Origin of the sequence: Picosynechococcus sp. PCC 7117, assembly GCF_001693275.1 — a bacterium.
Taxonomy (GTDB): domain Bacteria; phylum Cyanobacteriota; class Cyanobacteriia; order Cyanobacteriales; family MRBY01; genus MRBY01.
The window spans coordinates 2,519,923-2,635,265 of sequence record NZ_CP016477.1; the positions used below are offsets into that span (position 1 = coordinate 2,519,923).

The window sequence follows — 115,343 nt, forward strand, 5'->3', positions numbered from 1 at the left end:
CTTGGTACTGTGTGATGTCCGCCTATCTTCTGACTGCCCCCGCAAAAATTAATCTCTACCTGGAAATTTTGGGCGATCGCCCCGACGGGTTCCACGAGTTGGTGATGGTGATGCAGACCATTGGCTTATACGACCGGATTGAGGTGCGACAAAACCGCAGCGGCGAGATCAATCTCTATTGCCAGCATCCCGAAGTCCCCCTCACCGCCAGCAATATTGCCTACCGAGCCGCCCAGTTAATGATGATGCGCTTTGCGGATATCTACACCAGGGTGGGTGGTGGAGTTGACATTACCATCGAAAAAAATATCCCCGTGGCGGCGGGACTGGCTGGGGGGTCAACGGATGGCGCAGCGGTATTGGTGGGGTTGAATTTGCTCTGGGATTTAGGGTTAACCCAACCGGAATTACAAACCTTAGCAGCAGAATTAGGTTCAGATGTGCCCTTTTGCATTGGTGGGGGGACGGCGATCGCCACCGGACGGGGAGAAATTTTAGACCCATTGCCCGATCTCGATGGCATCCCGATTGTCCTCGCAAAGTACAGCAACATTGCCGTTTCTACCCCCTGGGCCTACCAAACCTACCGCGCTCAATTTGGGGAGCATTATTTACAAGATGCGGCGAGTTGGCATACCCGCATGACACAAATCCATTCCGGCGGCCTGATCAGAGCCATTCAGCAAAAAAATATCCAGGCGATCGCCCGCGAACTCCATAACGATCTCGAAAAAGTCGTTTTACCCGAATTTCCCCAGGTGCAACAACTGCGTGACTGCTTTACCAAACATGGAGCGATCGGCACGATGATGTCGGGCTCCGGTCCCAGTGTGTTTGCCCTCTGCGAAACCCTCGCCCAAGCCCAAGCCCTCAAAGTCCAAGTTGCCCAAGAATTAAACGACCCAGCCCTCGATCTTTGGGTGACGCACATTGCCAGCCCCGGCATCCAAGCGGACTTCCGTTAACTTTCCATGACTTAAAATAGTCACTTTTGAGTAAGTCCCTAAAATAACTAAGAGGCAATAAAGCAAAAAGCAATCTACCTGAAAGCAGTTAGATTGCCCCCATATATGCTCCCTATCAAATCTCTTCAATGTTATTTATAGCATCATGATTATTAAGTACTGTTGTCGCTTATCTCCACTATCTCAGTTTAATGCTTAGTTTTGCCGCCCTATTTGCGAAATCTCTCTTTTGCAAAAAAGAAATATCCTAATTGTTGGTATCGCAGATGATGTATATGGCATTGCAGCAAGCACTATTATTATGAAAATTCTCCGGGTGCTTTATTTTGCCAAAGAACCAGAATGCTACCTTCTTCACACGCTTTTCGTCCAGAAAAGCGCTATCTTTATTGTGGTAGGACTACTCTAAAATCACTTTCATTTTCTGGTTAATCAAAGACTTAATTAAAGAGCATTCCCCGCAATTATTCTCACCTAATATACTCTCATTACCTGGTCAATTTGCACTGAATTTTCGGATTTTGGCTCATTCTCCTGATAGCTAAACTTACGACACGAGTAACGATATAATTAATATCAACTACTCGTAAATATCCTTCCTCCAGTTTGGATTTTCCTCTTTGAGCTTGTAATATGGATAAGTTAACGTTTCTTTGTTTACTATTTTTAAGTAGCTTGGGGGCAACATATTTTCTTTGGTTTATTTGTCACCTCAATGGCCAACTATTATTTTATGGCCTCCATCTATGCAACAAGAAATGGCAGCCTAATACAAGTACAATTACCTCTCCCAGGCTGGATTGCTTTTATTTTAGGCCACTAGGCTTGACAGCGGTATACTTAGTTGGGGCAATGCCAATTGCTGTCTTAAGTTTATCAACAGCCTATCTTAATCATTGCTTTAATGCTTTCTATGGAATAGTAATCCTTGAATTAGTCTTTGGACTGGTATTTTTATTATTGCCAAATACTCAACGAAAGGCTTTTGATCTATTTGGATTTCACTTAATCCAACGCCATCGTCATTTGGTTATTTATACGAGTATTTGGTGCCTTGTTTTTTCAATATGGGTCATGGTTACTCGTCATTCTAATTTAGATACCTTGGTATTAAATACAAACCCTGATTTTTGGGCCTATGTTCGTCGTTATGGCGCAATGACTACAACTAATCTAAATTTTTATGGGATGACGGATAGTTTTGAATTTCCTGACAATTCTGCTTGTGCCTATTTTCTTGGTAGTCCCAAAAAGTTTAGTTCATTTTTAGGGGCAATAGTTTCGTATCTATTTTCTGATCTATCCTTTGGAATTACAGTATTTCAAGGCATGCTAGGAGCAACTCTATTCATGGCCCTTTTTAAAGACTGGTGTGCCACTCCCCTTGACCAGAATCAGTCCTTGAATTTAAGTGATCTTGCTTTAGTGATTTGGGCAGTTTTTTCTCCCCAATTATATTGGCTTTTAGTAAGTGCTTACTTTTCAAATACCTTGTTTATTATTGTCATTTCCTTGGTTCTTCGTCAAGCCCGAAATGCCTCTTTACATGAGAATTTATTTAATGCCCAAAATTTCCTTTGCTTGTTTTGCATTCAAGTAGTTGTTTTTTCTTTTTATCCAGCATTTTTGCCAATTACTATTGCTGTATATTTTTGCACAACTTTAATTTATTTAAAATACAGCGAAAGAAGTCTAAGCCAATTATTTTTTGATTACAGCAAATGTGCTGTTTTGATTTTGATTTGTGGCTTGATCTTTTATAAACTGTTCAATTCTCAATTTATTCTTGATGAAATTCAAAAGAGCATTAATCCACTGAAATCCCATGGAACGAATTTTGTACCCCTTAATCCCTGGAGTCTTTTTCAAGAAAAGCCGAAACCTATGGGAGCAAACAAGGATTTTGGTGTTTGGTTCAATGTGGTTTTAGGTTTATTATTTAGTGTCTATTGCCTTTGGCAACTCTATCGAGCCTACAGCCGCAACAAAGATTTTGTAATTAAACGTGATCTTTTGGCTGGTTGTACTGGTATGGGTTTATATAGTTTCTATTTACTGGCTTATATTCCATTAGAATCCACCTATCGTCTTGGGAAAATCGCCATCAGTCTCATTTATCCCCTCGGAATTTTTGCTTTGTTACCAGTTGTGGTTTGGTTAAAGGATTATTTCCGCCAACAGGCCAATTGGCAACGCCAGGCTGTTTTGGGTTTGGCGATCGCCCATGTTGTTTTCCACATTTACAAAATTACTGATGCGACGACGTTCCCCTCTGGTCAGGTCACCATGCCTAGCCCAGCCCAACAAAAAGAACTGTCGCAGTTAAACTCAATTACGATTATCGGTTGCGAACAGGTACACCAAAGTCAATTTTATGAACGCCTTGTGGGATTGCAAGTAGCTAAGCAAAACCCTCATCTTCAGGTAAATGTAGTCAATGAGCCCGCCAACCTGACCCCAGATATCATGGGCGATCGCTTAGTATTCGGCCAAATTATTCCTGGGCCAACCCCACGCTACAATGCTTGCAAGTTCGATTTTTAAGTTCCAAACCGTCCCCACAGGTTCGGGAACCTACACTATCAAGATCCTTAAATCGCACAGCACTATAGGAATAGTCATATGAACGAACCTAGAATATCTAGTCGTCATACTTGCACCAATATTTGAAAGTCTTATTCAAGTTAAATCGCTGATCTTTGGAGTCACACTGCTATGGGAAAAGTCGTCGGTATTGACCTCGGAACCACCAACTCTTGCGTATCCGTTATGGAAGGCGGTAAGCCGACTGTAATCGCCAACGCAGAAGGATTTAGAACTACCCCCTCCGTCGTTGCCTACGCCAAAAACGGAGACTTGCTCGTAGGGCAAATCGCCAAGCGTCAAGCCGTGATGAACCCTGGCAACACCTTTTACTCCGTGAAGCGTTTCATCGGCCGCAAACACAGTGAAGTCAGCAACGAATCCACCGAAGTTGCTTACAAAGTAGAACGCGACAGCACCGGCAACGTCAAAATTGATTGCCCCGCCAAAGAGAAAAAATTCGCCCCCGAAGAAATCTCTGCCCAGGTGCTCCGCAAGCTGATCGAAGATGCCAGTAAGTACCTCGGTGAACCCGTTACCCAGGCTGTTATCACTGTTCCTGCATACTTCAATGACTCCCAACGCCAAGCCACTAAGGACGCCGGGAAAATCGCCGGGGTAGAAGTGCTGCGGATTATCAACGAACCCACCGCGGCCTCCCTCGCCTATGGTTTAGATAAGAAGAGTAACGAAACGATCCTCGTCTTTGACCTTGGTGGTGGAACCTTCGACGTTTCCATCCTGGAAGTCGGTGACGGTGTCTTTGAAGTTCTCGCGACTTCCGGTGATACACACCTAGGTGGGGATGACTTCGACAAAAAGATCGTTGATTTCTTAGCCGAAGAATTCCAACGCACCGAAGGCATTGATCTCCGCAAAGACAAGCAAGCCCTCCAACGTCTGACCGAAGCTGCTGAAAAAGCAAAAATCGAATTGTCTAACGTTACCCAAGCGGACATCAACCTCCCCTTTATCACCGCAACCCAAGATGGCCCGAAGCACCTCGACATGAGCCTAACCCGGGCGAAATTTGAAGAGCTTTGTGCTGACTTAATCGACCGCTGCCGCATCCCCGTTGAAAACGCGATCCGTGATGCCAAACTCGACAAGTCTGCCATCGATGAAATCGTTCTCGTTGGGGGCTCTACCCGAATTCCCGCCGTGCAAGATGTCGTTGAGCGCGTGCTGGGTAAAAAGCCCAACCAGACTGTGAACCCCGACGAAGTTGTGGCGATCGGTGCGGCGATCCAAGGTGGCGTCCTTGCGGGTGAAGTTAAAGACATTCTCCTCCTCGACGTTACGCCCCTATCTTTGGGTGTAGAAACCCTCGGTGGCGTGATGACCAAGATTATTCCGAGAAACACCACCATCCCGACCAAAAAATCAGAGGTCTTCTCCACCGCTGTTGATGGTCAAACCAACGTCGAAATCCATGTCCTGCAGGGTGAACGGGAAATGTCCAAGGACAACAAGAGCCTTGGGACCTTCCGTCTCGATGGCATTCCGCCGGCTCCCCGTGGTGTACCCCAGATCGAAGTAACCTTTGACATTGATGCCAACGGTATCCTGAACGTCATGGCGAAAGACAAGGGCACTGGTAAAGAACAATCCATCAGTATTACTGGTGCATCGACATTACCGGATGACGAAGTAGAACGGATGGTTAGCGAGGCAGAGGCCAATGCCGCAGCAGATAAGGAACGCCGCGAAAAAATTGACCGCAAGAATCAGGCAGATTCCCTCGTTTACCAAGCTGAAAAGCAACTCGAAGAGCTCGGTGACAAAGTGCCCGCCGACGACAAGAGCAAAGCTGACCAAATGATTAAAGATCTCAAGGAAGCGGTTGCCCAGGAAAATGATGAGAAAATCTCGACATTAATGCCGGAACTGCAACAGTTGCTCTACACCATTGGCAGCAACATCTACCAACAAGCTGGTGGTGATCCTTCCGCCGCAGGGTTTGACCCGAATGCGGCAGCGGGTGGCGCTGCGCCCGGTGGTAGTGGCGGCAACGATGGTGGGGACGATGTCATTGATGCAGAGTTCTCTGAAACCAAGTAAGCGATCGCCATTGTGATTTCAATCGTATTGGCAATGTAAATAAACAGCGGGGGTAAGTGATTTACCCTCGTTTTTTTATGGGTGAATTTAACGGGTCATCTGCCGCAGGGCACGGGTTTGTTCCAGAATGTCTTCGACATCTTCTTCAGAGAGTCTCTCAACATAATTAATCTTGACTTCTTCAAGGAGGTCATTGATCAATGATTCCATTTGGGCGAGGCTTTCTTGGCCTTGGATCTCGGAGGTGATGCTGCTGGTGAGTTGGGTTAAGAGTTCTTCGAGCAGTTGTTCAAAGACAGGGTCTTCTTCGAGGACTGCTTTGAGGGTGTCTGCGGTGACTTGATAAAGTTGATGGGAAAGTTGTTTGGCCAGGGTGCCTTTAAGATCGCCAATGCCGGGCAGCATCTGTAAGCCTTGGTAGGCAGGGGACATGGAAATGACTCGATCCAGGGTATGGCGAATAACGGCTTCGGCTTCGGGCTGAATTTTGGGTAAAACTTGGTGGACTAAGAGGTTGGCCATGAGCTTTGCGAGCTCGACGGGTTCATTGATATCGTTTAGATCGACATATTCTCGGCTGGTGGTTTGGGCCAAAAGAGTGGCAAATTCACCCCGGTGGATGGAGCCTTGGATTTGATTGATAATCCGAATGACAACGACTTCGGTAATATCTTCGGCGATGCCAGCAACAAAACCTTGACTGGCTTGCTTTTGGATTGCGCTGAGATCAATAAGGTCGGCTTGATTGAGACGAACGATCACAGGAATCACTCGTAACCAACGGAAAAGAGGAATCAGCAGAAAGATATCGTACCAACGCCAGAGCATGGCATCAAACCAACTTACGCCTGTGCGACGCCGACTGATGTACCAACTCCGGGCCAGAAATTCGAGGAGGAAAGCGAGAAAGAAGGGAAAATCGAGAATGCCAAAGTTATCAATGTATTTGCCATTTTCGCCAATGGGACGGAAATAGTTGGTTTCTAGGAGGGGTTCGATTTCGCGTTCGTAAAAGTTGAATTCTTCACGCCAGCCATTTTCTGAGAGATATTCACTGCTCCAAAAGAGTTGAAAGGCATCTTTGGAGGAGGCAGAGGCATCGCCAAAAACGTGACGACGCATCCGGTTTTTAATCTTCTCAAGGGTGCCTGTTTTGTTGGCGATTTCAAAGGGATTGGTATCCACCATCTCAACGCTCAGTTCCCGGAGGTCGGCAAGGATGGCTTCTTGTTCTTGGTTGTAGCGGCGGAGTTGGGTGGTGATGTCTTGGCGATCGCCAGAGCCGACAATGCCATTATTTGAACCTGTAGACCGGAGGGTCAGATCGTTAATCTGCTGAATTTTTGCTTGGAGATCTTCGACCCGTTGGAGATAGTAGGCGGTATCGCGATTTTCTTCGATGCCCTTTACCCAGTCATAGGCGTGGGTTACATTAACCGGGAGAATGCGCACCGGCTCGGCGGGAAATTTCCATTCATATTTAGCGATGCGTGCGTAAAATTGAACTCGGCCCTGTAGCCAGAAATTACGCAGGGGGATGTAACTCAGGTCAAAGAGGACTAACACCAAATTAGCAGAGGCCAAGAGAGCCATACCCCGCTCAAAAAGCAGACTGGTACGATTACGTTTGGCACGGCCGGGTTGTCTGCGTGGTGCAATAGTCATGGTAAATTAAGGGCGATTTTTTGTGAATTTTGAGCAGGATTGAAGCAAATTTTCAGTTTATTTTATCGGGTTCTATGGGCAGGCGGACTAAATACAAGGTGTGTTTGAGCACTGAACAACGGGAAAGACTCTGGGCGATCGCCCGTAATGGTTACCAACCAGCCAAGAAAATGCTCCATGCCCGTATTCTACTCATGGCCGACCGCGCCCACCCCGACGGCAACTGGCAAGATCAACAAATCGCCCAGGCCCTGAGCGTTCATCCCAACACCGTCGCCCGTGTCCGTAAACTTTTTGTCAGCGACGGCGAAACCCAAGCCCTCGGCCGTAAACCCAGGGCGCAACCGCCAATCAAACCCAAACTCAGCGACGCTAAGATCGCCAAACTCCTTGCCCTCTACCACGACGGGCCTCCCCCTGGCCACGACTCTTGGTCCCTCAGTCTCCTGGTGCGAGAACTCAAAGCCCAAAAAATTGTCAAGCACATTTGCCGCGAAACGGTGCGTAAAATTCTCAAAGAACAGGGGATTCGCCTCAGTCGCCGCAAACGAGCCTAAATCCCTCGTTAACTTTCCAGAAAATTCTCCCCAAATCCGTGGCAATCCTGGCTCCTTCCCTCGTCTTTCCCCCTTCATTAGTTAAAATAAGTAAAGTTTTTCAAAAATTAGTGGATCTTCCATGACTGACGTTCCTGTCTCTCGTATTCGTAATTTTTCGATCATTGCCCACATCGACCACGGGAAATCAACCCTGGCAGACCGAATGCTCCAGGACACCCAAACAGTGGCGCAACGGGATATGAAAGAACAGTTCCTCGACAATATGGAACTGGAGCGGGAACGGGGAATCACCATCAAGCTCCAGGCCGCACGGATGCGTTATGTGGCGAAGGATGGCGAAGAATATATCCTCAACCTCATCGATACCCCAGGCCACGTTGACTTTTCCTACGAAGTATCGCGCTCCTTGGCCGCCTGTGAAGGGGCGTTACTGGTCGTAGATGCCTCCCAAGGGGTTGAAGCCCAGACCCTTGCCAACGTTTACCTCGCCCTGGACAACAACCTAGAAATTATTCCCGTTTTAAACAAAATCGACCTGCCCGGTGCTGAACCTGATCGAGTTACCGAAGAAATTGAAGAAGTGGTCGGTTTAGATTGCACTGACATTATTCGAGCTTCCGCCAAACAGGGCCTCGGCATCAACGATATTTTAGAGTCCATTGTCCAACAGGTACCGCCCCCGGCCGATACCATCGATCAACCGTTGCGGGCGCTCATTTTTGACAGTTACTATGACCCCTACCGTGGCGTAATTGTTTATTTCCGGGTGATGGATGGCGAAGTTAAAAAAGGCGACAAAGTGCGCCTGATGGCCTCCAAAAAAGAATATGAAATCGATGAACTGGGCGTCCTTGCACCAAACCAAGTGCAAGTAGACGCTCTCCACGCCGGAGAAGTAGGCTACTTTGCGGCGGCGATCAAATCCGTTGAAGATGCACGGGTCGGCGATACGATCACCTCCGCTGTCCACCCAGCACCAGCACCGCTACCGGGTTACACCGAAGCGAAACCGATGGTTTTCTGCGGTCTTTTCCCCACCGATGCCGACCAATATTCAGATCTGCGGGACGCTCTCGATAAATTGAAACTGAACGATGCGGCCCTTTCCTTTGAGCCAGAAACTTCCAGCGCCATGGGGTTTGGTTTTCGGTGTGGCTTCCTGGGCCTCCTCCACCTAGAAATTGTCCAGGAACGTTTGGAGCGGGAATATAACCTTGATTTGATTACAACGGCCCCTTCGGTGGTGTATCGGGTCACCACGACGGATGGGGAAGTGATGGAAATTGATAACCCCAGTCAATTACCAGATCCCCAAAAACGAGAAAAAATCGAAGAGCCCTACATTCAAGTGGATGTCATTACCCCGGAAGAGTTTGTGGGCACCATTATGGATCTGTGCCAAACGCGACGAGGCATTTTCAAGGACATGAAATATTTCACCGAAAGTCGCACGAATATCATCTATGAACTGCCCCTGGCAGAGGTGGTGACGGACTTTTTTGATCAGTTGAAGTCTCGCACCAGGGGTTATGCCAGCATGGAGTATCAGTTAATCGGCTACCGAGTTGGACAGTTGGTGCGCTTGGATATTTTGGTGAACAAGGATTCGGTGGATTCCCTCGCGATGATTGTCCATCGGGACAAGGCCTACAATGTGGGACGGGCGATGGCCGAGAAGCTCAAAGAGTTAATTCCCCGTCACCAGTTTAAGATTCCGATTCAGGCGGCGATCGGTTCTAAAATCATTGCCAGTGAGCATATTCCAGCCCTACGCAAGGACGTTTTGGCGAAGTGCTACGGTGGTGATATTTCCCGGAAGAAAAAGCTGCTCCAGAAACAGGCGAAAGGTAAGAAGCGCATGAAGTCGATTGGTACGGTCGATGTGCCTCAAGAGGCGTTTATGGCAGTTCTCAAGCTAGATCAGTAATTTTTTCTAAATCCCCACACTCACCCACTCAAAGAAGCGCAATCATGTGGGGATTTAACTCAGAAATCAAGCTAGATCAAAGCGATCTGCATTCATCACTTTTGTCCAGGCCGCAACAAAATCCTGGATAAATTTCTCGTTGCTGTCGTCTTGGGCATAGACTTCGGCATAGGCCCGCAGGATAGAGTTACAGCCAAAAACGAGATCAACCCGGGTGGCTGTCCACTTGACTTCACTGGTGTGGCGATCGCCAATTTCATAAAGGTTCTTACCGGCTGGCTTCCAGGTATATTTCATATCCGTCAGATTGACGAAGAAATCATTGGTCAATGCGCCCTCGCGGTCTGTGAGCACGCCATGCTTGGTGCCGCCATAATTAGTGCCCAGTACACGCATCCCACCAACCAAAACAGTCATCTCAGGAGCGGTCAGTCCCATCAACTGTGTGCGGTCGAGCATTAATTCTTCGGGGCTGACCACATAGTCTTTTTGGAGCCAGTTCCGGTAGCCATCGTGGAGGGGCTCTAACACTGCGAATCCCTCTACATCGGTCATGTCCGCCGTCGCATCACCACGACCTGGGGCAAAGGGCACCGTAATCTCCACTTCCGCCGCTTGGGCCGCTTGCTCAATGCCAACATTGCCTGCCAGGACAATTACATCTGCGACACTGGCTCCAGTCTCAGTGGCGATCGCCTCTAGTACTGGCAACACCTTAGCCAAGCGGGTCGGTTCATTCCCTGCCCAATCCTTTTGGGGAGCCAAGCGAATTCTCGCGCCATTTGCCCCACCGCGTTTGTCTGAGCCACGAAACGTTCTCGCACTGTCCCAGGCCGTACAGACCATTTCACTAACGCTTAAACCACTGGCCGCAATTTTTTCCTTAACCGCTTGCGGATCGTAGTCCGTCTTGCCCGCCGGAATCGGATCTTGCCACAATAAATTTTCCTGGGGCACATCTGGGCCAATGTAGCAGGACTTCGGCCCCATATCCCGGTGCGTGAGTTTGAACCAGGCCCGGGCAAAGGTTTCGGCAAAATAGGCTGGATCTTGGTAAAACCGCTCGGATATTTGCCGATAGTCCGGATCCATTTTCATCGCCATGTCGGCGTCGGTCATAATCGGGCTAAGGCGGATCGATGGATCTTCAACATCAACGGGCTTGTCTTCTTCTTTGATATTGATCGGTTCCCATTGCCAGGCTCCCGCTGGGCTTTTTTTCAGTTCCCAATCGTAGTTGAGCAATAGCCGAAAATAACCGTTGTCCCATTGGGTGGGATATGTAGTCCAGGCTCCTTCAATGCCGCTAGTGACGGTGTTACGACCAATGCCACGTTGGGTCTTATTCAGCCAACCCAAACCTTGGTCATCGAGATCGGCGGCTTCGGGTTCTGGGCCGAGTAAGGTTGCATCCCCATTACCATGGCACTTACCCACGGTATGGCCGCCAGCGGTAAGGGCGACGGTTTCCTCATCGTTCATCGCCATCCGCGAAAAAGTGATCCGAATATCATGGGCTGTTTTGAGGGGATCTGGATTACCATCTACACCTTCAGGATTGACATAGATTAAGCCCATCATTACCGCAGCTAACGGATTTTCTAGATCCCGCTCCCCGGAATAGCGACTGTGGGGGTTATCACTGGGAGCCAGCCATTCTTTTTCTGAACCCCAATAAATATCTTTTTCGGGATGCCAGATGTCCTCACGGCCAAAGGCAAAGCCAAAGGTTTTTAGTCCCATGGACTCATAGGCAATGGTGCCAGCATAGGCGATTAAATCGGCCCAACTCAATTTATTGCCATATTTCTTTTTGATCGGCCAGAGGAGGCGACGGGCCTTGTCTAGGTTGGTGTTGTCGGGCCAAGAGTTGATCGGAGCAAAACGTTGATTACCCGTCCCAGCACCGCCCCGACCGTCTGCGATCCGATAGGTGCCGGCGGCGTGCCAAGTCATCCGAATCATCAACCCACCGTAATGTCCCCAATCTGCGGGCCACCAGTCCTGGCTGTCTGTCATTAGTGCATGGAGATCCCGCTTGAGGGCATCAACGTCAAGGGTTTTGACTGCATCTTGATAATTGAAATCTGCGCCCATTGGGTTGGTTTTGTGGTCGTGCTGGTGCAGAATGTCCAGATTGAGGGCTTTTGGCCACCACTCCATGTTTGTCGCCATGCTGCTCGTGGTCAGGGCACCGTGCATTACTGGACATTTGCCGCCGGTGTTCGTGATGTGGTCATGCATTAATAATTTCCTCTTGCGAGTCAACACAGAGATACTTGTTGCCATAGTTGGTCTCACAATGGTGGTAATCCCAAGCCATCACCCTGGCAAACAGCCAATCCCTGTGCACTACATAACTAGAAATTATAGGAATGATTTTTTTGTAATGTCCCAGATGATACTTTTATTTTTACTTTCTGGAGTGTTCCTCGGAGGTCGGTAAACAGTTAGCGATAAACGAAGACGGGAATACGACTGCTCCGGAGGATTTGGGCGGTGGTGCTGCCAATGACGAAGTGGCGAATGCGGCTATGGCCATAGGCACCAATCATTAACAGGTTTATTTTGGCTTGGTCACAAAATTGGGCGATCGCCGTTTCGGAGTTGCCTGGAACAAGGTGGTAATGGGCCTCAATGCCAGCGGTGCTCAATCGTTGTTTGGCCTGGGTAAGGCAGGGATTTGTCGTGGCATCACCGGGTTTTTTCGTGACGGTCAGCACATGGATTTCTAAGGCTTTGAGGGCGGCACATTCACCCAAAAAGTCGAGGAGTTTGCGGCAACTGGGACTGTCATCGTAGGCGACGAGGAGGCGATCGATGGGTTGAAATTCGCGGGAGGTGACCAGGCAGGGTTTATGGCTCGACCGAATCAGACGCTCTAAATTAGCTCCGAGGTGATCGGGGGCGATATTTTCTGATTCCCCTCGTTTGCCCAAGATAATTAGATCGGTATTTTGTTCTAGGTGTTGGAGACAATCAATAAAATAGCCCACTTCATGGAGGAGTTTTGCGGGGGGCTGGCCAGCGGCACTTAGGGTTTCTTGGGCTTCTTGGAGAATTAATTTTGCCCGTTCGTGGTCGAGTTTTGCTTTTTCATGTTCAAGGGCGACCAAACGTTGAAGGAGACTTTCAGACGTTCCCAGGCCAATGCTGCCACTAAAATTACGGGCATCGGCGGCAGCCCTACTCCGGGCGTCGGTGACATGGAGTACGTTGATGGTGGCCCCCAGGCGATCGCCAAACCAAGCGGCATATTGATAATTGCTCTGGGCAAAGTTAGAGCCGTCGGTGCATAACAAAATTCGTTGCATGGTTTTTCAAGCTTTTCAAGAAACGTCTACGGGGGCCGGGGTTACTTTCGCGGTGTGTTTTTTACTATAGGTGGCCAGCTTATCTACCAGTTTCGCACTTTCGGCGTTGAGGCCCAGCAATTCCACCTCGGCTCCGGTGCGGTGAAACTTCGCCACGATGCGGTCGAGCATTTCCACAGCCCCTTGATCCCAGAGGTGGGCGGCGCTGAGATCGATGACGACTTGATCAACGACTTCTTCAAAATTAAAGGCGTCAAAAAATTCTTCCTTAGAGACAAAAAAGATTTGCCCCCGGACGGTATAAACATGGCGATCGCCCCCAGCTTCCACCCGCTTGTCCACCAAAACAACCTGGGCAATCTTATTGGAGAAAAAGACCGTACTCATCACAATGCCCGTCGCGACTCCCAGGGCAAAATTGCGGGTCAGGATAATTACCGTCATCGTCGTCAGCATCACCATGGATTCACTGCGCGGCAGACGGGACAAATTTTTGAGAGAAGACCAGCGGAACGTCCCAACGGAGACCATGATCATAATCGCCACCAAAGCCGCCATGGGCATCTGTTGCACCCAATCCTGGAGACCCAAAATCGCAATCAACAGAAAAATCCCCGCACACAGGGTCGATAAACGCCCCCGGCCACCGGATTGGACATTGATCACCGATTGGCCAATCATGCCGCAGCCCGCCATGCCGCCAAAAAAGGCTGTGAGAATGTTGGCAAAGCCCTGCCCCTTCGCCTCTTGGTTTTTATCACTGGGGGTATCGGTCAACTCATCCACTAAAGAAGCCGTTAAGAATGAAGCCAGGAGACCGACAATTGCCAGGGTGATTGCATAGGGAAAAATAATCTGCAGCGTTTCCCAGTTCAGGGGCACCTGGGGTAAACGGAAAAAGGGCAGGGCCGTGGGCAGTTCGCCCATATCCCCCACCGTGGGAACGTCTAGATTTAAGGCGATCGCCGCCACCGTCATCACCGCCAAAGTCACCAGGGGTGAAGGCACTACCGTCGTCAGCCGGGGTAAACCATAGATAATCACCAGAGATAACGCCGTGAGAACATAAACCATTGGCGATTTCCCGATCAGTTGGGGCAGTTGGGCCAAGAAAATCAACACCGCCAAAGCATTCACATAGCCCAAGACCACCGCCCGCGGCACATATTTCATCTGGCGGCCCAGTTTGAGGAACCCAAAGATCACCTGAATCACGCCCGTCAGGAGAGTCGTCGCAAACAAATACTCCAGGCCATGATCTTTCACCAGATCAATCATCAACAGGGCCATCGCTCCCGTGGCCGCTGAGATGGAGCCGGGTCTACCCCCCAGAAAGGCTGTCATCACCGCAATGATAAACGAGGCATATAAGCCCACCTTTGGATCAACCCCAGCGATAATCGAAAAGGCGATCGCCTCTGGGATCAACGCCAATCCCACCACTGCACCAGCCAGCATATCCGCCCGCACATTGGCAAACCATTCCCGTTTTAAAACGCTTAAATTCAATGTGTCTCCGTAACAAAAAGTTCAAGCCAAAAGCGTTAGGATGCTACCACAGAATTTGAAACGCGCGACAACGAAAACTAATCTAAGCTGTCCTGGAGAGCCATCTGCATCAAAATATCGTGGGTGCTGTCGCTGTGGCCATCGGCATGGGGTTCTTTTTGGTGGTAATGGCCGTCCTGCTGGAGCTGCCAAGATAAGCGGTTATCGGACAACATAATCCCCAGGATCTCGTTGAGATCGCCAATTAACTTGGGATCCTCTACGGGGGTCACTGCTTCCACCCGACGACTCAGGTTACGGGTCATCCAATCGGCGCTACCGATGTACATTTCCTCAGCCCCATCGTTTTGGAAATAGTAAATGCGCGAGTGTTCCAGGAACCGCCCAATAATACTGATGACGCGGATATTTTCACTGAGGCCCTCGACGCCGGGACGGAGACAACAGATCCCCCGCACAATCAGATCAATTTCCACCCCCGCTTGGGACGCCCGATAAAGGGTTTGGATCATTTCTAGATCGACTAGGGAGTTCATTTTCGCGACGATCCGTCCACTGCCGCCATTTTTGACATGGGCAATCTCCCGTTCGATCATTGCCACCATGCGAGACCGGAGGGTGACGGGGGCCACCAATAACTTACGGTAGGAACTTTGGCGGGAATAACCCGTGAGAAAGTTAAACAAATCCGTGAGATCTGCCCCCAAATCCTCACGACAACTCAGTAAGCCTAGATCCGTATAGAGGCGGGCGGTTTTCGGGTTGTAGTTGCCGGTGCCAATGTGCACGTAGCGGCGAATTTTTTTCTCTTTCTCTTGGCGCACCACCAGGACAATTTTGGTGTGGGTTTTTAGCCCAGCCAGGCCATAGACCACATGAACGCCTTTTTGTTCGAGGGTTCTGGCCCAGTTAATATTATTTTCTTCATCAAAGCGGGCTTTTAACTCGACTAATACCGCCACCTGTTTCCCATTTTGGGCGGCTTCGATGAGGGATTGAATAATCGGTGAATCACCGGAAGTCCGGTAGAGGGTCATTTTAATCGCCAGCACATCGGGATCCTTCGCCGCTTGGGTAATGAAAGCCTGAACGGTGGCAGAAAAAGAATGGTACGGATGGTGCAAAAGGCGATCGCCCTGGCGAATCAACTCAAAAAAATCCGACTCAAAATCTTCCGAAGAACGGCTCCCCTTCCCCGCATCAAGCCAAGCCGGGGCAGTGGGTGACCAGGGTTTGTCCTTGAGGTGCTTGAGGGGCAAACCGAGGAACGTAAATAAAGAATCTAGACCAATTAAACCCTCTACTTCATAGACATCAATGTCCTGGAGATCCATTTCCTTGATGAGCATTTGTCGCACATCTTCCGGCATGGAATGGTGAATTTCGAGGCGCACCACAGAACCGCTAAACCGCCGCTTATGTAACTGTTCCTCGATAGCGATCATCAAATCATCGGCTTCGTCCTCTTCCACCGAAAGAGACGCATTGCGAGTGACCCGAAAGGCATAGCACTCCTGGATATTCATCTGGGGGAAGAGGGTATCCAGATTATGGGCGATCACCTGTTCGATGGGCACCCCCACCCAAATCACTTTTTCTTGATCGGGGTAATAGCAAAGCTCTGGGGGTAATGTGACAAACCGCGGAAAATTCCCTGGCACCTTGACCCGGGCAAATCTTTCTTGTTCCTCGTTTTCTGGTTCTTTAATCACCACCGCAAGGTTTAGGCTGAGGTTAGAAATGTGGGGAAATGGGTGACTCGGATCAACGGCGAGGGGCGTCAGGACGGGGAAAATATGCTCCTGGTAAAAGTCATGGAAATAGTTCCGTTGTTCTCGGTTGAGGTCGAGGTAGTCAACGAGGTGAATTCCTTCCTGGGCGAGGAGGGGCTTAAGGGTGTGTTGAAAATGCTGATCCTGGAGTTGGACGAGGGGTTTGAGGCGTTCGTAAATGTCTTGGAGTTGTTCGGCTGGATTGCGCCCATCAAAGGAGAGTTTGCTGACCCCGGCCTCCACTTGTTGCTTCAGTCCGGCAACCCGCACCATGAAAAATTCGTCGAGGTTATTGCTAAAAATGGCGAGAAATTTGAGGCGCTCTAGTAGTACGTTGCGGTCGTCCAATCCCTCACTGAGAACGCGGCGGTTAAATTCAAGCCAACTGAGTTCCCGATTAAAATAATATTGCGGATTATCGAGGTCAGTTTTGAGTTTACTGGCGGTTTTCGCAGAGGACATATACTTTTTATGCAGAGGATCGAAACTGTGACGGGAAGCCTTTCTCGCCATTGTTAATAGAGTAAACCCCATGACCAATTGTTATCGCAAACTTTTGCTTTTTCTTAGCCTCAGCTTAATGATGGGGGCCGGGCAGGTTTCGGCGGCATCTCTGGTAGGGCCAATTCAGGATCCTTTACTCCCAACCCAGCAGGGCGATCGCCCTTTGAGTGAGTCCCAAGTCGCCCAACTAACCCAGACAATTATCACCCTAGAGGCTGAGGGGTTCGAGCAATGGGCCGCGGGAAATAAAGAGGCGGCTTTTTCTCGGTGGTGGCGGCAACTGCGGTTACGGCAAGTTTTACCGGATCGCCAAGCCGAAGTGGAAAGCCTGGGACGAATCGGGGCGATCGCCTGGGAAGATAATCAAACGGAGCCAGTACGCATTATTACCGAACGTTTGGTGGCCATCGAACAACAAAATTTTCCCCAAGACTATAATCTCCTGCTGCCCCTGGCCACGGCCTATGAACAAATTCGGGATTCCCAACGGGCGATCGCCCTCTATCGGCAGCACCTAGAGACCCTCGAAGATCCCTACAAACCAGAAATTTTGCGCCTAATTACCCAATTGGCCCTAGATTGGTTTAACACCAAGGCCGCCCTCAATGCCCTAGAAGAAATCGCAACCCTCTACGCCCTCACGGACGCAGACCGGGAACAACTCGCCGCCCTCTACGAGCAAACCCAGCAGCCCGAAAAGGCGATCGCCCAGCAACGGCAACTCACCGCTGTTTATTTCCAAGCACAAAACTTGCCCCGACTGATCCGCACCTACCAACAAATCGCCGAAAATTACAGGCAACTCCAGGATTATCCCCAGGCCGTAAGCTTTAGCCGCGATGCCTTTACCCTCGCCTGGGAACTGGAGTATTTTGACGCCGCCGAAAGTGCCCTCACCCAGTTGGCGACCCTTTACCTGGCCCAAGAGAAAAACGCCTCTGGCCTCCAGGTCTATGAACAACTGATTACCGTCCAAGAAGCGAGCTATAACCGCTTTGGGATGATGGAAACCTACCGCACCCTCGGCACCCTCTATGAACAGGCGGGCCGCTACCCCGATGCCCTCGTTGCGCTCCAAAGGGGATTGGCGATCGCCAAAGAATTGAACCACAATATCAACGACTTCACCCAAGCCATTGCCACCCTGCCGCTTCAATGAAATCTTTGCTCAAAAATCTTGCCGTTTTAGACCGCTACATCATCGGTGAACTCAATCTAGCTTTTGCGTTTGGCCTGGGGCTATTTTCCGCCCTGGGGATTGCCGTCGGTAGCCTCTTTGATCTCTTGGCCCAGGTGCGAGAATCTCGGTTGCTCTTTGATGTGGCTCTGAAGGTCATGGCCCTGAAAATGCCGGAATTTATCGGTTTTGCCCTGCCGATGGCCGTTTTGCTGGCGACCCTCATTGTTTACAGTCGCCTCTCTGGAGACAGCGAAATTATCGCCCTCCGCAGCCTGGGGATTAGTGTTTATCGCCTCGTTTTACCGGCCCTCATTTTCAGTATCTTGGCCACAGCAATCACCTTCGTTTTTAAAGACCAAGTGATCCCCCTCGCCAATGCTCAGGCCACCCAAACCCTTGAACAAGCCTTTTTACAAAAACAAGCGCCTTTTCGAGATGAGAAAATTATTTATCCTGAATATGGCGAAGATGATGTCCTCAAGCGCCTATTCTATGCCGCCGAATTTGATGGGCAGCAGATGAAAGATCTGACGATCATCGACCGCTCCAACGGCAGCCTGAATCAAATTGTCACCGCCGATGCCGCTGGCTGGGATCTCGCCCGTAATCAGTGGAATTTTCAAAATGGCATTATCTACTTCATTGATATCGACGGCTCCTACCGTAATGTGCTGCGCTTTGACCGCCACCAAATTCAACTCAGCAACGAGCTACGGGTGGACGAAGAATTACCCAAACACGAAGATATGAGCCTAGCCCAACTCCAGCAGTACATGCAGACTGTCGCCGCTGACCCTGACCGGGATGAGGCTTGGTTGCGGAAGTTGCGGGTGCGGTTCCAAGAGAAAATTTCCTTTCCCTTCATTTGTCTTGCCCTGGGTGTGGTGGGGGCAGCCATTGGTTTACGGCCCCAGAGTGCCGGGAAAGCCACGGGGTTTGGCCTCTGTGTGGGATTAATCTTTGGGTATTATTTTCTCGCCTTTATGATCAGTTCCGTGGGTGTGGCTGGGTATTTGCACCCCATTTTGGCGGCCTGGTTACCCAACCTGATCGTGATGGCGATCGCCTCTGGTCTTGTGCTGCAAAGCGCGAAGTAAGCCCATGGTCTGGCAATTTATCCTGGGCTGATTGGCTAGGCCTAAACGCAAATATCTTTAGTGAACTCTTATGACAAAAAAGCGCCTCTTCATTGGAGTTGAAAAGAAAATTATGTATGTAGTCTATTTGTAACTGGCGACATACATGAAGAAATACATTGCAGAATTTCTAGGGACATTCTGGTTGGTTCTGGGGGGATGTGGCAGTGCTGTTTTTGCCGCCGTCGTTGCCCTATCCGACGCTGACCTTTCCAACGGCTTAGGTCTGGGTTTTCTGGGGGTTTCCCTGGCCTTTGGTTTAACAGTTGTGACTGGCGCCTATGCTTTTGGGCATATTTCTGGTGGCCATTTTAACCCGGCAGTTTCCTTTGGCCTGTGGGCCGCCAAACGCTTTCCTGGGCATGAACTACTCCCCTATATCGTGGCCCAGGTGTTGGGAGGAGCTTTAGCTGGCCTTGTCATTTTGGTAGTCGGCAGTGGCAATGGCGCCTTAGACTTATCCGGCTCGAATCCCCTAGCTACCAACGGCTTTGGGAGTCATTCTCCAGGTGGCTATGGCTTACTGGCGGCTTTGATTACCGAAATTGTCATGACTTTTATGTTTTTGATGATTATTTTGGGTTCCACAGATCGCCGTGCCCCCGCTGGTTTTGCCCCAGTTGCCATTGGTCTTGGTTTAACATTGATTCACCTGATCAGTATTCCAATCACCAATACCTCGGTCAATCCGGCTCGGAGTACGGGCGTCGCTCTCTTTTGTGGCAACGTCGAATTAATCGGTCAGCTATGGCTCTTTTGGGTAGCACCTATTTTTGGGGCGATCGCCGCAGGATATGCCTATAGTGCTTTCTTTAGCGAAACAAAAGATACAACGGGTACTGGGGCGCCGACGATCGCTTAGGCCCATACCAGACATAATCTTTACCTGATATTTCCCCCATCGCTTGATTTTTCAAAACCTGGGGGATTTTTTATGGTCAATCTCTGGAATTAAGTTCGCTGGAGACAGGGAGCCTAATCACCAACATCCGCAATCCGAAAACCCATCTGGCACTCATAGGTCGTCGCCACCTTGGGAAAATTGCCATTGATGAGATGGCCGCAACATAATTTGCCCTGGCGTACGCGGGGGGTGCCACTTTGATCAGCCATTAAACAGCCCTGGCACACTTGATCAGTGGGTAAGATCTGTCCATCCGTAAGGATCATCAACATCTGCGCTTGCCTCCCATGGGATCCAACAACCACTCTTGCTTAATTTTTATTGTAAAGGGAACTGCTGATAAATTCGTTAAACTTGCTACACTGCTTAACCTTGGGGGCCATAGCGCCATTCACCTAGTCCGGCCCGCCGAGGAATGTTTGTTAAAATTTTAGCGATGCCGATGGTATAATGCGCCATCCGCAGGAAGTATTTTTAAATTTTATTTGCGATTGCGAAAGGAAGACCTCACCGTGACCCAAACTAACCTTGATTTCTTAGCCCAAACCGATAGCGTTGTTGCTGGGATGATTGCCAGTGAACTCAACCGCCAGCGGGTACACCTCGAACTCATCGCCAGCGAAAACTTCACCTCCCCAGCGGTGATGGCGGCCCAGGGTTCTGTCCTCACGAATAAGTATGCCGAAGGTCTTCCCAATAAGCGTTATTACGGTGGCTGCGAATTTGTCGATCAAGTAGAGCAAATTGCCATTGATCGCGTCAAGGAACTGTTTGGAGCGGCCCACGCCAATGTTCAACCCCACTCCGGCGCCCAGGCAAACTTTGCGGTGTTCCTAACGCTCCTAGAACCCGGTGACAAAATTATGGGGATGGACTTGTCCCATGGGGGCCACTTGACCCACGGTTCGCCAGTGAATGTGTCGGGGAAATGGTTTGAAGTGGTGCAATATGGCGTTAATAAAGAGACAGAACGCCTCGATTATGATGAAATCCGCGAAATTGCCCTGCGGGAAAAACCGAAGCTGATCATCTGTGGTTATTCTGCTTATCCGCGCATTATTGAGTTTGATAAATTCCGGGCGATCGCCGATGAAGTAGGTGCCTATCTGATGGCGGACATTGCCCACATTGCGGGATTAGTCGCAACAGGCCATCACCCCAACCCAATTCCCCACTGTGATGTGGTGACGACTACCACCCATAAAACGCTCCGTGGCCCCCGGGGTGGTTTGATCATGACCCGCGACGCCGAGCTGGGCAAGAAATTTGATAAGTCGGTGTTCCCCGGTAGCCAAGGTGGCCCCCTCGAGCATGTCATTGCGGGGAAAGCGGTGGCCTTCGGCGAAGCCCTCAAGCCGGAATTTAAAGCCTATTCTGCCCAGGTAATTGCTAATGCCCAGGCGATGGCCAATACCCTCGTCAGCCGTGGCTTCAAACTCGTTTCTAATGGGACAGATAATCACCTGATGCTTGTGGATATGCGCTCCATTGGCATGAACGGGAAGCGGGCTGATGCTTTGATCAGTGAGATCAACATCACCGCCAACAAAAACACCGTTCCCTTCGATCCTGAGAAGCCTTGGATTGGGAGCGGCATCCGTCTCGGTTCGCCAGCGATGACCACCCGGGGCCTCAAGGAAGTGGACTTTGCCGAAATTGCCAACATCATTGCGGATCGTCTGTTAAATCCCGATGATGAAGCGGTGAAACAGGATTGTCTGGGTCGCGTTGCGGATCTTTGTGAAAAGTTCCCCCTCTACCCCCATTTGCAGATTCCGGTAGCGGCGATCGCCTAAATTCTTTAATATCTTTTTAAATAATGGAAAGCTCAGGTTTAATGAAAAAGGTAACCTGGGTTTTTTCTTATTTCGGTTTTGCTCTACTCTCTCTGTTCTTAGCCAACGCCAATATGCCGAAGGAATTGTTGTATTTAGTCACGAGTCTAATCGCCCTGGTTGTGGTGCTGATTAGTACCCCCATTGTGAAAGCGATTGGCTTACGGAGTGGCCGGGTAGACCGACCCAACGAGCGGAAAGTCCATGACCGACCGATGGTGCGCTTGGGTGGCGTGGCGATTTTTATGGGCACCCTCGTCTCCCTGGGGACGGCTTGGCAGATGGATTGGTTCCCCCCTTTATTCCCTGGGGAGCAATGGCCGATCTTAGGGGTGCTGTTCGGGGCGATCGCCTTTTTTGGAATTGGCTTTGGGGACGATTTATTTGAATTAAGCGCCTTATCTCGACTGTTGATGCAATTCGTCGCAGCAGGCATCGCCTGGTTAATGGGGGTACAAATCGAATTTTTGACGATTCCGTTTACCGGGGAAGTGTTTTCTGTGGGCTGGTTGAGCCTACCATTAACTCTGATTTGGCTTGTGGGCATGGCCAACGCGATCAACTGGATTGACGGCCTTGATGGTCTAGCGGCGGGGGTTTCGGGGATTGCGGCGGCGGTGTTGTTGGTGACGACCCTCTATCTCAACGAACCCATGGTGGCTTTTATTGCGGCGGCCTTAGCGGGATCGGCCCTCGGCTTTTTGCGCTACAACTTCAACCCCGCCCAAATTTTCATGGGGGATGGTGGCTCTTATTTTATGGGCTTTACCCTGGCGGCGATGGGGGTGGTGGGCCTCGTGAAAACGACGGCGGCGGCAGCAGTACTCTTGCCCTATGTGATTTTGGCAGTGCCCTTGATCGATATGACCACGGTGGTTTTTTCGCGGATTAGCAGCGGCTCTTCTCCTTTCAAACCGGATAAACGGCACCTGCACCACCGACTTTTGGCGGCAGGTTTTTCCCATCGCACCACGGTGTTATTTATCTATGGCCTTACCCTCTGGGCAGGGAGTTTGGCGATCGCCTTTTCGGGTCTCCCCAGCGGCACCCTCTATGCGGGGATTACTTCCCTAATTGTCGGGGTTTGGGGGTGGCAACTGTGGCGCAGGCGAGATTTTCCTGTCCACCGCAAATAGTACCAATGGCAGATTCCCCTTGGCAGCATTACAACCCCGCAAAAGCACGCCTTAGGCAAACCATTTGGGACCGCTTGGCAACGGCTGGAGCAACGGTAACGCCTCCCCACGGCCACATTCCGAATTTCGTCGGGGCGATCGCCGCCGCTGAGAGGTTAACTGCCTTGGCAAGTTGGCAACAGGCCACGGTGATTAAGTGCAATCCCGATCAGCCCCAGGCCCCTGTACGTCACCAAGCCTTGGCTGCGAGAAAAACCTTGTATATGGCGGTGCCGCAGTTGGTGAATGAATCTTGCTTTGTCGCCATTACGCGGGAGCAGCTACCCCAAGGTCTCGATTTGGCGATCGCCGCTGAAAAAAACAACATCCTCAGATATGGCCGTCCCGTTAGATTCGCGGAAATGAAAACCATTGATTTAGCGGTGGTGGGCTGTGTGGCGGTGAGTGTAGCCGGCGGACGTACGGGGAAAGGAGCAGGTTTCGCCGATTTAGAACTAGCGATGCTTCAGCACTTTGGCCTGATGAACGAAAAAACGACCATTGTGACCACGGTGCATGATTTGCAGGTGGTGTCCCCCACCGCGTTACCCTTAGAAGCCCACGACTGGCCCCTAGATTGGCTTTGTACGCCCACAAATACTTATCAAACGCACCACAACCAGCCGCAACCCCAAGGCCTGGATTGGCAACAGATTCGCCCCCAGCAGTGGGAAACAATCCCGATTCTCAAAAAGCTTTATCGAGAAAGTTCGCCTTAGTAGGCACCGTTATTTTTCGGGAATAGCATCACAAAAACGGTTTTACAGACAATCCACAAATCCATAAACCAATGGCGATGGTGCACATAATACGAATCCATCCGTACCCTCGTGCCGTAGGGAATATCGTTGCGCCCAGACACCTGCCATAGCCCCGTGAGACCCGGACGAATGGTCAAAACTTTGTCGATGTGGCGACCGTATTTATAAAGTTCTTTGGGGACGAGGGGCCGGGGGCCAACAATGCTCATATCGCCTTTTAAAACATTCCAAAATTGGGGAAATTCATCGAGGCTGGTGAGGCGTAAAATATGGCCAATGCCAGTAATTCTTGGGTCTTTTTTGAGCTTGAAATCCTGTTCAAATTCGGCGCGCAACTCTGGCGATCGCCGCAACATTTCTTCGAGTACGGCGTCAGCATTAATAACCATCGTCCGAAACTTGATGCAGCCAAAGGGACGAAAATCCTTGCCAACCCGCCGTTGTACATAAAAAACAGGGCCGGGAGAGGTGAGTTTAATGATTAGGGCGATCGCCAAATAGAGGGGAGAAAATAGCACCAGAACGCCGAGGGAAAAACAAATGTCAAAGCTCCGCTTCGCCACCGCCCCATCAAGCCAACGCCGCAGGGACAGGGAACGGTGGTCGCTGGGGGCAAACAAAAATTCTGAGCCTTGTCGTGCTAGCCCAGCCACAAATTTCAGCGCATCAAACTGCCGATAAACTGCCATTACGATCCTCTCCACACACCAAAAACTGCCTGGCTGTTAGGGTCACGCCTCACCACTGGTCAAACCCTGGGAAAATGGAGCGGGGCGATCGCCATTTGCGCCATTTTTCTTGACAGTTGTCTACAAATTCTACATAGCTTTGCCGAAAAATGTTAGCGGCGAATTGCTGAGCTCTCACAAAACAAGCTTCCGGCTGAATATCTTGGGCCTGGGCTTCAAAACGCTCGACTCCATTGGCGATCGCCTGGGCCGATTGTTGAGGAAACAAAATCCCCGTTTTGCCATCGGCGACAATTTCGGCAGCCCCCCCGCGATTGAAGGCAATCACAGGCGTCCCGCAGGCCTGGGCTTCGACCAAAACAATGCCAAAATCTTCACAGCCTGCATAAACATAGGCCTTTGCCCGCGCCAGGTAATCTTCCACCACTTCATCCGGTTGCCGCCCCAGGATTTGCACATTGGGTTTTGCCATCTTTTGGAGCTTTTCTAATTCTGGCCCGCCACCAATGACCACCAAATTTTTGCCCAACTGGTTAAACGCTTCTACGATTAACGCCACTTTTTTGTAGGGCACCAACCGCGACACCGTCACATAAAAATCATCCTTTTCCTCTCGGTAGGCAAAGCGCTCTAAATTGACCGGAGGATAAATTACCGCCGCCCGTCGCCGATAGCAGCGCCAGATCCGTTGGGCTGTCCAGTGGGAATTGGCAATAAAATAATCCACCTGGTTGGCACTGATCACATCCCATTGCCGCAGTCGATGGAGAAAATACCGCGCCAAAATCCCTTTAATGCCCTTGCCGAGGCCAGAATTATCTAAATAATCAAAGGTTAAATCCCAGGCATAGCGCATCGGTGTGTGGCAGTAGCAAATGTGTAGCTGGTGGGGCCGCGCCAAAACCCCTTTAGCCACCGCATGGGACGACGACAAAATTACGTCATAAGCTTCAAGGTTAAATTGCTCAATCGCCAGGGGCATCAGCGGCAGATAGTTTTGTAAACCATATTTTGCCCGGGGAAATTTTTGTAAAAAACTGGTGGCGATCGCCCGACCATAGAGATAGCTATCAGGGTTAGACGACTCAAAATCAATCAGAGCAAAAAGATCCGCCTCAATGTCCTGGAGCATTTCTCGCACCACCAGCTCTGAACCCCCCGTGGCGTAGGGCGTCAACCATTCATGAACAAGCGCGTAACGGGTCATGGGGACTCCCTTCTCCAAAGCAGTGGTCAAACCGAAAATGCCAGCTTCTAGCGAATTCCAGACCTTTTAGTATATTTCACCCCACAAAATCCTCAAACCGGGAACCCCAGCAGGGGACAAAAGCGTCAATATATGTTTAAGTGCAGTGAAGTGCATCAGTGTCAGTATGCGGCATATACATACAAGCGTATAAATATAAGGGCAAGCATACGGCACCATCCAAAATTTTGTCCTTATTCTGTAGCATCTGAAAGAAACCCATGAAAACCAATCAGCTTTTAACATCCGTGAGTCGCTCTACTGCCCTGGCCTTTCTCGCACTCACCCTAGGACTTGGGGGCGAAAAAGCGCTGGCTCAGTGGCAACCGACTATTTCTGTCCCAGAATTTAAAAACGAAACCAATGGCAGCTATTGGTGGTGGAACAGCAGCACCTCCCAAGAACTGGCCGATGCCCTCAGCAATGAGCTTACTGCCACTGGCAACTTCCGCGTCGTTGAACGGCAAAACCTAGGGGCTGTCCTGTCAGAACAGGAATTAGCTGAATTGGGAATTGTTCGCCCAGAAACGGGAGCCCAACGGGGCCAAGTCACAGGGGCGCAATACATCGTGCTCGGTCAGATCACCTCCTACGAAGAAGGGGTCAAGGAAGAATCGACTGGCTTTGGGCTCAGTGGTATTCGGATCGGTGGCGTCCGGCTCGGCGGTGGTGGCCGTGGCTCTAGTGAAGAGGCCTACGTTGCCGTGGATCTACGGGTTGTTGACTCTACCACTGGGGAAGTGCTCTATGCGCGTACCGTTGAAGGAAAGGCAAAATCTGATTCGACTTCCGGAGGTGCAACAGCGAGTTTTGCTGGGATTAATCTTGGTGGCGATCGCACCGAAACAAATCGCGCTCCCGTTGGCCAAGCGCTCCGGGCGGCCTTGATTGAAGCCACTGATTATCTCAGTTGTGTAATGGTCGAACAAAATGGCTGCATGGCTGAATATGAAGCGAAGGACGAGCGCCGTCGGGAAAATACCCGGAGTGTCCTTGATCTTTTCTAGACCATTGAGCTCATTGCCCTTCCTTTAGGGACAATCAATATATAAGTCAGCGATCGCCGCTGATTTTTTTTGCCCATTTTTAGAAGACTTGTACCCCAAAAAAGCCCTTGAATCTTTGACGGCGGCTGCATATAATATAGAAAAGATAGTTTCTGTATCAAAAGTAACTAAATCAAGTTTTTTTAAAGGGAGTTTAAGGCTATGCGGATGCGTAAAGAGAAAAATGAAACCCTCCGGGCGATGGAACGGGTTTGGGCGAGACATATGCTCAAGCAGCAAGATGCCCAGAACAAAAATGCGGATGCAGTCCGGGAAGCAAAGGAAATTCTTAACGAATACGGCGAATAAGTCAGTTAAATAATTTTTACGGTAGGCATATGTGTTCAAACATATGCTTTTTTCATGGCTTGAAACCCCAGAGTGGGCTAGCCTAACTCAAAACTGGTCACCCCAAAAATATTTTGGACAGGAATTGTTGGGGGCGCTTGGGTATACATCCGTGCTGTTTCAAACACGGGCTGTAGTTGGTAGCGTTGAGCCAAGGCGATCGCCTCTGGATTGACCATGGGCACATCGAGGAAAAGTTCACTACCAGTGGGAAGACTGCCTTTGAGGGCGAGAAAGAGAATTTCTGCAATTTCAGCATTGTCAGCAAAGAGGGGGCCAATTTTATAACCCCGACGACAGGGACGTACCATGCCATAGCCTGTAATTTCAGTATTATTGACCATCACCCAGGTGGTGCTGTCCGGTTGCTGCAGCCAAGCTTTTAAAAAGGAGCGGCGATCGCCTGGAAAAAACTGCTGGTCATACTGACAAACTTCTTCAATATCGACCGCTGTCAAGGGCTTCAAGCCCGGAGATTCCGGAATCTGGCCACCACCGAGACCACTGTAACGCACGTTGTTATAGGCCAGATTAAAGCCCGATTTTTTGTAATTTTCCTGCTGGGCGACGACCCCATCGAGACCAACATTGCGACCAGCCACGGAGGCGATCGCCGCCTGCCAAATTTGCCAACCATAACCCTGGCCACGGTACTCTGGTTTGACGATATAGAAACCAATGAACGCAAAATTTGGGGCATATTTCACCGCCGAAATACTGGCGATCGCCGCCCCATCCAGCAAACCTACAAGAAATCCTGTGGGATCGGCGGCATAGAAACTGGCGGCATCCTGTAGGCCGGGATTCCAACCTTCCTGGGCGGCCCACTCAATCGCTAAATCTAGTTCCGTCCGGGTCATGGTTCTGATGGTGTAGGTTCCGCTCATCGGCGATCGCCCCCGTAAATTTTTTTCAGTCTAGCTTGGATATTTTGGCGACTTTTTGCTCTGTTGCATTTCCTGATAATTGCGTAGGATAAAAACAGTTTTTGGAGCGACATGGCGATGATTCCAGGCGAACTACGCCCCCAAGCCGGGGAAATTGAACTGAATGCAGGCCGAGAAACAAAGATAGTTACGGTGGCCAACACGGGCGATCGCCCCATTCAGGTGGGTTCCCATTTCCATTTTTTTGAAGTCAATCGTGCTCTGCAGTTTGACCGGGCAGGCACCAAGGGAATGCGTTTAAATATTCCGGCGGGCACAGCAGTACGCTTTGAACCCGGTGACGAAAAGGACGTAGAATTAGTGGCCTTGGCGGGTCGTCGCCATGTGTATGGTCTGAATAATTTGGTAGATGGAGCATTGGACTAGATGAGCACAGTGATTGGGATTGATCTGGGAGGCACGGCCATCAAAGGGGGAAAATTTAGCCCTGATGGTCTTTGTTTAGCGGAAAAAGCAGTACCTACGCCCCAACCCAGTACCCCAACCGCTGTCGCCGAGGCGATCGCCAATTTAGTCAATGAACTCAACTCAGATCGTAGTTGTAAAGCGGTGGGGATCGGCATTCCTGGCCCAGTGGATGGTACAGCGCGCATTGCCAAGGTTGCGATCAATCTCAGTGGTTGGCAGGATGTCCCCCTCGCCGATTGGGTGGAAGCAAAAACTGGTTTACCCACAACGTTAAATAACGATGCCAACTGTGCCGGTCTGGGAGAAGCTTGGTTGGGGGCGGGGCGCGATCGCAAAAATCTCCTGCTCATCACCCTAGGAACGGGAGTCGGTGGGGCGGTAATCCTCAACGGAAAACTTTTTACGGGCCATTACGGTGCCGCTGGCGAGTTGGGCCTGATTACCCTCAATCCCGATGGCCCCCCCTGCAATAGCGGTAATAATGGTTCCTTCGAGCAATATTGTTCGATCAATGGCGTTAAGCGGATTTCTGGTAAAGATCCTGGGGAATTAGGAGAACTGGCCCAGGCGGGAGATGCTGAGGCGATCGCCCATTGGCAAACCTACGGCAAACTGTTGGGGGCCGGGCTGACGAGCTTAATCTATATTTTCACCCCGGAAATGATTATTCTGGGGGGCGGCATCAGTGCCAGCAGTGACTTTTTCCTCCCAGCGGCGATCGCCGAAATTGAACGGCGGGTGCTGCCTTCTTCACGGGTGGATTTAAAACTGACCAAGGCCCAGTTAGGTAACAATGCCGGTATGGTCGGCGCAGCAAAACTCGCCCTCGAAAAAATCTCAAATACCCTGGACAATTAGGGAGAATTATTGATGCCATCTCTGTTAGCTTGATCTTTTTAAAAAGCCTCCGCCAAAATACGGAAAACACCATAAACGTCATAGAAATTCACTGCAATTAGTTAAAAAACGAGATATTTGCATTTGTTTAGGGGAACTACAACTAAAGTAATCTCGTCCCTTAGTTGTCCTCCTGGAATCCCTAAACCATGGCTTTCTACAAACAAATATCTGCTTTTTGCAGTGCCGCTTCTTTGTTGACAATTCCCCTGGCGATCGCCCCGGCCCAAGCTCAACAAAACTATCCCCTGACCTGTCGAGGTGGCGGGAATTTAAGCATTACCAACACCAGCGGTAACAATGTAAAAATTGTCTTCCGGCCAGCAACGGGCAGTGCTCCCCAAGGCCTGCAACCAGGGGAATGCAGTTGGCAAGATCGCGCCCTTCGTCCCGAAGAACCGAATGTGATTTGTGACACTGGTGTCCGCGCTGCCCAGTATCTCCCCAAACTCATGCAAAGTAGCGAATCTACGACATTCCGCGTTTTTAACGATAATACTCAAGGCTGTATGCAAGTCGTTGGCTTAGGCGCGGCTCCGGTACCCCCTACCACCACCAACGCCAATGAGCGGGCTCGTAATCCTGGCACGCCGAACACAAACCCAGCGACGCAGAATACGAATAACAATAACAACTCGTCTAACACCGAAAATACCGCAAATACGGGAAATACTGGGAATGGTTCATTTACCAGCGGAAATCCTTCTGGTTCTGGGCAATTCCGGCCTGCTTTAAGGGGAATTTGGGAAACTACTTACAGCTATACCAATGGGGAACTGCAGGGCTCTATCGATTGGGGATTGTCGACGGTCTTTGGCCCGGATAGCACTGATTTCATGACTATCACCACAGAGGGTTGGGACGCAAATCAAAATGCCTATGTAATCAAAGGAACTGTTCAACTAGGACTCCTTGGTGCCCCTTTGGGTGGCCCTGTGAGAGATTTTGAGATGACTTTTACGACGCCTTGTCAGTTTGAAGGGGTCTATGGCAACTCCCTAAACCGACCAATACCCTGGTCTGGCACTTGCCGCTGATCACGAGATTTTTTGACGGTGCAGAGAAATTTCCTTTAGGATAAAACCAGTTTTTCTGCACTGTATCTAGGTTGCGCCATGGTAGGCCGAAAGCTTGCTTTTAACCGTAATGCTGCCCTTGAAAAGGCGATGGAATTGTTTTGGGAAAAGGGCTATAGCGCCACAAGCCTTGCGGAACTTTTGGACTACATGGGGATCCAGCGGCAAAGTCTGTACAACACCTTTGGCAATAAACATGATTTGTTCCTGGAGGCGATCGCCTACTACGGCAAAATCGCAGTGCGCCAGCTAGAAGAGCGGCTCAATTATTCCGCTTCCCCCCTCGAAAATCTCCGAAATTTGTTTTACCAAACCGCCGACAATGCCAAACTCCTCGGTTGTCGGGGTTGTTTTGTCGTCAATGCGATGATTGAACTCGCGCCCCATGACCCCCAGGTGGCTGTCCTCGTGGAAGATATTGCTACCAATGTCGAACAAATTTTTATGGCCACTCTCAATCAGGCGATCGCTAAAGGTGAACTGCCTCCAGATTTTGACAGTCCGAAAACTGCCCGCTACCTCTACCACGTCCTTCTAGGATTAAACACCCGCATTAAAGGCTTGCCGAATCCCAACCAACTCCGAGAAACCCTCGATCTCGCCCTTATGGTATTGGAGCAATCCCCATCAAAAAGCCCCCTGGCTAATGAACCAGAGAGCCCATTCTCCCCCAGGGGAGATGTCGAAGACAGGAGAGGTTAGTCGCGGCTATTGATGGCAATCAACAAGCGCAGAATAAATACAAATAAGTTGATATAGGTCAAATACATTGACAGAGCAGCCGAGAGATATTGCTCATTACGGTAGGCACGGGGCAAGACATAGAAGTCAACCACCGCCGAACCAGCGAATAGTAATGTCCCCAACCCAGAGATCCCGACCTCTAACCAACTCGGCGTGTACACCCCAAAAAAGGCAAAACCGAGCTGGGCCAGCAAAACGACGAACAGGGCGATAATCCCCAGGCGTACTGTTTGGGCCAGGGCTAAACCATCTTCATCGGAGAGGTTTGAGCCGATATTGCGCCCAATAATAAAGGTAATACCACAGCCGAGTGCCGCGATCCCAACCCCTTGGATACCGACTCCCGCAGTACCAATGGCGAGGGCAACAATACCTGTGAGGGTGTACCCAGAAAGTAGACTGTAGCCGGCCAAGAGAGGGAGGGCGACACCATTGTTTCCCTTTTCAGCAACCCCACGGGCAACGAAAAAGAGGGCCAATTCAGCGATCAAGGCCACCCAGAAGGTGGGCATAAAGATGCTGGGATTGTTTTGGATCACCCCCAAACCACCATAGGTTCCGAGGGCTGTCAGGAGTAGGCCGCCCCCCAAGTAGGGCAGGGCATTTTTAATGACTTCTGGGCCAACCAGGGCTTGACCTTTGGCCTGCCGAATGGCGTCACGAAAATTACTGGTGTTGCTCATAGAATAAGTGATTTGATGCTTGAAAAGTTAAAACTGCTTACTTTCTATTTTGGCAAAACTTTTCGGGGGTGGCAGTACGGATTCCTTTACTGTTGGGGAGGCTTCCGGGGATAATAGAGTTTAGTTTGTGAACAGTTGTCAGTGAATTGAACTCACCATGCCGAAAACGGAGCGCCGGACGTTTCTGCTTGATTTTGAAAAACCTCTTTCGGAATTAGAATCACGCATCCATCAAATTCGTGATCTTGCTGCGGAGAATAATGTTGATGTTTCAGAACAGATTCAGCAGCTAGAGGCGCGGGCAGACCAGCTCCGGGAAGAAATTTTTAGTACCCTCACCCCGGCCCAACGGCTGCAATTGGCGCGGCATCCCCGACGTCCCAGCACCCTTGATTATGTTCAAATGATGGCGGACGAATGGTTTGAACTCCATGGCGATCGCGGCGGTTCTGATGATCCGGCCCTCATCGGTGGGGTGGCCCGCTTTGATGGTCAACCGGTGATGATGCTAGGGCACCAAAAGGGACGTGATACGAAGGATAATGTCGCCCGGAATTTTGGCATGCCAGCTCCTGGGGGCTACCGTAAGGCGATGCGGTTGATGGATCATGCGAACCGTTTTGGGATGCCGATTTTAACGTTCATTGATACCCCTGGGGCTTGGGCGGGTTTAGAAGCGGAAAAATTGGGCCAAGGGGAGGCGATCGCCTTTAACCTCCGGGAAATGTTTAGCCTCGATGTGCCGATTATTTGCACAGTCATTGGCGAAGGCGGTTCCGGTGGGGCCTTGGGGATTGGCGTCGGCGATCGCGTCTTGATGTTAAAAAATTCCGTTTACACAGTGGCGACCCCAGAGGCCTGTGCCGCCATTCTCTGGAAAGATGCCGGAAAATCAGAGCAGGCCGCCGCCGCCCTCAAGATTACAGCAGAGGATCTGAAAAGCCTTGAGATTATCGATGAAATTGTCCCAGAGCCAGCCTCCTGCGCCCACGCCGATCCCATTGGGGCCGCCCAACTCCTGAAAGCAGCGATCCAAGATAACCTCCAAACCCTGCTGAAGCTGACGCCAGAACGCCGCCGTGAATTGCGCTACCAGCGGTTCCGGAAAATTGGTGTGTTTTTAGAAAGTTCCTAACTTTAGGATCTGGTTTGGCATTCATGGGTACTGATTCTAATCATTTAGCAATATTTTGTAACATTTCCGAAATTTTGCTAGGATAAGAAGCCGCTGAGCCCTAATGTGAACTATGGGACTTTCCCCCAATTTTGTTCCTTTGCAAGGCAGTTACATCATCAGTATCCTTTCGTCTTTATTGGTAAACAGAGTTTAGGTCGTGGCCATTTTTTCTGGGATTTTCTATGGACTAAGCTAAATTTTTTTGCCCACCCATCGCGCTATGTTGAGTGCAGTTCCCTGCCCATGATCTCTCCTGTCCACCTTTGGCGATCGCCTCTGCCCCTAAATTCTTGCAAACCCTTGGCCCTTTTTCCTTCCTTTGCGATGGCAGCCCCCCTGATATCTAAGCTCAATGTTCAACAGCATGGCAGATTCGGGATTTTGTTTAACGCCTCATCCATTGCCATTCCGCAACTCCTGATCCCCAGACCCACCCGGCTGTGCCGTCATCGAATGACGCAGCTTAATCATGTCTGGCTAAAGTTTTGGCCGCTCCAGGATTTTTATTTCCGAAAGCGTCCCCAAAGTATTCTTCAAGGGATTCGACCATCCGTTGAGCCCAGTATTGAAGAATTGACCATGATCTCTAAAGCAGGGAATCCAACAGTTTATTGTTAGCGAGGATCTACTCTCCCCTGCCCCAGTTCCTTTTACTTCTTCATTCCATACCGAATTATGACAACATCTTCTTCAAGCGGCTTCAATGGTTCTACAAAAACCATGGCGACTGATGCTCTAGGTCGTGACCTCAATGATCTGGTAACTCGGCCAGACCGCAATAGCCACAATGGCAAAGCAGCAAGCATTCGCCCTGCCACAGAAGAAAGCCAACAGAGAATGGCAGAGGCTGTGCATACGATGCTAGAAGCCGTTGGCGAAGATCCTGACCGTGAAGGTCTCCTAAAGACGCCGCTGCGGGTGGCAAAAGCCATGCAGTTTCTGACCCAAGGCTATAACCAGTCCCTTGAAGACATCGTCAATGGTGCAATTTTCGATGAAGGGCACAATGAAATGGTATTGGTGCGGGACATCGATTTCTTTAGCCTCTGCGAACACCATATGTTGCCCTTTATGGGTCGTGCCCACGTGGCCTATATCCCGAATCAAAAAGTTGTGGGCCTCAGCAAATTAGCGCGGATTGTTGAGATGTATTCCCGTCGTCTCCAGGTGCAAGAACGCCTGACCCGACAAATTGCAGAAGCGGTCCAAGAAATCCTTGACCCCCAAGGGGTTGCGGTGGTGATGGAAGGGATTCACATGTGTATGTCCATGCGGGGTGTCCAAAAGCCCGGTTCTTGGACAGTTACCAGTGCCATGATTGGGTGCTTCCAGAAAGAACAAAAAACCCGTGAAGAGTTTCTCAACTTGATTCGTCACCAACCCAGCTTTATTTAAGGCAATTTGGGATTGTAGCGTTGCAATCTAAAACATAAGTAAGAGAAGGACAGCCCTAGGGTTGTCCTTTTTGCTAAATTGTCTATCAGCAATGGAAATCGATCAGCATCCTAGGCGGCATAGGTCGGAAAATCGGTATAGCCTTCCGCGCCTGTGGGGGCATACCAAGTGGCCATATCTGCATCAGGGTTTAAGGCCCAGTTATTTGCATAACGTTCAACGAGGTCAGGGTTACTAATAAAAGGACGGCCAATGGCAATTAGGTCCGCTTGCCCAGTGGCGATCGCCGTTTCTGCACTGCTTCGATCATAGCCACAATTACCCATGAGAACACCATCATAAACGGCCCGGAAATCAGCCAAGGTCAGCGGCTCTCCCAGTTCATGGAAGCCAAAGGCCAAACCATCCATCACATGGAGATAGGCCAAATTGTACCGATTTAGTTGACTGGCAGCATAGGTAAACTGCTCCCGGAAATCGGGCGAACCCATATCATTAAAGGAACCATTGGGGGAAAAACGAACACCCACCCGACGGGAATCCCAGACCGTTGTTACCGCATCTAAAATCTCGAAGAGCAACCGACAACGATTCGTGGCGCTACCCCCATAGGCATCCGTGCGATGGTTCGTTTTCGATTGGAGGAATGTATCGAGTAAATAGCCGTTGGCGGAGTGAATCTCAATACCATCAAAGCCCGCTGCTTTTGCCCTGATTGCCGCCTGGCGATACTCCTCAATAATCCCAGGGATTTCTTCTGTTTCAATGGCCCTGGGGACTTCATAGGGCTGTTTGCCAAGGGGCGTATGAATTTCTTCGCCGTTATTAATTTTGATTGCGGAAGGGGCGATCGGCAATTGACCCCCATGGAAACTGCTATGGGAAGCGCGGCCCATGTGCCACAATTGCAAGAAAATCTTGCCGCCTTTGGCGTGGACGGCTTGGGTGGTGAGTTGCCATCCTTCAACCATGGCGTCTGTATAAACACCTGGCGATTCATTCCAACCATTAGCCTGTTCTGAAATGGTTGTGGCCTCTGCAATAATTAGACCCGCCGAAGCCCGTTGGCCATAGTATTCCGCCATGAGCGCGTTGGGAATGCGATCTTTGCCAGCCCGTGCCCTGGTCATGGGAGCCATTACTACACGGTTTGTCAAAGGGAGATCCCAGAGGTGAAAGGGCTCTAAAAGCATTGCAAAAGTCGTTGTCATAGATTTAATTGTTCTTTTTGACTACTTGGTCAATAAAATATTTGTTCATTGTAAACTTTTTTAACAATCTTCCTAAAAACCGAGATCTGTCTTAGCCAAATCTGCCTCGACAAACAAGGTTTCATCCGCCATCGTTTGCCAGTCATGGCAGCCAATTTCTTGGTAAAACGCCTGGTCATAGGAGCGCGTCCGCATCACTACCGGCATCGGGAGAGCATGACCAAGCACGAGAGCCTGTTGTTTAGAATCTAATTTGGCCAGGACAGAGCGTAGGTTGCCGCCCCCAGAGACCCCCGTAAAAATCGCATCAATATCTTTTTCGTCATTGAGCAAGCAAGTTACCCGCGTGCCAATTTGGGACATGACTTCGTTGTCGATACCGGAGGGACGTTGATCGACGACCAGGAGAGTGACAAAATATTTCCGCATTTCCCTGGCGATCGTGCCAAAAATGGTTTGGTGGACAATCTTAGAGTCTAAAAATCGGTGGGCTTCTTCAATGGTGATCACCAGGGGCGTCGGTTTATTTTGGACGTTTTTGGTTTGCAGGTACAGATCTGCTTTTTTCACATAGGCGGCGTGAATACGTCGGGTAATCATATTTGTCGCCAACATATACGACAGCATATTAGATTGAGAACCAAACTCAATGATTACGTGTTTCCCGGCATCAAGGCTCTGAAGCAGTTGGTCGATATAGTTAAAGGGGCAAGTTTGGCGGATATATTTAAGGTTTTCGAGTCGTTTTAATTTCCGTTGTAGGGCCATAATAGAACCAGCATGGCCTTGGCGTTCTTCGCAAAAGAGGCGGATATCTTCATTGCTCATCTCCAGAAGTTTGACAATCCAGGTACGACCAAACTCAGAATAGAGGACGTTGGCATTATCGAGACTCGCCTCAGATAGCCCCAGCTCAAAACCAACGAGCCGAATATCTTCAATTTCAATTTGATCGAAGCTGAGGTAAAGTTCTTGGGCATCGCGTACCCCCCGCCGTTGGGTGGATTCTGAATCGAGGGTATAGATTTCAACTTGACCGGGGAAAAGTTGCCGGAGACCTTTAACGGTACTGACGCCTTTGCCCTCTTCAATCGCTTCCCAACCGTATTCAGAATGCATATCAAACATCAGGTTTACGGCGGCCCGTCGCTTGATAATGCCAGACAGCAATAACCGGGTTAGGAAGGATTTGCCGGTGCCAGACTTACCAAAAATGCCGTTACTTCGTTCCACGAAGCGGTCAAGGTCAAGGCAAATGGGCACATCCATATCAAGGGGACGGCCAATGGCAAATTTTTTGTGGTGGGGGTCGTCCTCCCAACCAAATACTCGTCGAAAGTCCTGTTCGTTAGCTTCGTAAACTTGACTGAAGTGACTGGGGATCGTTTTTACGGGCAGTAGCTCAAGGGTCTCAAAGTTTTCTGTTTCATGCTCTTCTGCTTGGCTGGGGGTAAACATCAGCATCGGTGCGAGTTCGACGGTGCCATAGGTGCTGGTTCCGGCGAGGACGGCTTGGAGGAAATCGTCGTTGGGATTGGGCGGATCGGCAAGGATGCGGGGGCTAGAGGTGCCCAGGGAAACATCGGTGAGAAGACAGAAAAATTGGGAGCGGCTCCCTTTGACGACGAGAAATTTACCGACGCGCATTTCTTCGACGGACACATCGCCATGGAGACGGACTTCGAGGCCTTGGCTTAGGGAACCTTGAATTACGGAACCAAGGGGGTGTTCGGTGGTCATGGGCAACTGAAGCAGGGGGGATTAGAGGTTGGTCGGAACGTCGATGGTTTGGGGACTAGGGCTGGGGGTGGTGAGACGTTGCCAGGTGTTGATTTGGGTTTGGGCGGCGTCGTAGGCAGCGGTATTGCGGGGGATCTGGCGGGCGGTGGCGATCGCCTGGGGGATTGAGATATTGGCTTGGCTCTGGGCCACGGAGAGAATCCGATAGCTCCATTGGTCAGCGGCTTGCTTTCCTTCGGCCCGCAGTTGGCTAGCGCTGCTGGGAATTTCTTGGGTAAGGTTGATGGCTTCTACCCAGGCAGAGACGGAGTTGCCATTGGCCACTTGGTAGGCGCGATTGAGATTATTGATCGCGGTTTGTTCTTGACGCCAACTCCTGACCCTGGCTTGCATTTCGTCATAAAGGACACGGTTCGGGGCAATTTGGTTGGCAACGGCGATCGCCTCATCGAAGCGTTTTTGTTGGCCGAGGGCCACAGCTCGGTCAAAGATCGGCTGATCTTCAGTCCGTTCAATGGTGTTGCGCCACTGACGAATATTTTCTTGGGCTTCGTTGTAGAGGGCGCGACCGGATTGGATCGTGCGGGCTTCGGCGATCGCCTCCTGGAGACGATTGGTCGCCGCTAAATCTTTTGCATAGGCCAGGGTGGGAGAGTCTTCAGCGATTTCAATTTGGCGACGCCATTGGCGAATTTTTTGGCGGGCTTCATCGTAACGGGGGTTGCCTGAGGGGACACGGTTGAGCTGGGCGATCGCCCGTTCATAGTCGGCGATATTTCCCCCCTGGGCCAATTCCTCAGCCTGTTCTAGGATCGCCACGTCTTCAATTTCCCGTTGCCAACGACTAATCAGACCTTGGGCCTGGTCATAGACAGCACTGGCGGGCTGAATACTTTGGATTTGCACCAGGGCTGTTTCGAGATCCTTAACGGTTCCTTGGTTCGCCTTAAGGCCAGCTTGGGCCAGAATTCGCCAATCGACCACCACATTGTCGAGGTTCAGTTGATCCGGTAGGCGATCGCAGAGGGCCAGTAAGTCATCCCAGCGGCGTTCATCAATGATGTTGTCGGTGTAGTCAATGATTTTTTCGCGGGCGTCACTAATTAAACGTTGGGCCTGGGGGTAAGCATAGCTATCTTGGCTAATGTTGCTCGCCTGGGCGATCGCCTGGAGCCAATTTTCTAAACCGCCCCGACGCAGGGCTGCATAGGCCCCTTCTAGCTGCTCCGTTTCCTTGCGAGCCAACTGAATTTGCGCCATGGCCTCATCGTACTTCACCGTAGCCCAGTAGCGATTGTCTAAATAACTGAGTTGGACGACTGTCCGCATCGCCTGGCTTAAATCCCCTGCTTCGAGTTGCCGTTGCAGGCTAGCTAGAATCGCTTCTCCCTCTTGCCAAATATCTTCCCAGGCCGTGATTTGGGCCTCAATTTCTGCTTGAAAACCGGCCTTTTCGGGAATATCGCGCACCATGGCGATCGCCTCATCCAACTTTCCCGCCTGGAATTCCACCTCAGCAAGGGCAATAATTTGCGAAACCCACACCTCAATGTTGCGGTCAATATCCGCCCGGAGGGGGTGATTCTCCGAAAAACCACTCACCATCCGAATCGCCTTTAGGTAGCTGGCAAGGGTCTGTTTCTCCGCCTCAATCTGGGCGCAGTATAAGCGGGTTGTGGCGGAGGCTAAAGGCAAGAACAGGGCACTGCAATTGTTGCTGCCATTAAAACTCAGGAGAACCGATGTCGCCAAAAAGCCTACGCCTCCCGATAGGAAAATTAAGAGCAACCCTAACCATTGCCAATTGGGGAGAAGAAATTGGCGTTTACGCGGAACCTCAAGGATTTCTGTCTCTGTCTCTGCCGTTGCTTGCTCTGGATCCCCATTGGCGATCGCCGTCGTTTCCATGCTTAAATCTTGCGTCCCAGACGCTTCCGATAAACCTGCTTCAGTCGATAACACTGGCTGCGATTGGGTGCCAACGGAAGAAACGGATTGCACTTGCGAGGGATCAGGTTTCTGGCTCATATAAACCGGAGGCTAAAATTTTGCAGACATGGATAGCTAAGATCTATGATACGTTCTACGCGATTTCATAAAAATTGGCATCATCATAGCATAGGCATCTTAAGCGTTTAGGCGCAGTACAAACCAAAAAATTGACAGCCTTTCCAAAGTTCTTTTCCAATAAATTAAGGAAGAGATATCGCCAAGGCCGTTTTATATCAGCTATTCTTGATTCTCTCAGTAGGATGTAGACAGAGATTTATAGATATGTCTGATAATATGGGCATCATTCGTCCCTTACTCAAAATCTGAAAGGCACCTCCGCTGCATCCTAGTGAGACTGCCCCATCACCACTCTGTACTATATAAATCGTTAAGGATAGGTTTGAAAGATGGAACAACAGCCTGAAACCCAAGTAGAAACTGGTACAACTCCGTTTAACAACGAAGCACCCGGTCCCATGACCTCCCCCCAAACCGAGCAGCCTTGGCAAGAAGCAGTCAAACCCATCACGGATTTTCTGTCTGAACTGCCTGAGGAGCTAGGGAAATTTTTCGCCGACTACAAACAACCCCTGATCACCGTCGGTTTGATTGTGGCAGCTTTGATTACCGTCAAGCTGACCTTTGCACTAATCGGTGCCATTAACGATATTCCCCTATTAGCACCCACCTTTGAGCTGATTGGTATCTCTTACACAGCATGGTTTGTCTATCGCTATTTGCTTAAAGCTTCAAACCGTGATGAATTGCTGGCAGAATTCAATTCTCTTAAGTCTCAAGTGTTGGGTAAAAAATAAACCTAGATTTCTCGTCTGGACTTGACTCTCCTCGGCACATGCCGAGGAATTTTGATTTTTAAGAGAGATAGTCAGTAACAGCTTTCTCTAATCGTGAAAATAGAATTATAAAATTAAAAATCCAACTATGCTCTGTTGAAAGTTTTGTTGGATTAAATAAATTCTTATAAAAGAATCTTCATTACAGGTGGTTCTGAAAATAAAGTCGCAATACTCTTATATTTTATTTGGAACTGCTATATTTTAACTCCTTTTTTATAAGTGTTCTCTAGAAAATGAAATTCTCCTTAATCACCAGCACATTAGGTGAAGATAGGCATGATAAAATCGTGCGCCTAATTCACTCTTTAATAAAACAAAAACATCAGGATTTTGAATTGATTATTGTCGATCAAAATGAGACTTCAAAACTCAAAGTAACATTAGAAAGTTATTTTAATGAGATCAATTTGATTTACCTGAAGCATGATCAAAGGGGGGTGTCAGCGGGGAGGAATTTTGGATTTAGGTATGTATCTGGTGAAATTGTCAGTTTTCCTGATGACGATTGCTGGTATCCAGATATACTTTTAATGTCAGTCAATACTTGGTTTTTAAATAATATTAATTGGGATGCTTTAAGTGGTTGTACCATTGATCTAAAAAAAAATTTGACAACAAGCAGATGGGATAAGAATCCAGGAGAAATTCATAAGTTTAATGTCTGGCGTAGAGGAATTACTTCATCCATTTTTTTGCGAACCTATGCACTTGCAAACGCCCAAGGTTTTGATGAGACACTTGGACCAGGTGCAGACTCTCCTTGGCAATGCTCAGATGAGACTGATTATCTTCTAAACTTGCTATCACAAAATAAGAAACTATATTATGATCCAGAAGTAAAAGTCTACCATCTTGAACCAATTACCCAGTATGACCAACAAGCATTGGCACGCGCAAAAAGGTATGCTCCAGGAACGGGCCGCGTATTAAAAAAGCATAGTTATCCATTTTGGTTTGTTGCAATCGCTTTATTAAGACCAATTTTGGGAACTTTATATTATGCAACTAAAATGCAGGGATGGCGGGCTAAATTCCACTGGCTTATTTTTCAAGGTAGATTAAATGGTTGGCTTTCTTCTAAATAATTACTCCTAAAGCCTCTTAAAAAAGTAGATCAAAAAACAAGCCTGAAAATCAACTTAAATTCCGGAGAATTTGTCTGGTTTCTTGTCCTGTTTTTTCCCATGAAAACATACTTGCTCTTTGGAGTCCTTTTTGCATTAGATCAGCATAAAGATTATCGTCTTTGGTGATGCGTTCCATCGCACTACGTATTTCTTGAACATTTTTTGGGTCTACTAAGATGGCAGAATCTTTTGCCACTTCGACTAATGAAGATTGATTAGATGTGATGACAGGTAATCCGCAAGCCATTGCTTCCAATAAAGGGAGACCAAAGCCTTCCCAAAGGCTTACAAACATTAAACAAAATGCTTGATTAAGAATCATAGGCAAGTCTTGAAAGGAAACATAATCTTTAAACAAGACTTGATTTTCTAATTCTAGATTTTTCACCAAATCAATTAACTGTGGCGTGTAACGTTTATCTTTAGGCCCAATAAGCCAAAATTCATAATCTTCTTTATCCTTAAGCAGAGAAAATGCTTTAATCATTCTAGGGAGATTTTTGTGTGGGTTATGGCGACCCAAGTATAAAAAATAAGGCTTTTTAGATTTTGACTTATTTGATTGCATGTAAAATTTTTTAGGATTATAAGCAAGATGAATAGGTGTAATTTTAGTAGCAGAAATATTGAAAAAACTCATCAAGTCATCTGCAGTTGCTTGGGAGTTACAAATAATATGCTTACTTTGATCTAACACAATAGGTAAAACAAATTTCTGATAATAGTGTAATGGAGATCGCTTGTCTGGATGGCGTAATGGAATTAAATCATGAACCATAACAACAGTTTTAGCAGTGGTATAAATAGGTGATTCTGGTAAAGGAGAAAAAATCAAGTTTGATTCTAGTTTTTGATAAATCTTTGGCAAAGTAAGCTGAGTCCAATATAGCCGTTTAAGATGCCCCTTTAAGCCAAAATCTGGACTAAGTTCTTTTGGAATTAGATAAGAATTAAAAGTTGTAAATTGATCATCAAAATTACAAACAAGAAATTTAGAATTTAGTTGAGAAAGGTATGGTGATATATTGCGAGCATAAATACTAATCCCTGTCGGCTTTTTAGATAAGATAGATAAGTTGACGAGTATCATATTAAAGATGCATCTTAGGTGTTTTTATTGATTTTTTTTGGAAATTTTAATGGATTTAAAGTATTTAATTGAAGACGAAATACAATTCTTGTCTGTGAAAAAAAAGCGTTGATTAAAAATCCAGAAAATAACTGAGAAATAACTGTAGAAATTGCTGCACCGACGCCAGAATATTTAGGAATCAAAAAGATATTTAGAATAATATTAAGTAACGCACCAGAAAAAGTTATCCAGAAGGAATAATTGCTTAATTTCTCTGCAATAAACCATGGAGAAATTCCTGTTCCCATAAATACAAATAATGTTGCCCAGATATGAATTTTCAAGATTGTCCCTGCAGCAAGATATTCTGGCCCATAAATCATCAAAATAAGAGGAGATGCAGTGAACAAAATGGGAAGTGAAATCATCAAAGATAGACGAATCAAAAAGGATAGTAAGTCTTTGATTTTTTCGTAATATTGTTTTTTGTTTTTTTCTTTTGCTGCATAAATTGAAGGGGAAACTGAAGCAATAATTATATTAGGAATAAAATACCATATTTCAGATATTTTAGTTGCGGATGAATAAATGCCAACTGCTTCTTCTCCAACGATGCTCCCCAACATTACTAAGTCTGTCTTCATATATAAGATGATGCTCAAACCAGATAAGATTAAGGGCCAGCTTTCATGAAGTAACGATTTTGCAATTTCAGTATTCCATTCAAGTTTGAACGGGCATTTTTTTAATTGATAAACTAAGACAAAACCACTTGCTTCCAGAGCAGCTTCTCCAAATATAATCCAGGCAAAATAAATCAATGGAACTTGTAGAATTAAGAGCGCAACTTTACTGAGAGTGACAACTATGAATACAAGAATTTTAATGGCAACTATATATTTAGATTGAACTTGAGCAGAAAACCAAAAATTAACGACTTCAAAAGCTTGGAATAAAATACTTGAACTTAGTATTAGAAAAATCAAGCTAAATTCAGTATTGTCTGTTCCCAAAAAAAGATAAACTCCTGTAGCAATAAGCCCAAGTGAAATAATGCTAGATATCACAAGTTTGAGCCAAAATACAGTGCCTAAAATTTTATTTTTTTCTTGAGGAAAATTAACTAGAGAACGAATAACTAAAGTATCTAATCCAAGCTTGGATAGGGGGTGAAGTAAAACAATAATTGCCCCGGCATAATTCAATGTACCTAATTGAGCAGCTCCTAGATATCTTGCCATCCAAGCACTCATAAAAAAACCGATTATCATCCGAACAGTATATTCAAATGACAACCACGAAATGTTACTCAAAATGGCTTTTTGTTCACCTATCAACTGCTTTTTGCATAACGACAGTCTTTTGAACATAAATGAGAGAAGTCGAGTCAGATGATGGTGTTATATTTAAGCGAAATGATAATATCAATTAAGCTAGATTAAATATCTTCAGATAAGTACAGAGTAAAGCGGTGTACCTTAGGCAATTTTATATTTTGCTGACTCATAGTATGCATCATATAAAGGATATGATCTGCTTGTAATAAAGTGCCATCATTGCGGCAACTACCTCGATAACGGAGTTGGACTTGGGTGGGGCTAATGACTTTTTCGAGGGCGATCGCCGTTAACATTTCTCGGAGATTCAGTTGCTTAATTTTGCCAGACTTTGTTTTCTTTTCGAGGAGAATTTCCGGAGTCTGACGGATGGTTTCGAGCCAAGCTTCCCATTGTGCCGCAGAAACAGGTTCTTCAGTTTCAAGATCAATCAGGTATTCTGCTTCCGTAAGGAGCGCAGTGGCGGCCTTAGAACGGACGGGCACTTCCTCAACGCGATAGATGGGCATATCGATGGGCAACTGTTCAGCGAGTCGTCGCCGGAAATCTTCTAGATCCAAGACTTGGCGCAACTCAAAATCAATAATTTCTCCTGAGCTGGTGGCTCCTAATGATAGGGCATTGGCGATGGAAATGCGGGGGCTCGGATGAAAGCCGTTGGTAAAAGCCACGGGAATTGAAGCGCGGCGCACGGCTCGGTCAAATAAACGGACTAAATCGAGGTGGCTCACTAGACGCATATCCCCTTGTTTACCAAACCAAACCCGGAACCGTTGTAGGCGTTCTTGATCCTTTTGGAATTGACCGACAAATTCGGGAATTTCGGGCGGTTGATAGACGACATTATGGCCAAAATCGGTGCTGCAGACGCCACAATGGGAACAACCATCAAAGGCACAGTCGGGAATGGTTGCTGCTTCGAGGGCTCGCTTTAGATCGTCCTTGAGCCACTGCTTGTCAATGCCTGTGTTGAGGTGATCCCAGGGCAAGGGGGCGTCGAGGGGATCATTGTCGGTGGTTTCAAAGATATTCCACTCGCCACTTTCGACTTTGCGGTATTTCCAGGTGAGGTCGGATTCGGCGATCGCCTGTTCCCAAGCGCCATAGGCTTTGTCTAAATTCTCCCACCAGGAATCCATGCCAGCCCCCAGTTCCCAGGCTCGGCGAACGACTTTACCCAAACGGCGATCGCCTCGGCCAACGAAATCCTCCATGGCTGAAATGCGCACATCGGTATAGTTCACCTTCACGCCGCGAATCGGTCGAAAAGCTTCCCGCAACAGTTCCTGTTTACGCTTAAATTCCGTCGTTGAAACCGAATGCCATTGGAAAGGCGTGTGGGGTTTTGGGGTGAAATTAGAAATGGTGATGTTGAAGTTTAAACGGCGATTGCTCAGGGACGCACATTCCCGCCGCAGCCATTGCACCGTTTCCGCGATGCCCAACACATCGAGATCCGTTTCTCCGGGGAGACCGATCATAAAATAAAGTTTGACCTTATCCCAACCCTCTTTTACCGCCGTTTGGATACCCCGTAGCAGTTCTTCATTGGTCAAACCCTTATTGATCACATCCCGCATTCGTTGGGTGCCTGCTTCTGGAGCAAAGGTCAAACCCGCTTTACGCGTCCCACCGACAATATTGGCAATATTTTCATCAAAACGATCCACCCGCTGGCTGGGCAGAGATAGGGAAATATTTTCGTCCTTGAGGCGATTTTTAATCTCGACTCCTACCGCTGGCAACGAGAGATAGTCAGAACAACTGAGGGAAAGTAGAGAAAATTCGTTGTAACCCGTCGCCCGCATTCCTTTTTCGATAGCATCGACGACTTTCTCTGGTTCGACATCCGTCGCAGGTCGCGTTAGCATTCCCGGTTGGCAGAAGCGGCAGCCCCGGGTACAACCCCGGCGAATTTCCACCGTCAGGCGATCATGAACTGTTTCTACATAGGGCACGAGGCCGATGGAATAGGCGGGAATTGGCGTGGCGACACGGCGCAAAATTCGCTTGGGCACTTCGTCACGGGTTGGATGCACAGAACCATCCGCCGCCATTGCGTAGAAGCGAGGCACATAAACCCCCGGTACCTGGGCTAAATCCAGCAGAGTTTCTTCCTTACTCAGACCGTTAACCTTGGCTTCTTCGAGGATGAAACCCACTTCGGGCAAAAGTTCTTCGCCATCGCCCAGAACGATAAAGTCAAAAAAGTCAGCGTAGGGTTCTGGGTTAGAGGTGGCTGTTTGTCCCCCCGCAAAAATGAACGGATAATTTCCTTGATCTCGTTCCTGCCAAGTGAGGGGAATCTGGGCAAGGGTAAGCATTTCCAGAATATTGGTCGCTCCCAGTTCATAGCTCAAGCTAAAGCCGAGAATGTCAAATTCCAACAGCGATCGCCTGGATTCGAGGGCAAACAGCGGCAGATTTTTTTCCTTTAACTTCTCGCTCAGATCAGCGGCGGGTAGATAAGTGCGATCGCACAACTGTCGAGGTTGAGCATTAATCACGTTGTAGAGCAGGATATGGCCCAAATTCGAGGAACCCACCTCATAGACTTCCGGATAGGTCAGCACCCAACGCACCACCGCCCCTTGCCAAGGCTTATGGATTGCACCCAGTTCATTACCCAAGTAGCGCGCTGGTTTGAAAATATCCGTCGTAATCAGCGCTTCGTAATCAGCCGGTTGAGGAAGACAGGGAGCCGTTGCCACAGGTGATGAACCTCCAAGGGAGTCGAGGGAAACAATTCAGTCCCCCATTATACCGGAGAGCCTTCGAGATGCTAGGCCGCGAGCAACCGGGATGCCTGCGCAAAAAATTCTGCTTCATCTTTGAAAATGCGCACAAACTGCTCCATTTGGGTCAGCTCCAATACCATACGCACCTGGGAATTGATCCCACAACAGCCGAGGCGTTTACCATGGGATTCTGCCAATTTTGTGCCCTGACTGAGCACCACCGCCGCCGCACTGTCGATAAATTCTACCTGCTGGAGATCGACTAAAATTTCTCGACTGAATTCGTCATTGATCGCCCCATGGAGCGATCGCCAAAATACGTCAAGATTTGAGGTTGTCAAAGCACAATTTGGGCGCAGAATAACAGGCTGTTGGTTTTTATCCATCGGTAGACTCTCCCCAGGGGAACTTCCCTGTTCACCCATCGTCTTAGTCACAACTTTTATACAAAAATCAAACAACTTTTTCGGTTGAGAAAACCCTGAAAAGGCTGCTAAACATTTGATTTGGGATAGAACCATTGTATGGGGGAGACTCAAAAATCAGGTGTGATGATAACTTATCCTGAACAAAAACATCTCGTTACCAAAAGATCCTTTATTGCTTCGAGAACGGTATGTTTGTTTACATTTTTTCTAAAAAAAGAAGCCCGAAGTTTAAAAATTATTTAAGACCGGGGAGAAATTGTGTAAACACCTCGAAAATGGAACCATGACCTAAACAAATTTCACCACTTTACGCTATTTAGACCATTCATTATTTACCCTTAATCAGCGACAATAAGAGAATCTTTCTTTTGTAATGAAATCAGTTCCTCATTTAGGGAAACATTACTACTGTGAGTACGCCATTTATGATTCGTCGTTTAGTGGAAAAAGCCCTTTTCATTAAACAAATGACCCCCGAAATTGAAAACGCGATCAACTCCGAGTTGACACGCCTTGGCCATGTTTCCGATGCGGATTATGAAGCCCTCGAACTTTTGATGGCAGAAATGGATGCGGGCCGGATTCAGCTTGTGCCCAGTCGCTTTATCTTTTGATTTTGACAAGACCCTTAAGCTGGCTGGGGTTTGGGGGCTGAGGGACAAAGGTTGGCGATCGCACAAATCTCACATTGAGGTTTTCTGGCATTACAGACGGCGCGACCATGGTAAATCAGACGGATCGACCAGTTTTCCCACTCCGGCTGGGGAATTAATTTCATCAAATCCCGTTCAATTTGTACCGGATTCTCAAATTTTGTCAGGCGCAAACGATTACTCAGCCGTTTCACATGGGTATCCACCGTCACCCCCGCACAAATCCCAAAAGCATGGGCCAGAACCACATTGGCCGTTTTCCGGGCCACACCGGGCAAGGTCAGAAGCTCTTCCATGGTTTGCGGCACTTCCCCATTGAAAACCGCCATAATTCGCTGGCAAGCTCCCTGAATATTTTTCGCTTTATTTCGATAAAATCCCGTTGAGCGCACTGGCTGTTCAATGTCTGCCACATTTGCCCCGGCAAAGGCCGCCGCATCAGGAAATTGAGCAAAGAGCGCCGGTGTAACTTTATTTACTCGCTCGTCGGTACATTGGGCTGAAAGAATGGTTGCCACCATGAGTTGCACAGGGGTTTCATAGTCCAAACTACAGGTGGCATCGGGATAGAGTTCGTGGAGTTTTTCGAGAACGGCGATCGCCCGTTTTTTCTTACTACGCGGGTAATGGGTAGAAACCATGGAGAAAGCAATAAAGCAGAAACAAGACCAACAATCTTAACAGAAATAAATAATTTGACTATTTTTTAAGTTTATGATGTAGCTCTCACCTGGACAACCCAAGTGGGAACAGAGTTAAAGTGTGGTGACATTGTGCTGACACCTGTTAAGATAGACGTTAAAGAAGCAATCTTAAAAACAGTTTCAATATTTTCCATAGGATTATTGAAGCTGTCTGCGAGGAAACTATGAGTAATACTTTGCTTGAAGAGAACCAAGCCACATATTCTCGGAACATTAAAATCAATATCAGAGCACAGCAAAATCAGCGAGATCTCATTGATCGAGCGGCTCAAGTGCAGGGCAAGAGTCGGTCAGATTTTATGCTGGAATCTGCTTGTCAAAAGGCACAAGAGGTTTTGCTAGATCAGGTATTTTTTACGCTAGATAATCAAAAGTACCAGCATTTTTTGGATTGTCTTGATGCCCAACCCTCACCAAATAATCAGTTAGCGACACTCCTGGCGAAGCCAGCACCCTGGGAATAACTGTCGCAATGATCTCGGCACCGCAAAAGTTAAATGAGAATCATGATATTCAGTCTTTTCAGTCTGGTGAAGTTTCGTTGGATAAGTGGCTAAAACAGCGGGCACACAGAAATGAGCAAAGTGGCGCCTCAAGAACTTACGTTATCTGTGTCCAAAATCGGGTGATTGGTTACTATTGTCTCGCGAACGGGGCGATCGCCGCCCAGGTTGCTACCGGAAAAACCCGTCGGAACATGCCCAATTCGATTCCTGTGATGGTAATTGGTCGCCTCGCTATTGATCAGGCTTGGCAAGGGCAGGGATTAGGAAAAGCGCTATTACGGGATGGCATTTTGCGCATTTTACAAGCCGCAGAAATTGCCGGGATCCGAGCGATTCTTGTCCATGCTCTTTCCCCTGGGGCCAAACAATTTTACGAGGGTTGCGGTTTTATGCCGTCTCCCTTGGAACCGATGACTCTGATGATTACGATCGCCGATGCCCGCAACGCCCTAGAATCAAATCGGTAAACTTTCCATTCGGTAAGGCTACGCTTTAAGTTTTCTGGTGGCTTCAGGTTAAACTAACTAAGTTCATTATTGACCTGATTTCGTTTCCCATGGCAACCTACCTCATTGAAGTTGGTACAGAAGAACTCCCTGCTGATTTTGTCGCGGCGGCGATCGCCCAATTAAAAGACCGCGTTTCCCATAGCCTCACGGAGTATTTTCTCACCCCAGACGGAATCGAAGTCTACGGAACCCCCCGACGCCTGGCTGTGTTAATCCAAGGGTTGCCAGACCAGCAGGCTGATCGGGAAGAAGAAATTAAAGGCCCCCCCGCTGCCGCCGCATTCAAAGAAGGTCAACCCACCAAGGCCGCTGAAGGCTTTGCCCGCAAACAGGGGGTTGAACTCTCCGCCCTGGAAGTACGCCCCACGGAAAAAGGAGACTTTGTCTTTGTCCAAAAGAAAACCCTCGGTCGCCCCACCCCAGAAATTTTGCAGGAACTGGTTTTAGGTTGGTTTACGGCCCTCGAAGGGCGGCGCTTTATGCGGTGGGCCGATGGTGATCTGCGCTTTCCGCGGCCGATTCGCTGGTTGGTTTCCCTTTGGAATGATGCTGTTTTACCCCTGGAATTGGTGAATGGCTCCGGTAAGTTAGAAGCGGGTTGTATTTCTCGTGGGCACCGGATTTTACATCAAGGGGATGTGACCCTGAGTAATGCGGCTGATTATGTGGTGACCTTGCAACAAGCCTTCGTGGAAGTTGATCCCCAGGTGCGGGAAGAAAAAATTGTTGCTGGTGTCAAAGCGGCGGCAGCAGAGATTGGTGGCGAAGCAGAAATGCCCGCTGATCTCCTCGCTGAAGTGGTGAATTTGGTGGAATATCCCACGGCGGTAGTCGGCGATATTGAAGCGGAATTTTTAGAGCTACCCACAGAGGTAATTACGACGGTGATGGTCACCCATCAGCGGTATTTTGCGGTGCGCGATCGCCAAGATAAAACAAAACTCCTCCCGAAATTTATTACGATTTCCAATGGTGATCCCAAGAAATCAGAGATCATCGCTGCGGGGAATGGTCGGGTGATCCGGGCGCGGTTAGCCGATGGCCAATTTTTCTACCGAGCCGATTGCGATGAACATTTAGAAACCTATCTGCCCCAACTAGAAGCTGTCACCTTTCAGGAAGAATTAGGGACGATGCGGGACAAGGTAGACCGCATTATGGAAATTTCCCAGCAGATCGCGGAACAGCTTGGCCTGTCTGAGGCGGACAAAGAAATTATTGCCAGCACCGCCATGCTCTGTAAGGCGGATTTGGTGACCCAGATGGTCTATGAATTCCCAGAACTCCAAGGCATCATGGGTCAAAAGTATGCCCTGGTCAGTGGGGAAGCGCCCGCCGTGGCCGAGGGAATTTTTGAGCATTATCTACCCCGCAATGCCGATGATATTTTGCCCCAAACCCTTGCGGGTCAAGTGGTGGGCATGGGCGATCGCCTCGATACGTTGCTTAGTATTTTTGGCCTGGGGATGATCCCTTCTGGTTCCTCGGATCCTTTTGCACTGCGACGGGCGGCCAATGCAATTATTACTGTCGCTTGGGACGCGGGTCTGGAAATTGACCTTGGAGAACTGTTAGCCCAGGGTGCGAAGGATTTTGTTACGGCTCATTCCGATAAAACGTCTCCCATCGAAGCCCTGCAAAGCTTCTTTCTTCAGCGGATTCAGACTCTGCTCCAGGACGAAAAAGGTATTGATTATGACCTGGTGAATGCGGTGCTGGGTGATGATGCAGAATACACTGAACGGGCCTTAACGGATTTACTGGATGTCGGCGATCGCGCTGCCTTTTTACAGAGCATTCGTGACGATGGCCAACTCGCAAAAATCTACGCCACCGTGAATCGTTCTGCAAAGTTGGCCGCCAAGGGGAACCTCAGCACGGATAGTCTCGATCCGACAGGGGTAATTAACCCGGAGAAATTTGCGCAAAATTCCGAGCGCGATCTCTTCGCCGGTTTAGTGGAACTCGTGCCCACCACCGAAGCGGCCCGCACCGAACGGGATTACCAAAAACTGATCGATGGATTAGCGGCCCTGGCCCCCACAGTTGAGCGGTTCTTTGATGGGGAAGATAGTGTTTTGGTGATGGCAGAGGATCCTGCTGTGCGGGAAAATCGCCTCAATCTCCTTGGGCTGTTGCGGAACCACGCGCGGGTTCTGGCAGATTTCGGGGCGATCGTTAAACAATAGATCCTTGTTTATTTTTAGAGTCATGGCAGGGACAGAAAGCTGTCTCTGTCAGGGTTTCCCCTGAGAAGCAATACAGTTCAATTTTTGGGGCGATCTAAAGTTCGGGAACCCGTACATTATCAGGAGTTGTCTGGATTTAATTTTCTCCGCTAAATTAGCACTCAGAGATTGAGAGTGCTAAACTTCAATCTAGCTAAATTTAGTCGTTTATTGATCTGGAGAAATTATCCATGGCAGCAATTAGCATCAATGTTTCTACCCTCAAGCCCCTCGGCGATCGCGTTTTCGTAAAGGTCAGCGAATCTGAAGAGAAAACTGCTGGTGGGATCCTCCTCCCCGATAGCGCCAAAGAAAAGCCCCAAATCGGTGAAGTTGTGGCTGTTGGTGAAGGGAAGCGCAATGATGACGGTAGCCGTTCCGCCGTTGATGTCAAAGTTGGCGATAAAGTTCTCTACTCTAAGTACGCTGGTACTGATATCAAACTCAGTGGTGATGACTACGTGCTTCTTTCTGAGAAAGATATCCTCGCAACCGTTGCGTAATTATTTTTAGGTTTGACCTAAGCAATCGTTTCAGATTTTTCTATTTTTTCTCGTAAAACGCTCAACCTAGAAATTCAATCATTATGGCTAAATCTATTATTTACAACGAAGATGCTCGCCGCGCTCTCGAAAAAGGGATCGACCTCCTCGCTGAAGCTGTTGCGGTAACCCTCGGCCCCAAAGGTCGGAACGTTGTGCTCGAAAAGAAATTTGGCGCACCCCAGATCGTGAATGACGGTGTGACCATTGCCAAGGAAATCGAGCTCGAAGACCACATCGAAAACACCGGTGTTTCTTTGATTCGCCAAGCGGCTTCTAAAACCAATGATGTGGCCGGTGACGGAACCACCACAGCAACGGTTCTCGCCCATGCCATGGTCAAAGAAGGTCTCCGCAACGTCGCCGCTGGTGCGAACCCCATCGCCCTCAAGCGCGGTATTGATAAAGCGACTGAATTCCTCGTTGGCCGCATCAAAGATCAAGCTCGTCCGGTAGAAGATTCGACGGCGATCGCCCAGGTCGGTGCCATCTCTGCGGGGAACGACAAGGAAGTTGGTGACATGATCGCCAAGGCCATGGACAAAGTCGGTAAAGAAGGTGTGATCTCCCTCGAAGAAGGGAAATCGATGGAAACCGAACTCGAAATCACCGAAGGGATGCGTTTCGACAAGGGTTACACTTCCCCCTACTTCGTCACCGACACCGAGCGCATGGAAGCGGTTCTTGAAGATCCCTTCATCCTCATCACTGACAAGAAAATCACCCTGGTACAAGACCTTGTCCCGATCCTCGAACAGGTTGCCCGCCAAGGTAAGCCCCTCGTAATTATCGCTGAAGATATCGAGAAAGAAGCCCTCGCGACCCTCGTGGTCAACCGTCTCCGGGGTGTCCTCAACGTTGCTGCGGTTAAAGCGCCTGGTTTTGGCGATCGCCGTAAGCAAATGCTCGAAGATATCGCTGTACTCACCGGTGGCCAACTGATCACCGAAGATGCAGGCCTCAAGCTCGACAACACCAGCGTTGATATGCTCGGTAAAGCCCGCCGCATCACTATCACCAAGGACAACACCACCATTGTGGCCGATGGTAACGAGCAGGCAGTTAAGACCCGTTGTGAGCAAATCCGCCGTCAAATCGAAGAATCTGATTCTTCCTACGACAAAGAAAAACTCCAAGAACGTCTCGCGAAACTCTCCGGTGGTGTCGCTGTGATCAAAGTCGGTGCAGCAACCGAAACTGAGATGAAAGACCGCAAGCTTCGTCTCGAAGATGCGATCAACGCGACCAAAGCAGCCGTTGAAGAAGGGATTGTTCCCGGTGGTGGCACAACTCTGGCGCATCTCGCTCCCGAACTAGAAACTTGGGCGAATGATAACCTCACTGCGGAGCAACTCACTGGTGCTTTGATCGTGGCCCGTGCCCTGACTGCCCCCCTGAAGCGCATTGCTGAAAACGCGGGCCAAAACGGTGCGGTAATTGCTGAGCGTGTGAAGGAAAAAGACTTCAATACTGGTTTTAACGCAGCAACTAACGAATTCGTTGATATGCTCGCCGCTGGTATCGTTGACCCCGCTAAGGTAACCCGTTCTGCAACCCAGAATGCGGCTTCCATCGCTGGTATGGTTCTCACCACTGAGTGCATCGTTGTTGACAAGCCTGAAAAAGATAAGGCTGGTGCGGCTCCTGGTGCCGGTGACTTCGACTACTAAAGCTTAACTCCAAAATCTTGTAAAACTAATTTAATTTAAATTTTATTCCTCTGATTTACTTCAGGGGAATTTTTTTGTGGGTATAATTTTAAATAGGAACTATTTAAATTTGAACATTATCCATATCTCAAACATGCTAACAAAAGAAGAATGTATATTTGGTCAACAGGTATCATTAGAAGAAGGACAATACATTGAGTTTAAATCTTTTACAACAGACAAGTTGACACAGAAAAAGATCTCAGACAAATCCCTAAATTATTTTGAAGATTACTTTTTGGGTTTTATGAATGCAAATTTTGATCAAGATTCTTTTCTATACATGGGGGTTGATGATAATGGACTTATTCAAGGAGTCCCCATTGAAAGAAATACTCGTGACAAAATCCAAAAGTTATTATCAAGTAAATTACAACAGAAATTTAATCGTAAAATTAATCCTGAAATTTGTTCTGTAAACTTCCTGAAAGTTTCGGAATGCCCAGAAGATTATTACATAATTGAGTTTGTAATTGGCAGTCATCCAAAAAAAGAGTTTTTTTATACCAGAAAAGGTAGCTCAACTGTTTATCTACGTGATGGTGCGACAAATCCCAAAATACAATCAGATCAGTTACTGAAAGAGATAATCAGAGGGAGAAAAGTTAACAGATTAACAAGGGAGTCTCAAGAATTAAAAGACCAAATAGTCAATGATAAAAATAATATCGATCTAAGATATCAATTAATTAAGATTCTTGAAGAATTGGGTGATGCAAAGTCCATAGCTGGGCACTACGAAAAAATCATTCAAATACGTACTAATAAAGGAATACAAGATAGTGAAAATGATTCTGTCAGGATGCAACTTGCAAAATCCTTAGAGCGTCTCGAAAATTCGGAAGGGGCATTAGATGTATTAGAAACAGTTCAAGACAAAAACAATGATGATTTCAAGAGAGAAAAAAGTAAAATTCTAAGTTCCCTTCATAAAGAACAGGAAGCTATCTCAATCTTAGAATCAATTGTAGAAAATAATCCCCAAGATTACCTTTCAATAACACAAATGGGGTTGATGTATTATAAGCAACAATCATGGATTGAATCTATTCGCTGTTTTTCTAAAGCACTCAAGATAGAACCTCGATATAGATTTGCAAAGTACTGGAAAAAATCTGCATATCATCAGATGTTAGCAAAAAACGGTCAATGCTAGTAAGATATGGGGTAAGTATCTAAAGGCTATGCATTGATTTCTGTTGTGTTAACTGCGACAGTGTCCTTTAACGTTAGCTATATGCTACTAACAATTATAATAATGTGCTCTGATGACAGGGCTAAAAGCTGGAATGTATAGTCTTAGGTGCTTGCAAAAGTGACTTGAATTATTGAGTAATGTATTTAGAGTCTTCTTGTGAGCGATTAAAACATGATTTTTTAAAGCTCGAAAACAATAGAGAGTTAGCGGAACTATTAAATATTTCCTTCAGCAGAATCACTTATTATGTAGTAAGAATACCTGATTCCGCACGCTACCGCTCATTTCAGATCAAAAAAAGATCAGGGGGATTTAGAAAAATAGATACTCCTATTAAATCTTTAAAGATTATTCAACAAAAGCTCAGCCAAGTTTTATATAGCGTTTATCAAGAAAAATCATGTGTTCATGGATTTGTAGTGAATAAGGATATCATTTCAAATGCAAGAGCGCATACAAAGAAAGATTTTGTGTTAAATATAGATTTAGAAAACTTTTTTGGAACAATTAATTTTGGAAGAGTTAGGGGTCTTTTTATTGGTGAACCATATAATCTTCCCCAAGATGTGGCAACTATGATAGCTAATATTTGTTGTTATAATAATCAGCTACCTCAAGGAGCTCCTACCTCACCAATAATTTCTAATATGATCTGTGAAAGATTAGATAGAAAACTTCAGCAATTTGCACGCAAATATAAGCTTTTTTATACAAGATATGCTGATGATATAACTTTATCAGCAACACGTAAAGAGATTCCTTCTTCGCTAGCTACCGTATCTCCAGAAAACCGGAATAAGATTGAATTAGGAGATGAGTTACAAAAAATAATTTACGAAAATGGATTTAGTATCAATCATAAAAAAACACGTATTGCATATTCTGATCAATCACAGAAAGTAACGGGTTTGATAGTCAATAAAACTGTTAATGTTCCTCGAAAATATATTCGTGATGTTCGAGCTGCATTACATGATTGGGACAAAAATGGATATAGTAAGGCACAAGAAAAGTATCATTTAAAGTACGCAAAACAACCTTCTCTACAATCAAAAGATTCTCCTAGCTTACATGATTCCCTTAGGGGAAGTATTGAATTTATTGGTCATGTTCGTGGAAGGAAAGATAAAGTTTTTTGTCGTCTCATCGCTAAGTTAACTGTTTTAAAATATCGAGATTTAAGCAAGTCATAAAATCTATTCTTAATGCCATTATTTAACAGTTTTTTTCATACGGAGTTGGGGCACTAATAGCACAATAAATCAAAATCAATACCACAATTAACAGCTTTTCTTAATCAGCAAGCTGGACGAGAGAGATTACAGAACTAATTTGTGTCCATTTTAAAAAATCAATCATCATTGCTTAATGTTGCTTTTGAAGCCAGCCAAGCTGGGGTCTGCTATATATTTGGGATAGATATGGAGGGACTATAAATTTATGGATGCAGAACAGGAAAGAAATTGGGCGATCGCCTGCCATTTGTCGAGCTTGGCTTGGATTGTCTTAGCCTTTGTCGGCATTGGGGCGATTCCCTTTGTCAATGTGATTGCGCCGGCGGTGGTCTGGTATCTCAAAAAAGAGGAGTCCGAGCTGATCGATGCCCACGGAAAGGAATCGGTTAATTTCCAGATTTCGATGACCATTTATGGTTTGGCGGCGGGAATTATTCTTAGTATTTTGATCATCGCCGGAGTTGTTTTGATGATCCTGTTGGGCATTGGTGGCAGCAATAATCCCTTTGCGGCCCTGGTGGCAATTGTGACGGGGATTGGTTTCTTTATCTTTTTGGCGCTGATTGTGGCGATCGCCATTTTTCAGATTGCGGTGGTGATCTTGGCGGCGACCAAAGTTCAAGAAGGACAAATGTATCGTTATCCCTTTAATCTCAGACTACTGAAATAAATAACTTTCATAAAACAGCCCCCCTGGAATGATTGGCCAAGGGGGTTTTTAATTAAACTTTAGATGCAAAAATTAGCTCAAGACCCAGTGGACGAGGGTACGCACCGGGAACCCTGTACCGCCTTTGCTGTAAATATCGGCGTCTTTTTCTGACCAGGCTGGCCCGGCAATATCGAGGTGTGCCCAGGGCGTTTTTTCGACAAATTCCTTGAGGAACAACGCCGCCGTAATCGAACCGCCTTCCCGTGGCCCGGTGTTTTTCATGTCGGCGATGGGAGATTTTAAGCCTTCAAAGTATTTTTCTTCGAGGGGCATCTGCCAGAATTTTTCGCCCGCTTTCTCTGATGCGGTGGCGATTGCCTGGGCGAGATCATCATTGTCACTCCACAGGCCACAAATATCGTCACCTAGGGCAATGACGCAGGCTCCGGTCAAGGTGGCAATGTCCACAATCGCCTCGACCCCTAGCTTTTCGGCATAAACGAGGGCATCGGCGAGGGTGAGACGACCTTCGGCATCGGTGTTGTTCACTTCGATGGTTTTACCGTTGGAAGCCGTGAGAATATCCCCCGGACGCATCCCCCGACCACTGATCATATTTTCAGTAGCCGCACTAATGAAATGCACTTCCACATCGGGTTTGAGTTCGGCGATCGCCTTTGCTGCCCCAAAAGTTGCCGCTGCGCCCCCCATGTCCATTTTCATCATCGCGATGCTGGGGCCGGAGGGTTTGATGTTATAGCCACCAGAATCAAAGGTTAACCCTTTGCCGACAATCGCCACTTTCTTCCGGGGTGTGCCTGGGGGTTTATAAACGAGGTGGATAAATTTCGGGGGTAAATCCGAGGCCGCCGCCACCCCAAGAAAAGATCCCATTCCTGCTGCTTCGCAGTCTGCTTCTTCGAGGATATTCAGTTCCAGGCCATAGGTGCTGGCGAGGCTTTCCACGGAAGCGGCCAGGGTCACAGGATTAATAATGTTAGCCGGAGCGTTAACCAATTCCCGCGCATAGATCACCCCTTCACAGAGGCTTGTGCCCAAGGCGATCGCCGCTGCTTGGTCGCCAATGCCAAGGATTTCAACAGCTTCGAGGGCTAGGGGGTCTTTTTGTTCTGATTTGAAGCGATTATCTTCATAAAAGCCCAGATACATCCCTTCTGTAACCATTTGCGCTGTGATTGCCTCAGTTTCGGCCACTGGCAACTGCAAACCCAAAGTTGTGATGGCTTTGTCCCCTTTCACAGCCCGGGCGATCGCCGCTGCGGAACTCCGTAAGGCGGCACTATTCCATTTCTCGGCATTTCCCAGACCCACCAGGATCAACTTTTTGATCGGCGCACCACTCCCAAGACGGGTCACCGATAGCTCGCCGGATTTGCCTTTAAATTCCGTTTCAACGATTACTTCTGAGATCACCCCCGATAAGCGTTCGTCCAGGGCCGTCAAACTTTCGGGTACCGTGAGTACCGTTTCACTTTCAAAAAAACCCAAGGCGATCGCCTCACCAGCCCAAGCCGCTGCCGTTTGCGAACTACCGCGAATTTCCATAACTAAACCTCAAAACTTGTTACTGTCCTTTAGTCTGACATTTCCGGCAAACCCTGTCCAAGAAATTGCCCAGAGCAACATTACGAGGAAGAGCGCAACTTCTCTAGCACCTCGAAGGAGTGACCCTGTAGCAAATCTGTTGCTTGATCCAAAGAAACAGGCCGAGAAAATAAATAACCCTGACCAAACTGGCAATCCTGGCTCTTTAACCACTGGTATTGCTGTTTTGTTTCGATACCTTCTGCTACGGTTTTAATCCCAATGGATTTAGAAAGGGCGAGAATAGATTCTGCAATCACCCGGTTGCGGTCATTCAACTCAGAAATATTTACAAAGCTCCGGTCAATTTTTAGCGCATCAATGGGGAGCTGGTGTAAATAGCTTAAACAAGAATACCCCGTACCAAAATCATCAACGCTAATAAAAACCCCCTTGAGGCGAATTTGGTTTAACAAACGACAAGTTATGTCGATATTTTGAATTAGCATACTCTCAGTGATTTCTAATCCTAAGGTGTTAGGAAAAACCGGATAGCGTTCTAATAATCGATCCAGTGAAAATAACAGCGAATCTTGGAGTTGTTTAACGGATAAATTGACATGGACTTTCAGGGGCGTTTTAAACGCCTGCTGCCACTCAAATAATTGACGACAGGCCGCATCTAAAATCCATTCACCAAGGGGAATAATGAGCCCTGTTTCTTCGGCAACATCAATAAATTCATAGGGGGATAACAAACCCCGTTGGGGATGCTGCCACCGAATTAACGCTTCAAACCCTTCAATGTTGCCTTGTTCTAAATTAATAATCGGCTGATAGTACAAAACAAATTGCTTTTCTTCAATGGCAGATCTGATTTCCCCTTCTAATTGGAGACGTTTCATCGCCTGTAGGTGCATCTGGGGATCAAAAATTGCGTACTGTGACTTCCCATTTTGTTTGGCCCGGTACATGGCAATATCGGCATCCCGGAGCAGATCCTGGGCTGATTCATGGCGAGAGTCACCGATGATAATCCCAATACTCGTCGTGATAAAAACGCCGTAGTTAGAAATCTGGAAAGGCATATTCAATGTATTGAGGATGCGATCGGCAATATGCACAGCATCTTCTACCCCGTGAATTTCCTCTAGGAGAATGACAAATTCATCTCCCCCTAGGCGGGCGGCTACATCTGTATCGCGAATAAAAGATTTGAGTAAATGGGCGACTTCAATGAGTAATTCATCCCCAACAACATGGCCCAGACTATCATTGACTACTTTGAAATTATCCAGGTCTAAAAACAGGGCTGCAAATTCATGGATGGGATATCGCTTATAACGTTTTAGGGCTAGGTTGAGTCGTTCAATTAGTAGATTACGATTGGCGAGGCCAGTAAGACGATCATGGAGGGCGTCATGTTTGAGTTGTTGCTCCATTTTGATCCGGGTACTGATGTCGGTAATGGTCGCAACATAGCCTTGGGGTTCACCCTTACTATCAAGCTCAGCGGTGCCCTGGCCATATACCCAAAGTATCGAACCGTCAGAACGCTGAAATCGATATTCTAGGGTAAATAGTTCTTGATTAGTGATGGATTTTAGCCATTGTTCTCGAACGTAGTCAATGTCGTCGGGATAGACTTTTTCTAACCAGCCTTTATGGAGAGCCTCTTCGGGTTGAATTGCCAGCAGTTTACAATAGTAATCGTTGACATAAATACATTCATGGCGCAAATTAGTGCGGAAGATCCCAATGGAAACGGTATTAGCGAGGTTGGCATATCGCTGTTGACTTTCAAGGAGATTAGTCTCAATTTGATTGCGTCGTTTAATTTCTTTTTTCAGGCTATAGTTCCGGAGAATAAACCATCCTAGAAAGAGGAATGGTAGATAGACAATCAGGCTAAAGAAAAAATTTTGTAAGCTGATCCAATTAAATTTTTCGGGCGGCTCTAACCATTGGGCGATCGCCTGATAATAGACAGAATCACGATCTTGTAAGAGACGACTCATTTGCCGATCAATGCCAGGCAGGAGCTGCTTGGGATCGCCTTCGGGAACGATATAATGTAACCGGGCTGGATTAAACAGAATATTGGTTTTATTGACTGGATAGTCGGGACTAAATTTATTCCCAAAGAAATTATTGACAATGGCAGCATCAACTTCCCCTGTCTCTAACTGCTCAAACATCCCAGGATAACTATCGATGGGCACCAGTTCCGGCTGAATGCCATAGGCTTTAATTCTTTCTCGGAGGACTTCCTGTTGAATCCCAGAGGCGAGGATGCTAACTCTCCGTTGGTCGAGGTCTAAAATCGTCTCTAAATGAACACCCCGGCGCGCATAAATCTGTGACCAACTTGACAAAACGATGATGGTATTAAAATCAAAGACTTCATCTCGCGTGTCGGAATAGGCGACATCCACCATCAAATCGAGTTGCCCCTGTTCAATTTGTTGGAGACATTGATTCCATTCACAGGGAACATAGGTCACTGCCCAATTTTCCACACGCCCAATGTCACTCGTAATATCTACCCAAAAGCCCCGGGCCCGCCCACCTGAATCGATAAAAACCTTGGGATCATTTTGATAAACCCCCACGGTAATCGTTTTTGCTGGCTGATTTTGGGCGATCGCCTCTGTGCCGGAGAGCATCGCGGCAAGACCTAGAGCCAAGAGCACAGTGCTTTTATTCATTAAATTAGGAAGTTAGTAGATGGCAACTGAGGGAACAGGCTTCTTAAGTATAATTAAGATAAAAAATTAACGGCAACAGTATTAAGTAACACAAATATTACAACGCCATTATTCGTGAATTTTTGCCAGTGAAGCATATTGTTTATGGAGTGGTGGCTAAATAGCCAACAAGTGATTAATTGTTGACCCTAAAGTAAAGTTAGGCACAAAATTTGCAACTTTATTTTCGACTGTTTGACGGTTGACGGCGCTGATTTAAAGGTTTGTTTTCAGCTAGATTTTGATTTTTTGCCCCGGTTCTTTTTAAGAATTGGTTAAGAAAATTGATTTGCTGGATCGGGTCGCTTATCTTTATAGGGGCGATGACATTTTTATCTTTGTTTATCGTTTTTAATCCATCACTAAGGGATGAGCGTTTATGGCAAAAAAAAGTAGTTTTTGGAGTGATTTCCAAGCCTTCATCATGAGGGGAAATGTAATTGATTTGGCAGTGGCCGTCGTGATCGGCGGGGCCTTTGGTCAAATTGTCAATTCTTTAGTTGCAGATATTATTACGCCGGCGATCTTACAACCCGCCTTAAGTGCAGCTAATTTAGATGCCCTGGGTGAATTGTCTTTTAATGGCATTAAATACGGTCTTTTTTTGGCGGCTGTAATTAACTTTTTGGTGATTGCATTTGCGATTTTCTTGGTTATTCGGGCCATCGAAAAAATGCAACGGCGATTTAACCGAGCGAAAGCCATGGAAGAAATAGACGCGCCGCCACCTGCACCAGATCCAGCAGTTGTGGCCCAAGAAAACCTCACGGCGGCCATCGAACGTCTGGCTAATTTAATGGAAAATCGTCAGCAATAGAGCTGAATTCTCACAATACCTGACGGAAGGATTGCCTCCTTTGGTGGGGGCTTTTTTATGAGTGAGAAGAGGTGCCATCAAAGCCGATGTGATCGGAGCTATAGGCTTTGGGTTCGATGTGAACGGTGACCCTCGCTGGGGCGAAAATTTGCTCTAGGTGACGTTCAACTTTTTCGCTAATGGCATGGGCAGTGGCCACATCCTCGGCGGCGGCAATGAGGTGCATTTCAATAAAGACTTGCCGACCGCGCAAACCCCGTGACGCAATGTCATGGCAATTAATCACCCCAGGAATTGTCATCACTTGTTTGTGGATCGCTTCGGGGGCGATCGCCATTTCATCGACTAACCAAGGCAAATTATCAGTGAGCACTTCCCAGGCACTTTTAAATACTAAAGCGGCCACGGGAAATGCCAGCACCACATCTAACCATTGCAGTTGTGGTAGCCCCCAAATCTTCGCTTGCCAGACCCCCAAGAGACCCAACATCACAAGGATCGTCACCCAAATATCGCTCATGGTGTGTTTGGCATCGGCGAGTAAAATCGCACTGCCTACCCGTTGGCCTGCCCGCCGCTCGTAGAACGCCACAAAAATATTGATTCCCAGCACGACAATTAGCCAACTCAGTTCCCCCAGGCTGATGCTGATCTCACTTTGCCCAGCAATTAATTTGGCGATCGCCCCCTGTAAAATTTCAAAACAGGCAATCCCCAGAAACATCCCAATCCCCAAAGCGCCGACTGCTTCAAACTTTTGGTGACCGTAGGGGTGATCCCGGTCGGGTTCCGGTGAAGAGAACTTATTGGCAAATAAGCCCAGCACATTATTGGCGCTATCCGTAAAACTATGGAGAGCGTCCGCCTGGAGACTCAGGGAACCCGTGATCAAACCCACCACAGCCTTTAACGTCATCACGAGCAAGTTTAGCCACAACGTTAACCACAACACCCGCCGTACCTCCCGACGATTATCTTGGGGCAAGTGGTGCGAGGAATGACTATGCTCTGGCATGGTGCTTATGGGGAGAAGACGGATTGAATCGCAAATCCAGCGTAACCGAAGTTGCTTAATTCACACCCCTCACCGCTGTAAACTTGTTTGAAGCTGAGTCGCCAATTGACTTTCGCTGCGACAAGGTTCTAAACAATTTAACCCTTGACAGACGAGAGCAATACTATCCGCAGGCAATTCCTGGGTGGGTTTAAGCACCACCGTATTTAACAGGGTTTTTCTGAGTTTCAACAATTGCTGCGGCTTCGCTTTTACGACGGTGCCATGTAAGTACCAATCCAAGGCTAAAAGTAATGTGGGGCACTGTTGTGGGGATTTTTCGAGCACAGACCCAAAGGCCTGCAATGCATCCGTGGCGCGGTCGAGGTACTGGGTGTTTTCTGTAAGCAAGAAAAGACGCATCAAATTACAGATAGCAACGCCGTTGGCCGCAGGGGTGGCATTGTCTTGGTAACTGCGTTCTTGGATCAAGAGTTCGGGACTTTGGCGGTTGTTGAAATACCCCTTCAAATCTGTTGACCAAAACTGCTGATCGAATTCTGTCTGGAGGGCGATCGCCTTTTCGAGCCAATGCGTCTGCTCAGGGTGATTGGTCTGCAAATCCAGTAGGGCTTTAATAAGAAAGGCATAATCTTCCGACTGGGCCATCCCATCAGCTTCCCCATCAAAATTTAGCCGATATAAACGCCCCCCTTGCCATTGGTGTTCGAGGATAAAATTGATACAGTTGACGGCTAGTTCCCAGGCTTTTTCGAGGCCTAAAACCCCATAAATCCGTGCTAATCCCGAAATCATCAAACTATTCCAGGCCACAATTAATTTCGTATCTGTAACCGCCGGAATTCTGCCGGGCCAAGCTGTTGCCTTTGCTTCGGTGTTATCACGGGCGGGGGGAAACTGATCGAGGGCCTGCCGGGGCGTACCGTAGCGCTCTGTAAATAACTGGTCGAGAATCCCTTGCAAGCTCTCTGAAATTTCTGTGGACTGCCGTCGTTTTAAAACAATTTTCCCCTCAAAATTACCGTCCGGCGCAATAAAAAATGCCTGTTCCAATTCAGCAAATTGTGCCGCCGTGAGTTGCGTCTGGAGTTCGTCGTAATCCCAGACATAGAAAGCGCCTTCTTCTGGTTCTGGGTGCCCGGCATCGAGAAAACTATCGGCATCCTGGGCCGCGTAAAAATAGCCTTGAGGGGCCGTCATTTCCCGGGCGAGCCAAGCGACGGTTCCCTCTAGGGCCGTTTTAAAGGCAGGCTCCGTCACTCCCTCAGCCCACAGATTGGCGAGAAACTCGGTGATTTGCCCATTGTCATAGAGCATTTTTTCAAAATGGGGCACCGTCCAATGGGGATCGACGGTATAGCGATGGAAGCCGCCCCCCACATGGTCATAAATTCCCCCCAGGGCAAGGTCTAAACCCCGTTTGGTACTCACTAACAAACCGTTGTGGCGCGCATTCGAGGTAAAACGACTTCCCTGTAAGGCGATCGCCCCGTAGGGGATCATCGGAAAACTTGGCCCCGCATCACCCCGGCCCACAATGGCAGTACAAGGCTCTAGGCCTTTGAGAAACAGATTTTGATCGAGGGGCGCTTGGCCCTGGGGCAGTTGAGCAGAACGGTCTAAAATTGTGAAAATTTCAGTTTTAATCTCCTGGAGTTTCTCCGGCTCCTCATCAAAGAACCGTCGCAGGGACGTCAGCACATCCAAAAATCCAGGGCGATTATACCGGGGGGAAACAGGAAAATAGGTACCCCCATAAAATGGCATCAAATCAGTCGGCGTCAGGAAAATATTCAGTGGCCAGCCTCCTTGCCCCGTCATCAGTTGCAACGCTTGCATATAGATGCTGTCGATGTCTGGTCGTTCCTCGCGATCCACTTTGATTGGTAAAAAATTTTCGTTTAAATAGGTGGCAACTTCTGGATCCGAAAACGCCTCCCCTTCCATCACAGTGCACCAATGGCAGGAAGAATAACCAATGGAGAGAAAAATGGGCTTATTTTCTACCTTTGCCTGGGCCAAAGCCTCATCACACCAATACCACCAGTCGATGGGATTATCCGCGTGTTTACGGAGATAGAGACTTTTGGTGTCGGCCAAGCGATTCGCCATGGAAAGTGCTGCTCCTGGAAAGAATTTCTAAAGGCATTCTAGCGAATGGATTCTGTGCCAAATTTGCCAGGGTGATCAGTTAGAATCGAACAGCAATCTTTTGCCATCTATCTGCCCTCGGCCCCCTTTGGATTCATGTTAGACAAAAGCCTCGCTAGTCCCAGAGACCAATTCTTCCAAAGCTTCAGAAATTTGGGTGATTATGCCCGGCGTCCCCAGGGAGCAGCCGTCATCGGTTCCATTGCCTTGCATGGGTTGGCCGCAGCGACGATTCCCCTGTGGGCCAGCTTTGACAATGCGCCCCCAGAGTCCCAGGAGCGTTCGGTAGTGAGGGTGGTGGATTTACCCCCAGAGGTGCAAAATCGTCTTCCTTCGACAACAGCGTCCTTAGATTTATCAATTTTCGAGGCGAGCCCGGATTTCAATTTAGACTTGTCTGACTTAAGTGGTCAGGGGATGAATCCCAACGGGACCTACATTACTGGCCTCAATACCCTACCGACCCCCATGGCCCCTAGTCTAGGGCAAGATAGTTTTTCCTTTATTCCCCTCAGTCCGCCCCCAATCTCCAGTAGCTATACCGGGTTTGCACCACCGCCGCCGCCCCGGAATATGAGCTTTTTACCGCCACCACCGAACGTTCCGAACCAGACCAGTTCCCAGCTTCCTAATGCACCAACAGAGACAGAGCGGGGCGCTTTACCGACCTTGACACCTCCCAGACCCAATGGAAATTCTAGCCAACAGCAACAGTTCACGATTCCCACCAAACCCGACCCGGAATTAGTGGAACGGCAACGGCGACTGGAAGAAGAAGCGGCGATCGCCCTCCAACCCCGCACCAATAACCCCAACAGGGGCGAAGTGTACTTTGATGCTGATCTGCTTAAACCACGGGAACTGCGCAATAACAATGGCAGTAGCAATAGCAATAGTAACGGTAATAGTGGCACGAATAATACGAATAACCGCCCTCCCACACCCAGCGCCAACACACCGCCCCCAAGCCAAACGGCGGCCCGCAGCAATACAGCGGCAGTCAATCGTAGCCTGACAGGAAACTATCCCAAGGGGGCCTGTAGTAGCCAAGCTAGCGGTACCGCGACTTACAATGTCACCGTGTCCCCAGAAGGTAGTCCTTCCCAATGGAACCTGGTGCAAAGCTCTGGGACAAATGCCTTGGATAACCAAGCGAGTCAAGATATTCGTAACGCCCGCTTTGATGGGAAAAATAGCAACTACCGGGTCAGCGTGAACTATAGATACGAACCCGCTTTTTGTGCGGCGTTTATGCCGAAACCCCAACCTGCCCCCACCAATTCAACAAACTCAACTCCGGCTAATCCGCCAGCTCCAGCGCGTACGACCCCGAAAGCACCGGAGGCTTCAACTGAAACTGAGGCGATCGCCCCCGATGAAACTCCTTAACTTATCCCTGCAATGACCCCAGCTTTTTTCCAAAAACTACAGGCACACCAGGATCGCCTTAATGCCTGTCTGGCTGATTTTCAGCGGGTTAAAGTGCTCGTCATCGGCGACTTAACCCTCGATGAATTTTTGGTAGGTGCCGTGGAGCGACTATCCCGAGAAGCTCCAGTGTTAATCCTCCGCCATGAGCATACCCAACAAATTCCAGGCGGTGGGGCCAACGCTGCCTACAATCTTGCAAAACTTGGTGCTCAGGTTAAAGTAGCTGGGATTGTCGGCCAGGATTCCCAGGGAGAAGCCCTTTGCCGAATTTTTGCTGCTGCGGGTATCGATACCACTGGTATTATCCATGAAGCCCAGCGTCCAACCGTTACCAAAACCCGAATCTCAGGCCACGCTCGCCAGTCTGTCACCCAGCAAATTGTCCGCATTGACCGTAAATCCGACGCCCTCCCCAGTCACGAAATTCAAAGCCAATTAGTCGCTTATATACGCAGTCAAATTCCCCACGTTGATGCGGTGGTCTGCTCTGACTATGGGGATGGTGTTTTCAACGCAGCTGTTATTGAAGCTGCCCTTGAGCACCCCCATGTGATTGTCGATGCCCAAAGGGATTTACACCGTTTTCGGGGAGCGATGGTTTTTACACCAAACTTACCAGAAGCAGAACAGGCTGTTGGACAACTCATAGAAACCCCCACTGCCCTCAATCAAGCGGCTCAAACGCTTCTAGAGCAAACTCAAGCGAAATTTATGTTAATTACCCGTGGGGAAGATGGCATGAGCCTTTTTCATTCTGTAGATAATCAACTACAGGAAGAATATATTCCAGCCTTTAATCGGACTGACGTTTTCGATGTTACAGGCGCTGGGGACACGGTGGTCGCCGCTTGGGTTCTAGGTTTTTGTGCTGGGGCAACACCTTGGGAAGCAACGGTTTTGGGCAACCTTGGTGCGAGTATTGTTGTGAGAACTTTTGGCACAGCGACGACTTCCGTAACAGAGATGCAGGAAACTTTGCAATTGTTGCTGGATGAAGGTCTGGAAAATTAGTCTTCCAGCAGCTCTTTTGCGCAATTAATTGGAGAAAATGAGCAAACCCAGGCCGGGCAATCAGGTTAAAATATAGGACGCCATTATCTATTTTTATCCTAATACCGCCGAAACATTTCTCCATGAAAAGTGCCTTCCTCGATCGCCTACATAGTCCTGAGCGTCCTGTCCTTGTGTTTGATGGGGCAATGGGCACCAATCTGCAAGTACAGAATTTGACGGCGGCAGATTTTGGAGGGGCCGAATATGAGGGCTGTAATGAATATTTAGTCAAAACCAAGCCGGAAGCCGTGGCGACGGTACATCGCGCTTTCCTGGCGGCTGGGGCCGATGTGATCGAAACGGATACCTTTGGTGGTACATCGGTGGTGCTCGCAGAATATGACCTCGCCGACCAAGCCTATGAACTGAATAAAACAGCCGCAGAACTCGCCAAAAGCGTCACGGCAGAATTTTCGACTCCCGAAAAACCCCGTTTTGTCGCCGGATCTATTGGGCCAGGGACAAAATTACCGAGCTTGGGCCACATTGATTACGACACCCTAGAAAATGCCTTTGCGGAACAGGCCGAAGGTCTCTATGATGGCGGCGCAGATCTGATGCTCGTGGAAACCTGCCAGGATGTGCTGCAAATTAAAGCGGCCCTCAATGGCATTGAACGCACCTTTACGAAAAAAGGCGATCGCCTGCCGATTATGGTCTCGGTAACAATGGAAACCATGGGCACGATGCTGGTGGGCACTGAGATTGCCGCCGCCGTTGCCATTCTCGAACCCTACAAGATCGACATTTTAGGGTTGAACTGTGCCACTGGTCCCGACCTAATGAAGGAACACGTTAAATATTTGTCGGAGCATTCCCCCTTTATCGTGTCTTGTATCCCAAACGCTGGATTGCCCGAAAACGTTGGCGGCCAGGCCCACTACAAGCTCACCCCCCTCGAAATGAAAATGGCAATGATGCACTTCGTCGAGGATCTTGGTGTCCAGGTGATCGGTGGGTGTTGTGGGACGCGCCCCGAACATATTCAAGCCCTAGCAGAAATTGCGGCTGAACTCACGCCAAAAGAGCGTCACCCTGACTATGAACCCGCTGCGGCCTCGATTTACAGTCCCCAACCCTATATCCAAGACAACTCCTTTTTAATTGTCGGCGAACGCTTAAATGCCAGTGGCTCGAAAAAATGCCGCACATTATTAAACGAAGAGGATTGGGATAGCCTGGTGTCCCTCGCCAAATCCCAGGTAAAAGAAGGTGCCCATGTCCTCGATGTGAACGTCGATTATGTCGGGCGGGACGGGGTGCGCGATATGCATGAATTGGCTTCCCGCTTGGTGAATAACGTCACCCTGCCCTTGATGCTTGACTCCACCGAATGGGAAAAAATGGAGGCTGGTTTAAAGGTGGCTGGCGGGAAATGTATTCTCAATTCCACCAACTACGAAGACGGCGAAGAACGCTTTTATCAGGTGCTTTCCTTGGCGAAAAAATACGGGGCCGGGGTGGTGATCGGCACCATCGACGAAGAAGGAATGGCCCGCACCGCCGAGAAAAAATTTGAGATTGCCAAACGTGCCTATGATGCGGCGATCGCCTATGGCCTTCCCGCCCATGAAGTGTTCTTTGATCCCTTGGCTTTACCGATTTCCACGGGGATTGAGGAAGACAGAAACAACGGACAGGCGACCCTCGACGCGATTGAAAGAATCCACAAGGAATTGCCAGGATGTCATATCATCCTTGGGGTTTCTAATATTTCCTTCGGCCTAAATCCGGCAGCGCGCCAGGTGTTGAACTCTGTCTTTTTGCATGATGCGATGCAGTTGGGAATGGATTCGGCGATTGTGAGTGCCAGTAAGATTTTACCGATGGCGAAAATTGATCCAGAGCATATCAAAATTTGTCGCGATCTGATTGGCGATCGCCGCGAATTTGAGGGGGAAGTTTGCACCTACGATCCGCTAACGAAACTCACTGAATTATTTGCTGGTAAAAAAGCGAAAAAATCCGAAGCCATTGATAAAAATCTGCCTGTTAATGAACGCTTAAAACAGCACATTATTGATGGCGAACGACTTGGTTTAGAAGAGGCTTTAACTGAAGCTCTGGAGCAATATCCACCTCTTGATATTATTAATATTTTCCTGCTCGACGGCATGAAAGTTGTGGGGGAACTGTTCGGCTCTGGCCAAATGCAATTACCCTTTGTTTTGCAGTCAGCCCAAACCATGAAAGCCGCCGTTGCTTTTCTCGAACCCTACATGGATAAAGAAGAAGGCGATGATAGCGGTAAAGGCACATTTATCATTGCCACCGTGAAGGGCGATGTCCATGATATCGGTAAGAATTTAGTCGATATTATTCTGTCTAATAATGGCTATAAAGTCATTAATTTGGGTATTAAACAGCCCGTTGAAAACATTATCCAAGCCTACGAAGAAAATGGTGCAGATTGTATTGCTATGAGTGGGTTGTTGGTAAAATCCACTGCCTTTATGAAGGACAATTTAGAAGCCTTTAACGAAAAAGGGATTACCGTTCCCGTGATTTTAGGGGGAGCTGCTTTAACGCCCAAATTTGTTTATCAAGACTGTCAAAATACCTACAAAGGACAAGTGATTTACGGGAAAGATGCCTTTGCTGATCTCCATTTCATGGATAAACTCATGCCCGCCAAGGCCGAGCAGCAATGGGACGATTTTGATGGTTTCCTAGGGGACTATGCCGAGGCGAACCAGCGCACCTATAGCGGCGATGGTGAAGAAATTGCAGTCGAAGAAACCAAATCCCAAGAACCAGAAGTTGTCGATACCCGTCGTTCTGAATTTGTCGAGGATAATATCGCCCGTCCCCGGCCTCCCTTCTGGGGGACAAAAATTCTCCGGGCGGAAGACATTGATCTAGAGGAAATTTTTTGGCATCTCGATCTTCAGGCGTTATTTGTCGGTCAATGGCAATTCCGCAAAACCAAAGAACAATCTAAAGAAGAATACGATCAATTTATCCAAGACACCGTCCATCCGCTTTTAGAACAATGGAAACAAAAGGCGATCGCCGAAAAAATCCTTGATCCGACAGTGATTTATGGTTATTTCCCCTGCCAATCGGAAGGCAACACCTTGATCATTTATGATCCCGACGAATATGTCAGCGAACAGACCCTTAGCGAAGTGGCTCGCTTTGAATTTCCCCGGCAAAAATCCGGCAAACGCCTGTGCATCGCCGATTTCTTTGCGTCCACTGAATCGGGAGTTTTGGATGTATTTCCCATGCAGGCGGTGACCGTGGGGGAAGTTGCGACGGAATACGCCCGAAAACTCTTTGCCGCCGACGAATACACCGATTATCTCTACTACCACGGCATCGCTGTCCAAACGGCGGAAGCCCTTGCAGAATGGTGCCACGCCCGGATTCGACGGGAATTAGGCTTCGGGGATGCTGAACCCGACAATATTAAAGATATGCTGAAACAGCGCTACCAAGGCTCTCGCTATAGTTTTGGTTATCCGGCCTGTCCGAATATCTTGGATCAATACACCCAGTTAGACCTCCTGAAAACTGACCGCATTGGCATGTACATGGATGAAAGCGAGCAAATCTATCCCGAACAATCCACCTCGGCGATCATTACCTACCACCCTGTCGCGAAATACTTCAATGTTTGATCAAGCAAAGCCAATTATTTTCTTTGATGGGGAATGCAATCTTTGCAATGGTTTTGTTGATTTGATGCTTAAAATCGACCCAGACCAAAAGTTTTATCTCGCTCCCCTCCAAGGAAAAACGGCCCAGCAATATTTACCACCCCTCCCCGAAAATCCAGAAGACTGGGCGATCGCCTATTTTGATGGAGTGAATACCTACTATGCCTCCGATGCTTGCTTGGCTATCTGTCAAAGGCTGGGCGGCCCCTGGCAACTGTTCACTTTGGCCCGACCTTTACCGCAAAACTTCCGGGATTGGCTCTATCGGCTGGTGGCGACTAACCGTTACCGCTGGTTTGGCCAACGCACCTGTCGCACCATGGATTTGACGAAACCGTCCCCATTTCTGCCCTGAACCCCTCAAACTCGGTAAGATAAAGGGCGCACTTGTTTTTAGTTCCTCTACCTCAGACTCGATCAACGACCATGCGCATTAAGGAAATCCTCAACACCGCCGCCATCAATAGCACCATCACCGCCGAAGGATGGGTCAAAACCAAACGGGAATTGAAGGGATTTTCTTTCATTGAAATTAGCGACGGCTCCACGATGAATGGCCTCCAGGTGATTATCGATGGCAATCTGGCCGACTACGAAGCCATCATTAAAAAGCTCAATACAGGGGCTGCGGTTACAGCGACGGGGTTAGTGGTGGAATCTCCGGGTAAGGGGCAACGCATCGAACTCCAGGCCAAAGCGGTGACTGTTCACGGGGAAGCAGATCCGGAAACCTATCCCCTCCAGAAAAAACGCCATAGCTTTGAATTTTTGCGCACCATCGGCCACCTGCGCGGCAAAACCAATACCATGGGGGCAGTGATGCGGGTGCGGAATGCCTGTGCCACCGCGATTCACCAATTTTTCCAGGAACGGGGCTTTATCTGGGCTCACACGCCGATTATTACCGCCAGTGATTGCGAGGGGGCCGGGGAAATGTTTGCGGTCACCAATTTTGATCTGGCCAATCCGAAGCGGACAAAAGAGGGAGCCGTTGACTATGCCGAAGACTTCTTTGGGCGACCGGCTTATCTCACCGTCAGCGGTCAGTTGGAAGCGGAAGTGATGGCAATGGCTTTCAAAGATGTGTATACGTTTGGGCCGACCTTCCGGGCAGAAAACTCCAATACCTCCAGGCACTTGGCGGAGTTTTGGATGGTCGAACCGGAGATGGCCTTTTGCGATATTGTCGGCGACCAGGATTTGGCCGAGGAATTTTTGCGCTACATCTTCAAGTATGTGCTGGAAGCTTGTCCTGAAGACATGGAATTTTTCAACAAGCGCATTGATAATTCTGTCCTCGCCACGGCTCAAAATATTATCGAGAATGAGTTCGCCCGCATTACCTACACCGAGGCGATCGCCCTTTTAGAAAAAAGCAATAAAACCTTTGAATTTCCAGTGGAATGGGGGATCGATCTCCAGTCAGAACATGAGCGTTATCTCGCCGAAGACCTATTCAAAAAGCCCTTGATCGTGAGCAACTATCCAAAAGATATTAAGGCTTTTTATATGCGTCTCAATGATGACCAGAAAACCGTGGCGGCCATGGATGTGCTCGCACCAAAAATTGGCGAAATTATTGGCGGCTCCCAACGGGAAGAACGGCTCGATGTGCTGGAACGACGCATTCAGGAGATGAACATCGAAGCAGCAGATCTGTGGTGGTATCTCGATCTACGGCGGTTTGGCACCGTCCCCCATGCGGGCTTTGGTCTTGGCTTTGAGCGCTTAGTTCAATTTATGACCGGGATGGGCAATATCCGCGATGTAATTCCTTTCCCCCGTACCCCTCTAAATGCTGAGTTTTAAGGTTTGTTCTTTAGTTTGCGATTCACAAATAAATTCAATCAAGACATATTTATCTTGTTGAAATCTCTGACATTGTTAGGGTGCAGAATAGCAGGCGATCGCCGCAATAAATAAACTTGGAAATTTGGTTAGCTAAAGGTGTGATCGGATTAAAGATAAACTTCAACCTTTAGCTACATTCCAGTTGTCAGGAACTATGTTTATTGGGTCTTTAAGGCTTCTGTGATTCGCACCAAATCATGCACCAATTCTGCTAATCGGGTTTCGATTGTTTCATCTACAATTTTCCCTTCCGCAAAAGCTTCCCGCGTCGCGTAAACAAAACGTGGCACGATTAAACAGCGGAAATCTAACATCAAATTGTTCGCAAAGGACATCACAGACATATAACTAGATTTGCCCCCCGCAGCACAGAGAAAACCCACCGTTTTTTCTTGCCAAGACTGACCAGTGAGTTCCAAGAAGTTTTTGAGAGCAGCATTCACATCGTAATTGTAAATAGGAGTAGCGACGATGATGCCCTCGGCTTCGGCCACCATTTCATTCAATGGAGGCAGGCTTGGGTGATCGTAGGTGCTTCTCCCGGCACAAAAAGGTAAATCAAGCTTTCTAAGATCCAGCCATTGGGCAGATTTTCCTTGATTTTGCAGCAGTAATTGTGCCTGTTCTGCGAGAATTTGACTGCGGCTTTCAGGATTAAGACTCGCACCAATAATTAAATAACTCATTTGTGATCTTGCTGATTTTTATGACATAGATGACAACGTTTCTAATATAGCTTCTAAAACTCTATGATTGGGGACGGCGCGTGCGGCGATGATTCATTAAGAGGCTCATTAGGTCAGGAATTTAGACATTTTTATTGCGTCAGCAACATAGAAATTTATGCGATAATTTGCAAAATATTTTTAGCTGGCAGTTTGTTTTTAAACCAAATAATTGGGTTCGGTAAATCGTCGAATTTTACGCCCGCTTTTTGAAGGTTGAGACGGTCTGAAATGGCAATGATTAGATTGGGTTGTTCAGCACGACGAATCTGAGCGAATTTTTTCTGAAGATATTCCGGTCGCCAATAACCGACAATTTCTAAAAGATATTCCTGGCCATCGGGATGCACGAGACGAAAATCGGGAATCATTACACTCCCCGGCAACGGAATCAAATCAACTTCCCGTTCAAGTTGCCATTCGGTTTTCAGTTTTTGCCAGCCTTTCACAAAAGATGCTTCGAGCATACTGTCGTAGGGTTTACCGGGGGGATAGTGGCTCACGAGATTACAACTGTCATCGAGGCTAAATTGTCCCTGGCGCATGGTGTTGCTGTAGGTGTCTTTGTATTGCAGGTGGGCCTCTAGTTGCCATTTGCTCACATGGAGCAGGGCCGGAATCATTTTGGCGATCGCCAAGCCATAGCGGGTACTGGCCTTAAATAAACTGGTGGGGCCATCGATGGTGATCGTAAAGCCCGTGTCCGCATCCCCTTCGATGTAGGTCATCAGTTGAAAAAGCTTCAGGTAGCGGAACAGCAGTTTGTATTCCCCTGGGTCATTGCGGTGGGCATGGATAATGAGCTGGCTCGCCTTGTAAAAAATGCCCTGGACTTGGGAGAGGTTATAGCGGTCGATGAGGGTTTCTGGGCTGGGGGCCGTAAACTCCGTAAGAATGTGATTTTCGGGTAAATCGGCATAGAGACCAGTGGCAACGGCTTCGGGGGTAACGGATTGGTCTCCGGCTTGACTGAGTTCCGTGGCGATCGCCTCCAGGATTTTGAATTGTTGTTCGGGAATTGGCATCGTTGCGGCGGCCTGGGCAAACACCTTTTCCCGCAACATCTGGGGTTCGAGGGGACTAACAATTTCAAAGGTGCTGAAATGATTTTTCAACAGGTGGGCCAAACCCCGCTGCACTTTAAAATCGGTGCTATCTCCTTCGATTTCCTGGAGTTCCGCCTGGAGGACTTTTTTCGCTTCCCCCTGACACCGTTGAAAACAGTCAATTAAGGTTTCGGCTAAGGCGATCGCCTGCTTGTTGGGAGCTAAATATTTCGGGATGAGGCTCTCCCCCTGGCGACGGTGCATGAGTAAATCCGTGGGCAGCATAAAAATCGTAAAATTTGTAACAAAACGTCGGCGCGAATAATCCGTCCCAATGGCCCATTCAACCGGGCAAAATCGCCCAAAGCAGGTTAAATCTAGACTTCAGATTACCTTAACAAATCCGTTATCTTAGATATAGAAAAATTATTAATCTGCCAAAAAACGCAAGATTACCGCCTGGGATGGAAGACTTACTCACCGTAGCCCGCACAACCTATCGCCCCCTAGAATGCCGTCCCGACAGTTATAGAGGTTGGTATCAGCAGGGACAACTCCGCTGGCTCGAAGGCAATGTCGATGAAGCGTTGCTCTGCTACCATCGCGCCTTGGAATATTATCCCAACGACTATTGGGCCTGGTATCACCTGGCGATCGCCCATGAGAAATTAGGCCATGTGGATGAGGCGATCGCCGCCTACCAACGGGCCTGTGCCATTGGCCCAGAAAACTATTGGTCTTGGTATGACCAGGGTTGCCTCTACATGGAAGTCCTCCAGGTTTACACCCAGGCGATCGCCTGTTTTGAAAAAGCCCTCGCCGCCCAACCCAACGACTATTGGGCGATTTATCGTCAAGGGGAATGTTGGCGACTCCTGGGCCGTCAGGATCGCGCTGTGGCTGCCTATGACCGTGCCCTCGAATTTCGCCCTGGAGATTATTGGTGTTGGTATCGTCGAGGCGATGCCCTCCAAGCCTGGGGAAAACCAGAAGCGGCCCTGACCAGCTACGACCAAGCCCTCAACGCGAAACCCAATGATTTTTGGGCCTGGTACCAACGGGGAAACACCCTCGCAAGTTTGGGGGATTACCCAGCGGCGATCGCCGCCTTTACCCAAGCCCTAATTGATGCCCCCGACGATGCAGAAACTTGGTATGCCCAAGCCCGTTGTTTAGCCCAGATCGGTGATGAACAAGGGGCTTTTCGGAGTTTAGAAAAGGCGATCGCCCTCGACCCGCTGACCTATTTCCCCCAAGCAGAAACGGCTCCCTGTTTTACACCGCTACGCTCCTTAGCTTCTTGGGAAAATCTCCAACAGTTAGCTCAGCCCACCCAAGCCTAGACCATGGTTTTACTGGCGGGCGTTGATGAAGTGGGCCGGGGCTGTTTGTTTGGGCCGGTGGTGGCCGCGGTAGTGGTGGTTAATACAATCCAAGAACAAGCCCTGGGGGAGCTGGGCGTTACTGATAGTAAAAAGCTGTCGGCCAAACGGCGAGAAACCCTCGTACCCCAAATTCAGGCTCTGGTAACGGACTGGGCGATCGCCTCGGCGTCAGTGGCCGAAATTGACCAGCTTAATATTTTGCAGGCGACGTTTCTCGCGATGACCCGTGCTGTTGAAAAATTACAGATTAAACCCACGGAAATTTTTGTCGATGGCCGCCAAACTATTCCTAAACTGAATTACCCCCAACAGGCGATTATTCAAGGGGACAGCAAAATAAAGGCGATCGCTGCCGCCAGTATCCTCGCTAAAGTGCAACGGGATCAAGACATTATTCAATTGGCAGAGCATTATCCTGAATATGATTTAGCCAATAACAAAGGCTATGGCACCCAAAAACATCGCCAAGCCATCTGGCAATACGGACTGACGCCCCACCACCGCCAAAGTTTTAAAATTCAGCCGCCGCCCCAACAGCTCGAACTCTTGCCGGAGCAGGAATAAAGCCGATACAGTGGGAGGCTAAACCCCACCCCGTTTGGTCTGCCCCCATGAAGCTTGCGACGACCCTAGAGGCGATTCTCTACATCAAAGCCCAACCCCTGAGCCTAGAAGAATTGGCCGATACCGCTGGACAACCCCGGCACCTGGTAGCCGATGCTCTTTTGGAATTGATGGATGATTATGCCCACCGGGACAGCGCCCTTGAAGTGATAGAAACCCCCACCGGATTTAGCCTGCAACTGCGGGAAAGCTTTCAAGCCCTCGTGACGAATCTCATCCCTACAGAGTTAAGCGTTGGTGCCCAAAGAACCCTGGCGGCGATCGCCTTAAAATCACCGATTCTACAAACGGAACTAATCGAATTGCGGGGTAGTGGTGCCTACCAACACATCCAGGATCTGCTGGCCCAGGGCTTTATTAAACGGCGACGGCAGCAAGAGGGGCGCTCCTATTGGCTCGAAGTGAGCGCGAAATTTCACCAATACTTTGAATTTGATGCTGAGGATCTAGGGCTATCCCCCAACCTTCCAGAAACCCCTTAATCTCCCCTTAAAACCGCGATCCATTGTCAAGAAATGTCACCCCGTCTGATACCCTACAGACAAACTATTTTCTTCGTTTGCGATCGCCATGCGTATAGCTCTGTTTACCGAAACCTTTTTGCCGAAAGTCGATGGGATTGTCACCAGACTGCGCCACACCGTAGATCATCTCCAACGCAGCGGAGATCAAGTAATGGTATTTTGTCCCGACGGTGGCCTACGGGAACATAAAGGAGCCGTGGTCTACGGCGTTAAAGGCAATCCTCTCCCCTTATATCCCGAACTAAAAATGGCATTTCCTGGGCCTTCGGTGGGCCGTGCCCTAGAGGAATTTCAGCCGGATCTCATTCATGTGGTCAACCCCGCAATCCTTGGCTTGGGGGGGATTTTCTTCGCGAAAAAACTCCACATTCCCCTGATCGCCTCCTACCATACCCACCTGCCCCAATATCTCCAGCATTACGGTCTTGGTGCCCTCGAAGGCTTGCTCTGGGAACTTCTCAAAGCGGCCCATAACCAAGCGGAATTAAACCTCTGTACCTCCACGGCAATGGTCGAAGAACTCCGCAGCCATGGCATTAAAAACCTGGATCTGTGGCAACGGGGCGTAGATACAGAGATGTTCCAGCCCAGCTTAAAGTCTGAGAAGATGCGCGATCGCCTTTCCCAGGGACACCCGGAAGCGCCCTTACTGCTCTATGTTGGGCGTGTGTCTGCGGAGAAACAAATTGACCAGATTAAACCCGTCCTCGAAGCAATTCCTGGATCACGCTTGGCGATCGTCGGTGATGGTCCCTACCGCGCTGAACTAGAAGCCCATTTTGCGGGCACCAATACCCACTTTGTCGGTTATCTGCAGGGTTTAGAACTGGCGTCTGCTTTTGCTTCTGCTGATGCTTTTGTGTTCCCGTCTCGCACAGAAACCCTTGGCTTAGTCCTCCTTGAAGCGATGGCGGCAGGTTGTCCGGTGGTGGCAGCTAATTCCGGTGGCATTCCTGATATCGTCACCGATGGCGAAAATGGTTATATGTTTGACCCCCAAGATCCTGACGGAGCCGTAAAAGCAACCCAAAAACTCCTCGCGATGGATGCAACCCAACGGGAAATGCTCCGGGTACAAGCCCGCCAGGAAGCGGAAAAATGGGGTTGGGCAGCAGCAACGGCACAATTACAGAGTTACTATCAGCAAATTTTAGAAAAAAGTAAGCCCCTTTCCCTAGCTGCCTAGGCCAGACTGCCGACATTTTTAGCCCCAAAAAGCGTTTGCCGCTACCCTAAAGGCATTTAGCTGTGATTGCAGGTGGTTTCGATTGCAATGTTTATTAATCTTCTGATTTTCTGTGGGGTGGTGGCGATCGCCTTTGGTTTGTTTCGGGCCGGTCTGCCGCGCTTCAAAACGTTTAAAAATTTTGCCCAGCGTTTTTTGCCCGCAATTGGTGTTTTGATTCTCCTCTTGGGCGCTAATTTACTAGGGGCTTACCAAGCAAAGCAAACCTTACAATTCACTGCTGATTTACCACCGATTACGACCTTGGCAACTCTCCGGGAAATTGAAGCAGGTCAACCTGTGGCGGTGGTGGCGGTGGCCAGCCCTGATAACCCGGTGCGAGGTCGAAACAATGAATATCTGGCCTATGTAGATGACAATGGTCTTTGGACGCCCCAAAGGATTCTGTTCGATCTCGATGATGCTCAGATTGCCATGGACGATGACGCCTATAAAGTGCGCAATTGGCCCCTAGACCGAAATCTACGTTTTCTCAATCCTCGGCAACAGGTGGTGATTATTGGCGAAAAAGAAGAATTTACGCGGGTCACTGGCCCCCAAAAAGGTGAAGTTACCCACAGCGTTGAGGGGATCTTAATTTTTGCCGGCTCCCACCAAGCCTTTTTACAGGATCTACAGCGGCGGATCTGGGGGCCAAGGATCATGGTAGGACTGAATGCCTTTGCCCTGGGGGCGATCGCCCTCTCGACCCTCGTCGCTGCTTTTCGGGTGACGGGCCGCAAACTCCCCCAAGACGCCCAAGAAACCCCAAATTTTTGAACCTGAAATTTTTCAACGGGGCAACCGGAGCATCAAGATAGAGGATTCCCTAGGATCAAGATTGCTTTTAGGGCGATCAACATTAACTTTTTTAACAAACTTGTTAAGGTCTATTGCGAGATTTTCTGAAACCTTGGCGATCGCCTGCACGCCCCAGATAGTCCGTGATACCATGCCCAACGTATAGTTCATCACGAGACGAGGAGCAAAGCCTTGGTACTACGGGTCGCTGTTGTGGGAGGAGGGCCAGCCGGTTCTTCCGCCGCCGAAATCTTAGCTAAAGCTGGCATCGAAACCTACATTTTCGAGCGCAAACTGGACAATGCCAAACCCTGCGGTGGGGCGATTCCCCTCTGTATGGTTGACGAATTTGACTTACCCCCAGAGATCATCGACCGTCGCGTGCGGAAAATGAAGATGATTTCCCCTTCCAATATCGAAGTCAACATTGGTCAAACCCTCAAGGACGACGAATACATCGGGATGTGTCGCCGCGAAGTGATGGATAGCTTCATGCGCAACCGGGCCGCTGACCTCGGCGCAACGCTGATCAACGGCACCGTCTTTAAGCTTGAAATTCCCAACAACAATACCGATCCCTACGTTCTCCACTACTCCGACCACTCCAACGGCGAAGTGAAAGGGGAAATGAAAACCCTGAAAGTGGATCTGGTGATTGGTGCTGATGGAGCCAACTCCCGTGTCGCCAAAGCCATCGATGCTGGTGATTATAACTATGCGATCGCCTTCCAAGAGCGAATCCGTCTCCCCGAAGACAAAATGGCCTACTACGAAGAACTGGCCGAAATGTATGTCGGTGACGATGTCTCCCCTGACTTCTACGCTTGGGTCTTCCCGAAATATGACCACGTGGCCGTCGGAACAGGCACCATGAAAGTCAACCAAGCCAAAATCAAGCAATTACAAGCTGGCATCCGGGCCCGCGCGGCGAAACGCCTCGAAGGTGGTGAAATCATCAAAGTAGAAGCCCACCCCATTCCCGAACACCCCAGACCCCGGCGCGTTGTCGGTCGTGTCGCCCTCGTTGGTGATGCAGCCGGTACTGTCACCAAGTCCTCTGGTGAAGGCATTTACTTTGCGGCCAAATCAGCGCGGATGTGTGCCGAGGTGATCGTCGAAGCTTCCAACAATGGTCAGCGCGTTCCCACCGAAGCCGATCTCAAGCAATACCTGAAGCGTTGGGATAAGCAGTACGGTGCGACTTACCTCGTCCTGGACATTCTCCAGCGGGTTTTCTACCGTTCCGATGCGACCCGCGAAGCCTTTGTGGAAATGTGTGCCGACATCGATGTGCAGAAGCTCACCTTTGACAGCTACCTGTACAAGACCGTTGTTCCCGCTAATCCCCTTAAGCAGATGAAGATTACCGCGAAAACCATTGGTAGTCTGCTGCGGGGTAATGCTTTAGCACCCTAGTTGTGCCTGTGGATCTCAAATTAACAGATTAAATAGTTGACTTTTTGGGGGGAGCATTTTTATGACCCCCTATTTTTTGTTGTAAATAAAAAACAAGTAAACCTTGATTTCTATCTTTGGTGTCCCTAGGCTAAACAACAGCATCCCCTAGCATTATCATTTAGGGTGCATTGATCGCTTTGCCACGAGATGAATTATCGGCAACGTCTCACTATTTTCTATGGATTTGCCCTATTGTTTGTGGGGGGGCTAGTGAGTGCCCTGGTGGGTCAACAGGCGATTGTCAGCAACAAAGCCGCCGCCGCCGAACATCTGGGAGACATTAATCGTCAGTTTGCGAGTCTGCTGGATCTGCGAATGTGGGCAAGGCTCAATGAAGTCAAAACCCTCGCGGTGATTCCTGTATTTGGCGATCGCCAACGGGATCCTGAAGCCAGACGGCTCTTGGAACAAGCCCAAGAATTCGTACCCATGTTTACCTGGATCGGCTTTCTCGATCCCCAGGGAACCGTCAGCATTGCCACCGACCAAATCCTCGAAGGCCAGTCCATTGCCAGCCGCCCAGTTTTTCAGGAGGGCCGCCAAGGAGAATTTATCGGGGATGTCCATGACGCAGTGTTATTGGCCAATAAATTCCCCCGTTTACCCAACGGAGAACCAATTCAATTTGTCGATATTGCAATACCAGTCGAGAGCATTGATGGGGTGTTCCAGGGAGTCCTCGCCGCCCACTTAAGCTGGGAATGGGCCGATAATACCCAGTCAACTTTAATGGAGCCCATTGCTGGGGAAAGGCAAAAAGAACTCTTCATCATTTCTGCTGAGGGAAATAAATTGCTTGGCCCAGAGGAATGGAGTGATGGAACATTGATGGGTTTTTTGCCCCTTGAGGAGCTCGCCCCAGGTGAATCCCGTTCCCTCGTGTTGCGTTGGCCCGGCGGCACCCGTTATTTAACGGATATTCGTCGCACCCAAGGTTATCAAAATTACCCTGGTTTAGGTTGGTTTACGGTGGCCAGACAACCAGAGGCGATCGCCCTCGCCCCAGCCCGCAGCTTAGCCCGCAATATCTGGGTGTATTCCTTGCTGATTGGTAGTTTATCCATTGTGGGGATTTGGTATTTATCCGGTTGGCTGAGTCGTCCCTTGCGCCGTCTGAGTCGCATGAGCCAGCAGGCATGGTCTACACCAGAAACGCCTATTTCTTCTCGGTATCGTGCCCCAGATGAGATCCAGACCGTAGAGCAAACCATCCGCCACCTCCAGTACGAAGGCGAACAGCAAAAAAAAGCTCGGCAGTTGGCAGAACAAGCCTCCCGCCGTGACCCCCTTACAGGTCTTACCAATCGTGAAGGTTTACGGTTGTTTCTCGCGGATTACCCAGAAGGGGCGATTCCCAATGATCAAGCCCTGGCAGTGCTGGCCCTCGATCTTGATGGGTTTAAGCAGGTCAATGATCACCACGGCCACGGCGTGGGGGATGAGCTTTTAAAAGCGGTGGCCAATCGGTTGCGTATGGAATTGCGGGTTGGCCAAGCCGGGGTTCGACTTGGGGGCGATGAGTTTTTATTGTTATTGCCTCTGCCCATGGCGCAAGCTGAAAATATTGCGAGGATCATTGCCCAAAAAGTTTTATTCGCCCTAACCCAGCCCTTTGAACTGAGTCACCATACCGTCGAAATTGGCACGAGCATCGGTTTAGCAATCTGGCCCATTGACCATGAAGATGTGTTGCTGGTTTTAGACTTCGCGGATAAAGCGCTTTATCAGGCTAAACAGGCTGGCAAGCGCCGCTATATCCGTTGGAAGGCCGTGTGAACTACCCCGCCGCAAGCAGCGAGGCTTCCTACCCAAAGAATAGCTTTCTATTCCGAGGAATAGCGAGTCTTATATTCTGGCGATAGGCGGACTCCCCGGTTCCCGGGGACAAAAATCACGGTTACAAAAAATACTTTGTATGTGTTTAGCTTGGTTTTCGCTATCCGTTGCCGTGTCAACGATATGATTATAGAGCATTAATTACGCCCCAAGGGGCGGGATTTCAACCCTTTGTCGTTAAATCCGCTTAGATTTGAATTTTAGCATTCGTTGATTCATCAAGTCGATGCAATATCTCATGGCCGTTACCACCGTCAGCAGTCGCCAGGAAGCCCAGGCGATCGCCAAACAAATTATGGATCTCCGTCTCGCGGCTTGTATCCACATTAGTGAAGTTGAAAGCTTTTATTATTGGGAAGGCCAACTACAGCAGGAACCAGAATTTCGACTCCTGTTTAAGACCACTGCGGCCCAATATGCTGCTTTAGAAACCGCGATCAAAGCCCACCACCCCTATGAACTGCCCGCCATTTACGCGATCGCCCTTGATCAAGTAGAAACCGCCTATGGCCATTGGATCGATACCAATGTCACCTCCGAGCATACCTAACCAAATCACTTCTAGGCCATGGTCTTTAGCCGCGACCAAAGGAGTTGTGTTAGCATTTTTTGGGTACTGTACTTCGTCACAGGAAACACTAGGGACGCGCCCACCGGGTGAATTCATCGCGTCTGTACCGTGAATCTTGTTAACGTTTGATAAAATTTTCTTTAACAACCCTGGGGAACCCGCTTTAATTCTTTTATTGAAGCCCCCAGCCGTGAGCTTGCAGTTTTATGTCTTTGTCGCGAATCATTAGTGGTGTAGTGGCGATCGCCCTGGCCTTGACCCTCATTGTCTTGGGGGGATGGTACTTTACCTTGGGAATGGGCATCCTCGTCTTTCTCGGCCAACAGGAATACTTCCGGATGGTTCGGGCAAAGGGATTAGCACCAGCGGTAAAAACCACTCTAGTCGTGTCTCAATTGTTGCTTGTGATTGCGACCTTGAGTCCGAGCCTTGCTGACGCCCTTTTTCCCCTCGCCGGGACGTTTATCTGCTTTTATCTTCTATTCCAGCCCAAAATGGCAACCATTGCCGATCTCTCCACCTCAATTTTGGGACTCTTTTACGGCGGTTATATGCCCAGCTACTGGGTACGACTGAGGATGGGCAGCCTCGCAGAAACGGAAGCCGTGAGTAACTTACCCTTCTATGGCTATCTTCCGGCTTCCTGGGGAGAGTGGTTTAATTTGCCCCAGGCTCTCAAGTTGACCTTTGTCGTGATGGTTTGTATTTGGGCCGCCGACATTGGGGCTTACTTCATGGGCAAATGGCTAGGAAAAACGAAACTCTCGGCCATTAGCCCTAAAAAGACCGTCGAAGGGGCTGTATTTGGAGCCTTGGGGACTATCTTCGTGGCGATCGCCGGTGCTTGGTATTTGGATTGGTCATGGTGGCCCATTACAGGCGCACTCCTGGGGCTGCTCATTAGCGTCACCACCCTGCTCGGAGATTTAACCGAATCCATCATGAAACGGGATGCAGGCTTTAAGGATTCTGGACAGTTAATTCCGGGCCACGGCGGCATCCTCGACCGCACCGATAGCTATGTCTTTACTGCGCCAGTCGTTTATTTGTTTGTGACCATTTTTCTGCCGATTTTTGGCTCCTAAACAGCAACCCTTAAAAAGTATGGGTCGTCAAGCAAAAGAGATCTCCACCCATTCGGGAGATCCATGGCAGTCAGTCCGAAAATTGAGGAGAAATTAAAAAATCGTTTCTAGACGAAGCAATTGAACCAGGGCCTAGAGGGTGACCAAAGAGTCAGATTCAGGACGCTGGTAAGAAAATTCTTTGGGCAGTTCCCGCTCGTACTTGATCATGTTGGCGAGCTCCTGGAGTTGGCTGATCGCTTCTGCGCCTTCTAGCTTCATCAGCTCCCGCTCATCACGCATTTCTGTCCAGGTGATGCCGTAATCGGAAACGAGAAAACGAATGAGATGATTTTCGCCTAGACTCACCATAAAGGAAGCGCTATTGAGTTCGGTGCCGCAGGTATAGCAGGACGCGAGGTAACCACGGTTCTCAAGGGCGATCGCCAGGGCCTGTAGACTCATGACGAGGTCTTTTACGAAATCACGATGTTGTTGAGCCAGTCGAATAAACACCTTATTGTCTCCATAGTGACACACCTATTCTAAACCTTATTAATACTTTTTTAAGATTTAAATTTACCGTGTAAAGTCAGCAAGATTGATACGCTACAGTTATCATACCCAAATGGGCCGCAAACCCTGTCTATACCGTTACTTATCAGTAATATGACGTTAGAAAACTTAGACATTGTATTTAATCTTACAAACTTATTTGTATTGCCCTTTTGGGGATTAATGGTCATTGCCCCCCAATGGCAAGGCACCCAAAAACTCATGGATTCCCTGGTGCCCTTTGGAATTCTGGCCGTTGTATATGTCGGTTTGTTTGCCCTTTCCCTCGATCCAGACCAAGCTGCAATCTGGTCAAATCCCACCTTGGGTGATTTAGCGGCTTTATTTTCGTTACCGCCGGTGATGGCCACTGGCTGGACGCATTTTCTCGTGATGGATTTGTTTGTCGGGCGCTGGATTTATCAACAGGGGTTAGAAAAAGGCATTTTCACCCGCCATTCCCTCGCCCTATGTCTTTTTGCGGGGCCGGCTGGGTTGTTGTCTCATATTGTGACGGCTGGGATCACTGGTATTTGGCGAAACCAAAGTAAGGTTGCGGCGACCGATGCCCCAGAATCTTAAAAACAAATAGCGATGAAGAAACTACACCTCGCCCTTTCTACCGACAAAATTGCAGCAACCGTGGCGGACTATACAGCCCGTTTAGGGACAGCGCCTTACTTATTCATTCCGGGGGAATATGCCCTCTGGAGAACCAGCAGTTTAAACCTCTCAGTGCGCCAAGATTCTACCTGCCCTCCAGGTTCCCTGAGACATTTGGGTTGGGAAGATTCTACGGCAACGGAATTTACCCAAGAAGTGGATGTGAATGGCATTATCTGGGAGCGATTTAATGCCCAGCACCAGGCCGATGAGATTAATAAAATTTGGCCAGCGGCTGATTATAAACTCAACCACAAAACTGAGGAAAAGCATTAAAAGTATGACTAGCGCCAAAACACTATATAAATCTGCGTTTACACCATCTCATTAGGGGGATCTACAAGCTATGTCACTGGCGGCTTCTGAATCTTGGATGTGCGAGCATGTGCCGGAGGGGGAATATTATGTGTACCAGGGCGGCAGCCATGCAGACGGGACGTTTATTCGCGTGTATGTCCCAGAGTCCGCCTCGCAACCTGGAAAAAAGCTGAATGCCATTCTTTATCTCCATGGGTTTGCCCTCTGTATGCCTTCTTTTTATGAGGCCCATCTGGTTGAGTTGGTAAAGCAGGGATACATTGTCTTTTTTCCTGATTTTCAGCGGAGTTTTTATCCGAATACAGCACCCCAAACGCCAACGCCACCCCGACAATCTCAGCCCCATATTCAGCAATGGCTAGCTGCTGCGACGCAAACTCAAAAGTCAGCCCAGAAGACCTTAGCAACAGAAGATATTCACCCTCTATTTTCAGAAATTTACGAACGGAATGATACGGGTTTAAGCCGTGGCCTATCTGCCTTTACAACGGGAGACTTGCGCCGCGTGGCCTGGGCCTTGGTCGTGATTATTTTGCTGCTGACTGTGTGTAGCTGGTTTCGGCGGGAGTATGGGAAAAATTTGATTCATCTTTTGTCTACGGTAGGTTTGAGCCTAGTGCATTCACCAACGGAATGGCTGAGTAATGCGATCGCCCTCCCAGAAGATGCTTGGGAATATTTAACGACCCAAGAACGCTATGCCCACTGGAATCAGGAAAGCTTAGAGACCTTTGCCTTTGGTCATTCTCTGGGGGGATTAATTGCCTTAAGTCTCCCCTCTGTGCTGAAAAATTCGCCTAGCAATCGCTTTTTCCCGAAGCAAATCGTCACAGCCGATCCCGCTGCCAGTACGGAAATGGGCATCCCCAAAATTGCGATTTGGATTTTGAAGTTGTTCCGGTCTCCTTTCACGGCAGCCCCGATTTTGATTCAGGATACGGGACAAGATCTAAAGCAGCCCGTGGCAATCTTACATGGTGGTTCTGATACCTTGGTGCCGCCCAGCCAATGGGTCGATCCGATGCGGGGGCAAGCTACTTCTAATTATGAGGCGATCGCCAGTGAAAATAAGGCGATTTATTTTTCCTATTCCAACCCAGAAAACGATCCGCCCCTGGTCGCCTTTCATAATCAAGCCGTGACTTCGACGCAATATTATGACGATGCTTTATTCAAGGATTTTGGCGGCGTTAAAGATGGCCCCAATGCTTACAATACCGATTATGTTTGGCCTGGGGTTACGAAGATTTTCCAGAATATTGCCACGCCGGAAAATCTACTTTCACATCTCTGTACGCCAAAATTTCAAGTAGAACCGACTCCCCCGGTGAAGCCTGCTTCAAATTGGAAGAAGTTTGCGTGGATTGCTGGAATTGCTCTATTGCTTGGCGTTGGCTTTTGGCTTTGGAAAACAGTTGGATAAGTTTTTAGAGATTCAGCAAATCAAGGCAGCAATCATCTGTTGAGGGGCGATCGCCACCATCCATCACTAAGGGAATACTCTCTCGATATCCTTAAATGTTTGGAGTCGATGCTAGACTTAGCACAAAAATATGAGGAGGGCGATCGCTGTGGCTTCTATTACCCTTGACCTTTCAGATACCCAATTCCAAAAGCTGCAAGATTTAGCAACCATGCATGGGATTGAGATTGAAGTTTTACTGAAGGCAAGCCTAGAGGATTGGCTTAATTCTCAAAAAACGGGGTTTGTTGATGCAGCCGATTATGTTCTCACAAAAAATACTGAGTTGTATCAGCGGTTAGCATAGTGCGTTTTCTGACGTTAATCGAGGTACTGGCATTACACCACAGAGTCATTGAGCAATCCGGTGGGGCATTTGGCATTCGAGATTTAGGCTTGTTGGAGTCGGCGATCGCCCAACCTCGTATGACGTTTACCTGAATCACATAGAAATTAACGCCTCTGTGGATGAACAAGAGTCTGTGGTGTTGGCGATCGCATCGGGTGAGCTAGGACGAGAAGCATTAGTAGAATGGTTGAGAGAAAACACTATAGCTCGCTAACAAATCATTAGTGCAATAACGATCGCCACTATTCATTACAAATCCATTACAAAGGGAGTATCCTCTCGATACCCCCTCCAGCGAAATGCTAGGAATTGGTCAGAAGATTTTGGGCTTCGGCGACCGCCAATTTCACCTGTTCAAAACCTGTGCCACCATAACTATTCCGGGCGGCAACCACCTGTTTGGGGGCGATCGCCTGATAAATATCTTCTTCAAAGGCAGGATGCAGTGCTTTCCATTCGTCCATCGTCAAATCCTTGAGCAATTTGTCAGCGGCAAGACTGGTTTTCACTACTTTGCCCACGAGATTGTAAGCCTCACGGAAGGGAACTCCTTTACTCGCTAAATAATCCGCCACATCCGTTGCATTAGAAAAGTCTTCGTTTACTGCTTCCTCAAGGCGTTGGGTGCGGAATTCAATTCCTTCACCGAGCAAAATGGTCATTGCTTCGAGGCAACCCTGCACCGTTTTAACGGTATCAAAAAGGCCTTCCTTGTCGTCTTGCAAATCCTTGTTATAGGCGAGGGGTAAACCTTTCATCAGCACGAGTAACCCTTGGAGATGTCCGAACACGCGACCCGTTTTGCCGCGCACCAATTCCGGAATATCCGGGTTTTTCTTTTGGGGCATAATGCTCGAACCCGTCGCACAACTATCTTTTAAGCTAATAAAACTAAATTCCTTCGAGGCCCAGAAAATCATCTCTTCGGACAGACGGCTCAGATGCACCATGATCAAGCTGGCAGCGGCGGAAAACTCGATGGCAAAATCGCGATCGCTGACCCCATCGAGACTGTTTTGATAGAGGCGTTCAAAGCCGAGTAAATTCGCGCTGAAATGGCGATCAATGGGAAAAGTTGTCCCCGCCAAAGCGCCACAGCCAAGGGGAGAAGTATTGGTGCGCTTGTAGACATCTTCAAGCCGTTCATAATCCCGTTGGGCCATCTGGAAATAGGCCATCAAGTGATGCGCCAAACTAATCGGTTGCGCCCGTTGTAGATGAGTATAACCGGGGATTAAAGTTTCTATATGGTTTTCCGCGTGATTCAATAAAACCTGTTGAAAGTCTCGCAATTGCTGTTGAATGCCGCGAATTTTGTCCCGTAGATAGAGACGAATATCCGTGCCTACCTGGTCATTGCGCGATCGCCCGGTGTGGAGTTTTTTGCCCACATCGCCAACAATTGCCGTCAAGCGTTTTTCGACTGCGAAATGGACATCTTCATCTTCGACGCCGGGGTGAAAGTTGCCCTCGCGATATTCCTGGCGGACTTGTTCTAAACCTTGGACGAGGATTTCACCTTCTTCGGCAGAAATAATCCCAGTGTGGGCGAGCATCTGGGCATGGGCCACTGAACCCGTAATGTCATATTCGATCAGTTCAATATCAAAGCCGATACTGGCATTAAACACGGCGATCGCCGGATGTAGCGATGTATCAAAGCGATCGCTCCAGGTTTTTTTAGCTTCTGTCATAACGGCACTAGCCCTCGCAGGAAATCACAATCAATTCTCTCGGTAAATCTTACGGCATCAAGCCATTCCCCTAAACGCCGATCTTCCCCAAAGCGGTGAGGAACTGACGATATTTTCCCCAAGGCGATCGCCACAAAACCATGGATGTCAGCTAAATCTAACTTGGCTTACCGTTCCGCCCCAGATCGCGTTAAGAATCGGCATCAGAGCAGATAGAATGATTGAGACAATTTCGAAAGTGAACGTAGTAGCCCTATGCCTCGCCGCGACGATATCAAAAAAATTCTAATCCTTGGTTCTGGCCCCATTGTGATTGGACAAGCCTGTGAGTTTGACTACTCCGGCACCCAATCCTGTAAGGCGTTGCGGGAGGAAGGCTATGAAGTGGTCTTGGTCAACTCCAACCCAGCCACGATTATGACGGATCCAGAAACCGCCGACCGCACCTACGTTGAGCCAATCACCCCCGAAATTGTCGCTAAAGTGATTGAGAAAGAACGGCCCGATGCCCTGCTCCCCACCATGGGCGGCCAAACGGCCCTAAACACAGCGGTTTCCCTGGCGAAGAACGGCACCCTCGAAAAATTTAACGTCGAGCTGATCGGTGCGAAATTAGAAGCGATTGAGATGGCCGAGGATCGCAACCTCTTTAAAGAAGCCATGGCCCGGATCGGTGTCCCCGTTTGTCCTTCCGGCATTGCGAGCACAATGGAAGAAGCACGGGAAGTCGCTATTGAAATCGGTAGTTACCCTCTCATTATTCGGCCAGCCTTCACCATGGGCGGTAGTGGCGGCGGCATCGCCTATAACCAAGAAGAATACGAAAAAATCTGCAAGTCCGGTTTAGAAGCCTCCCCCGTATCCCAGATTCTCGTGGAAAAATCCCTCCTCGGTTGGAAAGAATACGAATTGGAGGTGATGCGGGATCTCGCCGATAACGTCGTGATTATTTGCTCCATTGAAAATATTGACCCGATGGGAGTACATACAGGCGACTCGATCACCGTGGCTCCGGCCCAAACCCTGACCGATAAAGAATACCAGCGGTTGCGAGACTACTCCCTAAAAATTATTCGTGAAATTGGTGTCGAAACGGGGGGCTCGAACATTCAGTTTTCGGTGAACCCCCTCAACGGCGAAGTGATTGTCATCGAGATGAACCCCCGTGTCTCCCGCTCCTCTGCCCTAGCCTCGAAAGCAACGGGTTTCCCGATCGCCAAATTTGCAGCAAAACTGGCGGTAGGCTACACCCTCGACGAAATTCCGAACGACATCACGAAGCAAACTCCCGCTTCCTTTGAGCCGACCATTGACTATGTGGTCACGAAGATTCCCCGCTTTGCCTTTGAGAAATTCCCCGGTTCGGAACCGATTCTCACCACCCAAATGAAATCCGTGGGCGAAGCGATGGCGATCGGGCGCACTTTTCAGGAGTCTTTCCAAAAGGCGTTACGCTCCCTTGAAACTGGCCGCTATGGTTTTGGCTGCGATCGCCAAGAAACCCTCCCTAGTCTGAGCCATATTTCGACAAGTTTAAGAACCCCAAACCCCGACCGGATTTTTACTATTTATCAGGCGTTGAAATTGGGGATGACCGTCGAAGAAATTCATGATTTGACGGCGATTGATATCTGGTTCCTCGACAAAATGGCAGAATTGCTGGTCACGGAACGCTTTATGAAACAAACGCCCCTGACGGAAATTTCGGCGGCGGATATGCGGGTGATTAAGCAACAAGGGTTCAGCGATCGCCAAATTGCCTACGCCACCAAAACCAACGAAGATGCCGTGCGCGCCTACCGGAAGTCTATCGGTGTCTTGCCCGTGTATAAACTCGTGGACACCTGTGCGGCAGAATTTGAAGCCTTTACCCCCTACTACTACTCCACCTACGACGGTACGGAGTCTGAGGTAGTCCCCTCCGACAAACCCAAAGCGATGATCCTCGGCGGTGGCCCGAACCGCATTGGCCAGGGGATCGAATTTGACTATTGCTGTTGCCATGCGGCGTTCTCCCTCAGTGATGCGGGTTACGAAACGATCATGGTCAACTCCAACCCCGAAACCGTTTCCACCGACTACGACACCAGCGATCGCCTGTATTTTGAACCCCTCACCAAAGAGGACGTTTTAAACATTATCGAAGCTGAAAACCCCGCAGGCGTAATCATCCAATTCGGCGGCCAAACCCCGTTAAAATTAGCCGTCCCCCTCGACAATTACCTCAACGCAGGCGATTGTCCCGTCGATACCAAAATCTGGGGCACCCAGCCCGATGCGATCGACACCGCCGAAGACCGGGAACGCTTTGAAAAAATCCTCCACGACCTTGAAATTCTCCAACCCGCCAACGGCATTGCCCGCGACTACAAAGAAGCCCAAAAGATTGCCAATCGCGTCGGTTATCCGGTAGTCGTGCGTCCCTCCTACGTGCTTGGCGGACGGGCAATGGAGATTGTCTATTCCGACGAAGAACTCGACCACTACATGAAATACGCCGTCCAGGTCGAACCCGATCACCCGATCCTCGTCGATAAATTCCTCGAAAACGCCATCGAAGTCGATGTGGATGCCCTCTGTGATCACACTGGAAAAGTCGTGATTGGCGGCATTATGGAACACATCGAAGAAGCTGGGATCCACTCCGGCGACTCTGCTTGCTCAATCCCCCACACTTCTCTCCCCGATGAAGTGATTAATACCATCCGCGAGTGGACGGTGAAATTAGCCCAAACCCTTAAGGTTGTCGGCTTGATGAATATTCAGTACGCCGTCAAGGATAACCAAGTCTATATCCTCGAAGCGAATCCCCGCGCCTCCCGTACTGTGCCTTATGTTTCTAAAGCGACTGGACGGCCCCTAGCGAAAATCGCGTCCTTGGTGATGTCTGGTAAAACCCTCGATGAATTAGGCATTGACGGTGAAATTACCCCGAAACACGTCGCCGTTAAAGAAGCCGTCTTACCCTTTAACAAATTTGAAGGAACCGACACTCTCCTCGGCCCCGAAATGCGCTCGACTGGGGAAGTGATGGGCATCGATGTTGATTTCGGTAAGGCTTTTGCTAAAGCGGAGATTGGTGCTGGGGTTGAACTGGCGACAGAAGGAACGGTCTTTGTCTCGATGAATGACCGCAATAAAGAAGCCGCCGTGCCTGTGGTTAAGGATCTCATGGAATTGGGATTCCGGATTGTGGCCACTTCTGGTACCCGTCAAGTGCTCCTAGAGAACGGTATTGAAGATGTGGAATTGGTATTAAAGCTCCATGAAGGGCGGCCCCATGTGGTCGATTGGATGAAAAATGGCTGGATTCAGTTCATTATCAATACGCCCTCTGGGGAAGAATCCCAAGCGGATGGGCGGATGATTCGTCGCACAGCCCTCGATTACAAACTGCCGATTATTACGACTTTGGCAGGAGCTAGAGCAACGGTGGCAGCGATTCGGTCTCTCCAAGAGCATCCCCTCGATGTGAAACCACTCCAGGAATACATCAACGCTTAATATTCCAGTTCTGAATTGCGATCGCCTCTCGTTCATTCAAGGGGCGATTTTTTGTCCTTCTGTTTGGAGGAATCAGCCTGTTTCCATGGAGCGTAATTGCTGTTTTTGTGGCCCCAAAATACGAGCCTAGACTCTACACTCGATAAAATAAGCAAAAAATTCTTATCAAAATTGGAGCGATCGCCTGTGTTAGATGGAGAACAGCTATCCCATATCGTGTCCCAAGCGTGCCGTCATTATCAGTTTTCTAAAGCGATTCGCCAACGGGCCTGGGTAGAAATTGACCATCAAGCGCTGGCGGCTAATATCCGTGCCCTAAGGGGAATTCTCGCGCCCCAAACGGCATTGATGGCGGTGGTAAAAGCCGATGCCTACGGCCATGGTGCGGTCAAGGTCGCTGAAACGGTACTCAAGGCGGGGGCCAGTTGGTTGGCGATCGCCACCTTAGGGGAAGGGGTCGAACTGCGCGAAGCCGGAATTACTGCGCCGATCCTCGTTTTGGGGGCCACCAATACCACCGAAGAAATTGAGGCGATCGCCCATTGGGATTTGCAACCCACCCTCTGTAACCTGTCCCAGGTGGCTATTTTTAATGAAACCCTCGCCCGATTAGGGAAAATACTTCCTGTACACCTCAAAATCGACACCGGAATGTCCCGTCTCGGCACCCGCTGGGAGGAAGCACTACCCTTCGTTGCAGCGGTTCACCAAGCTCCGCACCTCAACATTGCCAGCATCTACTCTCACTTTGCCACCGCTGACGACCCAGACCCCACGACGATGGATCAGCAACACCAACGCTTCCAAGTGGCGATCGCCAAGCTCGAACAACAGGGAATACCGATCCCAAAACGACATATCAGTAATTCCGCTGCCACCCTCCACAGCCGCGATCTCCACTACGATCTAGTGCGCTTGGGCCTTTCTATTTACGGTGTCTATCCAGCGCCCCACCTCAGCCCCAAAGTCCGCCTCAAACCCGTGCTCCAGGTCAAAGCCCGCATTACTCAACTTAAAACCTTGCCCCCCGATACCGGTGTCAGCTACGGTCACCGTTTTATTACCGCCACAGACACAAAAACGGCCGTGGTGGGTATTGGTTACGCCGATGGTGTGCCCCGTCGCCTCTCCAATAACTTAAAAGTCTTGGTTAATGGTGCCTTTGCCCCCCAAATTGGGGCGATTACGATGGATCAACTAATGCTTGACGTTAGTCATCTTCCGGACGTCCAAGTCGGTGATGTGGTGACGCTCATTGGTACAGATCATGACCAGCAGCTAACCGTTGACCAATGGGCGAATCAATTGGGCACGATTTCTTGGGAAATTCTCTGCGGTTTCAAGCATCGCCTGCCCCGGATTAATCTCTGAGATTTGCACACGCTTTCTAAACTATTAAGGTTGCAATTCCTCAAGAATCGTAAACCGCACATGGTTCAGGGCCAGATCTCCTAGGGAAACTTGCTCTTTCGGGACAATTTCCCCCTGGCGGTACAACTTTTCAAAGGGGACGCCTTTCGCCATTTCTGCGTGGTACCAAGCCAGTCCCATGAAAAAGCGGGCTGGGTATGGCCCTCCCTCGCACAGATCATCGGGGTTCGATTCCATGGGCAGCCAACCATAACCCGGCAAATAAAATTCCATCCAGACATGGTTGTAATCGGGTTGGAGGGGCAGATTTCTCAGGTGGGCGTGGGCTGGACATTTGTAGCGGCCCACCGTCCGGCTGGCAATGCCATTGAGCCGAGCCAAAGCCAAGAGGACACCTAAATATTCACCACAGGAGCCGACCCCCCGCCGGAGGGCAATATCTGGGGTGTCGATGTGGGGCTTAATGCCGTAGGAGAGATGGTCATAGACATAGTTGCGGATGTTGTACATTTGGCGGAGCAGGTTGGTTTCGCTACCCACGGCATCGGTTGCGGCCCGCTGGATAATCTCTGTTTCCATGGCCAAATTTTCGTTATCCACCAAATATTTTGCTTGGAGTGCTTCTGGAATCGGTGCGAGGTTTTCGCAGTCCGGCGGCGTAAATTGATATTTAATGCCCCACACTTTGAGAATGGCCCGCCAGCCAAAGATATGGCGGTGTCGGTCATTGAGTTGGTCGAATTTAAAGACGGCGACCTTTTGACCTTCTTTTTCTTCAATGGTGAAGGGGAGACCGACGGGTTCGATGCTAACCACTTGCTGGCGATCGGTTTCAGCAGGGAGAGCAATTTTCCATTCGAGATCCTGCAATTCAACGGGATCGAGGGGCGATAATTCTTCGACGTAGCTCATCTCCAGGAGAAAGCCATTGGAGAGGGCATATTTTGCCTCTGGATCGTAGCGGAAATAGAGGGGATGCAGAAAGGTAACGTCGCGGTATTGGAGCTCGTAGTTGGGGTCGGCGTTGGGATTATCGCGAATGTAGGGTTCCTGGGAGGCATAGGCGACATAGAGAATGTCTGGGCCTCCTTCCGGATTCGGGTAGAATGTCAGACCCGTGGGGGATTCAAAGGGGGTCAGTAGACTGAATTTTACTTCGCCAGTGGCCCGTTCCAGGCAATAAACGGTTTGTTCGAGGCTATCGGAAACCCAGAGATCTTCGCCGCGAATTACAAGATTTTCAACGCCAATGCCAGGGGCATAAAGGCTAGTGATGGAGCGGCCATTGGTGGCATCGTAGATAAAAATTTCACCCCGTTTTTGGCAGGAAATATAAAGGCTATTGCCAGAAATTGCGACGCCATTAACGGTATCGGGAAAGCGGGTAAACAGTTCGGGGTTCCATTGGCCGTCGGTCATGGCGCATTTGTAGAGGCGATCGCCGCTGGTAAACCAAAGAATCTCGTCTTGGATCGCGAGGCCCGTCGCCCCGATAAAAGCCGACCAAGTGCGGGAATTGATAATTTGTGTTGCATCGGTTTGGGGATCGATCCGCATCAAGTAGCCATTGATATTTTCAATGGCCCAAAAATAGCCGTCGTGGAAGGCCACACCGTGGAGGGCATAGGTTGAAATGGGGCGAATGGTGCGGTGGTTTGTCGGGGTGGCAGTACTCAAAATCCCAATTTCCGGTCGTAGGTTGTATTCTTCACTAGGATTATCACCCATGAAACTCCTTTCGTTATCGTTTTAGTAAGGGAGATTTAGGGGGTTTTGTACAAAGATCTTGATGTTTCGTCGGAGGAGTAGGGCTGCATGACACTAGATCGAGGACAGGTGATCAGTTGGTTGCAAGACAATGTTTCGCGCGATCGCCTAGAGCATATCCTTGGAGTGGAACAAATGGCCCAAGCCTTGGCCCAACGCCACGGAACAGACCCAGACCAAGCGGCCCAGGCGGGATTATTACATGATCTCGCTAAGTTTTTTCCGCCGCCCAAATTGCTGCAAATCGCCCGACAGCACGGTTTAGAAATTGATTCGATTTGTGCCCATGTGCCCCACCTCCTCCATGCAGATGTGAGTGCAATTGTGGCGCGGACGGAGTTTGGGATTCAGGATGTGCAGATCTTACAGGCGATCGCCAACCACACCCTCGGCCACCCTGGCATGGATCAATTAAGCTGCATTATTTTTGTGGCCGATGCCCTAGAACCGAATCGAGGCGATGGTAAAAAACTGCAAAAACTGCGGCAATTGAGCGAAAAAAATCTTTATCGAGCCGTGGCGGGGGTTTGTGACTATATGTTGAAACACCTTATTAAACAGCACAAAATCATCCATCCCCGGATGATCTTGACCCGCAATTGGGCTCTGCAAACTAAAGGCGATCGCACCGAGTCAAGTCTTTAAAATCGCAACCCGGTGCCCCTGATCATGTTCTCAAGCTGACATTGAAACCTGTTCAGATCGCGTCTTCCCTAGGAAATCAACGTATGATTCTCTTTTTCTTGGGGATGACGCCGAGAACGGTGCCGCTGTGAGACGACTTGCTCCGGATCAATCCCGTCAAAGGTCGGTGGCAACCAAACGCGAATCACCAACAGCGCCCCTAAAACCAACAGAAAAATACAAGCGACCAAAACCTGTGTCCAAGGCGTTTCTAAAACACCGCGTACAATAATTTCTCGGAGCACAGAAACAATCGACACTTCCACCGCCACACCGATAGAAACCCGGTGTTCTTGCAGGTAGATAATCAGCAAGCGAAACAACTCTACCAAAATCAGTAAAAAGAGAATATCAGAAGTAACCGTCTGAAATTGCAGCGGCGGCAACAACGAAAGCACCATCTCCCGCAGTTGCAACACCATAAAGCTAAACAGCCCAACACACAGGCCAATCACAATCAAATCTTGAACCGTTTCTAACAGCCGCACAACATATTGGCTATTGAGCCAGCGGTACCAAGGGAGGGAGAAAGTTTGAGGCGTTTTCATTGGCATTAAATTAATTTAAAAACTACGTTGCTGGATGAACCCGCTTCGCTTGGGCTGTGCAGCGAAAAGAAGTGGAATACGCTCTGATTGGTTTCAACTTGACCATTGATTTTTCTCGTCTTCACTATTCAGAAATCCTGGGGCAGTTCATCATCCTAAGGAGCAAACCCAGAGTTGGACTTTCAAGATTGGCAATTTGGCCAACCTAAAGCGTTAGCAATAGCGACAAACTTCGCTCGGACATTTTTCGGCGAGGTAACAAAGAGCTCTAAATCGTAGGTCGATGACTTCTTCGTAAAGGGGATTGAGCTTACACAGTGGCGGAATTTTGAAGTGAATCAGACCAGCGAAGGAAATTTCTTGTGCAAAGGGGCACTGGGCGGGCACCAGTTGACAAATCAATCGGGCGCGATCTGGATCACAAATTTCTAGGCCATTGAGCCATTGACGGAGGGGTTGGAGCAGATCGAAAGATATCGTGGGCAAAAACCGCAGTTGCTGATTGGGATTTTTGAGAGAGGGTCGGCGGGAAAAAATAATCATGGCAAGTATTTTTTGGGAAGTAGGCGAAAAACCTTGTTCTTCTACAGTCTAGTAATAAGCCCAAAGAATATAAACCCTAAAATCATATAAATCTTGTTTATGTTTAATAATGTCTGCTTAACTAAAGCCTGTATCGGGGCGTCGCAAAAAAAAGTTGTTGTTTAGCTAAGTTCATGTTCCTTTAAGCCCCAGAAAAGAAGCGGTTATGATGGGGGTAAGTTTAGCCTCGGTTATCCCCTTGCCCTACTCTCTCCAACCCGATCCGGTGCAATTGTTTACGCTCCCCAATGGCCTCCAGGTGGTGCATCAGTATTTGCCGGGGACGCCTGTGGTGGTCACCGATGTGTGGGTTAAAGCGGGGGCGATCGCCGAACCGACAGAATGGGAAGGAATGGCCCATTTTTTAGAGCACATGATCTTTAAGGGATCGCACCAAGTCTGTCCCGGTGAGTTTGATCAAATTGTCGAAACTTGCGGTGGGCTGAGTAATGCCGCCACCAGTTACGATTACGCCCATTTCTACCTCAGCACTACAGGCGATCACCTACCAGAAACCCTGCCCTATCTGAGCGATATTTTACGCAATGCCACTATTCCCGACGCCGAATTTATCCGGGAACGCCAGGTGGTACTCGAAGAAATTAGTATCAGCCAAGATGATCCCGACTGGCTCGCCTTCCAAGCCTTGAGCCGTCTGCTGTACGAAAATCACCCCTATGGCCGCTCGATTTTGGGCAATGCCGAGCAACTGTGTGGCTATACCCCCAACCAAATGCGCTGTTTTCACCGGACCCATTATCAACCCCAAAACTTGATCATCAGCATGGTTGGTAATATTCAAGTCGCCCAGGCCTTGGATCTCATTCAAAGCAACTTTAGCGATTTTCAGGTGCCCTCTGAATGCCCCCCCTTTGAGGTGGAGGCAGAACCCCCTCTGATCGAGATTCGCCGCAATGAAATTCAAGTGCCCAATGTGGAAATGGCGCGCTTAATCTTCGGTTGGTTGGGGACGGGGGTCGAACAATTTAATGACGCAGTCGGTCTAGATTTGCTGTCGGTGATCCTGGCCGGGACAACTTCCGCTTGGCTGGTGCAAGAGCTGCGGGAAAAACGCCAGTGGGTTCTGGATATTAACAGTGGTTTCTCTTTGCAACGGGATTCTAGTTTATTTACGATTCAGGCCTGGCTCGATCCAGAACATTTAGACGATGTGGAACAGGTGATTGGCGATCGCCTCGCTGATCTGCAGACCCAATGTGTGACGGAAGCTGAACTACGCCGGGCGAAACGCATGTTGTGTAATGAGCATATTTTTTCGACGGAAAGTGCGAGTCAGTTGGCCGGACTCTACGGCTATTACCAAACCCTCGGTAACCTTGATTATGCCCACCACTATCCCCAGATGGTCGAAACCTTTACGATTGAATCACTCCAGCGTTTAGTGCGACAATATCTTTCTCCGGAACATTACGGTATCGTCACTTTAACCGGCACCTAAATGGCACAACTTGCAACGGCAGAAAACGGCTGGATAGACACAACCAAAGCCACCGACCCAGAGGCGATCGCCCTCGTCAAAGATTTACTCGAAACGCAGATTTACTGCAACCTCAGCACCTGTTCGCCGCTTGGTTGGCCCTGGAGTAGCCCGTTACTTTTCGTTTGGGATCAGGGCTTAAACCTCTATTGGTCATCGGCGATCGCCGCCCAACATTCCCAAAATCTTTACCAAAACCAAGGCCGGGCGATGGTCACAGTTTATGATCCTCGTCGCATTAAAGCCGCCTTTTTTGCAGGAACAGCCACAGAATTAACCGCATTAGAACCCCTGCGACAAGTTTTAAGCGGATTCGACCAGCGGGCCAAACGACCCACACCCCGACAAGCCGCAGATTACCTCGGAGCTTCCCCCCGGCGGATGTACCAATTCACCGCGCAACAAGTCTGGGTCAGTGGCGATCGCCTGTTATCCCAAGGGCAACTGATTGACACCAAAATCCAGTTAGATCTCGACTGCCTCAAGGATTATTTTTCCCCGTAAATGTGCACCACCACTTCCCTGGTATGGCGATAACTGCGGTGTTCCCAGAGATAAATGCCCTGCCACGTTCCCAACACCAAGCGACCATTGGCAATGGGAATTTGTTCAGAGGTCTTGGTCAGCACTGAACGAATATGGGCAGGCATATCATCGGGGCCTTCGGCGCTGTGAATATACGAACGGCCATCTTCTGGTACCAATTTCGCCATGAAATTTTCTAAATCTAACAGCACATCTGGGTCCGCATTCTCTTGAATGATTAACGAAGCCGAAGTATGGCGCACAAACACAACACATAATCCTGCTCTAATGCCCGATTCGGCCACATAAGACTCGATTTTGGCCGTAATTTTGTGGAGAGATTTTCCTTGGGTTTGGATTTGTAAGGCGCGTTGATGTTGGTGCAGCATAGGGGGCAGTAAAAAAATGCGGGCTAACTCATTTTAGAATAGGGAAAAATGAGCCAACAGCCACCATGTCCACCTGGTCTAATATTTCCCTTGCCACCCCTGATCTGAGCCAAGCGGCCTTTGTGGCTTCTAATGCTACCGTGATCGGCAATGTTAGCCTCGCCGAGGGATCAAGCATTTGGTACGGGGCTGTGGTGCGGGGTGACCTAGAGGCGATTCAGATTGGTCGTTTTAGCAATATCCAGGATGGAGCCGTGCTCCATGGTGATCCGGGTAAACGGACGGTGCTTGAAGATTACGTCACCATCGGCCATAAAGCGGTCATCCACAGTGCCCACATTGAGAAAGGCTGTTTGATCGGTATTGGGGCGATTGTTTTAGATGGGGTACGGGTCGGTGCGGGCAGTATTATCGGCGCGGGTTGTGTCGTCACAAAGGACGTTCCAAGGCGATCGCTCATGGTGGGCATTCCTGCCAAACGCCTCAAGGATGTGGGGGAGACCCAAGCAGCGGAATTAATTGACCATGCCAAAGCCTATTATCAGTTGGCGTTAAAACATTCAGCATTATCGGCCTGAGTCTGGCAGTCGGCGCAGAGGCCAAAGAATTCGAGGGTGTGGTAATAGACCTTGAACTTCTGGGTTTGGCACCAGTCGGTAATTTTTTGACTAATGGGACAACTATCGAGGGGATAAGATTGGCCGCAGTTGACGCAGTTTAAATGGTGGTGGTGGTGTTCGGTCATGCCAATTTTGCTATAGAACGATTCTCCTTCTGGGGTGACCCGCTCTTGGATTTTGCCCTCGACTTTCAGTAATTTCAGGGCGCGATAAACGGTGGCTAAACCGATTTTTAGGCCCGTTTGCTGCATCTCGAAATGGAGATTTTGGGCGCTGGTTTCGGTTTCTTTGGCTTGGATGAGCTGGAGAATGGTGCGTTGGTTTTTGGTGAGTTTCTTGGACATTAGGCTTCTGGTTGGGTGGATTGGCGATCGCCGTAGGCTTTGAGTCCGAGGCTCAGGAGATAGGCAATCCCTGAAACTAGGATAATCGTTGCCCCCGAAGTCAGATTAAAGCGATACGAGAGCCAGAGGCCCGTCGTCGTAAAGCTAATCCCTAAAAGACTGGCTAAACCCATCATCGTCGTGATTTTTTTCTGCCATTGGCTGGCGATCGCCGCCGGAATCGTTAAGAGGGCAATCACCATAATCAAACCGACAATTTGCATCACCATCACCACCGTCAGGGCAATTAAACCCACAAGGACGAGATACAGACTCCGCACGGGCAAATTGCGGGTCGTGGCAAATACTGGGTCGAAGGAAATGGCGAGGAGTTCTTTGTAAAGTAAGGCAATCAAGGCAATAATCACACAGTCAACGCCAAACATTAGCCACAGATCCGACCGGGGCACTGCCAGGATACTGCCAAATAAATAACTCTCTAAACCCGCTTTATAACCTTCGGTAAAGTCGATCAAAATGATGCCGATCGCCATGCCAATCGCCCACATCACGCCGATCAGGGTATCACCCCGTTGTTTGGTTTGTTGTTCAACCCAGCCCATTCCCAGGGCAGAGATCAAGCCAAAGGCGATCGCCCCCCAGATGGGATTAAATTGAAAAAAATAGCCCAGACCAATACCCCCATAGGCGGCATGGGCAATGCCTCCACTAATAAAAACAATGCGGTTGACGACGACAAATGTCCCAATAATGCCACAGGCGATGCTGACGAGGATTCCCGCCATCAGGGCATTTTGCATAAAGTCAAACTGGAGGGCGTCAAGCATGGTCGCAGGATGAAGAATGGTGGTGGGTTGAGGTCTGGGAGCCATCACCGTGATCTGGAAAAACCCGGTGGGGAATGCCGTGGGCAATGAGATCCACGGGGCATTGGTAGGTTTCTTCGATCATGGTGGGGGTGATCAGGCGATCATGATGATAATGCAAGCGGCGATTCAGGCAACCCACGGTTTTGACATAGGTAGAAATCGCGCCAAGGTCGTGGGAGATCATCATAATCGTCATGGATTGATTGAGTTCTTTGAGCAGTTCGTAAATACTATTCTGCACCTGGGAATCAACGTTAGCGGTGGGTTCATCGAGGAGCAGAATTTTCGGTTCTGAAGCCAAGGCCCGCGCAATATAAACCCGTTGTCTTTCCCCCCCAGACAACTCCCCAATGGGGCGATCGCCTTTATCGGCCATGCCCACTTGGACGAGGGAACGCTGGACAATTTCCCGGTCCTTGCGGTTGTAGCGGTGGAATAATTTCCGTTTCCCCAAACGCCCCATGTTTACCACATCCCGGACTTGGATCGGGAAATCCCGGTCAAGTTCTAGGATCTGGGGCACATAGCCAATGTAACGGCGGCCCTGGGTGACGGGACGCCCTAAAATTTTGACCGTCCCCCGTTGGGATTGCACCAAACCAAGCAGCACTTTCAGTAGGGTGGTTTTCCCGCCACCATTGGGGCCAATCAGACCAATAAAATCCAAGGCCTGTACCTGGAGGTTAATGTCTTCGAGGACAGGGGTCTTCGGATAGCCCGCCCAGACCCGTTCGAGGGAAATGACCGTTTCCATGGGGGAACTACTCCGTGGGATTAGGGCGACTGGCTTGGACAAATTCATCGGTCATGGCCAACATATTTTCTGACCAGTTGGGGGCGAGGGGATCGAGGGGCACCACCTCGGCGTTAATTTCCTGGGCGATCGCCTCGGCAGCTTGGACATTGAATTGATATTGCACGAAAATGGTGCGGATTTGCTTTTCCTTCGCGGTTTGGACGAGTTGGGCGAGTTCTGCGGCACTGGGTTCCTGGCCTTCGACTTCGATGGAGATTTGCTCTAGGTCGTAGTCCGCTGCAAAATAGCCCCAGGCAGGATGAAAGACCAAGAAGGTGCGATTTTCTAGGGGCGCTAACCGCTCGCGGATGGTTTGGTCGAGTTGATCCAGTTCCCCTAAAAACTGATTGAGATTATCAGCATAGATGGTTTCGCCGTCGGGGTCGAGTTGGACGAGCAGTTGATAAATACTTTCGGCCTGCTGTTTAACCCGCTGGGGAGACAGCCAAATGTGGGGATCGAGTAGTTCGCCTTCGTGGTCATGGCTGTGGCTGTGACCGTCGTCGCCATGGTGGTGGTGATCGGCGAGGGGTAATTTTTCGATGCCCTCAGCGGTGTCTAACCAAGTCATTTCTCGATTGGCGGAGCGGAGGCGATCGCCCCACACTTCTTCAAAAAAGATGCCAATGCCAATGTAGGCGTCGGCCTCACTGAGATCCTTTAACTGCTGGGGTTTGGGTTCATAATTTTCTGCTTCGATCCCAGGGCCAACCAAGGTTGAAACCTGGACGCGATCGCCACCAATTTTTTCGACGAAATATTGCTGGGGTAGAACACTAACGGTAATCTTCAGGGGTTCCTGCTGGGGGGTCGTTGCCTCTGGGGTTACGGGGCTAGAAGTGGATGTTTCCGTCTGGGTAGCGGGGTCTGCACCACAACCGAAGAGGAGCCCCAGACAGCTTAGGGCCGCGAGGGAAAAAGTTATTGGCGATCGCACGTTCGTTTCTCGCTTTTCTTGAAATGATAATCGTTCTTATTTTAAGAGAAAGGCGATCGCCCCGTAAACCCCCAAGCCCTAAGGAGCAAGTTTCGCCATGGTGAGATAGCCACCAATGGAGGGTAGTGCCGGTAAATAAAATTCTTTGAGGGTCTCCACCTGAAAGCCCGCCGCCTTGAGGAGCGCCCCCATCGGTCGGTTTAAATTACAGCCGCCGCCGCAACAGTTCATTACGCCATTTAGCCGATGTTGCCATTGGGCGATCGCCCCGTCCGGACTCAAGCCATGTTCTAGGGTCAAAAAGTAGCCATCTTTTTTCAGGACACGACGAATTTCCCGGAGCACTTGGGCAGGTTCCTGCACCGTACAAAGGGTAAAAGTGCTCACTACTGTATCAAAACAGCGGTCTTCAAAGGGGAGCGCTTCTCCCCGCAGGCCATGCCACTCGACCCGTAACCCCGATTGACGAATCCGCTGCTCGACCCGTTGTTGTAGCATTCTTTCCGGCTCTACGACATGCAACGTTTCTACTCCCCCTGGGTAATGGGGAAGATTGGCCCCGGTACCAAAGCCAATTTCTAGGACGTTGCCCCGGGCCGCCTGGAGTAATGTTTGCCGTTGTTGGGCGATCGCCTGGCGATGCATCACATAATCCAGTAAAGAAGGAAGAATAAAGCGGTTGTAAATATGCATATTTTTTTCCGTAGCCTTGGCCACACCCCCATGATTTTATTGCGAGGTGGGGTGATGATCAGTATTTTTACTTAAGAAATATTTTCTTTTTTGATGATGCCATGATTAAAAATATGAACAATATGACTTTTAAAAAATTGAGAAAAGTCATACCCTAAACGCCAACATTTTCATGGTCACCATTTGAGAAAACGGCTGATTTTCGAGTCATCGACCGCTAAACTCTTTATTTTTTAAAATGTAAATTAAGTTCTATAATTCTAAAATTCCACTGTCTTAAAATGTAGGCATCTCCAACCAATCAAAAGCAGCATTACCTATTCCCCATCGATTTCTTAAAGTGAGCCTTAACCTAGGCCCCTGACCACTGCATCTAAACCCGGTATTTATGGAAACTCTCATTCAAACCCTAATCCAGGCGGGGCTTTTAAGTGATACCCAAGCCCAAGTGGTGCGATATGACCGAGAGTTGCATCCAGAAATGTCCCTCGGCGAAATTCTCGCGCTCCGGGGTTGGGCAGTCGAAGAAACCATTGATTTTTTTGAACTGCTTTGGGAAATGCGTCACACACAGCCCGAACGGAAAAATATTGGTCAATATCTGCTGGAAGCCCACCTCATTGACGAAGAACAGCTAGAGGATATTCTAGCTGCCCAAAAACATGATGCCTGGGGACGCTCTCTGCGCTTCGGGGAAATTGCGGTATTAAAGGGCTATGTCAATCAACATACGATTCATTTTTTCATTGAACATTTGTTCCCGGATCAGTTGCACGCCACCAACAAAACCCCCTTCGCTCGGACTTCCTTGACCTCTCGTCCCGCGAAAAAGCCTACGCCGCCACGGAACAGAGCGACATCAAAAGAAACCCTGCCCCAAAAACCACCGAAACAGGCTCCCCCCAAGCCTTCCAAAAAACTTTTGAACCGCCAGGCAGCGAAAAAAACAAACCCCCAACTCAACCCACCGAAAAAGCCCGCCTTTAATCCGGAGGAAGCCTTTGCGACCAGTTTTGATTTGATGAATGCCGAAGACTTTGACCCCAAACAGCTTTGACACAGTCGTCTCAGCCAATGCCCTCTACACCGGCATCAAAATCAGACCACGGCAGGAGATTGCTAAATTCCGTAATAGTTGTGGGAGTAAAACCTTAGCAAAGGTTACGATTAAGTTAATTTTTCTGGCAACAGAGGGTTGAGTTTAGTGGGATAGATACAGTGCGGTCTTATTTGATGTAAATCGTCAAAGTTCTTGTTTGTCATCCAACCCTAGCCCAGAAATTACGAGCTGCAACGCATGGTCAATATTCCAGTGAACTTTGCTGCCCTCAAGGCCCAGATTATTGATCCGAGTCGAATGCCAACTTTTCCGCCGACGGCGGCGATCGCCGATGTGTTGGCGGGGTTTCGACCGTGGACAGTGCCCCAGTGTGTCGGGTTGCAGATGGTGGCCCCCTGTGTGCCGATTGTGCAGGCCGATCAATTGCAGGGTTTGGTTTCGCCCCAAACGGTTTTGAAGCTGATTACGGAAGATGTTGATTTGAGGCAGACCCTGGCACGAGATGTGATGACGGCTCCCCCCAAGGCGATCGCCCTGGCAGATCTAGAGTATCCCTGGGTCGGCCTCGACCGTATGCACCAGGAGCAGCGGGATCTCCTGCCGGTGCAGGGAGAGAACGGATTTTGGCTTGGTTTTGTGGAACGTCTTTCCCTCCAGCGCCTCCTGTGGTCGGAGCCTCTCCTGCAAATGCGACAAGTCCAGAATGTGATGGTGACGGATTTGTCCTTGATGCCTTCCCATAGCACCCTGTTGATGGCGGCCCATCGTTTACACCAGAAGCAACAGTCCCTCCTGATGGTTATGGAAAAAGCCAGTGCCATGACTGCTCCCTCATCCAATGGCTTGTGGGCAGTGACCCTATGGGATGTTTTGCGGGGCTATGGTAAGGGGAAAGAAGGTCTCACAACGGCGATCGCCACGGAGGGGAGCCATGATTTTCAGCGGGTCAAACCCACGGACTCTCTTTGGTCAGTGGCGGCCCATTTAGTCGAAACCAATGGCAGTTGGGCCGCTGTGGTTGACGAAGAAGAACAACTGTTGGGGAAGGTTTCTTGGCGAGAAATTTTGCAGGTCTTAGATCCCGTTGCCCTCCATTGGCAAACCCATAGCCTCCAACAACGCTTAGACCAAGTGGCCCGGCGTCCCCAAAAGGCGATCGCCCAGGTTGCGGCCCTAGAACCCCACCCACAAGGATTGCCCCAACGGGTGCTCTTGGTCGAAGGCCTTGCCACCGAGTCGGTGATCCTCCAGCATCTGTTGCACCCCCCCCTGGGCAGTACCCTAACCTTTCAAGTGACCCAGGTGGACAGTCTGCCCCAGGCGATCGCCCAATTAAAAACGGACACCTACGACCTGATTATTTTCGATGTCAACATCGTTTCTTCTGGCAAATTAGAAGCCTTTATGCGCTTACAAAACAGCGCCGCCCAACGACCTATTTTGTTACTCACCGATGATCGCCAAGAAGATATCCAACTGGCCCACCAATGCATCGAGCTGGGTGCCCAAGATTACCTCCTGCGGAGTCTGTGCGCGGGAGAATCCCAAACGGAGCGGGAAATTTTGATGCGTTCGGTGCGCTATGTCCTCGAAACAGCAGGAGCCAAACGTTCTCTCCAGCAGCAGGATCAACGACTGCAAAATTTAAATCAACAACTAAAGGCAGAAAAGACTGCTAAACAGGCGATCGCCCAACAACTGAAGCTGACCGATGGCCAGATGAAAGCCCTGTTTGAAGCGATCACCGACATTGTCTTTGTGATCAATCCCCAAACTTGGAAAATCAAGCAGGTGACCGCTCCCCAGAATAACCATTGCTGTGGCCCCCTAGATCTCTGCCAAGGGACTTACCAGTTTTTACAAACGCACCAAAGCCGCCTCACGCCATACCTTCATCAGGCGATCGCCAAAGGCACCACCCCAGACCATGAACCCTTGTCAGGGGAAAGCGTGAAGTATGAATATTCCCTGCAGCCAGATCCCCACCTCGCCCCCGTGTGGTTTGTCGCCAAAATCGTCGCCATTAACCAGCAGCAAGTGGTTTGGGCCGCTCACGATGTCACCCCCTTCAAACTCTCCCAACAAAAGCTGATCACCGATCAAGAAAACCTCACTACCATCATCCAAGAGCGCACCAGGGAACTCAAAGCCCTCAATGCAACCCTCAACACCGAAATTCAGCAACGGAAGCTCACGGAGGTAGAACTCCGCCAGGAATAGGATTTCCTCGAAACCCTATTTGACCTCACCCCGGCCCTATTCATGGTGCTGAACCGGGAGGGGCGCATTATCCGGTTTAACCCGGCCTGTGAGCAACTTACGGGCTATCAATTTACCGAGGTGGCCCACCAGTACCTCTGGGATCTGTTGTTATGGGATCGTTATGATGTCGCGGAGATTGTCCAGGAATTTCAACGCCTCCTCCAACAAAAAAAGCCCCGTACCTACGAGGTAGATTGGCGCGCTAAATCGGGGAAAGTTCACCACCTGCGTTGGTCCCATGGCGTTCTTTTGGATAAACAAGGGAACGTCCATTATGTGATCGCCACGGGGATGGATATGAGCGATCGCCAAGCCTTTGAAACCACCCTCAAAACCCTCAACCAAGAGCTAGAGTTCCGGGTGGAACAGCGCACCCGTGTGCTCGAAAATATCGAACAAAATCTGCGGCGTCAGTTGGCGGCGGTGGATGCGGCGGTGGATGCGATCGCCATTTTGCAGCGGGAAGAATTCATCTCAGTCAATCCCGCTTTTTTAGAACTGTTTGACTATCCCCACCGCTTAAGTTTGACAGGGCATTCCTGGAAAGAAGTGCTGTTTGCCCCCAGTGAGCAAAAACGCTTAGAAAAAGACATTCTCCCCCACCTCAATCGCCACAAATCTTGGCAAGGAGAGGCGATCGCCCAACGCCAAAATGGTCAGACTTTCACCCAAGAAATTTCCCTGACCATCACCAGTGACGGCGACTACATTTGCGTCTGTCGAGACATCACCGCCCGGAATCGCGCCGCCCTCAAAATCCGTGAGACCGAAGCCCTCCTCCGTTCCCAATATCGCAACTTTCCCATTCCCACCTATACCTGGCAGCACCGTCAGGGAAACTTTTACCTCATTGACTACAACAGTGCCGCCGAGATCGCCAACGATGGCTCCCTCCAGGATTTTCTCCATTGCCCCAGCCATGCCATTTACGGCGCAGACCACGCGATTCATCAGAATATTCGCCGCTGTTTCGACTTTAAAACGACCTTTGAAGAGGCGCTGCAAATTCCCTCCCCCGATGACCCTGAGGCATTTCAACGCTATTTTCTGGCCACTTATATTTATATCCAGCCGGATCTGGTGATGGTACACACCCAAGACCTCACGGAGCGCAAACGGGCCGAACGGGATCTACAACAGAGTCAAATCTTTTTGCGTCTGGTCATCGATAACAATCCCAACTTAATTTTTGTCAAAGATAAAGATGGTCGTTTTTTGTTGGTGAATCAGGCGATGGCGAATTTCTATGGCACCACGGTCAATGAATTAGTCGGGAAACGAGAATGTGATCTACATCCCGACTCTGAGGAAGCGGACTGTTTTATCCAGGCCGATCAGCAGGTGCTCCGGGAACAAAAAATCGTGGTCATTGACGAAGCGAAGGCGACGGATTTCCTGGGGGCGACCCGTTATTTTCGGACGGTGAAACTGCCCCTCCAACTCCCTGGCGATCGCCCCCAATATCAAGTGTTGGGCGTGGCTTCAGAAATTACCCAACAGCGCCGGGCCAAACGGGAGCTCGAAAAAGCCCTCACCCAGGAACGGGAACTCAACCACCTGAAAACCCGCTTCATTGATACCGCCTCCCACGAGTTCCGCACGCCCCTAACGGTGATCCTCGGTGCGGCCCAAATCCTCAGTGCTTACCATGACCATCTCCCCGAAGCGCGGCGATCGCAATATCTCAACAACATTGAAGATAGCGTGATCCGACTGCGACAACTGATCGATGATCTACTGACCATGAGTCGCCTCGAAGCTGGAAAACTGGGTTGCCAACGCCAAGCGGTGGATATTGTGACCCTCTGCCAAGATCTCATCGCCGAACTCAAAATTGGCCTTGGGAAGCAGCATCATTTCAACCTTGAGACCACCGGGGCGATCGCCGCTCCCCTGGCCCTCGACCCCAATTTGTTGCAACACATCCTGAATAATCTCCTCGGTAATGCCTGTAAATATTCAGCCCCCGGCACCACGGTGACCGTCCAGTTAGGCAGCAGTGCCGAAGCGTTGACCCTAAGCATCATTGACCAAGGGGTCGGCATTCCCCCAGAAGACCAACCCCACATTTTTGAATCTTTCTACCGGGCCAGTAATACCCAAAATATCCCCGGCACAGGTCTCGGCCTCAATATCGTGAAAGAATATGTGCAACTCCACGGCGGCCAGATCGAACTCACAAGCCAACTCAGCAAAGGCAGTCAGTTTACGGTAACCATTCCCCTCGCCGAGGGCAGCCCTGAAACAGCCAGAAACTGAGCAAGTTTCCCAGTCGATCCGGTTGCAAGTAGGGCAGTAGAACGCCTAGGTCAAGAAAAATTAACGGCGATCGCCCCTGGGAGCGGTAGAGAAGGGAACGGATCAAGTAAGATTGAGCAGCAGAAGTTACGCATATATCAAAGGTCAATCCGCCCATGTCTCTTGTGAAAGCAAAACCCGCCCTCCTTGTTTTAGCCGATGGCACCACTTACCACGGACGGTCATTTGGCGCGACAGGTACCACCTTTGGGGAAGTCGTTTTTAATACAGGCATGACGGGCTACCAAGAAGTCCTCACCGATCCCAGTTATCGTGGTCAGATTGTGACTTTTACCTATCCGGAGCTGGGCAATACTGGCGTAACTCCTGAGGATGAAGAATCCAGCCGTCCCCAAGTGAAAGGGGCGATCGCCCGGAACATTGCTCCCCGACCGAGTAATTGGCGTTCTACCCAAGCCCTACCCGATTATCTCAAAGAGCACCAAGTTGTGGGCATCTATGGCATTGATACGCGGGATCTAACCCGTCGCCTGCGGGTATCTGGGGCGATGAATGGCGCGATCTCCACAGAAATCCTTGACCCCGAAGAACTTCTCCGCCAACTCCAAGACGTCCCCTCCATGGAAGGCCAAAACCTCGTCAAGGATGTCACCACCGCTAGCGTTTACGAATGGACTGAAATTACCGATCGCCATTGGGAATTTAGCAGTAGCGCAACCGAAGCCCAGGAACTCACCGTCGTTGCCATTGACTTTGGTGTGAAACGCAATATTCTGCGCCGTTTGGCGAGTTATGGCTGCCGGGTGATCGTTGTTCCCGCCGACACCCCCGCCGAAAAAATCCTTGCCTATAATCCCGATGGCATTTTCCTTTCCAATGGCCCTGGGGATCCAGCCGCCGTCACCGAAGGCATCGCCACGGTTAAAGATATTCTTAAGGCTGAAAAACCCACCTTCGGCATTTGCATGGGACACCAAATTCTGGGGCTTTCGTTAGGGGCCGAAACCTTTAAACTCAAATTTGGCCACCGGGGTCTCAACCAACCCGCTGGTCTCAAGCAAAAGCAGATTGAAATTACCAGCCAAAACCATGGGTTTGCGATCGCCGAAGCCTCCCTCGCCGAAGATGTCGCCATTACCCACCTCAACCTCAATGACCGCACCGTTGCTGGCTTAGAACATAAAACCTTGCCTTTCTTCTCGGTACAGTATCACCCTGAAGCGAGCCCCGGCCCCCACGATGCCGACTACCTCTTTGAAAAATTTGTGCGTTCCATGAAAGCCCACAAAAATACCTAAAGGCGACGGTACCGCATCCCTGGCAGTTGGGTAATGAATCCTTCGAGTTCCCATTGCAATAGGGTCGCCGAAACCTGATCTGCCCCCATGCCAGACTGGACAACGATCAAATCAAAGGCCGTGGGTTCAGGGGCGATCGCCTGCCAAAGGGGAAGTAACTCTGGGGAAATTTGCCGAAAATCTGTGCTGGGCTGCGGGGTCGGCTCAACCACTGGCTCTGGGAATGACAAACTAAGCTGGGGAGAAGCTTCATCCAACTGGGGCAGTCCGCCCAACTCCTCGATCAGTTGTGTCTCCCCTAAAATCATGCCCGCTCCCCGCCGAATCAAGTCCAAACACCCCGTGGCCGCTTGCTGTTCGGGGGAATTGGGCAGGGCATAAACCTCACGGTTAAAATCCATCGCGTAATGGGCCGTAATGAGGGAACCAGAACGGCTGGGGGCTTCCATGACCAGGGTCGCCCTGGTCAACCCGGCAATAATCCGGTTTCGGGCGGGAAAATGGCTCCGGTCTGGTCGCGTCCCCGCCGGATATTCACTCAAAATTAAGCCCTGGGCCAGGATCTCGTTGTATAAATTGCGGTGGCTCGCGGGATAGATTTGATCAATGCCAGTTCCTAGGACGGCAATGGTGCGTCCCCCCGTTTTGAGGCAAGCACTGTGGGCAACACCATCAACGCCTTGGGCCATACCCGACACAATCGAAAAGCCCACCTGGGCGAGGGCCTGGCTAATGCGCGCTGTCCAACGTTTACCATGCTCCGAAGGATGCCTTGTACCCACCATGGCGATCGCCGGAATTTGGCCTTGATTTTCTAACAGCTTGACTTGGCCTTGGTAATAGAGCAACGGTGGCGGACTGGGAATTTCTAACAATAACTTTGGGTACTCTGGATCCGCTGGCGTCCAAAATTGCGGATTTTTCTCAAGGTGCTCATGGTAAATACGCTCTGGATCAAGGGGCGATCGCCCAGCCAAAATCAGGCGAATCAACTTATCCCCTAAACCATCCACTGCCCCCAACTCCTGGCCAGAAGCCTGCCAAGCTCGTTCCATGGAGCCGAAACAGTGCCAAATTTTTTTGAGGCGACTTGGGCCGACCCCCTTGATTTGTGACCAGGCCACCCAGTAATGCTGTTCCATCTTGATGACTAATTTAATTAAAAAATAAAAATGTATTGAGAAGAAGTTGCAGTAGCTGCTAAAATCACCATTACCTTGGAAAACATAACATCATCTCTCGATTACAACGCTTTATGAAATCCCGTTCCCTGTCCCTCTGCGGACTTTTTCTTGGCTTGGCGATCGCCACCGGTTGTACCCCAGCTACCAATAACAATGGTGCCACCGATACGACCACTGATCCTGGTACTCCCTCCAGCGAAGCAACCGGCGAAATTAACCTTTACTCTTCGCGGCACTACGACAGCGACGCAGAATTATACGAAGCATTTTCCGAAGCTACCGGCATTGAGGTGAATCTCATTGAAGGCAGTGACGACGAACTCCTAGAACGCATCAGAACCGAGGGCGAAAATAGTCCCGCCGATGTCCTGATCACAGTAGACGTGGCGAGACTCTGGCGTGCCCAACAGGATGGTTTACTGCAACCCACAGAGTCCGAAGTGCTGACCAGTGCCATTCCCGAAAATCTGCGCAGTAGCGACAATACCTGGTTTGGTCTGACAAAACGGGCACGGATTATCGTGTACAACACCGAAACCGTTGATCCGGCTGAACTGTCCACCTACGAAGACCTTGCTGATCCGAAATGGGAAGGTCGGGTTTGTGTCCGCAGCTCCAGCAACACCTATAACCAGTCCCTCGTGGCTGCGAAAATTGTCGAAAAAGGTGCTGAAGCCACCGAAGAATGGGTACAAGGTTTAGTGGCGAACTTCGCCCGTGAGCCGGAAGGGAACGATACCGCCCAAATTCAAGCTGTCGCTTCTGGGGTTTGTGATGTCGCCCTGGTCAATAGCTACTATGTCGCCCGTCTGCGTGCCTCTGAAGATCCCCAAGATCAAGAAATCGTGGCAAATATTGGGGCATTTTTCCCGAACCAAAACGAAGGCGAAGGTGGCACCCACATCAACATCAGTGGGGCTGGCATTATCGCCAATGCACCGAACGTCGAAGCAGCCCAAGAATTTTTGGAGTTTATGGTGACCCCAGAAGCCCAGGAAATTTTCGCCAACAATAATAATGAATATCCCGTGGTGGATACCGTTGCCCCCAATGACGTGGTGGCCCAGTTTGGCGACTGGACAGCTTCGGATCTACCCCTCGAAAGTTTTGGTGAGCAAAATGCCGAAGCCGTCATGTTGATGGATCGCGCTGGTTGGAAATAGATCCGGCCCCCTGCACCATTTGTTTTTCCTCTTATTGATGTACATAGCAATGATCTTCCTTCAAGACCTTTGGGGGAAGATTTTTTTTGCAAGAGGCTCCATCGAGGCCCGTTCATTTCTGTTATTTTTCAGGAGATTGACTTTTTCCCATAACCGCAATGAGGCGAAGATTTGATGGCGATCGCCACCGAAAGGAAACCAAAACCGAATCAGTTCCTCAGCAGATTATTCAGGATCACAAACATTAGCTATCCCCGGCGAAAATTGCCCCCAATCTCCAGGGCCGAGCCGCCCAAAAGCCCGCCTTATCCCAACGCCAAGCCCGCGCAAGTCTGACAAAAAACACATCGATTTTCCCGTAAAAAAACTTAATAGCATAAACCCGTAAAACCAGTTAACCTACGAAACTGAGCAGTCTTTTAATTTTGTTAACTTTCTTTAACAAACCTTTTAATATCTATTCATTTTCAGTAAGAACAAGGGACTTATTTCTATGGTCGCTAACCTAGCAACAATGTTGAGAGAGGGAACGAAAACTTCCCACACGATGGCGGAAAACGTTGGCTTCGTGAAATGCTTCCTGAAGGGAGTCGTGGAGAAAAAATCCTACCGGAAGCTTGTGGCAGACCTTTACTATGTTTACTCAGCGATGGAAGAGGAGATGGAGCGCCTCAAGGATCATCCCGTCGTCTCCCAAATTTATTTCCCTGAGTTAAACCGTAAACAAAGTCTCGAAACGGATCTACGCTATTATTTTGGCCCCAATTGGCAGGCCGAAGCAAAAATTACTCCCGCTGGTCAGGCTTATGTGGACCGCATCCATGAAGTGGCCCAGACCGCACCGGAACTCTTAGTCAGCCATTCCTACACCCGCTACCTGGGCGATCTCTCCGGGGGACAAATCCTCAAGAAAATTGCCCAAAACGCGATGAACCTCGACGGCGAAGGGACGGCCTTCTATGAGTTTGAGAATATCTCTGACGAAAAGGCCTTTAAAGACAAGTACCGGGCGGCAATGAACAGCTTGGATGTGCCGGAAGAAACGGCAGAGCAAATTGTCCAGGAAGCTAATGATGCCTTTGGCATGAATATGAATATGTTCAAGGAGCTAGAAGGAAACCTCGTTAAGGCCATTGGTGTAATGCTTTTCAATACCTTGACCCGTCGCCGCACCAAGGGCAGCACCGACGCTGATCTATCCCCGGCGAGCAACTAACAAGTTTCGTCTAAACCTCAAACAATGAATTCCTCAGTCGCGGTTGTGATTGGGGAATTTTTTTTAGCTATGGGTTTTGGGAAGCGGGAGGATTGGTCTCTGTATCAGTGGTTTGGTTACTTTGGTTTTGGTTCGAGGTTTGGCGATCGCCACGGGCAGTGGCAGCAGATAGACCCTCGCCTTGGTAGCCGAAATACCACAGGGCGATCGCCGCTTCCTGTTGAGTGACCGTTTTTTGGGGTTGGAAGAGGGTGGTA

At 49.1% G+C, this 115,343-nt stretch carries 102 protein-coding genes and 1 pseudogene (1 of these 103 running past the window's edge); 65 read left to right on the forward strand and 38 right to left on the reverse strand.

Translation table 11 applies throughout. The annotated features are described in order from the left end of the window. Positions 1-14: 14 nt before the first annotated feature. From ispE to dnaK, 4 genes are all read left to right on the forward strand, one after another. Positions 15-965, forward strand: coding sequence for a 4-(cytidine 5'-diphospho)-2-C-methyl-D-erythritol kinase (ispE, locus tag AWQ22_RS12145; RefSeq protein ID WP_065711252.1), 951 nt, complete (start codon positions 15-17; stop codon positions 963-965). Between the two features lie 229 nt (positions 966-1,194). Further along, positions 1,195-1,374: a DUF2214 family protein gene (locus AWQ22_RS17440; protein WP_062435789.1), complete on the forward strand. Its 180-nt coding sequence runs from the start codon at positions 1,195-1,197 to the stop codon at positions 1,372-1,374. A 224-nt stretch (positions 1,375-1,598) separates the two neighbouring features. After that, positions 1,599-3,509 (forward strand): hypothetical protein, encoded by a 1,911-nt coding sequence (locus AWQ22_RS12155; protein ID WP_157094624.1) that lies wholly within the window; start codon positions 1,599-1,601, stop codon positions 3,507-3,509. Positions 3,510-3,680: 171 nt separating this feature from the next. Then, positions 3,681-5,609, forward strand: coding sequence for a molecular chaperone DnaK (gene dnaK, locus AWQ22_RS12160; protein ID WP_012308014.1), 1,929 nt, complete (start codon positions 3,681-3,683; stop codon positions 5,607-5,609). 87 nt (positions 5,610-5,696) lie between these two features. Here the strand turns inward: dnaK and AWQ22_RS12165 are convergent, their stop codons facing one another. After that, entirely contained in the window at positions 5,697-7,274 is a 1,578-nt protein-coding gene (locus AWQ22_RS12165; RefSeq protein WP_065711254.1) for a hypothetical protein, read from the reverse strand. 74 nt (positions 7,275-7,348) lie between these two features. On the opposite strand from AWQ22_RS12165, the gene AWQ22_RS12170 reads away from it, so the two are divergent. Both AWQ22_RS12170 and lepA read left to right on the forward strand, forming a co-directional pair. Further along, complete coding sequence (locus AWQ22_RS12170) at positions 7,349-7,831, forward strand: helix-turn-helix domain-containing protein (protein ID WP_065711255.1); 483 nt, start codon at positions 7,349-7,351, stop codon at positions 7,829-7,831. 121 nt (positions 7,832-7,952) lie between these two features. Then, entirely contained in the window at positions 7,953-9,761 is a 1,809-nt protein-coding gene (lepA, locus tag AWQ22_RS12175; RefSeq protein ID WP_012308017.1) for a translation elongation factor 4, read from the forward strand. Positions 9,762-9,827: 66 nt separating this feature from the next. Here lepA and katG read toward each other — a convergent pair whose 3' ends face one another. The 4 genes from katG to ppk1 form a co-directional block, all read right to left on the reverse strand. Then, positions 9,828-12,005, reverse strand: coding sequence for a catalase/peroxidase HPI (gene katG, locus AWQ22_RS12180; RefSeq protein ID WP_315862418.1), 2,178 nt, complete (start codon positions 12,003-12,005; stop codon positions 9,828-9,830). Positions 12,006-12,211: 206 nt separating this feature from the next. Then, complete coding sequence (locus tag AWQ22_RS12185) at positions 12,212-13,075, reverse strand: universal stress protein (RefSeq protein ID WP_065711256.1); 864 nt, start codon at positions 13,073-13,075, stop codon at positions 12,212-12,214. Between the two features lie 15 nt (positions 13,076-13,090). Continuing rightward, positions 13,091-14,533, reverse strand: a complete 1,443-nt coding sequence (locus AWQ22_RS12190) for a SulP family inorganic anion transporter (protein WP_275938064.1) — start codon at positions 14,531-14,533, stop codon at positions 13,091-13,093. Positions 14,534-14,661: 128 nt separating this feature from the next. Next, positions 14,662-16,818 (reverse strand): polyphosphate kinase 1, encoded by a 2,157-nt coding sequence (gene ppk1 / locus AWQ22_RS12195; RefSeq protein WP_062435799.1) that lies wholly within the window; start codon positions 16,816-16,818, stop codon positions 14,662-14,664. 70 nt (positions 16,819-16,888) lie between these two features. On the opposite strand from ppk1, the gene AWQ22_RS12200 reads away from it, so the two are divergent. The 3 genes from AWQ22_RS12200 to aqpZ all read left to right on the forward strand — a co-directional run bounded on the left by AWQ22_RS12200 (position 16,889) and on the right by aqpZ (position 20,038). Beyond that, on the forward strand, positions 16,889-18,019 hold the full coding sequence (locus tag AWQ22_RS12200) for a lipopolysaccharide assembly protein LapB (protein ID WP_065711258.1): 1,131 nt from the start codon (positions 16,889-16,891) through the stop codon (positions 18,017-18,019). Beyond that, positions 18,016-19,137: an LptF/LptG family permease gene (locus AWQ22_RS12205; RefSeq protein ID WP_030006909.1), complete on the forward strand. Its 1,122-nt coding sequence runs from the start codon at positions 18,016-18,018 to the stop codon at positions 19,135-19,137. Before AWQ22_RS12200 ends, AWQ22_RS12205 begins: the two co-directional genes overlap by 4 nt. A gap of 145 nt (positions 19,138-19,282) precedes the next feature. Further along, positions 19,283-20,038 carry an aquaporin Z gene (gene aqpZ, locus AWQ22_RS12210; protein ID WP_012308024.1) on the forward strand — a complete coding sequence of 252 codons (756 nt, stop codon included), beginning with the start codon at positions 19,283-19,285 and terminating at the stop codon, positions 20,036-20,038. A 113-nt stretch (positions 20,039-20,151) separates the two neighbouring features. Here the strand turns inward: aqpZ and AWQ22_RS12215 are convergent, their stop codons facing one another. Continuing rightward, entirely contained in the window at positions 20,152-20,352 is a 201-nt protein-coding gene (locus AWQ22_RS12215; protein ID WP_012308025.1) for a hypothetical protein, read from the reverse strand. A 240-nt stretch (positions 20,353-20,592) separates the two neighbouring features. Between AWQ22_RS12215 and glyA the strand changes: the two genes are divergently transcribed. The 3 genes from glyA to AWQ22_RS12230 all read left to right on the forward strand — a co-directional run bounded on the left by glyA (position 20,593) and on the right by AWQ22_RS12230 (position 23,809). Continuing rightward, a complete protein-coding gene (gene glyA / locus AWQ22_RS12220) occupies positions 20,593-21,876 on the forward strand; it encodes a serine hydroxymethyltransferase (protein ID WP_065711720.1) in 1,284 nt (427 codons plus the stop codon). A gap of 113 nt (positions 21,877-21,989) precedes the next feature. Next, positions 21,990-23,051, forward strand: a complete 1,062-nt coding sequence (locus tag AWQ22_RS12225; RefSeq protein WP_012308027.1) for a glycosyltransferase family 4 protein — start codon at positions 21,990-21,992, stop codon at positions 23,049-23,051. Between the two features lie 5 nt (positions 23,052-23,056). Then, the gene (locus tag AWQ22_RS12230; protein WP_065711259.1) at positions 23,057-23,809 is read left to right on the forward strand and encodes a 5-formyltetrahydrofolate cyclo-ligase; all 753 of its coding nucleotides are present in this window, start codon (positions 23,057-23,059) and stop codon (positions 23,807-23,809) included. Here AWQ22_RS12230 and AWQ22_RS12235 read toward each other — a convergent pair. Beyond that, on the reverse strand, positions 23,806-24,540 hold the full coding sequence (locus AWQ22_RS12235; protein WP_065711260.1) for a sugar transferase: 735 nt from the start codon (positions 24,538-24,540) through the stop codon (positions 23,806-23,808). The two genes, AWQ22_RS12230 and AWQ22_RS12235, sit on opposite strands and share 4 nt — an antisense overlap. Before the next feature lie 49 nt (positions 24,541-24,589). Next, on the reverse strand, positions 24,590-25,747 hold the full coding sequence (locus tag AWQ22_RS12240) for a glycosyltransferase (RefSeq protein ID WP_065711261.1): 1,158 nt from the start codon (positions 25,745-25,747) through the stop codon (positions 24,590-24,592). Between the two features lie 260 nt (positions 25,748-26,007). On the opposite strand from AWQ22_RS12240, the gene AWQ22_RS12245 reads away from it, so the two are divergent. Both AWQ22_RS12245 and AWQ22_RS16760 read left to right on the forward strand, forming a co-directional pair. Next, complete coding sequence (locus AWQ22_RS12245) at positions 26,008-26,793, forward strand: CsgG/HfaB family protein (RefSeq protein ID WP_012308031.1); 786 nt, start codon at positions 26,008-26,010, stop codon at positions 26,791-26,793. Between the two features lie 201 nt (positions 26,794-26,994). Next, a complete protein-coding gene (locus AWQ22_RS16760; protein WP_156785474.1) occupies positions 26,995-27,141 on the forward strand; it encodes a hypothetical protein in 147 nt (48 codons plus the stop codon). Positions 27,142-27,218: 77 nt separating this feature from the next. Here AWQ22_RS16760 and AWQ22_RS12250 read toward each other — a convergent pair whose 3' ends face one another. After that, positions 27,219-28,067: a GNAT family N-acetyltransferase gene (locus tag AWQ22_RS12250; protein ID WP_065711262.1), complete on the reverse strand. Its 849-nt coding sequence runs from the start codon at positions 28,065-28,067 to the stop codon at positions 27,219-27,221. 117 nt (positions 28,068-28,184) lie between these two features. Between AWQ22_RS12250 and AWQ22_RS12255 the strand changes: the two genes are divergently transcribed. The 4 genes from AWQ22_RS12255 to AWQ22_RS12270 all read left to right on the forward strand — a co-directional run bounded on the left by AWQ22_RS12255 (position 28,185) and on the right by AWQ22_RS12270 (position 31,210). Beyond that, positions 28,185-28,493, forward strand: a complete 309-nt coding sequence (locus tag AWQ22_RS12255; RefSeq protein WP_065711721.1) for an urease subunit beta — start codon at positions 28,185-28,187, stop codon at positions 28,491-28,493. Next, a complete protein-coding gene (locus AWQ22_RS12260; RefSeq protein ID WP_065711263.1) occupies positions 28,494-29,393 on the forward strand; it encodes an ROK family protein in 900 nt (299 codons plus the stop codon). It begins immediately after the preceding gene. Between the two features lie 188 nt (positions 29,394-29,581). Next, positions 29,582-30,469, forward strand: a complete 888-nt coding sequence (locus AWQ22_RS16970; RefSeq protein ID WP_065711264.1) for a hypothetical protein — start codon at positions 29,582-29,584, stop codon at positions 30,467-30,469. A gap of 78 nt (positions 30,470-30,547) precedes the next feature. Continuing rightward, positions 30,548-31,210, forward strand: coding sequence for a TetR/AcrR family transcriptional regulator (locus tag AWQ22_RS12270; protein ID WP_232321369.1), 663 nt, complete (start codon positions 30,548-30,550; stop codon positions 31,208-31,210). On the opposite strand, the gene AWQ22_RS12275 is transcribed toward AWQ22_RS12270, so the two are convergent. Further along, on the reverse strand, positions 31,207-31,935 hold the full coding sequence (locus tag AWQ22_RS12275) for a Bax inhibitor-1 family protein (protein ID WP_065711265.1): 729 nt from the start codon (positions 31,933-31,935) through the stop codon (positions 31,207-31,209). The genes AWQ22_RS12270 and AWQ22_RS12275 overlap by 4 nt on opposite strands. 157 nt (positions 31,936-32,092) lie before the next feature. Here AWQ22_RS12275 and accA point away from each other — a divergent pair, with 157 nt between their 5' ends. From accA to folE, 3 genes are all read left to right on the forward strand, one after another. After that, entirely contained in the window at positions 32,093-33,070 is a 978-nt protein-coding gene (accA, locus tag AWQ22_RS12280) for an acetyl-CoA carboxylase carboxyl transferase subunit alpha (protein ID WP_065711266.1), read from the forward strand. A gap of 285 nt (positions 33,071-33,355) precedes the next feature. Continuing rightward, positions 33,356-33,730: a hypothetical protein gene (locus tag AWQ22_RS12285; RefSeq protein WP_157094625.1), complete on the forward strand. Its 375-nt coding sequence runs from the start codon at positions 33,356-33,358 to the stop codon at positions 33,728-33,730. 57 nt (positions 33,731-33,787) lie between these two features. After that, on the forward strand, positions 33,788-34,507 hold the full coding sequence (gene folE / locus AWQ22_RS12290; protein ID WP_065711268.1) for a GTP cyclohydrolase I FolE: 720 nt from the start codon (positions 33,788-33,790) through the stop codon (positions 34,505-34,507). A 110-nt stretch (positions 34,508-34,617) separates the two neighbouring features. Here folE and AWQ22_RS12295 read toward each other — a convergent pair whose 3' ends face one another. From AWQ22_RS12295 to AWQ22_RS12305, 3 genes are all read right to left on the reverse strand, one after another. Further along, positions 34,618-35,727 carry an alkene reductase gene (locus tag AWQ22_RS12295; protein WP_315862448.1) on the reverse strand — a complete coding sequence of 370 codons (1,110 nt, stop codon included), beginning with the start codon at positions 35,725-35,727 and terminating at the stop codon, positions 34,618-34,620. A 63-nt stretch (positions 35,728-35,790) separates the two neighbouring features. Next, entirely contained in the window at positions 35,791-37,458 is a 1,668-nt protein-coding gene (locus AWQ22_RS12300; RefSeq protein ID WP_012308042.1) for an ATP-binding protein, read from the reverse strand. 21 nt (positions 37,459-37,479) lie between these two features. Continuing rightward, positions 37,480-39,486 carry a hypothetical protein gene (locus AWQ22_RS12305; protein WP_232321371.1) on the reverse strand — a complete coding sequence of 669 codons (2,007 nt, stop codon included), beginning with the start codon at positions 39,484-39,486 and terminating at the stop codon, positions 37,480-37,482. 371 nt (positions 39,487-39,857) lie between these two features. Between AWQ22_RS12305 and AWQ22_RS12310 the strand changes: the two genes are divergently transcribed. Together AWQ22_RS12310 and AWQ22_RS12315 are read left to right on the forward strand one after the other, a co-directional pair. Beyond that, positions 39,858-40,265: a CAAD domain-containing protein gene (locus tag AWQ22_RS12310; protein ID WP_012308044.1), complete on the forward strand. Its 408-nt coding sequence runs from the start codon at positions 39,858-39,860 to the stop codon at positions 40,263-40,265. 275 nt (positions 40,266-40,540) lie between these two features. Continuing rightward, positions 40,541-41,392, forward strand: coding sequence for a glycosyltransferase family 2 protein (locus AWQ22_RS12315; protein ID WP_065711270.1), 852 nt, complete (start codon positions 40,541-40,543; stop codon positions 41,390-41,392). A 49-nt stretch (positions 41,393-41,441) separates the two neighbouring features. On the opposite strand, the gene AWQ22_RS12320 is transcribed toward AWQ22_RS12315, so the two are convergent. The 4 genes from AWQ22_RS12320 to AWQ22_RS12335 form a co-directional block, all read right to left on the reverse strand. Then, positions 41,442-42,524, reverse strand: coding sequence for a glycosyltransferase family 1 protein (locus tag AWQ22_RS12320; protein WP_065711271.1), 1,083 nt, complete (start codon positions 42,522-42,524; stop codon positions 41,442-41,444). 14 nt (positions 42,525-42,538) lie between these two features. After that, positions 42,539-43,876, reverse strand: a complete 1,338-nt coding sequence (locus AWQ22_RS12325) for a flippase (protein ID WP_065711272.1) — start codon at positions 43,874-43,876, stop codon at positions 42,539-42,541. 68 nt (positions 43,877-43,944) lie between these two features. Then, positions 43,945-46,554 (reverse strand): TIGR03960 family B12-binding radical SAM protein, encoded by a 2,610-nt coding sequence (locus AWQ22_RS12330; RefSeq protein ID WP_065711273.1) that lies wholly within the window; start codon positions 46,552-46,554, stop codon positions 43,945-43,947. A 71-nt stretch (positions 46,555-46,625) separates the two neighbouring features. Beyond that, a complete protein-coding gene (locus tag AWQ22_RS12335) occupies positions 46,626-47,018 on the reverse strand; it encodes an STAS domain-containing protein (protein WP_198166499.1) in 393 nt (130 codons plus the stop codon). Positions 47,019-47,434: 416 nt separating this feature from the next. On the opposite strand from AWQ22_RS12335, the gene AWQ22_RS12340 reads away from it, so the two are divergent. Further along, a complete protein-coding gene (locus AWQ22_RS12340; RefSeq protein ID WP_198158658.1) occupies positions 47,435-47,623 on the forward strand; it encodes a hypothetical protein in 189 nt (62 codons plus the stop codon). Between the two features lie 14 nt (positions 47,624-47,637). On the opposite strand, the gene nth is transcribed toward AWQ22_RS12340, so the two are convergent. Then, positions 47,638-48,303, reverse strand: coding sequence for an endonuclease III (gene nth / locus AWQ22_RS12345; protein ID WP_065711275.1), 666 nt, complete (start codon positions 48,301-48,303; stop codon positions 47,638-47,640). Between the two features lie 227 nt (positions 48,304-48,530). Here nth and AWQ22_RS12350 point away from each other — a divergent pair, with 227 nt between their 5' ends. The 8 genes from AWQ22_RS12350 to AWQ22_RS12385 all read left to right on the forward strand — a co-directional run bounded on the left by AWQ22_RS12350 (position 48,531) and on the right by AWQ22_RS12385 (position 56,963). Further along, positions 48,531-48,830 (forward strand): DUF1778 domain-containing protein, encoded by a 300-nt coding sequence (locus AWQ22_RS12350; protein WP_065711276.1) that lies wholly within the window; start codon positions 48,531-48,533, stop codon positions 48,828-48,830. 8 nt (positions 48,831-48,838) lie between these two features. After that, positions 48,839-49,339, forward strand: coding sequence for a GNAT family N-acetyltransferase (locus tag AWQ22_RS12355; protein ID WP_065711277.1), 501 nt, complete (start codon positions 48,839-48,841; stop codon positions 49,337-49,339). Between the two features lie 89 nt (positions 49,340-49,428). Then, a complete protein-coding gene (gene glyS / locus AWQ22_RS12360; protein WP_065711278.1) occupies positions 49,429-51,570 on the forward strand; it encodes a glycine--tRNA ligase subunit beta in 2,142 nt (713 codons plus the stop codon). Between the two features lie 230 nt (positions 51,571-51,800). Beyond that, a complete protein-coding gene (gene groES / locus AWQ22_RS12365; RefSeq protein WP_012308053.1) occupies positions 51,801-52,112 on the forward strand; it encodes a co-chaperone GroES in 312 nt (103 codons plus the stop codon). Positions 52,113-52,195: 83 nt separating this feature from the next. Next, on the forward strand, positions 52,196-53,821 hold the full coding sequence (gene groL / locus AWQ22_RS12370) for a chaperonin GroEL (protein WP_012308054.1): 1,626 nt from the start codon (positions 52,196-52,198) through the stop codon (positions 53,819-53,821). 133 nt (positions 53,822-53,954) lie between these two features. Further along, positions 53,955-55,016, forward strand: a complete 1,062-nt coding sequence (locus tag AWQ22_RS12375) for an ATP-binding protein (RefSeq protein WP_157094626.1) — start codon at positions 53,955-53,957, stop codon at positions 55,014-55,016. Positions 55,017-55,195: 179 nt separating this feature from the next. Next, the gene (locus tag AWQ22_RS12380; RefSeq protein WP_065711280.1) at positions 55,196-56,251 is read left to right on the forward strand and encodes a reverse transcriptase domain-containing protein; all 1,056 of its coding nucleotides are present in this window, start codon (positions 55,196-55,198) and stop codon (positions 56,249-56,251) included. Between the two features lie 247 nt (positions 56,252-56,498). Continuing rightward, positions 56,499-56,963, forward strand: a complete 465-nt coding sequence (locus AWQ22_RS12385) for a DUF4870 domain-containing protein (protein WP_012308055.1) — start codon at positions 56,499-56,501, stop codon at positions 56,961-56,963. 72 nt (positions 56,964-57,035) lie between these two features. On the opposite strand, the gene AWQ22_RS12390 is transcribed toward AWQ22_RS12385, so the two are convergent. Both AWQ22_RS12390 and AWQ22_RS12395 read right to left on the reverse strand, forming a co-directional pair. Then, positions 57,036-58,511, reverse strand: coding sequence for a leucyl aminopeptidase (locus AWQ22_RS12390; protein ID WP_065711281.1), 1,476 nt, complete (start codon positions 58,509-58,511; stop codon positions 57,036-57,038). Positions 58,512-58,591: 80 nt separating this feature from the next. After that, the gene (locus tag AWQ22_RS12395; RefSeq protein ID WP_084448995.1) at positions 58,592-61,198 is read right to left on the reverse strand and encodes an EAL domain-containing protein; all 2,607 of its coding nucleotides are present in this window, start codon (positions 61,196-61,198) and stop codon (positions 58,592-58,594) included. A 418-nt stretch (positions 61,199-61,616) separates the two neighbouring features. Here AWQ22_RS12395 and mscL point away from each other — a divergent pair, with 418 nt between their 5' ends. Continuing rightward, positions 61,617-62,054: a large conductance mechanosensitive channel protein MscL gene (mscL, locus tag AWQ22_RS12400; protein ID WP_012308058.1), complete on the forward strand. Its 438-nt coding sequence runs from the start codon at positions 61,617-61,619 to the stop codon at positions 62,052-62,054. Positions 62,055-62,109: 55 nt separating this feature from the next. Here mscL and AWQ22_RS12405 read toward each other — a convergent pair whose 3' ends face one another. Beyond that, positions 62,110-63,069 (reverse strand): cation diffusion facilitator family transporter, encoded by a 960-nt coding sequence (locus tag AWQ22_RS12405; RefSeq protein ID WP_065711282.1) that lies wholly within the window; start codon positions 63,067-63,069, stop codon positions 62,110-62,112. A 69-nt stretch (positions 63,070-63,138) separates the two neighbouring features. Beyond that, positions 63,139-65,181: a thioredoxin domain-containing protein gene (locus AWQ22_RS12410; protein ID WP_065711283.1), complete on the reverse strand. Its 2,043-nt coding sequence runs from the start codon at positions 65,179-65,181 to the stop codon at positions 63,139-63,141. 135 nt (positions 65,182-65,316) lie between these two features. Between AWQ22_RS12410 and AWQ22_RS12415 the strand changes: the two genes are divergently transcribed. The 5 genes from AWQ22_RS12415 to asnS all read left to right on the forward strand — a co-directional run bounded on the left by AWQ22_RS12415 (position 65,317) and on the right by asnS (position 73,175). Beyond that, on the forward strand, positions 65,317-66,609 hold the full coding sequence (locus AWQ22_RS12415; protein ID WP_065711284.1) for a TonB family protein: 1,293 nt from the start codon (positions 65,317-65,319) through the stop codon (positions 66,607-66,609). A 12-nt stretch (positions 66,610-66,621) separates the two neighbouring features. Next, positions 66,622-67,662, forward strand: coding sequence for a bifunctional heptose 7-phosphate kinase/heptose 1-phosphate adenyltransferase (locus AWQ22_RS12420; protein ID WP_065711285.1), 1,041 nt, complete (start codon positions 66,622-66,624; stop codon positions 67,660-67,662). Between the two features lie 122 nt (positions 67,663-67,784). Beyond that, entirely contained in the window at positions 67,785-71,327 is a 3,543-nt protein-coding gene (gene metH, locus AWQ22_RS12425) for a methionine synthase (protein ID WP_065711286.1), read from the forward strand. Next, positions 71,320-71,721, forward strand: a complete 402-nt coding sequence (locus AWQ22_RS12430; RefSeq protein ID WP_012308063.1) for a thiol-disulfide oxidoreductase DCC family protein — start codon at positions 71,320-71,322, stop codon at positions 71,719-71,721. Before metH ends, AWQ22_RS12430 begins: the two co-directional genes overlap by 8 nt. A 71-nt stretch (positions 71,722-71,792) precedes the next feature. Then, positions 71,793-73,175 carry an asparagine--tRNA ligase gene (gene asnS, locus AWQ22_RS12435; RefSeq protein WP_012308064.1) on the forward strand — a complete coding sequence of 461 codons (1,383 nt, stop codon included), beginning with the start codon at positions 71,793-71,795 and terminating at the stop codon, positions 73,173-73,175. A 200-nt stretch (positions 73,176-73,375) separates the two neighbouring features. Here asnS and AWQ22_RS12440 read toward each other — a convergent pair whose 3' ends face one another. After that, positions 73,376-73,903 (reverse strand): NADPH-dependent FMN reductase, encoded by a 528-nt coding sequence (locus tag AWQ22_RS12440; RefSeq protein ID WP_030007651.1) that lies wholly within the window; start codon positions 73,901-73,903, stop codon positions 73,376-73,378. A gap of 155 nt (positions 73,904-74,058) precedes the next feature. Beyond that, on the reverse strand, positions 74,059-75,273 hold the full coding sequence (locus tag AWQ22_RS12445; RefSeq protein WP_065711287.1) for a DUF790 family protein: 1,215 nt from the start codon (positions 75,271-75,273) through the stop codon (positions 74,059-74,061). Between the two features lie 179 nt (positions 75,274-75,452). Here AWQ22_RS12445 and AWQ22_RS12450 point away from each other — a divergent pair, with 179 nt between their 5' ends. From AWQ22_RS12450 to AWQ22_RS12470, 5 genes are all read left to right on the forward strand, one after another. Beyond that, entirely contained in the window at positions 75,453-76,331 is an 879-nt protein-coding gene (locus AWQ22_RS12450) for a lipopolysaccharide assembly protein LapB (protein ID WP_065711288.1), read from the forward strand. A gap of 3 nt (positions 76,332-76,334) precedes the next feature. Next, positions 76,335-76,937, forward strand: a complete 603-nt coding sequence (locus AWQ22_RS12455; RefSeq protein ID WP_065711289.1) for a ribonuclease HII — start codon at positions 76,335-76,337, stop codon at positions 76,935-76,937. A gap of 47 nt (positions 76,938-76,984) precedes the next feature. Then, positions 76,985-77,479 carry an SMC-Scp complex subunit ScpB gene (gene scpB / locus AWQ22_RS12460; protein ID WP_065711290.1) on the forward strand — a complete coding sequence of 165 codons (495 nt, stop codon included), beginning with the start codon at positions 76,985-76,987 and terminating at the stop codon, positions 77,477-77,479. Positions 77,480-77,567: 88 nt separating this feature from the next. Beyond that, complete coding sequence (locus AWQ22_RS12465; RefSeq protein ID WP_062435880.1) at positions 77,568-78,707, forward strand: glycosyltransferase family 1 protein; 1,140 nt, start codon at positions 77,568-77,570, stop codon at positions 78,705-78,707. An 87-nt stretch (positions 78,708-78,794) separates the two neighbouring features. Continuing rightward, on the forward strand, positions 78,795-79,526 hold the full coding sequence (locus AWQ22_RS12470) for a hypothetical protein (RefSeq protein ID WP_065711291.1): 732 nt from the start codon (positions 78,795-78,797) through the stop codon (positions 79,524-79,526). 12 nt (positions 79,527-79,538) lie between these two features. Here the strand turns inward: AWQ22_RS12470 and AWQ22_RS16765 are convergent, their stop codons facing one another. Further along, positions 79,539-79,718: a hypothetical protein gene (locus tag AWQ22_RS16765; RefSeq protein WP_157094627.1), complete on the reverse strand. Its 180-nt coding sequence runs from the start codon at positions 79,716-79,718 to the stop codon at positions 79,539-79,541. 21 nt (positions 79,719-79,739) lie between these two features. On the opposite strand from AWQ22_RS16765, the gene chlP reads away from it, so the two are divergent. From chlP to AWQ22_RS12490, 4 genes are all read left to right on the forward strand, one after another. Beyond that, entirely contained in the window at positions 79,740-80,963 is a 1,224-nt protein-coding gene (chlP, locus tag AWQ22_RS12475) for a geranylgeranyl reductase (RefSeq protein ID WP_030007645.1), read from the forward strand. 189 nt (positions 80,964-81,152) lie between these two features. After that, positions 81,153-82,781 (forward strand): sensor domain-containing diguanylate cyclase, encoded by a 1,629-nt coding sequence (locus AWQ22_RS12480; protein ID WP_065711292.1) that lies wholly within the window; start codon positions 81,153-81,155, stop codon positions 82,779-82,781. A 286-nt stretch (positions 82,782-83,067) separates the two neighbouring features. After that, on the forward strand, positions 83,068-83,391 hold the full coding sequence (gene cutA, locus AWQ22_RS12485; protein WP_065711293.1) for a divalent-cation tolerance protein CutA: 324 nt from the start codon (positions 83,068-83,070) through the stop codon (positions 83,389-83,391). 227 nt (positions 83,392-83,618) lie between these two features. Then, positions 83,619-84,497 carry a phosphatidate cytidylyltransferase gene (locus AWQ22_RS12490; protein ID WP_030007643.1) on the forward strand — a complete coding sequence of 293 codons (879 nt, stop codon included), beginning with the start codon at positions 83,619-83,621 and terminating at the stop codon, positions 84,495-84,497. Positions 84,498-84,629: 132 nt separating this feature from the next. Here the strand turns inward: AWQ22_RS12490 and AWQ22_RS12495 are convergent, their stop codons facing one another. Further along, complete coding sequence (locus AWQ22_RS12495) at positions 84,630-84,992, reverse strand: DUF1815 family protein (RefSeq protein ID WP_012308076.1); 363 nt, start codon at positions 84,990-84,992, stop codon at positions 84,630-84,632. Between the two features lie 153 nt (positions 84,993-85,145). On the opposite strand from AWQ22_RS12495, the gene AWQ22_RS12500 reads away from it, so the two are divergent. The 5 genes from AWQ22_RS12500 to AWQ22_RS17300 all read left to right on the forward strand — a co-directional run bounded on the left by AWQ22_RS12500 (position 85,146) and on the right by AWQ22_RS17300 (position 87,915). Further along, positions 85,146-85,613: an ABA4-like family protein gene (locus AWQ22_RS12500; protein ID WP_012308077.1), complete on the forward strand. Its 468-nt coding sequence runs from the start codon at positions 85,146-85,148 to the stop codon at positions 85,611-85,613. A gap of 12 nt (positions 85,614-85,625) precedes the next feature. Then, positions 85,626-85,970 (forward strand): hypothetical protein, encoded by a 345-nt coding sequence (locus tag AWQ22_RS12505; RefSeq protein WP_065711294.1) that lies wholly within the window; start codon positions 85,626-85,628, stop codon positions 85,968-85,970. Positions 85,971-86,040: 70 nt separating this feature from the next. Further along, positions 86,041-87,435: a hypothetical protein gene (locus AWQ22_RS12510; RefSeq protein WP_232321376.1), complete on the forward strand. Its 1,395-nt coding sequence runs from the start codon at positions 86,041-86,043 to the stop codon at positions 87,433-87,435. A 148-nt stretch (positions 87,436-87,583) separates the two neighbouring features. Next, entirely contained in the window at positions 87,584-87,781 is a 198-nt protein-coding gene (locus tag AWQ22_RS12515; protein WP_030007637.1) for a hypothetical protein, read from the forward strand. Beyond that, complete coding sequence (locus AWQ22_RS17300; protein ID WP_257784299.1) at positions 87,781-87,915, forward strand: hypothetical protein; 135 nt, start codon at positions 87,781-87,783, stop codon at positions 87,913-87,915. The genes AWQ22_RS12515 and AWQ22_RS17300 overlap by 1 nt, the downstream gene beginning before the upstream one ends. Positions 87,916-88,125: 210 nt before the next feature. Here the strand turns inward: AWQ22_RS17300 and argH are convergent, their stop codons facing one another. Next, the gene (gene argH / locus AWQ22_RS12520) at positions 88,126-89,517 is read right to left on the reverse strand and encodes an argininosuccinate lyase (protein WP_065711295.1); all 1,392 of its coding nucleotides are present in this window, start codon (positions 89,515-89,517) and stop codon (positions 88,126-88,128) included. 255 nt (positions 89,518-89,772) lie between these two features. Between argH and carB the strand changes: the two genes are divergently transcribed. Together carB and alr are read left to right on the forward strand one after the other, a co-directional pair. Next, positions 89,773-93,021 (forward strand): carbamoyl-phosphate synthase large subunit, encoded by a 3,249-nt coding sequence (gene carB, locus AWQ22_RS12525; protein ID WP_030007634.1) that lies wholly within the window; start codon positions 89,773-89,775, stop codon positions 93,019-93,021. Between the two features lie 186 nt (positions 93,022-93,207). Beyond that, the gene (gene alr, locus AWQ22_RS12530) at positions 93,208-94,392 is read left to right on the forward strand and encodes an alanine racemase (RefSeq protein WP_065711296.1); all 1,185 of its coding nucleotides are present in this window, start codon (positions 93,208-93,210) and stop codon (positions 94,390-94,392) included. 24 nt (positions 94,393-94,416) lie between these two features. Here alr and AWQ22_RS12535 read toward each other — a convergent pair whose 3' ends face one another. Beyond that, complete coding sequence (locus AWQ22_RS12535; RefSeq protein ID WP_232321378.1) at positions 94,417-96,120, reverse strand: transglutaminase domain-containing protein; 1,704 nt, start codon at positions 96,118-96,120, stop codon at positions 94,417-94,419. 87 nt (positions 96,121-96,207) lie between these two features. Between AWQ22_RS12535 and yqeK the strand changes: the two genes are divergently transcribed. Next, the gene (gene yqeK / locus AWQ22_RS12540) at positions 96,208-96,804 is read left to right on the forward strand and encodes a bis(5'-nucleosyl)-tetraphosphatase (symmetrical) YqeK (protein WP_065711297.1); all 597 of its coding nucleotides are present in this window, start codon (positions 96,208-96,210) and stop codon (positions 96,802-96,804) included. A gap of 68 nt (positions 96,805-96,872) precedes the next feature. Here the strand turns inward: yqeK and AWQ22_RS12545 are convergent, their stop codons facing one another. Both AWQ22_RS12545 and AWQ22_RS12550 read right to left on the reverse strand, forming a co-directional pair. Beyond that, positions 96,873-97,391, reverse strand: a complete 519-nt coding sequence (locus tag AWQ22_RS12545) for a phosphate-starvation-inducible PsiE family protein (RefSeq protein ID WP_045442251.1) — start codon at positions 97,389-97,391, stop codon at positions 96,873-96,875. Between the two features lie 213 nt (positions 97,392-97,604). Next, entirely contained in the window at positions 97,605-97,934 is a 330-nt protein-coding gene (locus tag AWQ22_RS12550) for a Mo-dependent nitrogenase C-terminal domain-containing protein (RefSeq protein WP_065711298.1), read from the reverse strand. A gap of 205 nt (positions 97,935-98,139) precedes the next feature. Between AWQ22_RS12550 and AWQ22_RS12555 the strand changes: the two genes are divergently transcribed. Continuing rightward, positions 98,140-99,432 carry a pitrilysin family protein gene (locus AWQ22_RS12555; protein WP_084448996.1) on the forward strand — a complete coding sequence of 431 codons (1,293 nt, stop codon included), beginning with the start codon at positions 98,140-98,142 and terminating at the stop codon, positions 99,430-99,432. Continuing rightward, entirely contained in the window at positions 99,433-99,975 is a 543-nt protein-coding gene (locus tag AWQ22_RS12560) for a pyridoxamine 5'-phosphate oxidase family protein (protein WP_065711299.1), read from the forward strand. On the opposite strand, the gene AWQ22_RS12565 is transcribed toward AWQ22_RS12560, so the two are convergent. Next, complete coding sequence (locus AWQ22_RS12565) at positions 99,960-100,385, reverse strand: secondary thiamine-phosphate synthase enzyme YjbQ (RefSeq protein ID WP_030007627.1); 426 nt, start codon at positions 100,383-100,385, stop codon at positions 99,960-99,962. The genes AWQ22_RS12560 and AWQ22_RS12565 overlap by 16 nt on opposite strands. A 65-nt stretch (positions 100,386-100,450) precedes the next feature. On the opposite strand from AWQ22_RS12565, the gene AWQ22_RS12570 reads away from it, so the two are divergent. Continuing rightward, a complete protein-coding gene (locus AWQ22_RS12570; protein WP_065711300.1) occupies positions 100,451-100,963 on the forward strand; it encodes a gamma carbonic anhydrase family protein in 513 nt (170 codons plus the stop codon). On the opposite strand, the gene AWQ22_RS12575 is transcribed toward AWQ22_RS12570, so the two are convergent. The 5 genes from AWQ22_RS12575 to AWQ22_RS12595 all read right to left on the reverse strand — a co-directional run bounded on the left by AWQ22_RS12575 (position 100,927) and on the right by AWQ22_RS12595 (position 104,644). Further along, a complete protein-coding gene (locus AWQ22_RS12575) occupies positions 100,927-101,349 on the reverse strand; it encodes a Fur family transcriptional regulator (RefSeq protein ID WP_012308094.1) in 423 nt (140 codons plus the stop codon). The genes AWQ22_RS12570 and AWQ22_RS12575 overlap by 37 nt on opposite strands. Continuing rightward, the gene (locus AWQ22_RS12580) at positions 101,349-102,176 is read right to left on the reverse strand and encodes a metal ABC transporter permease (protein WP_065711301.1); all 828 of its coding nucleotides are present in this window, start codon (positions 102,174-102,176) and stop codon (positions 101,349-101,351) included. The genes AWQ22_RS12575 and AWQ22_RS12580 overlap by 1 nt, the downstream gene beginning before the upstream one ends. Then, positions 102,169-102,972, reverse strand: coding sequence for a metal ABC transporter ATP-binding protein (locus tag AWQ22_RS12585; RefSeq protein WP_065711302.1), 804 nt, complete (start codon positions 102,970-102,972; stop codon positions 102,169-102,171). Before AWQ22_RS12585 ends, AWQ22_RS12580 begins: the two co-directional genes overlap by 8 nt. A gap of 7 nt (positions 102,973-102,979) precedes the next feature. After that, a complete protein-coding gene (locus AWQ22_RS12590) occupies positions 102,980-103,909 on the reverse strand; it encodes a metal ABC transporter solute-binding protein, Zn/Mn family (protein WP_065711727.1) in 930 nt (309 codons plus the stop codon). Positions 103,910-104,029: 120 nt separating this feature from the next. After that, a complete protein-coding gene (locus tag AWQ22_RS12595) occupies positions 104,030-104,644 on the reverse strand; it encodes a class I SAM-dependent methyltransferase (protein ID WP_065711728.1) in 615 nt (204 codons plus the stop codon). Between the two features lie 388 nt (positions 104,645-105,032). Here AWQ22_RS12595 and AWQ22_RS12600 point away from each other — a divergent pair, with 388 nt between their 5' ends. From AWQ22_RS12600 to carA, 5 genes and pseudogenes are all read left to right on the forward strand, one after another. Beyond that, entirely contained in the window at positions 105,033-105,701 is a 669-nt protein-coding gene (locus AWQ22_RS12600) for a hypothetical protein (RefSeq protein WP_065711303.1), read from the forward strand. Positions 105,702-105,941: 240 nt separating this feature from the next. Beyond that, positions 105,942-107,924, forward strand: a complete 1,983-nt coding sequence (locus tag AWQ22_RS12605) for a response regulator (RefSeq protein ID WP_065711304.1) — start codon at positions 105,942-105,944, stop codon at positions 107,922-107,924. A gap of 15 nt (positions 107,925-107,939) precedes the next feature. Next, positions 107,940-108,275, forward strand: a pseudogene (locus AWQ22_RS17445) (PAS domain-containing protein); the annotation flags it as partial. Continuing rightward, positions 108,264-110,225, forward strand: coding sequence for an ATP-binding protein (locus AWQ22_RS12610; RefSeq protein WP_339374701.1), 1,962 nt, complete (start codon positions 108,264-108,266; stop codon positions 110,223-110,225). The pseudogene AWQ22_RS17445 and the gene AWQ22_RS12610, both read left to right, overlap by 12 nt. Positions 110,226-110,380: 155 nt before the next feature. Further along, on the forward strand, positions 110,381-111,523 hold the full coding sequence (gene carA / locus AWQ22_RS12615; protein ID WP_030007620.1) for a glutamine-hydrolyzing carbamoyl-phosphate synthase small subunit: 1,143 nt from the start codon (positions 110,381-110,383) through the stop codon (positions 111,521-111,523). On the opposite strand, the gene dprA is transcribed toward carA, so the two are convergent. Beyond that, positions 111,520-112,665 (reverse strand): DNA-processing protein DprA, encoded by a 1,146-nt coding sequence (dprA, locus tag AWQ22_RS12620; RefSeq protein ID WP_065711306.1) that lies wholly within the window; start codon positions 112,663-112,665, stop codon positions 111,520-111,522. The genes carA and dprA overlap by 4 nt on opposite strands. A 113-nt stretch (positions 112,666-112,778) precedes the next feature. Between dprA and AWQ22_RS12625 the strand changes: the two genes are divergently transcribed. Then, complete coding sequence (locus AWQ22_RS12625) at positions 112,779-113,870, forward strand: Fe(3+) ABC transporter substrate-binding protein (RefSeq protein ID WP_065711307.1); 1,092 nt, start codon at positions 112,779-112,781, stop codon at positions 113,868-113,870. Between the two features lie 493 nt (positions 113,871-114,363). Continuing rightward, entirely contained in the window at positions 114,364-115,086 is a 723-nt protein-coding gene (locus AWQ22_RS12630) for a heme oxygenase (biliverdin-producing) (protein WP_012308104.1), read from the forward strand. Between the two features lie 67 nt (positions 115,087-115,153). Here AWQ22_RS12630 and AWQ22_RS12635 read toward each other — a convergent pair whose 3' ends face one another. Further along, positions 115,154-115,343, reverse strand: partial view of an S-layer homology domain-containing protein gene (locus tag AWQ22_RS12635; RefSeq protein ID WP_065711308.1) — the final stretch only. 1,022 nt of this gene lie beyond the right edge of the window; only the last 190 of its 1,212 coding nucleotides appear in the window; its start codon lies beyond the right edge, outside the window; it ends in the stop codon at positions 115,154-115,156.

What these genes read in the sequence shown, in the direction of transcription:
- groL (WP_012308054.1), top strand. Translation starts at nt 52,196, where the DNA reads ATGGCTAAATCTATTATTTACAACGAAGATGCTCGCCGCGCTCTCGAA.
- AWQ22_RS12305 (WP_232321371.1), bottom strand. Translation starts at nt 39,486, where the DNA reads ATGAGCCAGAAACCTGATCCCTCGCAAGTGCAATCCGTTTCTTCCGTT.
- AWQ22_RS12575 (WP_012308094.1), bottom strand. Translation starts at nt 101,349, where the DNA reads ATGTCCAAGAAACTCACCAAAAACCAACGCACCATTCTCCAGCTCATC.
- AWQ22_RS12505 (WP_065711294.1), top strand. Translation starts at nt 85,626, where the DNA reads ATGAAGAAACTACACCTCGCCCTTTCTACCGACAAAATTGCAGCAACC.
- AWQ22_RS12580 (WP_065711301.1), bottom strand. Translation starts at nt 102,176, where the DNA reads ATGCTTGACGCCCTCCAGTTTGACTTTATGCAAAATGCCCTGATGGCG.
- AWQ22_RS12310 (WP_012308044.1), top strand. Translation starts at nt 39,858, where the DNA reads ATGGAACAACAGCCTGAAACCCAAGTAGAAACTGGTACAACTCCGTTT.
- AWQ22_RS12255 (WP_065711721.1), top strand. Translation starts at nt 28,185, where the DNA reads ATGATTCCAGGCGAACTACGCCCCCAAGCCGGGGAAATTGAACTGAAT.
- carA (WP_030007620.1), top strand. Translation starts at nt 110,381, where the DNA reads ATGTCTCTTGTGAAAGCAAAACCCGCCCTCCTTGTTTTAGCCGATGGC.
- AWQ22_RS12325 (WP_065711272.1), bottom strand. Translation starts at nt 43,876, where the DNA reads ATGTTCAAAAGACTGTCGTTATGCAAAAAGCAGTTGATAGGTGAACAA.
- glyS (WP_065711278.1), top strand. Translation starts at nt 49,429, where the DNA reads ATGGCAACCTACCTCATTGAAGTTGGTACAGAAGAACTCCCTGCTGAT.
- AWQ22_RS12555 (WP_084448996.1), top strand. Translation starts at nt 98,140, where the DNA reads ATGATGGGGGTAAGTTTAGCCTCGGTTATCCCCTTGCCCTACTCTCTC.
- AWQ22_RS12205 (WP_030006909.1), top strand. Translation starts at nt 18,016, where the DNA reads ATGAAATCTTTGCTCAAAAATCTTGCCGTTTTAGACCGCTACATCATC.
- AWQ22_RS12240 (WP_065711261.1), bottom strand. Translation starts at nt 25,747, where the DNA reads ATGACCCGTTACGCGCTTGTTCATGAATGGTTGACGCCCTACGCCACG.
- dprA (WP_065711306.1), bottom strand. Translation starts at nt 112,665, where the DNA reads ATGGAACAGCATTACTGGGTGGCCTGGTCACAAATCAAGGGGGTCGGC.
- scpB (WP_065711290.1), top strand. Translation starts at nt 76,985, where the DNA reads ATGAAGCTTGCGACGACCCTAGAGGCGATTCTCTACATCAAAGCCCAA.
- cutA (WP_065711293.1), top strand. Translation starts at nt 83,068, where the DNA reads ATGCAATATCTCATGGCCGTTACCACCGTCAGCAGTCGCCAGGAAGCC.
- metH (WP_065711286.1), top strand. Translation starts at nt 67,785, where the DNA reads ATGAAAAGTGCCTTCCTCGATCGCCTACATAGTCCTGAGCGTCCTGTC.
- AWQ22_RS12625 (WP_065711307.1), top strand. Translation starts at nt 112,779, where the DNA reads ATGAAATCCCGTTCCCTGTCCCTCTGCGGACTTTTTCTTGGCTTGGCG.
- AWQ22_RS12450 (WP_065711288.1), top strand. Translation starts at nt 75,453, where the DNA reads ATGGAAGACTTACTCACCGTAGCCCGCACAACCTATCGCCCCCTAGAA.
- AWQ22_RS12230 (WP_065711259.1), top strand. Translation starts at nt 23,057, where the DNA reads ATGGCAGATTCCCCTTGGCAGCATTACAACCCCGCAAAAGCACGCCTT.
- AWQ22_RS12585 (WP_065711302.1), bottom strand. Translation starts at nt 102,972, where the DNA reads ATGGAAACGGTCATTTCCCTCGAACGGGTCTGGGCGGGCTATCCGAAG.
- AWQ22_RS12440 (WP_030007651.1), bottom strand. Translation starts at nt 73,903, where the DNA reads ATGAGTTATTTAATTATTGGTGCGAGTCTTAATCCTGAAAGCCGCAGT.
- ispE (WP_065711252.1), top strand. Translation starts at nt 15, where the DNA reads ATGTCCGCCTATCTTCTGACTGCCCCCGCAAAAATTAATCTCTACCTG.
- AWQ22_RS12510 (WP_232321376.1), top strand. Translation starts at nt 86,041, where the DNA reads ATGTCACTGGCGGCTTCTGAATCTTGGATGTGCGAGCATGTGCCGGAG.
- carB (WP_030007634.1), top strand. Translation starts at nt 89,773, where the DNA reads ATGCCTCGCCGCGACGATATCAAAAAAATTCTAATCCTTGGTTCTGGC.
- katG (WP_315862418.1), bottom strand. Translation starts at nt 12,005, where the DNA reads ATGCATGACCACATCACGAACACCGGCGGCAAATGTCCAGTAATGCAC.
- AWQ22_RS12235 (WP_065711260.1), bottom strand. Translation starts at nt 24,540, where the DNA reads ATGGCAGTTTATCGGCAGTTTGATGCGCTGAAATTTGTGGCTGGGCTA.
- lepA (WP_012308017.1), top strand. Translation starts at nt 7,953, where the DNA reads ATGACTGACGTTCCTGTCTCTCGTATTCGTAATTTTTCGATCATTGCC.
- AWQ22_RS12410 (WP_065711283.1), bottom strand. Translation starts at nt 65,181, where the DNA reads ATGGCGAATCGCTTGGCCGACACCAAAAGTCTCTATCTCCGTAAACAC.
- AWQ22_RS12415 (WP_065711284.1), top strand. Translation starts at nt 65,317, where the DNA reads ATGTTAGACAAAAGCCTCGCTAGTCCCAGAGACCAATTCTTCCAAAGC.
- asnS (WP_012308064.1), top strand. Translation starts at nt 71,793, where the DNA reads ATGCGCATTAAGGAAATCCTCAACACCGCCGCCATCAATAGCACCATC.
- AWQ22_RS12200 (WP_065711258.1), top strand. Translation starts at nt 16,889, where the DNA reads ATGACCAATTGTTATCGCAAACTTTTGCTTTTTCTTAGCCTCAGCTTA.
- AWQ22_RS12300 (WP_012308042.1), bottom strand. Translation starts at nt 37,458, where the DNA reads ATGACCACCGAACACCCCCTTGGTTCCGTAATTCAAGGTTCCCTAAGC.
- ppk1 (WP_062435799.1), bottom strand. Translation starts at nt 16,818, where the DNA reads ATGTCCTCTGCGAAAACCGCCAGTAAACTCAAAACTGACCTCGATAAT.
- yqeK (WP_065711297.1), top strand. Translation starts at nt 96,208, where the DNA reads ATGACACTAGATCGAGGACAGGTGATCAGTTGGTTGCAAGACAATGTT.
- AWQ22_RS12185 (WP_065711256.1), bottom strand. Translation starts at nt 13,075, where the DNA reads ATGCAACGAATTTTGTTATGCACCGACGGCTCTAACTTTGCCCAGAGC.
- AWQ22_RS16765 (WP_157094627.1), bottom strand. Translation starts at nt 79,718, where the DNA reads ATGAACTATACGTTGGGCATGGTATCACGGACTATCTGGGGCGTGCAG.
- AWQ22_RS12285 (WP_157094625.1), top strand. Translation starts at nt 33,356, where the DNA reads ATGATCTCTCCTGTCCACCTTTGGCGATCGCCTCTGCCCCTAAATTCT.
- AWQ22_RS12245 (WP_012308031.1), top strand. Translation starts at nt 26,008, where the DNA reads ATGAAAACCAATCAGCTTTTAACATCCGTGAGTCGCTCTACTGCCCTG.
- AWQ22_RS12375 (WP_157094626.1), top strand. Translation starts at nt 53,955, where the DNA reads ATGCTAACAAAAGAAGAATGTATATTTGGTCAACAGGTATCATTAGAA.
- AWQ22_RS12385 (WP_012308055.1), top strand. Translation starts at nt 56,499, where the DNA reads ATGGATGCAGAACAGGAAAGAAATTGGGCGATCGCCTGCCATTTGTCG.
- AWQ22_RS12490 (WP_030007643.1), top strand. Translation starts at nt 83,619, where the DNA reads ATGTCTTTGTCGCGAATCATTAGTGGTGTAGTGGCGATCGCCCTGGCC.
- AWQ22_RS16970 (WP_065711264.1), top strand. Translation starts at nt 29,582, where the DNA reads ATGGCTTTCTACAAACAAATATCTGCTTTTTGCAGTGCCGCTTCTTTG.
- AWQ22_RS12455 (WP_065711289.1), top strand. Translation starts at nt 76,335, where the DNA reads ATGGTTTTACTGGCGGGCGTTGATGAAGTGGGCCGGGGCTGTTTGTTT.
- AWQ22_RS12190 (WP_275938064.1), bottom strand. Translation starts at nt 14,533, where the DNA reads ATGCTGGCTGGTGCAGTGGTGGGATTGGCGTTGATCCCAGAGGCGATC.
- AWQ22_RS12155 (WP_157094624.1), top strand. Translation starts at nt 1,599, where the DNA reads ATGGATAAGTTAACGTTTCTTTGTTTACTATTTTTAAGTAGCTTGGGG.
- AWQ22_RS12170 (WP_065711255.1), top strand. Translation starts at nt 7,349, where the DNA reads ATGGGCAGGCGGACTAAATACAAGGTGTGTTTGAGCACTGAACAACGG.
- AWQ22_RS12610 (WP_339374701.1), top strand. Translation starts at nt 108,264, where the DNA reads ATGAGCGATCGCCAAGCCTTTGAAACCACCCTCAAAACCCTCAACCAA.
- nth (WP_065711275.1), bottom strand. Translation starts at nt 48,303, where the DNA reads ATGGTTTCTACCCATTACCCGCGTAGTAAGAAAAAACGGGCGATCGCC.
- AWQ22_RS12535 (WP_232321378.1), bottom strand. Translation starts at nt 96,120, where the DNA reads ATGGGTGATAATCCTAGTGAAGAATACAACCTACGACCGGAAATTGGG.
- AWQ22_RS12420 (WP_065711285.1), top strand. Translation starts at nt 66,622, where the DNA reads ATGACCCCAGCTTTTTTCCAAAAACTACAGGCACACCAGGATCGCCTT.
- AWQ22_RS12470 (WP_065711291.1), top strand. Translation starts at nt 78,795, where the DNA reads ATGTTTATTAATCTTCTGATTTTCTGTGGGGTGGTGGCGATCGCCTTT.
- AWQ22_RS12260 (WP_065711263.1), top strand. Translation starts at nt 28,494, where the DNA reads ATGAGCACAGTGATTGGGATTGATCTGGGAGGCACGGCCATCAAAGGG.
- AWQ22_RS12355 (WP_065711277.1), top strand. Translation starts at nt 48,839, where the DNA reads ATGATCTCGGCACCGCAAAAGTTAAATGAGAATCATGATATTCAGTCT.
- AWQ22_RS12395 (WP_084448995.1), bottom strand. Translation starts at nt 61,198, where the DNA reads ATGAATAAAAGCACTGTGCTCTTGGCTCTAGGTCTTGCCGCGATGCTC.
- AWQ22_RS16760 (WP_156785474.1), top strand. Translation starts at nt 26,995, where the DNA reads ATGCGGATGCGTAAAGAGAAAAATGAAACCCTCCGGGCGATGGAACGG.
- argH (WP_065711295.1), bottom strand. Translation starts at nt 89,517, where the DNA reads ATGACAGAAGCTAAAAAAACCTGGAGCGATCGCTTTGATACATCGCTA.
- AWQ22_RS12630 (WP_012308104.1), top strand. Translation starts at nt 114,364, where the DNA reads ATGGTCGCTAACCTAGCAACAATGTTGAGAGAGGGAACGAAAACTTCC.
- dnaK (WP_012308014.1), top strand. Translation starts at nt 3,681, where the DNA reads ATGGGAAAAGTCGTCGGTATTGACCTCGGAACCACCAACTCTTGCGTA.
- AWQ22_RS12320 (WP_065711271.1), bottom strand. Translation starts at nt 42,524, where the DNA reads ATGATACTCGTCAACTTATCTATCTTATCTAAAAAGCCGACAGGGATT.
- AWQ22_RS12165 (WP_065711254.1), bottom strand. Translation starts at nt 7,274, where the DNA reads ATGACTATTGCACCACGCAGACAACCCGGCCGTGCCAAACGTAATCGT.
- AWQ22_RS12270 (WP_232321369.1), top strand. Translation starts at nt 30,548, where the DNA reads ATGGTAGGCCGAAAGCTTGCTTTTAACCGTAATGCTGCCCTTGAAAAG.
- accA (WP_065711266.1), top strand. Translation starts at nt 32,093, where the DNA reads ATGCCGAAAACGGAGCGCCGGACGTTTCTGCTTGATTTTGAAAAACCT.
- AWQ22_RS12430 (WP_012308063.1), top strand. Translation starts at nt 71,320, where the DNA reads ATGTTTGATCAAGCAAAGCCAATTATTTTCTTTGATGGGGAATGCAAT.
- groES (WP_012308053.1), top strand. Translation starts at nt 51,801, where the DNA reads ATGGCAGCAATTAGCATCAATGTTTCTACCCTCAAGCCCCTCGGCGAT.
- AWQ22_RS12480 (WP_065711292.1), top strand. Translation starts at nt 81,153, where the DNA reads ATGAATTATCGGCAACGTCTCACTATTTTCTATGGATTTGCCCTATTG.
- AWQ22_RS12445 (WP_065711287.1), bottom strand. Translation starts at nt 75,273, where the DNA reads ATGCTGCCCACGGATTTACTCATGCACCGTCGCCAGGGGGAGAGCCTC.
- AWQ22_RS12570 (WP_065711300.1), top strand. Translation starts at nt 100,451, where the DNA reads ATGTCCACCTGGTCTAATATTTCCCTTGCCACCCCTGATCTGAGCCAA.
- mscL (WP_012308058.1), top strand. Translation starts at nt 61,617, where the DNA reads ATGGCAAAAAAAAGTAGTTTTTGGAGTGATTTCCAAGCCTTCATCATG.
- AWQ22_RS12380 (WP_065711280.1), top strand. Translation starts at nt 55,196, where the DNA reads ATGTATTTAGAGTCTTCTTGTGAGCGATTAAAACATGATTTTTTAAAG.
- AWQ22_RS12275 (WP_065711265.1), bottom strand. Translation starts at nt 31,935, where the DNA reads ATGAGCAACACCAGTAATTTTCGTGACGCCATTCGGCAGGCCAAAGGT.
- AWQ22_RS12465 (WP_062435880.1), top strand. Translation starts at nt 77,568, where the DNA reads ATGCGTATAGCTCTGTTTACCGAAACCTTTTTGCCGAAAGTCGATGGG.
- AWQ22_RS12390 (WP_065711281.1), bottom strand. Translation starts at nt 58,511, where the DNA reads ATGGAAATTCGCGGTAGTTCGCAAACGGCAGCGGCTTGGGCTGGTGAG.
- AWQ22_RS12350 (WP_065711276.1), top strand. Translation starts at nt 48,531, where the DNA reads ATGAGTAATACTTTGCTTGAAGAGAACCAAGCCACATATTCTCGGAAC.
- AWQ22_RS12595 (WP_065711728.1), bottom strand. Translation starts at nt 104,644, where the DNA reads ATGCATATTTACAACCGCTTTATTCTTCCTTCTTTACTGGATTATGTG.
- AWQ22_RS12215 (WP_012308025.1), bottom strand. Translation starts at nt 20,352, where the DNA reads ATGTTGATGATCCTTACGGATGGACAGATCTTACCCACTGATCAAGTG.
- AWQ22_RS12605 (WP_065711304.1), top strand. Translation starts at nt 105,942, where the DNA reads ATGGTCAATATTCCAGTGAACTTTGCTGCCCTCAAGGCCCAGATTATT.
- AWQ22_RS12560 (WP_065711299.1), top strand. Translation starts at nt 99,433, where the DNA reads ATGGCACAACTTGCAACGGCAGAAAACGGCTGGATAGACACAACCAAA.
- aqpZ (WP_012308024.1), top strand. Translation starts at nt 19,283, where the DNA reads ATGAAGAAATACATTGCAGAATTTCTAGGGACATTCTGGTTGGTTCTG.
- AWQ22_RS12500 (WP_012308077.1), top strand. Translation starts at nt 85,146, where the DNA reads ATGACGTTAGAAAACTTAGACATTGTATTTAATCTTACAAACTTATTT.
- AWQ22_RS12315 (WP_065711270.1), top strand. Translation starts at nt 40,541, where the DNA reads ATGAAATTCTCCTTAATCACCAGCACATTAGGTGAAGATAGGCATGAT.
- folE (WP_065711268.1), top strand. Translation starts at nt 33,788, where the DNA reads ATGACAACATCTTCTTCAAGCGGCTTCAATGGTTCTACAAAAACCATG.
- AWQ22_RS12565 (WP_030007627.1), bottom strand. Translation starts at nt 100,385, where the DNA reads ATGCTGCACCAACATCAACGCGCCTTACAAATCCAAACCCAAGGAAAA.
- AWQ22_RS12405 (WP_065711282.1), bottom strand. Translation starts at nt 63,069, where the DNA reads ATGCCAGAGCATAGTCATTCCTCGCACCACTTGCCCCAAGATAATCGT.
- AWQ22_RS12340 (WP_198158658.1), top strand. Translation starts at nt 47,435, where the DNA reads ATGATTCGTCGTTTAGTGGAAAAAGCCCTTTTCATTAAACAAATGACC.
- AWQ22_RS12225 (WP_012308027.1), top strand. Translation starts at nt 21,990, where the DNA reads ATGCCGAAGGAATTGTTGTATTTAGTCACGAGTCTAATCGCCCTGGTT.
- AWQ22_RS12250 (WP_065711262.1), bottom strand. Translation starts at nt 28,067, where the DNA reads ATGAGCGGAACCTACACCATCAGAACCATGACCCGGACGGAACTAGAT.
- AWQ22_RS12545 (WP_045442251.1), bottom strand. Translation starts at nt 97,391, where the DNA reads ATGAAAACGCCTCAAACTTTCTCCCTCCCTTGGTACCGCTGGCTCAAT.
- AWQ22_RS12600 (WP_065711303.1), top strand. Translation starts at nt 105,033, where the DNA reads ATGGAAACTCTCATTCAAACCCTAATCCAGGCGGGGCTTTTAAGTGAT.
- AWQ22_RS12550 (WP_065711298.1), bottom strand. Translation starts at nt 97,934, where the DNA reads ATGATTATTTTTTCCCGCCGACCCTCTCTCAAAAATCCCAATCAGCAA.